We start from the raw sequence: 90,351 nt of genomic DNA on the forward strand, positions 1-90,351 counted from the left end.
CACAGCTTCTCCACCCCCCGCGCGATCAGGGCGATGACGGCGAACACGGCGACCGTGACACCGACGTAGATGAGATCGGACATGGGCTCCACCAGGGGGCTCAGGGGATGGAACCGTGGGGCGCCACGTGGGCGTCACGGCACCGGGGGAAGACCGGCGGGGAGCAGCCAACCAGCTGTCAGGGGCCTGATCCCGGTCCCTGACGCCGCCCATATGGGTGATCCTGAAACATTGACGCGGCTTTGATATGCGCGTCATGCGCCCGAGATCTCGGGTTGTCCGAAACGTTTCGGGGCCACGGACAGCGCGGAGGTCCGGGACCCGACGAGTTCCCTCTCGCCGTTGGTCAGAGCTTCTCCGGCTCCGGAACGTCCATCCTGGGAGTCGGCTCGCCGCGACGGACCGCGCCGGGCGCCCGGCGGGCGGGGTGGTCAGCCCCGGGGGCGGAGGACAGCTGCCAGGGCACGCTGATCACCATCACGCCCGGGCTGAACAGCAGCCGGCTCTTCAGCCACAGCGCCGACTGGTTGTGCAGCAGGTGCTCCCACCAGTGCCCGACCACGTACTCAGGGATGAACACCGCGACCGCCTCGCGCGAGTGGCTCCGCCGGTACTCCCGCACGTACTCGCCCAGCTCCTCGCTGCGCATCGCCCGGCCGATCACGAGGCGCTTGAGCGCCTGGGCAGGTTGAACACAGTTGCAGGCGTAGGCGGCTACCAGGCAGGGGCGGCGCCCCACGAGGGCACGCGTAGGCCATTCGGCGGCGTGGGGGGCAGGGCATCGGGGCCGCCTGACGCGTGCGGCCCGGAGTTCACCCGTCCGGGGTGTTCAGGCATGCGGCGGCCCCTGGCGTCCGTCGTCCGCCACAGTTCGGACGAGGCCGCCAGGGGCCGCCGGGGATCACCCGATGCCGGTGGCACGCGGCACCGGGTGGGTTCAGGGGGTGGTCAGCTCTGCCCGGCCTTGCGGCCGTGGTTCGCCTTCTTCTTCCGGCGGGCCTTCTTCTTGCGGGCACGCTTGGACATCGTGTGCGTTCTCCTCAGTACGGGTCAGGTCCGGCTCAGGCCTGGGCGACGAGCTGGTCGGCGAGCTTGGCGAGGCGGCGCTGCGAGCGCTCCTCCTGGGCGATCGCAGCGGTCGGGGCAAGGTTGCCGCCGTCGTAGTACTCGCCGTTGATCAGCGCCGTGTCCGGCAGGCAGAGCCGGACCACGGCCGCCGCCCCCTCGGCCGCCGGCGCGCCGGTGCGCCCGTACAGCGGGAGCAGCGCGGTGTCGCACTGGCCCGGGTTGAGGCTGACGGCGGTGATGCCGGAGCCCTCGGGTGCCATGTCGCGGGTGTCCATCGTGAGCGCGAGCTGGGACTGGGCGTAGGCGGCGACCCGGGAGTACTTCTTCACGCGGTGCGGGTCGGACCAGTTCATCGAGGCGGTGCGGTGAAGGGACGAGGAGACGTTGACGATCCTGGCGTCGCCGGCCGCCGCGAGCGGGGCGCGCAGCAGCTTGGCGAGCAGGTGTGCGGCGAGGAAGTTGACCTGGAGCGAGATCTCGTTGCCGTCGTCGGTGAGGGTGCAGCGCTCGGGCGCCATGACGGCGGCGTTGTTGACCAGCAGGTCCAGCGCCGGGTAGTGCTTCACGACCGTGCCCGCGAGTACGGCGACCTCGGCGAGGTGGGTGAAGTCGGCTGCCAGCTCGACGAGTTGGTCCCTCCGAACGCCGGTCGCGACCAGTCGCTCGACGGCGTCCCCGGCCTCGGCGGCCGTCCGGGCGTGCACCAGGACGGTGGCACCGTGCCCGGCGAGGAGTCGGGCGGTCTCCCAGCCGATGCCGGAGGAGGCGCCGGTGACGAGGGCGGTGCGGGCGGACAGAACAGCGTCGGACATGACCCATCCAAGGGTGACAGGGCACGGCCGGGGTGCCGCCGGGCGCCGAAGCGCGCCCGGCAGGTGCCGGCGGTGCGGGGATTGTGCTGCGATGAGAGGCTCGCCAGCCCCGATCCGTCCGTGGACGGCCGCGCGGCGATACGCCGGGGCTGATTGCGGGAAGCGAGACGAATTCCGGCCGGAACGGCCGTAGTTCGCCCGGGTCCAGGGCGTGCGGGCGAAAGTCCCGCGCTACCGGACCGTGATGAGGACCGCGACAGCGACGACCAGGGGCCGCGTATGCGGCGGGCGGTCGTGATGGCGTGTCGAGCGGTTCATGCCGTCCATCAAAGTCGGCCCGGATCCCCGGAGCAAGTCCGCTCCGCTCTCCTTACGGAACCCTGATGCCGGCTGGACGATTCGTCAGATCTTCAGCGGAGCACCGGGTGATACGTCCGCCCGCCGGGCCGCGTGGAGTACATCTGCGCGGACGGGGACTCCTCGGGCTACTGGTGCGGGTTCGGCCGGCGGGTGCCGACGGTGCGGCTCCCCAGCAAAGAGCTCGGGCGGGCGGGGAAGGCGCGTTCTCGACGTGATCCTGATGCGCGCGGGAATGCTCCGAACGCGATCTTGACGGCGTGCCCTGCCAAGCACCCGAATGACGACGGCCGGGCCGGACATCAGGGTTTCGTCAGAGCCGGCTCCGTCGGCGCCAGGCTTCCGTCAAGCCCGGTGCGCCGGAGCCGCGCCGGGTGAGCCACTGGCGCGGTGACCGCCGCCACTGCCCACCTGTCCTTCATCAACCTGCTGCCGTTCGAGGAGCCCGGAACCGAGGCGATCGCCGCCCACGTCGAGCGCAGCGGCCACGGCGGCTGGTGGGCCGACCGGCCCGACTCCGCGCGGGCGCTCCTGGTGTACAGCGGGCCCGAGCGCCTGCTCCGCGGCGATCCCCGGTACCTCGACCCGGCGGCGCTGGCCCCGCTCGGACGCGGCCAGTTCACGGCGCCGGAGCGCTTCCTCCCGCTGCTCGGGCGCACCTTCACCCACATCACCCCCTGGGTCCGCACGGTCTACGTCCAGCACACCGCGCCACGGCCCGTCTCCCCTCATCTCGCGGACTGGGTAAGGCCGTTGGTCTCCTCGGACGTACCGCGGTTCGAGCGGTTCACCGCCCGGACCGGGGCATCCGCGTCGGCGCCCGAACTGCCCCACTGGCTGACCTGGACCTGGGGAGGGCACGCGGAGCTGGCCGCGAGCGGCTTCGCCTGGGGTGCGTTCCTCGGCCCGTACCTGGCCGCGGTGGCCTGCGGGTACCTCGTCGGCCGCCGGCACATGGACATCGCCGTCGCCACCGACCCGGCGTTCCGTCGGCTGGACCTGGCCCTCGCCTGTGTGACGGCCGCTGCCGACGCGGCGCGCGGCGCGGGCCTGACCCCGACCTGGGCCGCTTCCCGGGTGAACCTGGCGAGCCGGGCCCTGGCCGCGGCCGCCGGCTTCCGCCCGGTCCGCGACGAGGTCGTGTACTGGACCGGGCCCGCCCGCGCCCGCTGACCACTCGGCCTCGACGGACAAGCCGGCCGTCGTCAAGGAGTCGCCAGGACCCGATCCCCGGGCGTCATGGTTCTGTCAGCGGCTGTCCGCCCGACGCGGGTGCGGACTTCACTGGACGTGCGGGCCGACAGCCGCCCGCACGATGAAGGAGTTGAACGGCCATGACCGGCGCCACACGTGTGATCGTCGGACTCGACGGGTCTCTGGGCAGCCTCGCCGCCCTGGACCGCGCGGTGACGGAGGCGACCGCGCGCGGAGCGGTCCTCGTTCCGGTGACCGCCTGGCAGCCGTCCGACACGGACGGCCTGCGCCCGTTCTCCGAGCTGGAGCACGCCGCCCGCCGGCGCGTCGACACCGCCTTCGAGCAGGCCTTCGGCACCTACCCGGCCCACCTGATCATCCGCCCCGTGGTGGTCCGCGGCGAGGCCGGCCCCGCCCTGCTCTCCGCCGTGACCTCCCGGAGCGACCTGGTCGTGGTCGGCGCCGTCGGCCACCGACGGTTCCGCCATGCCCCGCACGGATCCATCGCCCGCTACTGCCGCGCGCACGCCGCCTGCCCGGTGATCACCGTCCACCCGTCGGATTTGCTGCGCAGCCTGGAGTTCGCCGCCCGAAGCGGCGCGCCGATCCCCCTCGCCACGCGGGCGCGCCGGGCCGCCTAACCGGGGCTTGCCGACGCGGCCCGGCGGAGGCCGGACACGAAGGTCGTGCCACCCTGGGCGTGCTCCAGACGGTCAGCTCGCCGCCCGGCGCCTCGGTGAAGCCCTTGGCGACGGTCAGTCCGAGGCCGACGCCCGCGATCCGGCCGGCCGGGCCCGTGGCGGCTGCGGTGGAAGGGCTCGAAGAGGTGCTCGCGCTCCTGGTCGCCGATGCCGGGACCGCGGTCGACGACCCGCACGTCCACCCGGTCCGCCACGGCGCCCGCGTCCACCCGCACCGGGGCGCCGGGCGGTGACCAGGTCCGCGCGTTGGCCAGGACGTTGGCCCGTGCCCGCTCCAGCGGGCCGGTGTCGGCCTCCACCGGCGGGAGTCCCTCCGGGAGATCGAGGACCACCGGCGAGCCACCGGGCGGCAGGCTGCCGACCGCCGCGACCAGGACGTCCGCCAGATCGGTCGGCCAGAGGGTCACCGGTACCCGCCCGGCCTGAAGGCGGCTCAGGTCGAGCAGGTTGGCGACCATGACGAAAGCCGGCCGGCACGGGCGCGGGGCGCGCGGCAGCGCCAGCAGATCGGGCCCGGCGGCGGCAGCACCCGGACGTCGATCGGGCCGGCCAGCCGGATCACCCGGTTGATCACCGAGCCGCTGACCAGCTCCCGCAGCCGCGAGCGGCCGGTCGGCCCGAGCAGGATCTGCGTCGCGCTCTCCGTGCGGGCGAAGTCGACCAGGGCCCGCGCCACGTCGTCGCCGGTGATCTCGACGTAGGCGCCGTGCAGTTCGCGCAGCAGCTCGTGCTGGCCGGCCGGGGCGGGCGGCTCCCGCTGGACGGTCCCGTCGTCCGCGCGGACGTGCACGCCGATCAGGTCGCCGTGCACCCCGGTGGCCGTCCGCGCGCCCCGACGGATCAGGTGCCCACCCTGCAGCGCCGCCGTTCAGGACCACCATGATTCCTTGGTCCCCCACGGCGCCCGGATGCCGTGCCGGGCCCGGTAGTCGGCCGGCTCCTCCTCCATCCGGTCGGCCAGCCGGAGCAGGGGGAGTTCCCGCAGGGCGCCGAGGTTCCCAGCCCGGAAATCGTTGTCCAGCGCCACATCGATCTTGTCGGCCGCGTAGACATCGCCCTGCGCCATCCGGGTGCGCAGCGCCTCGGGACTGAGGTCCACCAGCTCGATCCGGTCGGCGGCCCGGACGACCTCGTCCGGGATCTTCTCCCGCTGGACGATGCCGGTGACCTGCTCGACCACGTCGTTCAGGCTCTCCAGGTGCTGGATGTTCAGCGTCGTCGCAACGTCGATCCCCACGTCCAGCAACTCCTGCACGTCCTGCCAGCGCTTGGGGTTGCGGCTTCCCGGAGCGTTCGTGTGCGCCAGTTAGTCCACCAGGGCGAGCGCGGGGCGCCGGGCGAGCAGGGCGTCGATGTCGAACTCGGTCAGCTCGATGCCCCGGTACGGCACGTTGCGGCGCGGCACCACCCTTCGAACGTCCATGATGCCCCGGTGCGGGGCGCAGAGCGCGGCCGCAGCGGCAGACGGACGAGCGGGAGGTCCGGTCACCGACCTGGCCGGCACAGGTATCCGTTCTGCCTGACGCCATGTCAGAGAAGTCAGCAAGCGGTCAGCAGTCGCACCGGGGCACCGGGCGGCGCCGACGGCCACGACCGTCGGGGTTCAGTCCGTGACGGCCTCTTCGAGGAGGTCGACGGCGTCCGCGAGGGTACGGGGGCGGGCGGTTCCGGCTGGGGCCTGGGTACGGGCCCAGCCGGGGCCGGCGGTGATGACCACCGCCCCGCCGCGGGAGCCGCGCGGACCCCACAGGCCGGCGCCGACCCTGCGCACCAGCTCGCGGTCCGCGGTGTGCCGGTCCTGGGACCAGATCATCACGGCCCCCGGGCCGAGCCGGTGGACGGCGTCGAGCAGGGCCCGGGGCGGGACGGCCGCGCCCAGCATGCGGAACGGGAGGGCGCGTTCGGTCAACGCCGCAGCCGTGGCATCGAGCGGGAGGGTGTGCAGTTCGGTGGGCGTCGCGGCGAGGAGGACCGGCGGCACGGGCCGGGCGGCCACGGGCCCCACGGCCACGCCTCGCAGGACAGCGGCAACGTGCCAGGACAGCAGGTGCTCGACCTCGACGTACTGCTCGCCGTCCGCCGCCCACTTGCGGCCGGCGGCGCGCAGCGCGGGCATCATGACCTCCGTCCAGGCGTCGGTCACGCCGAGCGTGTCGACCGCTTCGCGCAGGATCCTGGCGACCTCCGGCGCATCGAGCCGTACGGCTGCCCGGGCCAGGCCCCGGCATTCGGGGCGTACCGTCCCGACCCGCAGGGCCCGGCTCCCGCCCGGGCCGGGACCGGGGAAGGGGGCAGGACCGGGAACGGGGGCGGGGCCGGGGACAGGGAAGGACGCGGGGGCGGGCCGGGAGGTCGTTCCCGGCCGACGGGGAGCGGGCTGCGGGCCGTCGTCGGGCTCGGCGGCGCTGCGCTCGGCCAGGGCGGCGCGGGCGGCTTCGCCCGGCGGTACCCCGCGGGCGGTCAGGCGGCACATGGCCTCCAGGACGGCGATGTCCCGCCGGCTCCAGCGGCGATGGTGTCCGGCCTCCCGGCGGGCGGGGCCGATGCCGTAACGGCGTTCCCAGGAGCGGACCGTGGTGGGGGACACGCCCAGGCGCCGGGCTACGCCTCCGGTCGGCAGACCCACGTCCTCCATCGGGTCGGAGGGGACGGACGGGCCGCTGCCCCGTGGTCCGGCATCGTGTGCGGCGGACGGGGTCACCATCCCGCGATCCTGCCCACCGCGAACCCCACGCAGCACACCACCAGGACGGCGATCACCAGCAGGGGAATCCAGCTGGGCCAGGCCGTGTGCAACTCGACCGACTCCGGGGTCGAGATGCCCGAGCACGTCGACGCCTCGCATTCCGGCGTCTCGCTGGGAGGGCTCGCGGGGACGGGGCGCTCGTGGGTGGTGGGGATCTGCCGGTCGACGGTCATGACGTCCTCCCGGGGCTGGGACGTTGGCGGTGTTGCGGTGGGGGTGTGCGCCGGATTCCGGTGCTTCAGGGTGTCGGGGCGCGCCGTGTCGGGGCGCCCCGAGTGGATCGACGGCTCCATGGTCGCTCTGTCCGCGTGTTGCGCCCAGTCGCAGCGTTTGTGCAGCGTAGGGAGGGGACGACCGCGCGCCGGTCCGGTAGGCGCTGCCGGGTCGTTCACCAGCCCGCTGTGCCCGGGCCCCCTTTGTACGGGCCGGTGATCTCGCCGGTGATCCACCCGCCGTAGAAGTCGCCCTCCTGTGCGCGCACCGTTTCGCCGTCCACCGTGCAGCGATCCACCCGTCCTGGGTAGAACGCCAGCCTTCCGCTCAACTCCCGGTAGGCGGGCAGCGGTTGGGGGTAGCTCCAGGCCGCGTGCGCCGCTCTGCGCGCTCCGACCCGCACGTCCCAGTACCGGGCCTGCCCCTTCCACTCGCAGACGCTCACCCCTTCGGCCGGAGTGAGGAGTTCGGTGGCCACATCAGCTGCCGGCAGGTAGTACACCGGCGGGTGGCTCGTCTCCAGCACCCGCACGGCCCGTGTGGTGGACGCGACCAGCCGTCCGCCGAACCACACCTCGATCAGTCGGCCACGAGCGGCCCGGACCACCGGCGGACGCGGGTAGTCCCACACCGATTCCAGCTCAGGGTGCGACGCTGTCACGGCCGCGCCCCTACCACGCGACCCGCTCCGGGGACCGACCCGGGGACCAGCAGGGGACGATCGCCGTCGAGCGCGGTCGCGGCCCGGAGCCGGATGAGGCCGTCGCGGATCCGGGTCTTGACGGTGCCCAGCGGCACTCCCACCCGGTGCGCGATCTCCCGCTGCGTGTAACCGCCGTAGTAGGCCAGCACCACCGCCTCGCGCTGCGCCGCGCTCAGGTGCGCGAGGGCGTGCCGGACCCGCTGCCGGTCGAGCGAACGGACCGCCTGCTCCTCCGGCGGATCGCTCTGCACCGGCTCCCAGGCCCCGGCCCGGTGGTCGCGCTCGGCGGACGCCCGCGCGGAACGCACGCGGTCCACCGCCCGGTGGTGCGCGATGGTCAGCACCCAGGTCATCACCGACCCGCGCTCGGACCGGTAGGCGGCGGCGGTCCGCCACACTTCCAGCAGGACCTCCTGGGCGACTTCCTCGGCGTGTGCCGGGCTGCGCAGCAACCGCAGCGCGACCCCGTACACCGGTCCGGCGACCGCGCGGTACAACGCCTCGAACGCGGCGTCGTCGCCGCGGGCCGACAGCTGCAGGAGGCGACGCAGGTCCTCGGCCGCCGGCACCGGGCCGCCGGTGAAGCCTGAACCGCTACCGGTCTTCGTTCGCGCAGTCACACCTTCACGGTGCGACGATTCGACCCCGGAGGCCGAGCCGAAACGTTTGTGCAGCGTTTCGGCGGCAGCACGGCACGACCGGCCCGATTCGTCACCGTCCACGGCAGAGAGGCCTCGCGCCGCGACCACCCGGGACCGGGGCAGGTGGCGTCGACGGCCTGAGCCGGCCCCACCTCTCCGGGCCGGGCCGGCTTCGCCGTGGATCCTGCGGTAGCCCCAGCGAGCCGTTCTCGCGGCGGCGGAGGACTGCGGCCTACTCGGGGCCCGTCGCGGTGTTCGCCGCGGTGTGCGCGATCGCCCGCCGCTGGGCGACCGCGAGCACCAGCGCCGCCGCACCGGCCAGCAGCACCGCCGCGATCACCGCCGTCCACCCGCGCCGGAAGCCGTCCAGCGCGGCCTGCGGGCCGTGCGGTGTGCCGATCAGGCTGACCATCAGTGCCACCCCGACCACCGCGCCGATCTGCCGGGCCATCGTGGTCACCGCGGAGCCGGTGGCGAAGCGCGCGGGCGGCAGCGCGGCCGCGGCGGCGCCGATGAGCGTGGGCAGCACCAGCCCGACGCCCAGGCCGGTGAGCAGCATCCCGGGCAGCAGTTCGGTGGCGTAGCCGGGGTCGATGTCGATCACCGCGGTCCACCAGCCGACGCCGCCCGCGAACAGCAGGGTGCCGAGGGCCGCGAGCCGTCCCGGGCCGAGCCTGCGTACCAGGGCCGCACTGCCCAGGGCCACCGGCGGCACCAGCAGCGGCCCCGGGGCGACGGCCAGTCCGGTGCGCAGCGCCGAGTATCCCCAGGCCTGTTGGCACCAGAGCACCGAGGTCAGCAGCATGCCGGCGAAGGCGACGGTGAAGAGCAGTGCGGCGGTGTTGGCCGCGGCGAAGCTCGGGACCTTCAGCAGCGGAAGCTCGACGATGGGTGCCGGGTGGCGGGCCGAGCGGCCCAGGAACGCACCGGTGAGCAGTGCCGAGACGAGCAGGCCGCCGAGCACCCGGGTGGAGCCCCAGCCCCAGTCGTCCGCCTTGACCAGGGCGACCGCGAGGGCGGCGATGGCGGCGGTGAGCAGCGCCGCGCCGAGGAGGTCGGGCAGCGGTCCCGGCTCCGTGCCGCGCGGCCGGGGCAGCACGCGTGCGCCGGCCACCAGGGCGGCGACGCCGATCGGGACGTTGACGAGGAACACCCAGCGCCAGTCGGCCTCCACCAGCAGCCCGCCGAGCACCGGCCCCAGTCCGGCGGCGATCCCGCCGATCGAGGCCCAGGCCCGGATGGCACCGGCACGCCGGGCCGGGGCGGTGGTGTCGAGGAGCAGCGCCAGCGAGGTGGGCATCAGTGCGGCGGCTCCGGCGGCCTGGACGAGACGGGCGCCGTCCAGCCGGCCCACGCCGGGTGCCAGTGCGCAGAGCGCGGAGGCGACGGTGAAGACCGCCAGCCCGCCGAGGAACACCGTTCGGTGGCCCACCCGGTCGGCCAGCCGTCCGGCCGGGACGAGCAGCGCGGCGAACACGATCGCGTAGCCGTTGAGCACCCAGGAGAGGGTGGCCAGGCTGCTGCCCTGGAAGTACTGCTGCATCGCCGGGAGCGCGACGTTGACGATGAACAGGTCCAGGTTCGCGACGAAGACGGCGGCGGCGACGACCAGGAACGTGGTGCGGCCGCGCGGCGCCGTGGCGGCGGGCCCGACCTGTGGGTTTGATATTCCAACTGTGTCCATGGCGGGGAACGCTAGCGGCAGGGAGTTTGAAAACGCAACCCACTGTGGCAGGCTGACCGCATGACCCCGCCCGCCGCCGCACCGGCACCCGGCCGCCCCTGCTCCATCGCCGCCGCGCTCCAGATCCTCGGCGAGAAATGGGCCCTGCTCGCCGTCCGCGAGCTCTTCTACGGCAACCACCGCTTCGACCTGATCGTCCGCAACACCGGCGCCCCGCGGGACCGCCTCACCGCCCGGCTGCGCGCCCTGGAGGAAGCCGGCGTGGTCGAACGCCGCCCGTACAGCACGCGCCCCCCGCGCTACGAGTACCACCTGACCGAGGCCGGCCGGGACCTCGCCCCGCTCACCCAGGCGCTGCTCGCCTGGGGCGACCGCTGGCTGTCCCCCGAGCCGCCGGTGGTCCTGCACCACCACCCGGCGGAGCACCCCGACCACCCCCTGGACGCGGCCTGGACCTGCCGCACCTGCGGGGAGGAGGTCCGCAATCCGGACGTCGCCATCGCCGTCCGCTCCCCCGGCTGGGACCGCCAGGGACCGACTCCGCCGCCCCCGCTCGACCGCACGCCGCACCCGGAGAACCGGACGCCGCGGACCCCGCACTGACGACCGCCGGCGGTCGGACGGCGCTGCCGGTGTGGTGCTCGGCGCGCCGGGTCCACCGCAACACCCCGGCGCACGCTCCTCACCGGCAGGTACCGGCCGCCGGCCTCCCGCCGGAGCGGCCCTGGCCGCACGTGGCCCGGTAGGCGTCGGCCAGCGACGCGGCCATGGCGTCGATGCCGAACCGCTCGCGCACCGTCGCGGCCCCGGCCGCCGCCATCTCCGCCAGTTCCGGCGCGGGGGTGCGGACCAGGGACCGCAGGCCGTCGGCCAGCCCCCGCACCGATTCGGTGGCCAGCAGTCGTCCGTTGACGCCGTCGCGCAGGTAGTGGGAGGCCCCGCCGCGCCGCGGGGCGGCCACCGGGAGACCCGCTTCCATGGCCTCCAGCACGGCCAGCCCGAACTCCTCCTTGGCGCTGGGGCACACGTACCACGCGGATCCCGGCCGCCCCTGCGCCAACGCCCGCTCCAGCAAGCGGACATGACGGTTCGACAGTGCGGGCCACGAGGCGGCCCGTCGCAGCGCCACCGGGTCCGTCGCCAGGAGCTCGGCGACCCGGCCGCGGACCCCTGCTTCCACACTGGTCGGGTTCGCGGGAGACCCGCCGACCAGCAACAGGGTCGTCCGGTGGTGCAGGCCCGCGAGCAGCCAGGCGCGCACCAGCTGCTCCTGCTGCTTGACGGGGTGGAGCCGCCCCACGCACAGCAGCAACGGCAGCTCGCGGTCGGCGGCATCCAGACCACCGGCGCTCCCACCGCCATCGTAGAGCCGCGCGAGCAGTCCGCGGACGGTCGCCCCGTCGTCCGCGGCAGGCCGGAAGGGGGTGATGCCCTCGGGCTGCACGTGGACCCGCCTGGTCTCCAACTGCGGGAAGTGCGTGCGCAGTTCGTCTGTTCCGGAGCTCCCCGGCATGGCCACCAGCAGGTCGGCTCGGGACACCAGACGGTCGGCGACGAAGACCCGGTGCAGGTCCAGGCGCAGCGCGCGTCCCGCGTCGCCGGTCCGCTCCGGCAGCAGGCCGGCGTGCCGTTCGTCCATCGCGCGGTGGGGGTCGGGGGTGACGGTGAACGCGAGCTTCGCGCCGTGGCGACGGGCGGCCCGGGCGACGGCGAGTGAGGCGTCGTCGGCGAACCTGACGTGCACCATGTCCGGCCGGGCGCCAGGGAGTTCGAAGACCCGGGCGGTCCACCAGGCCAGCGCCGCCTGATGCTCGGCGGCGTTCTCCGGATCGAGCGTTCCCGGCAGGTCCACGGGCAGGCGCACCAGCAGGTGTGCCCGACCCGACCGGCGCACCAGGTCCGCGCGTTCCACCTCCGCGGGCCGGGCCGTGGTCAGGGTGAGGACCCGCGCGACGCGCGCCCCGGCCGTCAAGGCCTCGCCGAGCCCGGTCAGCAGCACGCTCATGCCGCCGCTGAGTCCGGTGCCGGGTTCCTCCAGGCTGCCCAGCAGCATCGACTGCGCGACCACCGGAGATCCCCGGAAGGGCTCGGCCAGGACACCGGACGCGTCCCTGAACCGCCGGCCCGCCGGTGACCCCGGGCGTGCCCGCTCGGCGCACGCGGCCAGCAGGAGCTGCTCGTAGGCGTCCCTCCCCGTGCGGGGAGCCGGCAGCGCGGGACCACCGCCGGGCACTCCCGACAGGTAACGCCACAGTGCGTGGGTCGGCCCTCCACCGGCGGGCTCCAGTGCGACCGCCGCTCCGGGCGACAGCGGCCGCAGGCCGTTCGCGTCCGCCACGTCCAGCAGGAACGCCGTCTCCGCCGGACCGGGATCCGCGAGCAGCCTGCGGCGGATCTCCGCGGTCGCGGTGAGCCCTTCGTCGAAGCCTGCGCTGTGTTCCCAGGCTTCCGCGAGCGCCGTTCGTTCCCACGCCTCCAGGTCGGGCGCCGCGCCCGTGGCGGCCAGCACCCACGCCGGCACGGCGCGTTCGGAGCGTGCGAGCTGTCGCAGCCGCGCCGCGCGCCGGTCCGAGACCGGCAGCACCGCGTCGGGACGGATCCACGAGCCCCCGTACTCGGCCCGTGCCAGCCGCCCGAGCAGGTCACCGCCGGTGACCGCGGCGGCGTCCCGGGCCCAGTGGAACCTGCGCCACGCGGCGAACGCCCCGGCACCCGCGAGATCGATCGGTGGAGTCGCCGCGGCCGTGGCCGGTGTGACGTGGTGGGTCATCGCTCTTCCTCCCATGCCGCCGTACGGTCACGGGCGTTTCGGAGACGGGCGACGCAATGGATTGGATCCGGCGACGCTCCGGCATCGCCCCGTGCCGGTCCAGGGCTGCGGGACTGCGGAACCTCCAGGACCCGAGAACCCAGGGCCGCGGGACCGCGAACGCGCCTCGGGCCGGCGTCCGTGGCGACGCCGGATCCCTGGCATCATCGAAAGCCCCGCGCGCAACGACGCCCCGATGGAGGCCGGCATGACCCGTGTCGTCGTGATCAGCCCGCCCTTCCACTCCCATGCCCGGCCGCTGGCCACGCTCGGCGCCGCGCTGAGCCGGCACGGCGCACGCGTCGACTTCGCCTGCACCCCCGCCTTCGCCGACCTCGCCGCCCGCGGCGGCCTCGGCTTCACCGAGCTGGCCGTCACGCGCAACGCCAACCACGGCATCGCCGAAACCACCCGCCAGGACCGGGCCGAGGCCCACCGCCTGCGCGAGTTCCTCGACGCCACGCACCACGGCCCGGCCGCGACCCTCCTCACCCAGGCCCGCCACCGCGCCGACGACCTGCTCGCCGACCCCGAACGCGTCCTGCGCGACCTCGCCGTCCTCGACGCGCGACTGCGCCCCGACTGGTACCTCGTCGACCAGCTCTCCTACGCGGCGACCCTTGCCCTGCACTGTCTCGGCCTGCCCTACGCCACCTTCTGCCCCGGCCACCCCAGCTATCTGCCGACCGTCCCCGACGCCTACTTCGGCCTGCCGTACGCCTGGCCCGGCGCCCTGCGCCCGGCCCCCGCCGACCTCGCCCGGCTGCGCGGCGCGGCAGCGGCGAACGACGCCGCGTTCACCGCCGCGTTCGCGGACATCGCACGGCGCCACGCCCCCGACCGGCCCGCACCCGGACGGGCCTTCGCCCTGTGCTCACCGCACGCGGTGGTCTTCAACTACCCCCGCCTGCCGTGGCTTCCGCCCGCTCCGGCCGGCCCGGAGGCCCTGTACACCGGCCATCTGCTGCCGCCCGCCGGACCCGAGCCGCTGGACGAGCACTGGCAGGCCGTCCTCGCCCGTCTGACGGCGGACGGACGGCCCTTGGTGCTCGTCGCCCTGGGCACCTTCCTGTCCGCCCGCCACGACGTCCTGGTCACCGCCGCGGCCGGCATCCTCCGGCACACCCCGGCCTCGGTGATCGTGGCCGCCGGCGAACGCGTCGCCGCCGTCACCGGCCACCCCCTGCTGCGCGACACCGCGCCCGAACGGCTGCACGTCGCCCCGGCCGTCCCGCAACAGGAACTGCTCCCGCGCGCCGCCGCCATGGTCCACCACGGCGGCAACAACTCCTTCACGGAGTGCCTGCACGCCGGCGTGCCCGCACTCGTACTGCCCTTCTCCAGCGACCAGTTCGCCATCGCGCACGACGCCGAACGCGCCGCCGCGGCGCTGTGCCTGGACCCCAACACGCTCACGCCCGAGGCCGCCGGCCGGGCCGTCGCCGCGCTCCTCGCCGGACAGGCCCGCGGCACCGCGGCGCTCGGCGCCGGGCTGCGCCCGTACGGCCCCGGGTGGGCCGCCGCCGGTCTCCTGCGGCGCATGCCCGCCCGTCCCTGAAACCTTCGCCACCGGCCCGGCCACCGCGCGGACCGCTGCGACCGGCACCCGCCGGGCCACCGCGACCAGGCGACGCACCAACGCTGCGACTGGCCCGGTCCGGGCATCGCCCCCCAGGATGGAGAGGCAGGGACGATCGCGATACAGCCCCCGTGGAGGGTCATCATGCGCACGGCTCCGGACGGTCCGCGGTGAACGGGGATCCGCACGGTCCGACGGCGGTTCCGGCTGCGGGGCTGTTCACGCCGGACTCGGTGTCCTGGACCGTGCACGCCGACCCGTCCATGGTCCTGGGCGGTCTGCGGGCCCTGCTCCTCCAGGCGCTGCACCCTCTCGCGATGGCCGGTGTGGCGCAGCACTCCGCGTTCCGTGCGGACCCGTGGGGCCGGCTCTACCGGACGGCCCACTTCGTCGGCGCGGTGACGTACGGCACGGGCGGCGAGGTCCGCGAAGCGGTCGACCGGGTCCGGCTGATCCATGCGCACGTCCGCGGGACCGATCCGGAAACGGGCCTGCCCTACCGGGCCGACGACCCCGCACTGCTGACCTGGGTCCACTGCGCGGAGGTCGGCTCGTTCCTGACGGCGGCCCGGCGCGGCGGGCTGGCCCTGAGCGACGCCGACGCCGACGGCTACCTCGCCGAGCAGGCGCTGGTGGCGCGCCTGATCGGCGTCCCCGAGTCCTTCCCGGTCCCCTCCAGCGTGGCGGAACTGGACGCCTACACGGCCTCCGTCCGCCCCCTGCTACGGGTGACCCCCGCCGCTCGGGACGCGATGCGTTTCGCCACGATGCCGCCGCTGCACGGCTGGGCCCTCCTCGCGAGCCCGCTCCTGCCGGCCTGGACCGCCCTGGTCGGCTGCGCGGTCGGCCTGCTCCCGGCCTGGGCCCGGCGCCTGTACGGTCTGCCCGGCTGGCCGGCTACCGACCACCTGGCGACGGCCCAGGCCAGGCTGATCCGGCACGCGGCCCTGCGGCTGCCACGGTCCTGGCGTGAAGGCCCCCATCTGGCCGCCGCCCGCCGGAGGCACGACCCGGCCCTCTGGAGGGCGCCCCGCGAGAACGCCGGAAGCCCGTGACGGGCTCCGTGACGGGCCACGCCACACCACACCGAGCCATCCACGGACGCGTCCGCGACGAACAGAAACGCGAGGAGACCTGATGATCACCGTGGAACGCGCCATGGTCGTCGACCGCCCCGCCGGGGAAGTGCTGCGCTATCTGGCGGACTTCGGGAACACCACGGAGTGGGACCCGGGCACCGAGAGCTGCGTGCGCCTGGACTCCGGTCCCGTGGTGGCCGGAGCGCGCTGGCGCAACACCTCGCGGTTCAGGGGGCGGCGGACCGAACTCGACTACCGCCTGGAGGAGTACCGGCCCGACCGACTGCTCTTCGTCGGCCGGAACCGCACCGTCACGGCCACCGACGACCTCACGCTCCGCGCGTCCGAGGGACGCACACTGCTGGTCTACCGCGCGTCGCTGCGGTTCAACGGCCCGGCACGTCTCGCCGCACCGTTCCTGCGGGCCGAGTTCGAGCGCCTCGCCGACGCGGTGGCCGGCCGGCTCCCCCTGGTGCTCGCGAGCCGCTGACCGACCGTCCGGGCGATCACGGTTCACCGCCCCCGGCGCCCCGGGCGTCACTTCTGTGACGCGGCCGGGGATCCGGAGGACGCCGCCCCACTTGTCGCGCGTAGAAACGTTCTTCCGCCGTACGTCTGGCAGTTGCTCGGCACGGACGGTAGGGATCTGGTAGCGCTGCTAGAACCTCAGCGCCCGACCTTTCCCGTCCGTGGTCACACCGCCGGGCCACGAGCCCGGACGGTGGTCAGGAGTAAGCCTCATGCGGAGCACCCCGATTCCCCGGATCACCCCGAGAATGCCGCGCGTGCGGCGCCGGACGCTGGCAGCGGCCTCGGCCGCGGCCGTGGTGGCGGCGCTGGTGGCGCTGCCCGGCGGCGTGGCGCAGGCGGTGTCGCCCGACATCGTGATCAGCCAGGTGTACGGCGGTGGCGGCAACTCCGGCGCCCCGTACGCCAACGACTTCGTCGAGCTGTACAACCGCGGCACCGCGCCGGTGTCGGTCACCGGGTGGACGGTGCAGTACGCCTCGGCCGGCGGTTCCAGCTGGTCGCGGACCACCCTCTCCGGGACGATCGCGCCCGGGCACCACTTCCTCGTCCAGGAGGCCGCCGGGGCCGGCGCGGGCGCCGCGCTGCCGACGGCGGACGCCACCGGCACGATCGCCATGTCGGCCACCTCCGGCAAACTCGCCCTCGTCACCAACGGAACCGCGCTGACCTGCGGTTCGGGCTGCGCGAGCCAGCCCGGGGTGAAGGACTTCGTCGGCTACGGCAGCAGCGCCGGCTCCGCCGAGGGCTCGCCGACCGGCAACCTGTCGAACACCACCGCCGCCCTGCGCGCGGGTGGCGGCGCCACCGACACCGACAACAACGCGGCGGACTTCGCGATCGGCGCGCCCGCGCCGCGCAACTCCTCCACCGGCGGGGGCGGCAGCCCCGGCGGCACCCGGATCCACGACGTCCAGGGCGCCGCCCGCACCTCCCCGCTGGCCGGCAGCGCGGTCAGCGCCGTGCCCGGCGTGGTGACGGCCGTCGGCCCCAACGGTTTCTGGTACCAGGACCCGCAGCCCGACAGCGACCCCGGCACCAGCGAGGGCATCTACGTCTACACCACGAGCGCGCCCTCGGTCGCGGTGGGCGACTCGGTCACGGTGAGCGCCACCGTCAGCCAGTACCGACCGGGCGGCACCGGCGGCACCACCAACCTGTCGATCACCGAACTGACCGCCCCCACCGTCACGGTGGTCGCCCACAACACGCCGCTGCCCGCTGCCACCCTGGTCGGCCCGGGCGGGCGGATACCCCCGTCCGCGGTCATCTCCGGCGTCACCTCCGGCGACGTCGAGGCCGCGGGGAACTTCCGGCCCACCACCGACGGCCTGGACTTCTGGGAGTCCCTGGAGGGCATGCGGGTCGAGATCGACGACGCGGCGGTGGTCGGCCCGTCCAACAAGTACGGCGAGGTCCCGGTCGTCCCGCAGGGCAGCACCACCCGCACCAACCGGGGCGGCATCCTGCTGCAGGCCAACGACGGCAACCCGGAGCGGGTCGTCCTCGGGAAGGCGCTCGCGCCCACCCCGACCGCCAACGTCGGCGACACCCTGACCGGCGCCACCGTCGGCGTCCTCGACTACGCCTTCGGCGACTTCACCCTCCAGGTCACGGCGACCCCGACGGTCACCTCCGGCGGCATCGCCCCCGAGGTCACCGCCACACCGACGGCCGGTCAACTCGCCGCCGCCACCTTCAACGTGGAGAACCTCGCCCCGTCCGACCCGCAGAGCAAGTTCGACGGCCTCGCGGCGGGCATCGTCACCAACCTGCGGGCGCCCGACCTGGTCGCCCTGGAGGAGATCCAGGACAACAGCGGCGCCACCGACGACGGCACGGTGAGCGCGACCCAGACCCTGGCCAAGCTCACCGCGGCGATCACCGCGGCCGGCGGCCCCGCCTACTCCTACCGCGAGATCGACCCGGTGGACGACCAGGACGGCGGGCAGCCCGGCGGCAACATCCGCCAGGTGTTCCTGTTCCGCACCGACCGCGGCCTCTCCTTCACCGACCGCCCCGGCGCCGGATCCACCACCGCCGACTCCGTGGTGAACGCGGGCGGCACGCCCCAACTGGCCTACTCCCCCGGGCGGATCGACCCGACCAACGCGGCCTGGAACTCCAGCCGCAAGCCGCTGGCCGGCGAGTTCCGCTGGAACGGCAAGCCGGTCTTCGTGATCGCCAACCACTTCAACTCCAAGGGCGGCGACCAGCCCCTCTTCGGCCGCTACCAGCCGCCGGCGCACCCCTCGGAGAGCCAGCGCCACGACCAGGCGACGGCGGTGAAGGGCTTCACCGACCAGATCCTGGCCGTCGACCCGAACGCCTCGGTCATCGTGCTCGGCGACCTCAACGACTTCGAGTTCTCGCAGACCGCCGACATCCTCACCGCCGGCGGCTCGCTCACCGACCTGCCGCGCACCCTGCCGCTGCCCGAGCGCTACACCTACGTGTACGAGGGCAACTCCCAGGTGCTGGACCACATCCTGATCTCCGGCTCGCTGGCCGCGACGGCGTACAGCTACGACATCGTGCACATCAACAGCGAGTTCAGCGCGCAGCTCAGCGACCACGACCCGCAGGTGGTGCGCATCCCGCTGCCGTAACGGGCACGGGCACGGGCACGGGCTCCACGGTGCCGGAACCCGCGGTTCCGGTGCTCACGGTGCCGGTCTCCCCCGCTCGTGGGGAGGCCGGCACCGGCGGTTCCGCGGCCCGCCCGGCGGACGGCCGCGGAACCCGGCGGCCCGGCTACTCCGGGAGCAGTTCGGCGGCGCGGTCGGCGACCTCGTGGTGCAGGGCGTCGCGCACGGCCCGCACGGCGGGGTGGGTGACCGCCTCCCGCCGCACGGCCAGCGTGATCGGCAGCCGGATGTCGACCTCGTCGGCCAGCAGCCGCCGCAGCCCGGACCGGACGGTGAGGAAGGCCGGCAGCACGCCGATGCCGGCCCCCAGCCGGGCGGCTTCGAGCTGGGCGAAGACGTTCGTGGAGGAGAACGCCGGGGTGATGCCCGGCAGATGGCGTTCGATGTCCAGGTCGCCGACCTGGAGCATCGACTCGATGTAGAAGATCAGCGCGTGCTCCCGCAGGTCGGCGACCGTCGCGGGGGAGCCGCACCGCGCGAGGTACTCGTCGCTCGCGTACAGCCCCAGCGCGTAGTCGGTGAGGTGCTCGGTCACCAGCCGGCTCCGCGGCGGCCGGCCGATCGCCAGGGCGAGGTCGAAGCCCGCCGGGCGTACGGTCAACTGCCGAGTAGCGGTGATGAGTTCGATCTGCAGGCCGGGGTGGCAGCGGCGCAGCCGGGCCAGTGCGGGGGTGACGACGCGGGTGCCGAAGCCGTCCGGGGCGCTCACCCGGACGGTGCCGTGCAGCGACGGCGCGTCCTGGCCGGACACCGCGTCGACCACGTGGACCAGGGCGTCCTCGATCGCGCGCGCACTCTGCGAGACGGCCCTTCCGGCCTCCGTCAGGGCCCAGCCCTCCGCGCCGCGTTCCATCAGCCGCACGCCGAGGCTGCGCTCCAGCGCGGTGATGCGGCGGGACACGGTGGTGTGGTCCACGCCGAGCGCGTCGGCCGCGGCGACCAGGCGCCCGGTGCGGGCGACCGCGAGCAGGTAGCGGAGGTCGTCCGCGCGGAGCCGGCGCGGATCGAGCCTGCTGCCGCCCTCCGCCCGCGCCGCCGACGGCGACGGCGACGGCGACGGCGGCGGCGGCGGCGGCGGGCCCGGATCCCCGCCCACCGGGCGGGAACGCGGGTGCACGGGAGCAGGGTATCTGCATTTCCGCACACCGGGTCTGCACGATTGGCGATTGAACGCACAACTCTCCGGCGTCACAGTCGAACCCCGAACCGCCCCGGCCGGAGCCCCGACCGCCGCTCCCCACCGTCGAGAGGTCCTCCATGGTTGCCAGCCTTGCCCTGCCCCGGATCCTGCGCGTCGGGTCCGGCGCCGCCGAGGAGTTGGGCGACGTCCTCGCGGGGCTGGGGCTGAGCCGCCCCCTCCTCGTCACGGACGCGTTCCTGGTCGGGACCGGTGCCGCGGAGCGCCTGACGGCGACGCTCCTCAAGGCCGGGCTGCACCCGCGGGTGTTCTCCGACACCGTGCCCGACCCGACCACCGCCTCGCTGACCGCCGGTCTGGAGGCCCTGCGGGAGCACGAGGCGGACTCCGTCGTCGGGTTCGGCGGCGGCAGCCCGATGGACAGCGCCAAGGCCCTCGCCCTGCTCGGCGTGCAGGGCGGCCACATGCGCGACTACAAGGCGCCGCGCGTCAACCGCGGTCCGGCGCTGCCGGTGATCGCGGTGCCCACCACCGCCGGCAGCGGGTCGGAGGCGACCCAGGTCACCGTCATCACCGACAGCGCCACGGACGAGAAGATGCTCTGCCTGGGCCCGGCGTTCCTGCCGCTCGCCGCCGTGGTCGACGTGGAGCTGACCCTGTCGATGCCGCCCCGGCTGACCGCCGACACCGGCATCGACGCGCTCACCCACGCCGTCGAGGCGTACGTGAGCCGCAAGGCCAACCCCTTCTCCGACAGCCTCGCCCTCACCGCGATCGGCAGCATCGGCCGCCACCTGCGCCGCGCCTACGAGGACGGCTCGGACCTCCGGGCCCGCGAGGCCATGATGCTCGCCGCGACCCAGGCCGGGATGGCCTTCTCGAACTCCAGCGTCGCCCTCGTGCACGGCATGAGCCGCCCGATCGGCGCGCACTTCCACGTCGCCCACGGGCTGTCGAACGCGATGCTGTTCCCGGCGGTGACCGCGTTCTCCGTGCACGCGGCGCCCGGCCGTTACGCCGACTGCGCCCGCGCGCTGGGCGCCGCGACCGCCGCGGACTCCGACGAGGCGGCCGCCGACCGGCTCGTCGAGGCGCTGCGCGACCTGTGCCGCGACCTGGAGGTGCCCACGCCCCGGGTCTACGGCATCGACCCGGACGCCTGGGCCCGGCTGACGCCCCTCATGGCCGAGCAGGCGCTGGCGTCCGGCTCCCCCGCCAACAACCCCGTCGTGCCCACCGCCGGACAGATCCAGGACCTCTACGCCCGGATCTACGGCTGAGCGCCCACACCCGAACGGCGTGCGCCCAATCCTTCCGCGGGACGAAGGCGATCGATCCCTTCGCGAACGTCGGGAAAGGGTGCTCCCGGCCTTGGTGAGGATGACCGCGCCCTCCGCCGGGAGGACCTGTCCGACGATCAGACCCTCCAGGTACTGGGCGGGGTCGTCGTCCAGCGGGAGCTGGCGGCCGAACGGCGCGATGCCGAAGCCGCGCAGCCGCACCTCGGAGACGAGCTTCTGGGCCTGCTGCCACTCCGCCGCGCCTTTGTGACGACCTGTCAATACGACTCGCCGACCTCGCCGACCTCGCCGACCTCGCCGACCTCGCCGACCTCGCCGACCTCGCCGACCTCGCCGAGCTCTGGCGATCCTGCCGGGGCGGGTCAGGAGGTCAGCAGGTCCTCCAGGCCGCCGGCCCAGTCGATCCGGGTGTGTTCCGACCCGGCCGGGACGAGGTCGGTGGTGGCGGTGACGAAGCGGTCGACCTCCGCGGCCGAGGTCGCGAGCAGGGCGACGCCCTCGTTTCCGGCGAGGGCGATGAGCAGCCTGGTGTCGTCGAACGGCGTGACGTGGACGTCGCCCTCGCCCACCGGCCTGTGGATGCCCGCCGTCAGCAGGTCGCGTGAGATCGTCCAGACCGCGTCCGCCTGGAACGTGCTGAAGTCCAGGTCTATCGCGTAGGGGTCGTCGGGCCGGTAGGACCAGGCCACGTCCAGGTCCCGGCTGTGTTCGTCGCCGGTCATCAGCTGCATGGCGATCCGGGCGGTGAGACGTTCCATCGAACGGGGTCCCTTCCTCGGGGGTGCTTCGCTTCCTCGGAGTTCGCCGTCGCGAGTCCGTCACTGCGGGTCCGTCACTGCGGGTCCGCCACGCGGGTCCGCCGCTCCGAGTGTGCCGTCCCGGTGGGTGGGCCGGTGGACCCGTCCGCATTTCGTCTCCACGATCCACACCCCATCCCGACTCCTCCGCCCGCCGGACCCGCCGCCGCCTCCGTGGTCACGGCCTCGGCCGCCGCCTCGGCACCCCCGCGGTGACCGGCCGCCGACGGTGTGAGAGAGTCGGCGGCCCGAACGCGAGGAGACGCCGATGTACGGGAACGGACCCGGGAGCACGGACGGCCCGGCCGGCGGCGGCCGGGTCCTGGTGGTGGACGACGACGCGGCGATCCGGCGCACCCTGGAGCGCGGCCTGCGCCTCAGCGGGTTCACCGTCGCGCTGGCCGAGGACGGCGAGACGGCGCTCGCCCGGCTGCTGCCCGCCGCACCGGACACCCCGGAGGCCCGGACGCCGGCCGCGACGGACGTCCTGGTGCTCGACGTCTCGATGCCCGGCCTCAGCGGCGCCGAGGTCTGCCGGACCCTGCGCGCCAGGGGCGACGACCTCCCGGTCCTGATGCTCTCGGCGCTGGACGAGCCCGCCGACCGGGTGGCCGGTCTGCAGGCCGGGGCGGACGACTACCTGGTGAAGCCGTTCGCCCTGGAGGAGTTGGTGCTACGGCTGCGCGCCCTGCTGCGCCGCCGCCCGCCGCAGCCCACCGACCGGGTGCTGGCCGGCCCGCTGGCGATCGACCCGGCCACCCGGCAGGCCCACCTCGACGGCCGCGAACTGCGGCTCACCCGGCGGGAGTTCGAGCTGCTCACGCAACTCGCCAGGAACGCCGGCCTCGTGCTCTCCCGCGAGCTGCTGCTCGAACGCGTCTGGGGCTACGACTTCGACGTGCGCAGCGACGCCGTGGACACCTTCGTCAGCTACCTGCGGCGCAAGCTGGAGGCCGACGGCCGGCCCCGGCTGATCCACACCGTCCGGGGCGTCGGCTTCGTGCTGCGGCTGCCCGGCGGGAACGGGTAGCGGCCGCCGTGAAGCTCTCCACCCGGATCGCCCTGTGGGCCGCCGTCGTCGTGCCGCTGCTGGTGGTGCTGGCCGGGCTGCTCCTGCTGCCGCTGGTCGGCCGCGACCTGCGGCACCAGCAGGACGCCCGGCTCGCGGACCGGGCGGCCGCCGTCCTGCCGAGCGTGCGCGCGCTGGTGACCGCCGACACCCGGGGCCGGCCGAAGGTCGAGCAGAACCAGCAGCGCAAGGTGCTGGACGCCGCCCTCGACTCGGGCGTGCGGGTCACCGCCCAGGACGGCACCGTGCTGCTGGCGGTCGGCCCGCAGCCCGCCGACGACCCGGCCTTCCCCACCGCGCCGGGCGGGCCGACCACCGTCCGCGACCAGGGCGCGACCTGGCGGGTGCTGACCGTCCACGTCTCCGGCAGCGGGGCCAACGGCGGCAGCGGCACGCTCTGGGTCAGCGAGCCGGGCGGCCTGGCCGGGACCCAGACCGCGGCGGTGCGCCGCCGGGTCCTGCTCGTCGCGGCGGTCGCCGCACCGCTCGCCGCCCTGATCGGCTTCGCCCTCGCCGAACGCGCCACGGCACCGCTGCGCCGGCTCAGCCGCCGCGCGTCGGAACTCGACCCGGCCGCCGCCCACGGCACGGGCGGCTCGGGCACCGGGGGCGCGGACACCGGGAGCGAACCGGGTACCGGCGTTCCGACCGGCAGCCCGACCGGCGCGTCCTTCACCGCCGAGCGCAGCGGCACCGCCGAGGTGGACGAACTCGCCGCCGCCCTCGCCCTGTTGCTCTCCCGCTACGACGAGCAGGCACTGCGCACCGCCCAGGCACTGGAGACCGCGCGCTCGTTCTCCGCCGCCGCCTCGCACGAGCTGCGGACGCCACTGATGAGCCTGCGCACCAACCTGGACGTGCTGGCCGCCCACCAGGACCTCCCGCCCGCTGAACGGGCCGAGATCGTGGCCGAGTTGCGCGACGACCACACCCGGCTGCTGGACCTGCTCACCGCCCTCGGCACGCTCGCGCGCGGCGACCTCGTCGAGGTCGACTCCTTCGGCCCGGTCGACCTCGCCGACCTCACCGACGCAGCCGCCGCCGACGCCCGGCGCCGGCACCCCGCAGCCGAGTTCACCGTCGAACTCCCGCCGGAACTCCGGCTGTTCGGCTGGGAGCCGGGGCTGCGGATCATGCTGGTCAACCTACTGGTCAACGCCGCCGTGCACGGACGCGGCGGGCCGCAGCGGAGCGAACCGGCCCGGGTGACGGTCCGGCTGGCCCCGGCGGGCACGGTCGCCCTGCTCACCGTCGACGACGCGGGGCCCGGCATCCCGCAGGGCGAGCGCGAGGCGGTCTTCCACCGCTTCCACCGCCGCCGCGACAGCCCGGGCTCAGGACTCGGGCTCACCCTGGTCGCCCAACAGGCCGCGCTGCACCGGGGCACCGCCCGGATCACCGAGCCGCCCGGCGGGACCGGCTGCCGGGTGGAGGTCCGCCTGCCGCTGCCGGACACCGACGCGCCGACCCTCCGGCTCCCGGCCCGGCGGGACTGGATCACGGGCGAGGAGCGCTGAGGGCCGACGGGCACGCGCGGCCGACGGACGTGCGCAGTCGGCGGGCGTCCGTTCCACAGGGAATCCACAAGAAGCCGTCCTACGCTCCCGGCAACCGGGCCGGACCGGGCCCGCACCCACCGGCCCGGTGCCCGAGACCGTCCACGGCAGAAAGGGACGCCCATGTCCGCCAACCGCACGTCCGTCAGCCGCAGGGCCGCAGCCCTCGGCGCCCTCGCCCTCGCCGGCTCGCTGCTCGCCGCCGCCCCCGCCCAGGCCGACGGGGCGGGCGGCTCGCCGTCCGCCGCCCCCTCCGCCGCCCCGGCGGCCGGCTCCACGCCCACGGGTGACGGCGCGAAGGCCATCTGCAAGCGGCTGCCGAAGACCCAGCAGCACGTCACCAAGGCGCTCACCCGGCTGAACGGCGACGCCACGGTGAGCGGCTCGGTCGCCCGCCTGCAGCAGCGCGCCGACAACGCGAAGGCCGCCGGCCACACCGAGATCGAGAAGCTCCTCAACGACCGGCTCACCGCCCGCAAGAGCCTGGTCACCACGCTGCAGACCCGCCAGACCGACCTCGGCTCCGTCGCCACCTGGTGCGCCGCCCACGACCAGGGCGCGTCCAAGTGAGCCGCCGCCCGGCCGCCGTCCTCGCGGCTCTCGCCCTCGCCGGGGCCGCCCTGCTCACCGCCTGCGGCCCGGCCGGACACCCGGCCTCCGGCGCCGCCGACAGCAGCCAGGTCCAGGACATGCAGCACAAGCTCGACGCCGCCGACAGCGCGGCCTCCCAGGCCGACAGCGACGCGGCAGCCGACGACAACTGACGAGCGCCACCCGCCCGCCGATCCGACAGCCCGGACGAGGGGGCCGGGCTGTCCCCCACCCCCACCCCCTACCACCCGTCGGGACGGCCCCGACCGCTCAGGCCGCACCGGCCGGCTGTTCGGCGTCGCCGAAGCGGGCCAGGGTCAGGGCGCCGGCCACGGCGGCCGCGAAGCCCAGGACGGCGACCGGCGTCAGGTCGTGCCGGGTGCGGTCGCCGAGGACGAGCACCCCGACCACGGCCGGGCCGAGCGTCTCCCCCAGCACCATCGCGGCCGTCGCGGAGGTCACCGACCCGTGCTGCATCGCCCAGGTCAGCGCGGCGAACCCGCCGATCCCCGCCACCGCGACCGCGTACGCCGAAGGCTCGGTCAGCAACTGCGGCAGCCTCGGCTCCGGCAGCACCCGCACCGCGACCCCGACCACCCCGAACTGCAGGCCCGCCACCAGCCCCAGCAGCGGGGCCCGGCGGGTCCCGCCGTACCGCACCACCGCCCAGCCCGCGCCGAGCAGGGCCGCCGTGATCAGCAGCACCCCCAGCCGCAGCACGTCACCGCCCGTCCCGTGGCCGTTCCGCCCGGCGGTGAGCGCCAGCAGCAACAGTCCCGTGCACACCGCCGCCACCCCGGCCCACTCGCTGCGCCGCAGCCGCACCCGCAGGACGCGGGCCGCCCCGACGGCCGTCACGGCGAGCGCGGAGGCCAGCGCCGCCTCGACCACGTAGAGCGGCAACCGCTCCAGGGCGACGAGTTCGGCGGCGAACCCGCACATGTCCATCCCCACGCCCACCAGGAACGGCCACTGCCGCAACGCCCCGGCCAGCGCGGCGGCTTCACCCGCGTCCGGGGCCGTCGCCGGAACCGGCGCGGGATCTGTCGCCGAACCCGGCGCGGGATCTGTCGCAGAGCCGGTCGCAGGGCCCCGCGCCGGACCCGTTCCGGCGGCACGCCGGGCTCCGAGCGCCTGCAGCACGGTGGCCGACCCGGTGAGCAGCGCGGCCAGGAGGGCGGACAGCAGGCCGATAACCATGGCCCGACCGTACGGCCCCGGCCCCGGCCCGGTCACCTGGCACGCCGCCGGCCCGCCCACGGACGACCGGGCCCGGAGGCCTCGGGGTCCCCCTGACCACCCGGCCCGCCAAGCCGCCCGACCGCCCGGCCACCGCTCCGAAGCGCGGCGCCGGGTCGGCCGCGGGACGGCACGGGCCGGTCAGCGCTCCAGGTGCGCGCGCAGCAGGTTGGGGTCGGTGCGGGTGAAGTAGGCCGCGCTGGCGACGTGGACCGCCCCGCCGCGCACGGCCACCGAGGTCGGGTTGGACAGGCCGTCGCCCGCCGCGAGGACGGTGTGGTGACTGCCGTCCGCCGCCACGTACACCGCCTCGCTCGCCGGGTTCAGGGCCGCGATCAGGGCGTCGCCGCGCCCGGTGAAGGCGAAGTCGTCGATGCCCGCGAGCCCGCTCGCCCGGACCTCGGCCGGCCCGGCCGCACCGCCGTCGCCGATGGGGATGCGCAGCAGCGCGCCGGTGTCGGTGTTGCTCACCCAGACGGCGCCTCGGTGCAGCTTGAGGCCGTTGGCGCCGATCGCGGTCACCGGCTTGAGCAGGGCGTCGTCGGACCAGGTCGTGGCGGTACCGCCGTCCACCGGGATCGCGAAGACCACGCCGAGGACCGAGTCGGCGGTGTAGAGGCGGCCCTCGTGCTCGTCGAGGGCGAGGCCGTTGGGGAAGCCGGTCGCGGGCAGCGCGGCGATCCGCGCGGGGGTGCCGCCGGGGCAGAGCCGCCAGATGCCCTGCAGGTCGTCGGTGCCGGTGGCGTAGCCGACGTAGAGGGTGCCGTCGTGGGCGCGGGCGATGCCGGTGACGAGCGCGGCACCGATGACCGGGGTGGCCGGGTTCGCGGGGGCGGGCAGGGTGGCGAGGACGGTCAGATGGCCGTCGGTGTCGACCCGGCCGATCTGCCGGGCGAAGGACAGGGTGAGGTCGGCGGAGCCGTCCGGTTCGAGGGCGATGTTCTCGGGCTGCTGCCCCTGGGCGAGATCGAAGTGGGCGACGATCCGGGGGTCGGACAGCGGCGGCGCGACGGCGACGGCCGGGGTCGCGGCCAGCAGGGCGAGGGCGGTGCAGACCGCGGCGGCGAGGCCGGTGGCCCTGCCGGTGCGGGGCGATCGGCGGGCTGGCGCGAGCAGGCGGGGCACGGTCTCTCCTTGATCGACGGGGTGGCGACGGTCGCCTGCCCGCCAGCAGAACACTCCTGACCGTGCGTCACCCACGATCGGCTGCCGCGCCCGCGGCGACGTCCCCCGGTCGGCCGCCCCGCCCGGGCGGCGGGGCGCGTCCCACGGCGGTGCACCGAACACATGTCGTGACGTGCCCCTGTCTAGTTCGCTCGCGTCCCGGTGTGATGGGATGTGCGCTCACGGGGAGATGACCGCTGGTGGGGGTGGTGTGTGTGAGGCGCAACGGACGACCGTCGGGACTTGACGGGGACGCGGCGCACCTGGTCGCTGTCGGACTGGTCCGGCTGGGCGCGCAGGAGTGGTCGGGCGCGGCGGGCGGGGCCCCGGCCTGGCTGGGCGGCCTACGGGCGGCCTCCTTCGCGGACGCCTGGCTGGCGTTCGGCGATCCGGCCGAAGGCGGACTGCGGGTGCCGGCGACGGCGGCGCTGCGGGCGGTGGCCGGACGAGCGGCGAAGCTGGTCGTCGAGTCCTGCGCGGGGGACGGGCCGACGGCCCTGGAGTGGCTGGGGCAGCGGTCGGCGGAGGCTCGCGAACAGGCGCGGCGCGACGGCGTGCCGCACCCGGCGGAGCCCTGCGCGCTGACCCTGGTGTGGCACGGCGTCCAGGCACTGGCCGCCGGGGAGGAGCCGGCCGGGGACGAACCGGACGACTCGGACGACACCTGCGAGCAGGACGAGCCGACCGAGCTGTCCCACGGCCGGCGCATCGATGAACGGGTCGAGGCGTACGTACGGGAGCGGCACCGCCGCCAGGACACCCTGGCACTCGTACTGGGCTGCACCCGGATCGCGGCGGCCGCGCTGGTCGAGCTGTGCGACGGCGATCCGGTGCGGGTGTGCGGGTGGCTGGAGGAGGACGCGGCCCGCGCCATGCCGCGCGTCGGGCCGGTACCGCTGTGGGTGCCGGGACGGCCCTGGCAGCCGGCGGGCTGACCCGGGCGGCCCGCACCGCCGGCTGGGCGCCGACCGTGTCAGGCGGCGCCCAGCCGGCGGGCGGCCTCGGTCATGGCCGGGCCCAGGGGGAGGTCGAGGCGGAGCGCGGCGAGGTCGTCGCCTCGGGTGGCGCCCTGGTTGACGATGGCGACGGGCAGCTGTGCGCGGGCGGCGCGACGCACGAAGCGCAGCCCCGACAGGACCGTGAGCGAGGAGCCGAGGACCACCAGCGAGCGTGCGGTGTCGACCAGGTCGTAGCAGTGGTCGACCCGGGTGGCGGGCACGTTCTCGCCGAAGAAGACCACGTCCGGCTTGAGCACCCCGCCGCAGTCCGCGCAGGGCGCGACCCGGAAGCCCGCCACCAGGTCCGGCGGCAGCTGCGCGTCGCCGTCCGGGCGCAGCACGGCGTCGGGGCGACGGAAGCCCCGGTTCAACGCGTCGAGGCGCTGGTCGAGTTCGGCCCGTGAGCTGGTGCGCCGGCAGTCGAGGCAGACCACCCGGGCGAGTCCGCCGTGCAGTTCCACGGCCTCGCGGGTGCCGGCGGCGTGGTGGAGCCCGTCGACGTTCTGGGTGATGACCGCCGTGACGTGCCCCGAGCGGCACAGCCGCTCCACCGCGCGGTGGCCGGCGTTCGGCCGGGCGCGGGCGAAGGCGGGCCAGCCGGTGTGGCTGCGGGCCCAGTAGCGGCGTCGGGCGGCCTCGCTCACGGTGAACTCCTGGTAGGTCATCGGGGTGCCGCTGCGGCGGCGGCCGGTGGCGCCCCGGTAGTCGGGGATGCCGGACTCGGTGGACAGGCCGGCCCCGCTGAGCACCACCGCACCGCGCCGGCCCAGCAGCCGGACGAGGCCCGCGACGTCCGCGAGGCCTCCGACGTCCGCGAGTCCGTCCCGGCCCGACGACCCGGCCGGGCGCTCCGAGGCCTCGGGGACGTCCGAGGCAGTGGGTTCCGACGCGTCCATACCGCCGAGGGTAACCCCGTCGCCGGGGGACGCCGCCGGGCGGCTACCCGCCCTCCACGGCGAAGGCGGCGATCCGCGCCAGGGCGGGCCGCCAGCCGTCCGTGGTGTCCACGACCAGGCAGGGGAGGTCGAGCGCGATCGGCTCCCACGACTCGATCGGCCGCTCCCCCACCGCGATCCGGCGCAGGAGCTCGGCGTCCGCGTGGACGGCCCGCGAGGGCAGGTCGGCGGCCCTGCGCGCGATGCGCCGGCGGGCGAGTTCGGGGTCCACGACGCAGCGCACCACGCGGATGTCGGCCAGGTCCGCGAGCGGCTGCAGGCCGGGCCGCCACAGGCGGTCCTGGAAAGCCGCCTCCGCCACCAGGTTCCTCCCCGCCGCAAGGTGCCCGCCGATGGAGCGGAAGAACGCGTCCAGTGTCCTCGGGTCCAGGGTGCCGCCGGGTTCCGGGGCACCGACAGGTCCACGGGCAGGGGCGTCGGCGGCCATCCGCTCCTTGATCTCGTCCCGGCAGACCGCCGGCCACCCGAGCGCTCCGGCCAGGGCGTGCGCCAGCGTGGTCTCGCCCGCCCCGGGCGGGCCGCTGACGGCGACCAGCACCGGGCGCCGGTCCGCACCGTACGGGTCCGCACCAGGTGGAACCGCGCCGCCGGAGGTCCTGCCGTACGAGGTCACGTCACGGGATTCTGCGCCGACCGGCCGCCGCCCGCCACCTCCCCTGTCGGTGGCGGACGGCGGCATCGGTGGTCGGTCCAGTTGACCCGCTCCCAGCTGTGCGCACCCGACGTCGAGGTGTACGAGGAAGGGCCACCGGTGTACAAAACCGTGTCGGTCTTGTACAGCCGACCGCGAAGGCCCCCGTGCGCCCCTTCGACTCCTCCGCCCCGCGCCCTCGGCCCCAGCCGGGACCGCTGACGGCGGCGGGGTCGGCCGCGCCCCGCTCGCCCCCCCCTCCCGCACTGCCCGGTCCCGCGCGGCACCGACCCGCCCCCGGCCGGAGCGCTACGGCCGCCGACCCCAGGCGGAGATCATCGGGGCGGTGGCCAGGTCGAGCCTGCCGGAGGCGACGTTGGCGAGGTGGCGGTCGATCTCCTCGTCCGTGGCCAGGCCCTCCGTCACCAGCCGTGCGCGGATCTGGCGGACCGTCGCGTCCTCCAGGACCGCGCAGGCCGGTGAGGTGATCGGGAAGTAGGCGTCGGCCTGCACGTCGACCAGGCCCGCCTCGCGCAGCACCCGGGGCAGCGTCCGCCCGTACGCGAGGTCCGCGCCGCGTGCCGCCATCAGGGTGCGGAAGCCGGACCGCAGCCGGTTGGCGAGGCGCTCGTCGGGGCCGGACTCGTCCGGGCAGAGCAGCGGCTGGAGCGCGGGGTCGGCGTCCTCCAGGAGCAGCCAGCCGCCGGGGCGCAGCGCCCGGACCATCCGGCGCAGGGCTTCGGCGCGGTCGGCGACGTGCACCAGGACCAGCCGGGCGTGCACGAGGTCGAAGGCGCCGGGCGGCGGCGGGTCGGCGGCGACGTCGTGGGTCAGGACCTCGATGGTGCCGCCGGCGACGGGGGCGGTCCAGGAGACGTCGATGTCGGTCGCGACCACCGCACCGGTCGGGCCGACGCGGTCGGCGAGCCCGAGCGGGACGGAGGGGCCGCCGGCACCGACCTCCCAGCAGCGCATGCCGGGGCCGAGGCCGATCGTGTCGACGTGCCGGAAGGTGACGGGGTCGAAGAGCTCGGCGAGGGCGCCGAAGCGGATGCCCGCCTGCGACTGCCGGTTGTCCAGCAGGTATCCGTGGTCGCTGTCGTGCTCAGCCATACCGGGATTCTCGCAGGCGGACGGGCGGGGGAACCGGTCCGCCTCCTTGTTGACGAAACGTCAGCAAGTTCCGCCCAGCGCCTTGACGGCGCACGGTCACGGCCCTAGAACGTGTAGTGAGCCCCCGGCCCCGTGCCCCCCACCAGCCCGGGCGCCGCGAAAGGCCGTCTTCTCGCCCCTCACCGAGGAAGAGGCTCTTCTCATGCGCTTCAGCCGCCGCCTTGCCGCCCCCATCACCCCCGCCCACCGCACCAGCCCCACCGTTCCGGCCGCCGTCGCGGCCCTCGCCGCCGCCACCGCGCTCGCCGTGGTCGCCGCGCCCGCGTCCGCCGTGCCCGCACCCGTCGCCGCCGTGCCCGCGCCCGCCACCGCCCCGGTGCTCACCGCCGGCAGTGCGGGCGGCGCCGCCGTCGCACCGGGCGACGCGCTCGCCGCCCCGCTGGCCGGGGGCACCGTCGCCACCTTCTACTCGACCGCCACCAGCACCACCGGCGTCACCTGCGCCGTCTCGCAGCTCGCCGCGAAGGTGCTGACCAACCCGGCGGCCCCGGGCTCGGCCACCGGGTCGCTGACCGGGCTGACCTTCGGCTCGTGCACCAGCAACGTCACCGGCGTCACCTCGGTGCGCAGCCTGACCGTCGGCAACCTCCCGTACGGCGTGACCGTCTCCGACGGACCGGGGCTCCCGGTCACCCTCAACGGCGGGTCGGCCGGGGCGATCCAGGCCACCGCCGTGCTCAACAGCTGGTTCGGCACCATCACGTGCACCTACCAGCTCAGCGGCGCCTTCTCCGGCAACGCCGACAACACCGCGCACAGCCTGGCCTTCCGCAACGAGCACTTCGCCAAGAGCGGCGGCTCCGGGCTCTGCCCCGGCGACGGGTACTTCTCCGCGACGTACGGCCCGGTCGCCGACACCACCCAGCCGGGCGGCCCGGCGGTGTACGTCAACTGACCGCCCGCCGACGGAAACACCGGCCGACGCCGGGTCCCCACCGGAGAGACCGGCCGGGCCCGGCCGGAGCGACCCACGTCGCCCCGGCCGGCCCCGACGCCGCACGGCATCCCCGGAATCCCCGGAGGCGCGCCGCCGCGCCCCCGGTCGCGGTCAGCCCGTCAGTTCCTCCCGCAGCCGGCGGGCGGCGGCGACCAGGCTGTCCAGCGAGGCCCGGGTCTCCGGCCAGCCACGGGTCTTCAGGCCGCAGTCGGGGTTGACCCACAGCCGCTCGGCCGGGATCACCGCGAGGCCGGCCCGCAGCAGGGAGACCGCCTCCTCGGTGCTCGGCACCCGCGGGGAGTGGATGTCCCAGACGCCGGGGCCGACCTCGCGCGGGTACCCGGCCCGGGCGAGTTCACCGGCCACCTCCATGTGCGAGCGGGTCGCCTCCAGCGAGATGACGTCCGCGTCGAGGTCGTCGATCGCCGCCATGATCGCGCCGAACTCGGCGTAGCACATGTGGGTGTGGATCTGGGTGTCGGCGCGGACGCCCGAGGTGGCGAGCCGGAACGACCCGGTGGCCCAGTCCAGGTACGCCGGGCGGTCGGCGGCCCGCAGCGGCAGGGTCTCGCGCAGGGCCGGCTCGTCGACCTGGACGACGGCCGCCCCGGCCGCCTCCAGGTCGGTGACCTCGTCGCGCAGGGCGAGGGCGACCTGACGGGCGGTGTCGGCGAGCGGCTGGTCGTCGCGGACGAAGGACCAGGCGAGCATGGTGACCGGGCCGGTGAGCATGCCCTTGACCGGGCGGCCGGTCAGGCCCTGGGCGTAGCGGAACCAGTCGACGGTCATCGGGTGCGGGCGGGAGATGTCCCCGGCGAGGACCGGCGGGCGCACGTACCGGGTGCCGTAGGACTGCACCCAGCCGTGCCGGGTGGCCAGGTAGCCGGTGAGCTGCTCGGCGAAGTACTGGACCATGTCGTTGCGTTCGGGCTCGCCGTGCACCAGGACGTCCAGTCCGGCCTTCTCCTGGTAGGCGACGACCTCGCGGACCTCGGCCTCCATCCGCTCGCGGTACGTGTCCGCACTGATCCGACCCGCCGTCAGATCCGCTCGGGCCAGGCGAAGTTCGCTGGTCTGCGGGAAGGAGCCGATGGTGGTGGTCGGCAGCAGCGGCAGGCCGAGCCGGGCGCGCTGGGCCTCGGTCCGGACGGCGTAGGGCTGGGCCCGGCGGGCGTCCGCCCCGGTGACGGCGGTGACCCGGGCCCGGACCGCCGGGTCGCGGGTGATCGGCGAGTTGGCCCGGGAGGCCAGGTCGGCGCGGTTGGCGGCGAGTGCGGCGGTGATCGCGCCGGTGCCCTCGCGCAGGCCCCGGGCCAGCAGCGCCGCCTCGGCGGCCTTCTGCTTGGCGAAGGCCAGCCAGCGGGCGATCTGCGGGTCCAACTCCCGTTCGTCGGCGGCGTCCAGGGGGACGTGCAGCAGCGAGCAGGACGGCGCGACGTCGATCCGGTCGGCGAGGCCGAGCAGGGTCGCCAGAGTGGCCAACGACCGCTCCAGGTCGTTGATCCAGATGTTGCGTCCGTCGATCACGCCGGCCACCAGGCGCTTGCCGGGCAGTCCGCCGACGGCGGCGAGGCCGTCCAGGTTGGCGGCGGCCGGCCCGGTGAAGTCCAGCGCCAGGCCCTCGACCGGGGCCTTGGCGAGCACCGGCAGGGCGTCGCCGAGGCGGTCGAAGTAGCTCGCGACCAGCAGCTGCGGCCGGTCGGCGAGGCCCCCGAGGTCGCGGTAGGCGCGGGCGGCGGCGTTGAGCTCGGCCGGGGTGCGGTCCTGCGCCAGCGCGGGCTCGTCCAGCTGCACCCACTCGGCGCCGGCGGCCCGCAGGTCCGCCAGCAGCCGCGCGTAGACGGGCAGCAGCCGGTCCAGCAGGGTGATCGGCTGGAAGTCGGCGGCGACGCCGGGGGCCGGCTTGGCCAGCAGCAGGTAGGTGACCGGGCCGACCAGCACCGGCCGGGCCCGGTGGCCGAGCGCGAGCGCCTCGCCCAGCTCCGCGACGGCCTTGGCGGAGTTCGCGGCGAACACCGTGTCGGGGCCCAACTCGGGCACCAGGTAGTGGTAGTTGGTGTCGAACCACTTGGTCATCTCCAGTGGCGCGACGTCCTGGGTGCCGCGCGCCATGGCGAAGTACCCGGCGAGCGCGTCGGCCTCGACGGCCTTCCGGTGCCGGGGCGGGATCGCGCCGACCGCGACCGTGGTGTCCAGCACGTGGTCGTAGAGCGAGAAGTCACCGGTCGGGACCTCCTGGATCCCGGCTTCGGCGAGCTGCCGCCAGTTCTTCCGGCGCAGCTCGGCGGCGGTGGCGAGCAGGGCCCCGGCGCCGACCGCGCCCTTCCAGTACCCCTCGATGGCCTTCTTGAGCTCCCGGCCCCGGCCCTGACGGGGGTAGCCGTACGCGGTGGCCCGGGTCGCCGCAGCTGCGGACTTCACTGTCAAGGGACTCTCCTTCGCGAGTCTTCACTCCATGGGCCCCGGGGGCCGGACGAGAGCGCGAAGGGGTGACGAGCCGGACGGGTCGGGCCGCGTCGAACGCGCGGATGCCAGAACCGCCTGGTGTGTACGCCGACCCGCCCACGAGGTCACCGGGGTGTCCGCGCACGATCGGTCGCGCGCGGGCAACGGGCAGGTCTTCGGACTCGCGGGCACACCCGCCCTGTGAAGGGCGGACACCTACTGGCCGTCGCTTCCCAGGCCCTCCCGGGCCCAGTGCGTATGACGGCGGTCGTTCCCGCTCACCGCTGCGGGGCAGTCCCGGATTCCCACCGGGTTCCCTCTTACGACGCGCCTGCCTGGCGGACAGGGCGAACCAGCTGCGCGGCCAGCTTACGGGCGCGGCGGCTTCGCGGACAGCGGGATCCCGGAACCCGTCCGAGGAGTGAGACGCCGGGCGGCCCGGGCCGGGGCGTACCGGACGTCCGCCCCCTGGACGCCGACCGCCCCGAACCCCAAGGGGCGGTCAGGCCACCCCGCCCGCGGCGCTCTCGACCCGTCCCTACGACACGGCGCGCAGCACGATCAACGCGCCCACGCCTCGCCCTCGTTGACCCAGATCCGGAGCATCCGCCGGGCGTGCGGACCGGGTTCGTCGACGAACGGCGAACGCCCGTGCAGGACCCGGCTGTTGCGGATGATCAGCAGATCCCCGGCGGCCATCGACAGCCCGAAGGAGATCTCCGGCCGGTACAGCACCTCGTCCAGCACGCCCAGCGCCTCCCATTGACGGTCCGTCAGCTCGGGGCCGCCCCGGTCCGGGGAGGAGCGGACGGTGCGGGTCTGGTAGTAGCAGCCGACCGTCCCCTCCGCCCGGTCGTAGAGGATCGGGGTGACCACCACCTGCGGGCCCGCCCGGCCGGTCCGGTCGAACGTCCAGTCCTCGCAGAGCGTGGCCAGCGCGTCCGGCCGCTCCCGCTCGATCAGGTCGCGGACGTGCCGCGCGCTCGCCAGCTTGGTCAACCCGCCGCCGTCGAAGGCCGGCCGGAGGCAGAGCAGGACGAGCAGGTCGCAGGTGTCGCAGTGGAAGCCGAGTTCGGCGCCGCCGTCGCCGTCCTGGTCGTGCAGGACCGAGGCGAGGTCGCCGCGCCCGTTCTGCGGGACGATCCGGCCGTAGTCCCGCAGCAGGAAGGAGAGCGCCTCGACGATCTCCTCCTCCGGGTGCGCCGGGTCCACCAGGCCGCCCACGTGGGTGATGCCGACGGAGGCGACGGCGTCCCGGGCGAAGTCCCGCAGCCGCTCGCGCACCGGCCCGGCCGCGCCCCAGCGCCCGGCCCGGGCGTCGGCCCACAGCAGCCGCCGCTCCACCTCCCCCAGCGGAAGCGACCAGAGCCCCCGCCGGGCGTCCAACTCCAGGCTGCTCCAGCCGATTTCCTTCGCCTTCTCCATGGTTCTCCTCCCTACCGGCTTCCGGCCTCCGACCTCCGGCAGCCAGCCGGGCCGGACGGGCGGGACCGGACAGGACCAGGCGGCCGCGACCGCCACGAAGAGGAACGCACCGATCACGCAAGGTAGTCCGCCCCAGGAGTATGAACCGGCCATCGCGTCCACGACAAGACCGGTGTCAACTCGTGACCGCCTTCCCGCCACCCTGCCGTTCAGCTCCGGCCGGCCGTCGATTCCTTCCCCACGGGGCACGGCGGTCCGCTCCCGCCCCGGTGATTCGCCGCCGGAACAGCGGATGCGGCAGAGTGACCCCATGAGCTCGGACACCCGGAGTCACGTGGCAGTCGGCCGGACGGCCCCGTCGGCCCGGCGGCGCCCGGTCCAGCAGCGCAGCCAGGAACGGTACGGCCGCATCCTCGACGCCTGCGCCGGGCTGCTGGACGAGGTCGGGGCGACCGCGCTCACCACCAAGGAGGTCGCCCACCGGGCGCAAGTCCCGATCGGCACCCTCTACCAGTTCTTCGCCGGCAAGGAGGACCTGCTGGCCGCACTGGCCGGCCGCAACCTCGACCGGTACCTCCGGCGCCTCGACGCCCGGCTGACCGCCGCCGCGCCGGTCGGCCCGGCCGCCTTCACCGACCTCGCGGTGGACGAGTTCGTGGCCATGAAGCGCGCCGTCCCCGGTTTCGGCCAGGTCGACTTCGGCCTGGCCGGCCCGGTCGTCCCCACCGGGGTCCGGGACGGCCTGCACCTGCTGGACGCGGGCGTGGACAACAACACCGCCGTCGCGCTGCGCCTGCAGGCGCTCGGCGGCGAGGTGTTCCGGACCGGCGACCCGGCGACCACCACGCTGACCCTGCGGGTCGCCCTGGAGGCCGCCGACGCGGTGCTCAAGCTGGCCTTCCGCGGGGACCCGAACGGCGATCCCGTCCTGATCGCCGAGTGCAAGCGGTTGGTCCGCGGCTACCTCGCGCAACAGCCGCCCGCCCGCTGACCCCCGCCGCGCGGATCCCCCGCGTCCCGTCCGCCCGAGGCGTTGCGAGCCCGCCGCCCCCGCAGCACAGTGGATAGCGGAACGGCCGCGGAGGCGGCCACCACGACCCGAGGGAGCAGACCCATGCACGCAGCGGTAGGCGACCAGCTCCACATCCACAGCAGGTCGGTGGGCATGGTGGACCAGAAGGGCGAGATCATCGAGGTGCGCGGCGCGGACGGCCAGCCGCCGTACGTGGTCCGCTTCGAGGACGGCCACGAGGGTCTCATCTACCCCGGCCCCGACTGCAACATCGAACAACGTCAGTCGGGACGCTGACCGACGCCCCGACCACCCCGCGCGCCGGCCGCGCGAGGTGGTGAGGAGCGGTGTCCGCGCCCACACCCCCGCTGCCCGGGGCACTCGCCGGGCTCGCGCCACTGTTGGACCAGTACGGGTACCTCGCGGTGGCGCTGCTCGTGCTGCTGGACAACTGCGGCATCCCGGTGCCCGGGCAGACCATCCTGGTGCTGGCCTCGGTGTACGCCGGCGCCGGGCACCTGGACTTCGCCGCCGTCCTGCTGATCGCGGTCTGCGCCGCCACGCTCGGCAACAGCCTCGGCTACCTGATCGGCCACACCGGCGGACGCGCCTTCGTCCACCGCTGGGGCCGCTACGTGCTGCTCACCCCGGCCCGGATGGAGCGCGCGGACGGCTTCTTCGCCCGGCACGGCGGCAAGGTCGTCACCGTCGCCCGCTTCGTGGACGGGCTGCGCCAGACCAACGGCATCATCGCCGGGACCACGGAGATGCCCTGGCGCCGGTTCACGCCGTTCAACGTGCTCGGCGCGGTGCTGTGGACGGGCGTCTGGGGCACCTTCGGCTACCTCGCCGGCGCCAACATCGGCGCGGTGTACCGGACGGCGATCCGCTACCAGCTCTGGTTCGCGATCGGCCTCGGGCTGCTGGCGGCGGCCTTCCTGCTCCGCCAGGGCCTGCGGTACCGGCGCCGGCGCCGCGCGGGCGCCGACGCGGAGCCCGAAGCCGGCGCGGGCTCGGGCTCCGACATCGACGAGCCGTCCGACTAGCTCAGCGGGAACACCTCGAACGGCACCGCGAAGCGCGTCCCCAGCCGGCTGCCCGCGTCCCGGCCGAAGCCCTCCAGGAACTCCCGGGCGTCCCCCATCGCCCCGCCGAGCCCGGCCAGGTACGCCTTGTGCTCCTCCAACGAGGCGACGCCCCGGTCGAAGTGGTCGCTGGTGTCCACCGCGTGCTTCGCCTCCGGCGAGGCCACCGCCCAGATCTGCCGCACGCCGCTCCACGGCTCGTGACCCTCCGCCACCAGCTCGCGGAACACCCAGCGGTTGCCCGCGTCCCGGACACCGTCCAGGGTGGCCCGGCCCACCGCGATGTGGTCGGCCTGGTTGAGGAACACCCCGCCGTAGGTCTCGCGGAAGTTGCTGGTCACCACGATGTCCGGGCGGTGCCGGCGGACCGCGCGCGCGATGTCCCGGCGCAGCGGCAGCCCGTACTCCACCACGCCGTCCGGGTAGCCGAGGAACTCGACGGTGTCCACGCCGACCACCCGCGCCGAGGCGATCTGCTCGGCCTCGCGCAGCGGGCCGCACTCGGTGGGGTCCAGCGTGTCGATGCCCGCCTCGCCGCTGGTGACCATCACGTAGACGACCTTCTTGCCCTGCGAGGTCCAGCGGGCGACGGCCGCGGCGCCGCCGTACTCCATGTCGTCGGGGTGGGCGACGATCGCCAGCGCCGTCTGCCAGTCCTCGTCCACGTGCTCGAAGGGCGCGGGTGCCTGCTCGGTCATGCTGCTCTTCCCTCTCGGTGCGGCTCACGGTGGTGGGCGGCCGCCGCGCCAGGATCCGGCGGCCGACTGGAACTTACCCCGCGTCAGGCCGTGTCGAGGGGGCATGACCCGCCTCCGGCCCGCCACCGGCTCGCATCCGACCCGCCGTCCTCCCTCCGCCGGGACGGGCTCGGCCTCGGCCGCCTCGGGAACGGGCTCGCCCGGCACCTCGCGACGGGGGAGGCGCGAGGTGCCGGGTGAGGGCTGGAGGGGGTGGGTCAGCTGGGGTCGGGGGCGAGGCGGGCGTCGGGGGCGGGGGTCTCCCGGGGAGCGGGCCAGGTGATCCGGGTGGCGCAGAGGGAGACCACGGCGGCGGAGGCGGCGACGGCCGCCATGCCCCAGGCCAGGCTGGTGGCGCCGGCGATGAAGCCGATCACGGCGGGGCCGGCGAGCAGGCCGGTGGTGCCCATGGCGGCGACCAGGGAGAGGGCGTCGGCGCCCTGGCGGGCGGCGGCGACGTAGACGCAGGGGGTGACCGCCGCGACGCCGAGGCCGACGCAGGCGAAGCCGAGCAGGGTCGGGACCACGCCGCCGACCAGCAGGGCCAGGGCGAGGCCGAGACCGGCGAGCAGACTGCCGGTGCGGACGATCCGGCCGTCGCCGAAGCGGGTGCGCCAGCCGTCGGCGAAGATCCGGGCGCACACCATCATCACGGAGACGACGGCGATGCCCAGCGGGGCGAGTCCGGCGCCCGCGTTCACGACGTCCTTGAGGTAGAGCGCCGACCAGTCGTTCATGGCGCCCTCGGTGACGGTGCCGAAGACCATCGCGAGGCCCATCCAGAGCGTCGCGACGGTCGGCAGGACGAAGCCGCCGCGCGCCTTCTTCGGTTCCTCGGCGGAGCCCTTCGCTGCGGAGCCCTCCTCGGCGGGGCCGTTCGCCGCAGCGCCGTTCGCCGCAGCGTCTTCCACCGCAGGGCCTTCCGCCGCGGAGTCCTCCTGCGGCCCGTCCGTCAGCAGCCCCGGCCGGGCGACGACGACCACCGCCGCGAGCAGCAGGGCGGCCAGCCCGAAGTGCACGGCCAGGGTGCCGGTGAAGGCGTTGACGCCGGAGGCCAGCAGCGCGGCGAGGAGCGAACCGGCGCTGAAGGTGGCGTGCAGCCGGGACATCGTGGTCCGCTCGAAGCGGGCTTCCAGCGCGGCGCCCTGCGCGTTCATCGCGACGTTCAGGCAGCCGACCGCGACGCCGTCGCAGAACAGCACCAGCAGCGTGACGGGGTAGTTCGGCACCACCGACAGCGCGAGCAGGATCACGCCGAGGGCGAGCGCCGACAGCACCGAGAGCAGCCGGGAGCCGAGCCGCCGCATCAGCACCGCCACCAGCGGGAAGGACACCGCCGCGCCGATTCCGCAGGTCATCAGCAGCAGGCCGATCCGGGCTTCGCCCAGGTCGAGCCTGGCCTTGAGCGCGGGCACCCGGGAGACCCAGGTCGCGTACTGGAATCCGAGGACGAAGAACAGCGTTCCGATGGCCAGTTGGGAGCGGCGGAAGTCGTCGCGAACGGGGGACATGTGCATCAGACCACTTCGGCTCTGGGGTGGGGCCCGGGGATCGGGTCGGTGGAGTGGTGGAGCGACGACCGGGCGTCCCGGGCCTGCGACGGCCGGGCCGGGGCGGGGTCCAGCGGCATCGCCATGTAGACCGCCCGGTCGCCGTAGCTCGCGGGCAGCTCGATCTCGGGCCGGGCCCGGTAGCCCAGCGCGGTCCACAGCACGTGCGAACCCCGGACGGCGACGAGCGAGACGGTCCGGTGGCCGGACGCCCGGGCGGTGTGCTCCAGGTGTCGCAGCATCCGGTGGGACAGGCCGCGGCCGCGCAGTCCCTCGGAGATGACCAGGTCGTGGGCGTGCATATTGGTCGGCCGCGCGCTCCCCCGGCCGCCGTCTCCCCGCTCATCGGTGCCCGCGCGGCCACCGGCGTCCCCGCAGCCGTCGGCGGCCTCGCTGCGGCCGAGGTCCGGGCAGCGGAAGAGCGGGTACGGCAGGGCGAGCAGGTAGCCGCCCAGACCGCCCGCGTGCTCCAGGACGAAGCAGGTCTCCGGCGAGGCGCGGTGCCGGGACCGCAGCGCCTCCCGCCCCTCGGACAGGCCGCTGGCGGCGTAGGCGCGCTCCTCCAGCGCGACCACGCCGTCCCAGTCGTCCTCCCGGAGCAGCCGGATCCGGGTTCCGGTCATGCGGCACCTCCGTCGGGGCCCGGGCCACCGCCGACGCAGGTGTGCGGCAGCGGCTCGAAGCCGTTGAACCCGCGGGTCGCGTAGGCGGTGGCGTACGCGCCGCAGGAGTGGATCCAGACCGGGTCGCCGGAGCCGACCGCGCGGGGGACGCGCACCAGGCCGCCGTCCTGGGCGTAGGCGTCGTCGCTGTCGCAGGTCGGGCCGGCCACGACGGCGTTGACGAACTGGCCGCCGGGGTGGGTCGGGAACTCCAGCCGGTACTGCAACTGGTCCATCTCGTAGAGGCCGTTGAACTTGCCGCAGCTGAGGTAGAGCCAGTCCTCCCGGGTGCCGTCGAGGCGGCGGCGGGAGGTGAGCCGGGCGACGTGCGCGCGGATGGCACCGTGGTCGGCGACCAGGTGGCGCCCGGGTTCGACGAGGAATTCGAGCGGCCCGGCGTTGACGGCGCGCAGCCGGTCCATGCCCTCGCGGATCACCGCGAACATCTTGTCCAGCGGCGGGTCGAGCGGCCGGCCGCGCCGGTCGAGGACGCCGAGGGCGGGCAGGCCGCCGCCGAGGTTGATCCGCTCGGGGGTGATGCCGCGCCAGTTGAGCGCCTCCAGCACGGCGGCCAGCGACTCCACGGCGGCGCCCCAGGCTTCGGCGGTCATCTGCTGCGAGCCGACGTGCACGGACAGGCCGGAGGGCACGAGCCCGGCGGCCCGGGCTTCGCCGAGCACCCGCAGGGCGTCCTCGGGCGAGCAGCCGAACTTGTGGCTCAGGCCCCACAGGGCGCCTTCGCCGGTGGTCGCGATCCGGCAGAACACCCTTGAGCCGGGCGCGTGTTCGGCGATCGCGGCGACGTCCTCCAGGCTGTCGGTGGCGAATTCGCGGACGCCCAGTCGGTAGGCCTCGGCGATGTTGCGGTCGGACTTGACGGTGTTGCCGTAGTGGATCAGCTCGGGGGCGACCCCGGTGCGCAGCGCCTGGGCGATCTCCTGCGGGCTGGCCGCGTCGAAGCCGGAGCCGAGCGCGGCGAGGTGGTCCAGCACCTCGCCCACGGGACAGGCCTTCATCGCGAACCGGACCGCGGTGTCGGGCAGTTCGGCGCGCAGGGCGGCGTACTGGCGGCCGATGCCGTCGAGGTCGTAGATGATCCGGTCGTCGGTGGCGGCGGCGAGGGCGGCGCGGAGGGCGGTGTGGTCGTGCCGGTCGTGCCGGTCGGGGCCGGGGACGCCGGTGTGGACCGCGGTCTCGGTCGGGGCGCGGTGGCCGGGCCTCGGGTTCGACCTCGGACTCGGTACCGGGTTCGACCTCGGACTCGGTACCGGGCCCGGGGTCCGGCCCTGCGTCGGGTCCGGCGCCCGGTGCGCCGTCTGGCTGTGGATCTGGCGTGCTGTCTGGCTGTTCGTCTGGCGTATCACGTAGAGCTCCCGGTCCTCCGGCTAGCGCGGCAGCCGGTCGGCGGGGGTGGCCCTGCTCGCCCGCACCAGCGGGCCCCACGCGTCGATCAGCAGGGCGAAGTCCTCGATGTCCGACTGCGCTCGGTCGAGCAGGTGCGCCCGCAGGGGCGCGAGGTGGTCGGCGAACTCGGCGTACTTGCCGCCCAGTCGCCGGTAGCAGCGGTCGAGTTCGGCCAGCCGGCGGTGGTTCTCCGCGCGGTCGGTCGCGGCGCTGCGGCGGGCGGCCTCGGCGACCGCCTCGGGGCGCAGGTGGTGCTGCTCGTCCAGCAGGGCCCCGCCGGCGGCCTCCAGCTCGGCGTAGACCGGGTGGAGGTAGAGCATGGAGAGCAGGAACTTGGCGTAGCGCAGCTGGTAGGCGGTGAAGCCGGAGCCGGTGCGCCGTTCCGGCGTGTAGTAGTTGACGATGTGCCGGTTGTGCGTGACGCCGGGCAGGGTGGCGTCGTGCACGAGGTGGTGCAGGAAGTAGTCGCTGCCGATGGTGTCGGTGGCGGGTGGCAGCGGGACGCGCTCGTACACGTCGCGGTCGAGGCCGATGTTGCACATGTCGATGCGCCAGATGTCGGGCCGGCCGAGGACGGCACGGTCGGCGGTGAACGGCTCGGTGCCGCCGCCGATGAAGGATTCGCCGACGAGTTCGCGCTTCTCCTGTTCGTCGGCACCGGTGGGCGCCCAGAGCGCGACCACGTCGTGGTAGACCTCGGGGTCGAGTTCGAGGATCTCGCCGAGGTCGACGGAGAGTTCACCGACGAAGGAGCCGCCGACGAGTGCGACGGGCTTGTCCGCGTGCTCCGGGGCGAGGGTGTTCTCGGTGACCGCGGCGGCCGCGTCGGCGGCCTTCAGGCCGAGGGTGGCGAGCTCGTGGTCGATGGGGAAGACCGGTTCGCCGTCGAGCCATTGGTAGCGGCTGTCGGAGTCGCGGCGGTGCACCGAGGCGCAGCCGAGGGCGGCGGCGAGCAGGAACGCCCGGTTGGTGCAGGCGCCGTAGGAGACGGCGTCGGGCAGCATCAGGTCGAGCAGCTTCGCGGCGCCGGCGGCGCCGGAGCGCTCGATCACCTCGCGTAGGAAGGCGCGTTGGGCGTCCTCGTCGAGGTGGTGGACGAGCAGGCCCTCGACGGCGGGCAGGGCGGCGGCGGCCGCGGCATGCCGGGCCCGGGTGGCCGGGTCGGCGGAGTCCAGCACCAGCAGGTGCACCCGGACGCCGAACCGCCGTACGGCGTGCGCGGCTTCGGCGCCGATCGCGGTGATGGTGTCCGCGCACTCGCGGTTGGTGGGCAGGGTCAGGCAGATGTCACGCATTCCCGCTCCCCCGTGGCGTCGCGCTCGTCGAAGCTCGTGCCGGTCCAGGACCGCAGACCGAGCAACTTCTCCCCCAACTCGGTGAGTTCGGCCCGTCCGTAGCGCAGCGACTCGGGCCGGGTGGCGTCGCCGACCAAGGTGCGGTTCCAGTCCGGGGTGGCGAGCGTGCGCCAGGACTCGACCCGGGAGCGGCGCAGCCGTCCGGCCTCCTCCAGGGCGGGCATCATGGACAGGTACTGCACCGCGCGCACACCGCGTTCGGAGGTGTTGCGCTCGACGCCGTGGGCGAGCAGGCCGTTCCAGATCAGCAGGTCGCCGGCCTTCAACTCGGGCCTCACGACGGGGAATTCGTCCAGGTCGACGGCCGGGCGGATCGGGTCACGGTCGGCCGGCTGGTCGGCCTGCCACTCGTTGAACCGGTGGAACAGCTCCGGGTTGCACTGGAAGCCGCCGTGGTCGGGAGCGGTGTCGTCGAGCGCGATGATGCCCTGGACGCGCTGCGGCAGCATGCCCTGGGTGGTGTCGACGTCCCAGTGCAGTTCGATGTCGAAGCCGCGGTCGGTGGGCTCGATCAGCGCGCGGTCGCGGTTGCGGACGTTCGGCGGGTTGAGGTTGAGCCGGTCGAGGGTGACCCAGAGCTCCTCGCAGTCCCAGACGTCCACGAAGGCGTCGTAGACCCGCTGCGACTGGCGGCTGTCCCAGATGAGTTGGTGGTGGTAGGCCTCGACGAAGCCGTAGATGTGCAGGTGTCGGTCGAGTTCGTCGCGGTAGTCGCGCTCGCGGTACCAGTCCTCGGGGCGGTCGGGCGACAGACCCTGGAAGTCCCAGGCGAAGTCGAGCAGTCGGCGGGCCGCGTCGGCGGGGATCGCCTGCTTCACCACGACGTAGCCGTAGGCCTGCCAGAACGCGTAGTCCTCCTCGGAGAGCACGCGCAGTGGATGCTTCTTGCGGATCTCGCGCAGCGCGGTGCGGGCCAGGTAGCTCTCGGTGTCCGCGCTGAAGTAGGGGCGCTCCGAGGCGGCGCGGTACAGATACTCCTGGGCCTGTCCGTCTGGGCTCGGCATCAGCAGTCACTCCATGGTTCGTAGTCGACGCGGCGCTTGATTCGGCGGGCGGCGCCGGCGCGGCGGGCCGTTCGACCGCCCTCCGACCGGGTCGGGAATTCCTCCCTCGGCCCACCGGCGGTCCGCACACACTCCTTCTCGGCCGTGACCCCCGACCGCGCCTCAGCGCCACGTCAGGGAGTCAACTCGCCCGCCAGGCAGGGTCTCTCACCCCGCCTCAGGCTTTGCCGGACCACGCCCTCCACACATTGGACTAGACCAAGTAAAGGTGTCAACCCTTTCCCGCGGGTTACCGATTGGGAAAATCGGCGCAGCTCACGGTGCCTCTCGCGGTTCGCTTTATGTTTCGGAGGCGGACATAAGACGGGGTATGTTTCGGAAATTGACATAAGCGCGAGCGGTGAACCCCACCCGCCCCACGATCCGTTGTCCCCACGGTCCGTTGCCCCTGTTCGTCGTCCTCGCTCCGTCCCCGCTCCGTCCCCGCTCCGTCCCCGCGACCCGCCGCCCCGCGTGTTACGCCGGGCCCGCGGCGCCGGCCCGCCGTAGGTTGGGACCGTGCCGCGCCCAGGAGCCGCCCGACTCGCCCCGCCCAGCTGGCTGACCGAGAGCCTGCGCCCCCTGGACGCCCCGGTCCCCTGGGCGGCGGTCGCCCGCGCCTCGGTCGCGCTCGCCGCCCCGCTCGCGGTGGGCACCGCCACCGGGCGGCCCTCCTACGGCGCGCTGGTGTCGATGGGCGCACTGTCCGCGGTCATCGGGGACACCGCCGACGCCTACCGGATGCGGGTGTTCAACATCGCCGTCCCCCAGCTGTTCGGCGCCCTCGGGGTGCTGCTCGGCACCCTGGTGTACGGCACGGGCTGGACGGCCGTCGCGGTGCTGACCGTCGTCGCCCTGGTCTCCGGCATGATCTCCTCGATCGGCGCGGTCGCCTCCGTCTCCGGGCTGCTCCTGCTGCTCAACGCGGTGGTCGGCGCGGGACTGCCGATGCCCTCCCCCTGGTGGCTGCCGCCCGGCCTGCTGCTGCTCGGCGGCCTGGAGGTGCTCGCCCTGACCCTGCTCGCCTGGCCGCTGCGCCTCGGCGTCCCCGAACGGGCGGTGGTCGCCGGCACCTACCGCTCGGTCGCCGACCTGCTGACGGCCGCCGGCACGCCCGGGTACGACGAGCGGCGCCGCGAGCTCACCCAGTCGCTCAACCACTCCTACGACCTGCTGCTCGCCCGGCGAGCCCGCCGACACGGCCGCTCGCCCACCCTGGTGCGGCTGCTCGCCCAGCTCAACGCGGTGATCCCGGTGGTCGAGGGGGCCGCGGCGGCGCACCTGCGCCCGCCCGAGTACGGCCCACTGCCCGCCGCCTACCCCGCCGCCGTCCGCGCCCTGGCCGACGCCGTCGAACAGGGCCGCACCGGCCCCGCCCCCGTGCCCGACCTACCGGTGCCCGCCGGGCCGTCCACCCGGGCGCTGGTCGAGGCGATCGGGCACGCCGCCACCGTCGTGCACGAGGCCGCGCCGGACCCGTACGCCGTCGAGGACCGGCTCGGCCGGCCCGCCGGCCTGGAGGTCCGGATCCGGCGGGCCGCCCGGGCGCTCCTGCTGTCCGGCGCGTCCTGGCGCTACGGGCTGCGGCTGGCGCTGTGCATCGGCATCGCGCAGGTGCTGGTGTCGGTGATCGCGGTGCCCCGCTCGTACTGGGTGGCGCTGACCGTGACCTTCGTGATGAAGCCCGACTTCGGCTCGGTGTTCTCCCGCGCCGTGCTGCGCGCGCTCGGCACCGCGGTCGGGCTGCTGATCGCCGTTCCGGTGCTCGCCGAGGTGCCGCACGGCTGGTGGGACGTGCCGGTGATGGCGGTACTGGCGGCGCTGATCCCCGCGCTGTCCGCCAAGGGGTACGGCTTCCAGACCGCGGCGATCACCCCGGTGATCCTGCTGCTCTCCGACCTGCTCAACCACCAGGGCTTCCACCTGGTGCCGCCCCGGCTCTACGACTCGCTGCTCGGCTGCGGCATCTCCCTGCTGGCCGGCTACCTGCTGTGGCCGGAGTCCTGGCACGCCCGGATCGGCGACCGGCTCGTCGAAGCCGTCCAGGACACCGCCGCCTACGTGTCGCTGGCGTTCACCACCGGGCCGGGGCGGGACGAGCCGGCCCGGGCCCGGTACCGGCGGCGGCTCTACCGGGACCTGTCGACCGTCCGCAGCGAGTTCCAGCGGGCGCTCACCGAGCCGCCGCCGGTCGGCGCCCGGGCGCAGGCCTGGTGGCCGGTGGTGATCGCGGTCGAACGGATCGTGGACGCCACCACCGCGACCCGGGTGCGGATCGAGCACGGCGCGCCCGTCCCGACCGCGGCCGAGGTCGGTGCCGTGACCCGGGAGCTGACCGACCTCGCCGAGGCGCTGCGCACCGGTCGGCCGCTGCCGGAGGCGGAGCCGGACGCGTTCGCACCGGGCGGCGCGCTGGCCCGGCTGCACCACGAGGTGCACGCGGCCCGGTCGGTGGCCGGGCCGCCGCCGTGAGCGCACCGCGTCGGCACCGGGACCGCCCGGTCAGTCCATGAGCGCCGGGCCAGTCCGGGAGCACACCGAACCGCGCGCGACCGCGCCGGGTCAGTCCTCGATCCGCCGCCAGGGCCGGTCCGCCTCCAACGCGAACGCCAGCTCCAGCAGCACCCGTTCCTGCCCGTGCGCCGCCGACAGGTGCACGCCGACCGGCAGCCCGCCGGGCGCCGAGCCGGCCGGCAGCGCGAGGCCCGGGCCGCCGGTCACGTTGTTGACCGGGGTGAAGGCCACGTAGCGCAGCAGCCGGTCCATCAGTTCCTCGAAGTCGACGTTCGGGCTGAGGTGCCCGATCGGCGGGGCGGTGTGGGCCAGCACCGGGGAGAGGATCACGTCGTGGTCGCGGAAGGTCCGCCGGTACACCCCTTCGGCCCGGCGCAGCCGCCGCAGCACGCCCGGGGTGCGCGGGAACTCCGACCGGAACCGCCGGCGCAGCCCGGTGGTCAGGCCGTCCAGCCGGTCGGCGCGGAAGCCCGGGTCGATCAGCAGCCGGCCGGTGAGGGCGATCGCCCAGGCGATGTAGCCCCAGTAGGAGACGAAGTCGCGGGAGAACTCCTCGCCGAACGGCAGGGTGGTCGGCTCGACGACGTGGCCCATCGCCTCCAGTCGCGCGGCGGTCTCCTCGACGACCCGGCGGGTCGGCTCGTCGGTCCCGGCGATCGGCGAGTCCACCACCAGGCCGATCCGCAGCCGTTGCGCTCCCGGGCCTTCGACCAGGCCGATCGGGGGCAGTGCGGGGTTGCGGCGGTGCCGCTCGGCGGCGGCGAAGAAGGCGGCGGTGTCGCGCACCGAGCGGGTCAGCACGCCGTCGGTGACCAGGTCGATCGGGAGTTTGGCGCCCTGCGCGTTGGCGACCAGCCGGCCCCGGGTGGGCTTGAGTCCGACCAGGCCGCAGCAGGCCGCCGGGATGCGGATCGAGCCGCCGCCGTCGTTGGCGTGCGCGATCGGCACGACGCCGGAGGCCACCAGGGCCGCCGAGCCGCCCGAGGAGGCGCCGGCCGAGTGCGAGGGCTTCCAGGGGTTGCGCACCGGCTGGGCGTCGGCGAACTCGGTCGAGGCGTTGAGGCCGAACTCGGGCAGCCTGGTCTTGCCGAGGACGGCCAGGCCGGTGGCGAGGAACTGGTCGGCGAAGCGCGCGTTGCGGCGGGCGGGTTTGGCGCGGAAGGCCTCGCTGCCCATCCCGGTCGGCAGGCCGCGCAGGTCGACGTTGTCCTTGAGGTAGGTCGGCACGCCCCAGAGCGGCCCGCCGACGCCGTCCCGGCTGATCCGCGGCCGGTCGTACGCGGCGTGGGCGACCGGCAGCAGCGTGCCGTCCACCCGCGCGGCGCGGGCGACGGCCGCGCCGACCAGCTCCCGGGGGTTGACCGCGCCGGACCGCACCAGGGCGGCCAGCGCCACCGCGTCGTGCCGGCCGAGGGCGTCGTCGGTGAACGCGTGAACCCGCTCGTCGGTCATCCGAACTCCCCACTCCCTGCCGGACTTCCTGTCGTCCGGTCATCGCACCGGCCGACCTTACTGCCCGGTTCTACCGACCGGTAGTCTCGCCGGGCCCCGAGTCCGGCCGCCCGCGGCCACCACGGGACGAGTGCGCGCCCCTTACGGGCGAACGGACCGTCAAACCTTCGAGGGCGCACGAGCGTTCGGCATGCGCCCCCATGTTCACCCCAATCGCCCGTCCACGATCGTTTCGCGGGCGGCCGCCGGGAAAGATCACGGACACGAACCGTTCCGGTCCTTCCCACCCGATCCAAGGTGACGCCCGTGCCGATCCAATTCTTCCCGACCACCCGGTTCACCGCCGCCACCGCACCCGGCGGCCTCCCCCTGCTCGGCCACGCCGCCGCCTTCGTCCGCCGCCCGCTCGACTTCGTGGCCGGCCTGCCCGCCCACGGCGACCTCGTCCGGCTGCGGCTCGGCCCGCGCGACGCGTACGTCGTCTGCCACCCCGAACTGGTCCGCCGGCTGCTCGCCGAGGACGGCACGTACGACAAGGGCGGGCTCGTCCTCGACCGGGCCCGTGAGCTCCTCGGCGACGGCCTCGCCACCTGCCCCGCCACCGCCCACCGGCGCCAACGCCGCCTGCTGGAGCCCGCGTTCCACGGCAACCGGCTGCCCGGCCACGCCGCCGTGATGGCCGAGGAGATCGCCGGCACCACCGCCTCCTGGCGCGACGGCGAGGTGGTCGACGTCCCCGCCGCGATGCACCGGCTCACCGCCGCCGTCACCGCCCGCTGCCTGTTCTCCGCCCGGGAACGGGCCGGCGCGCCGCCGCTGCACGAGAGCGTGACCGCCATCGCGCGCGGCGTCGGCCGGCGCGTCGTGCTGCCGCTGCCCGGCGCCGACCGCCTCCCCACCCCCGGCAACCGCCGCTTCCGGCGCGCCCGGCAGGACGTGGAGGAGATCACCCGAGGGCTGATCGCCGACCGCCGCGCGGCCGGCACCGAGCACCACGACCTGCTCGCCACCCTGCTCGGCGCCACGGGCCGGGACGGGGACGAGAACGGACAGGGCCTGTCCGACGCCGAGCTCCACGACCAGGTGGCCACCTTCCTGCTGGCCGGCACGGAGGCCACCGCCGCCACCCTCTCCTGGGCCTGGACGCTGCTCGCCGCCAACCCGGCCGTCCGCGAACGCCTGCACGCCGAACTGGACGCCGTCCTCGACGGCCGCCCCGCCCGCCACGCGGACCTGCCCGCCCTCCCGCTCACCGCCCGGATCGTCAGCGAGACGCTGCGGCTCTACCCTCCGGTCTGGCTCCTCAGCCGCACCGTCACCGCCGACACCCGCCTCGGCGGCCACCGCGTCCCGGCCGGCGCCACCGTCCTGCACAGCCCGTACCTGCTGCACCGCCGGGCCGACGTCTTCCCCTGCCCCGACCGCTTCGACCCCGACCGCTGGCTCACCACCGCCCACCCCGCGGCCGGCACCTACACCCCCTTCGGCCTCGGCGCCCGCCGCTGCATCGGCGACACCTTCGGCACCACCCAAGCCGTCCTCGCCATCGCCACCATCGCCGCCCGCTGGACCATCACCCCCACCCCCGGCCACCCGGTCCGCCCCACCCGCGGCTCCTCGCTGTCCCCGCGCCCCTTCACGGCCGCCCTCTCCCGCCGGTAGCGGCGGCAGCCGCGGTGGCGGGCACGCGTTCGGCGGGAACGGTACTGTCACGGCGGGGGCCGGCGGGGTTGCGCCGGTCGGACTATCGGCTCGACTGGGACAGCATCAGAAACATGAACGCTCGATCACCGCAGGGGCTCCCGGCCCGGCTGCTCCGCGCCCTCCTGACGTACCCGCGCCGCTCGCCGCTGACGTTCTGCTACGTCGGCCTGCTCGTCCTCGGGCACGTCTGGGTCGAGAACCGGCTCTCCCCGGACCGGGCGGACGTCCTCCGCGACTACATCAGCACCAACCTCGACAACCTGCACGACCATCCCGTCACCGCCCTGTTCGGCAGCGCGCTGCTCTACGACGGCACGCTCACCGACTTCGCCTCCACCGGCTTCGGCGGCACCCTGATCACCCTCGGCCTCGGCATCTGCTGCTGCCTCGCCTGGGCGGAGCGCCGCTTCGGCAGCCTGCGCGCCGCCGCCGTCCTCCTCGGCGGGCACCTCGGCGCCACCCTGATCACCGCCGTCGTCATCCTGACCGCCCTGCGGCACGGCTGGTACCCGGAGAGCGTGCGCCAGGCCTCGGACTACGGCATCAGCTACGGCGCCCAGACCTCCCTCGCCTTCGCCACCGTCGCCCTGCCCCGCTGGGCCCGGCTGCCCTGGGCCGCCTTCGTGGTCGCCTGGCCGCTCTCCGGCGACAGCGAATGGCCCGGCCCGCTCCCGGACTTCACCACCGTCGGCCACCTGCTCTCGGCCGCCCTCGGCTTCGCCCTGGCCGGCACCGCCGCCGCCCTGGCCTCCCGCCGCCGACGGGCCGAGGCGGCCCTCGCCATGGCGGAGGCGGCGGAGGCGCACCCGTGACCGTCCGCACCGCCGCGCCGTCACCCCGCCAGGCCCGCACGGCGGGGTGACCCGCACGCCGTCAGCGTGAGGACCGTCAGCCCGCAGGCCGCCGCCCGTCGGCGATCTCGGTGAGCAGCCGCTCGATCGTCTCCAACCGCCGCCGCAGGTCCTCCACGTCGCCCCGGGTGGCACCCTGCCGACTCGCCTTGAGGGTGACCAGCAGCTGCCCGTCCGGCTCCAGCCGGGCCCGGGCGACGTCCGTCACGTTGTCGCCGTTCTGGATCCGGACGGCGTGCTCCAGCTCGGACGGGCGCAGCGCCAGACTGTGCAGCGCACCGGGCACCAGCGTGCCGTCCCGGACGACGGTGGTGGGCGTTCCCTCCAGGATCCGCGCGGCCCGCGGGTCCCGGGCGAGCCAGCGGGTGACGGCGGAGTTCACCGCGATCAGGGTGGCCGCCCCGATCGCGCCGCCGAGCAGGCTGTTGTCGTTGCCGATGACGGCGTTCTGCACCACGTTGGAGAGCAGGAAGATGACCACCATGTCGAAGGTGTTCAGCTGGGCCAGCCCACGCTTCCCGGCGATCCGGAACAGCACCAGGACCAGCGCGTAGACCGCGACGGTGCGCAGGACCTTCTCGACGATCGGAATCTGGACGACCACCAGGTCATGCCACACGGCCCCGCTCCTCCCAGCACGACTTCCCACCCGGACGTCCCGCCACGACCCGGCGGAACGGGGCCGACGCTACGCCACCGAACGCGGGCCCTACGACCGGCGCTTCGGCTTGCCCCGCCGGGCCGCCGCCGCGCCCCGGCCGCCGACCGACGGCTTCGGCTTCTGCCCGCCCGCCCTCGGCGCGCCCGCCTTCGCCCCGCCGGCCTTGGCCCCGCCCGCCTTCTGCTGCGGCTTGCGCTGGCCGGCCGCCGCCTTCTTCGGCTGGGGCTCGGCCGCCGGCTGCCCGGCCCCGCGCCCGCGCGAGCTGTTGACCGTACGGCCCCGGACGATCCCGATGAACTCCTCCACCAGGTCCGTCGTCCGCTCCTGCGGCCAGGACAGCGCCACCTGCGACTGCGGCGCCTCCGTCATCGGCCGGAAGGTGAGGTCGCGGCGGTGGTGCAGCCGCGCGAGGGACTGCGGCACCAGGAGCACCCCGACGTTGGCCGCCACCAGCTCGATCGCGTCCGCCGTGGTGTCCGGGCGGGCGACGGCGGGCCGCCCGGGCAGGGTGTCGGCGGTGAAGCCGAGGGTGTCGTCGAGCGGGTGGAAGACGACCTCCTCGGCGAGGTCGTCGAGCGTGACCTCCTCGGCGGCGGCGAGCCAGTGGTCCTTGGGGAAGACCACGACGGTGGTCTCGGTGTACAGCGGGATGGCGCTGAGCACGTCCTTGTCGACGGGCAGCCGGACCAGCCCGGCGTCCGCGCCGCCCTCGCGCAGGGTCCGCTCGCCGTCGCCGACCGGGACCGCGAGGAGGTCGAGCGGTACGTCCGGGAGCCGCTCGTCCCAGACCCGGACCCATTTGCCGGGGGTCACGCCCGGGACGTACACGAGCCGGAAGGAGGGGTTCACCTGCATGTCTGTCACAGGGCAAGGCTACCGACCGTGACCGGAGAAGGCCGCGCGCTCCCTTACCCTTGTCTCCATGACATCGCTCAAGCAGAAGACCAGCCAGACCATGAAGCCGGCCACGGCGGCCAAGAAGCTGGGGATCTACCTCGCCGCGGCGCCGACCGGCTTCCAGGAGGGCGTGGTCTCCCGCGAGGAGCTCAACGCGCTGCAGGCCGAGCCGCCGCAGTGGCTCCAGGAGCTGCGAAAGAACGGCCCGCACCCGCGCCCGGTGATCGCCGCGAAGCTCGGCATCTCCATCTCCGGCCTGGCCCGCGGCGGCGTGACCGAGGCGCTCACCACCGAGCAGATCGAGGCGATCAAGGCCGAGAACCCGCTCTGGCTGCAGCACGAGCGCGCCAACCAGGTCGACGTCCGCAAGGAGACCGCGCGGATCAAGGAGAAGCACGAGAAGGAGGCCGCCGCCCAGGCCGCCAAGGAGGCGCAGGCCGGCCAGGCCCGCTGACCTCCAGACCCCTGCGCAACGATGGTGCCGACGTCCGTCCCCCGGGCGTCGGCACCGTCGTGCGCGGGGACCGGCCCGCGCCGGCGGCCCGCCCGGCCCCCGGCCGCGGGTGCAACTCCCCTCCCCCGGACGTGTATTGACCGCGCCGCCGCCCGCTCCGAATAATCGGCGGGATCGGGGTGCCCCAGGGCCCCCGGACCGCACCGACCACACCGGAGCAGGGGGACCCGTGATCGAGCAGCCGACCCACACCGAACTCGCCGCGCTGGCCGACGAGTACTTCGACGCCGAGAACACCCACAACCCGTTCGACGCGACCCTCAGCGGCGTCGAGGGCTACGCCCATCTGCTGCCCGACCCCTCCCGCGCCGCCGCGCAGCACCACTGCGAGGCGCTGCGGGGCTTCAGAACCCGCCTCGCCGCGATCCCGCCGGACGGGCTGAACGGCGAGGACCGCACCACCCACCGGGTCCTCGCCCGGCTGATCGACAACGGGATCGGCCGGCTCACCCACGGGCTGGCCGAGTTCAGCGTCTCGGCGACCATCGTCGCCCCGCACAACGAGGCCATCACCTCGATCACCATGGCCCCCGTCGACCACGAGGGCGCGAACGCCTACCTGGAACGGCTCGCCGGCCTGCCCCGCTACTTCGACGCCGTGCTGGGCCCCGCCCTGGCGGCCGCCGCCGAGGGCCGCCACCCGCTGCGCAGCGGGGTCGACGCCGCCGTCGCCCAGCTGGACACCCACCTCGCGACCGCCCCGGACGAGGACGCCCTGCTGCGCCCGCTGCGGGGCCGCCGCGAGTACGAGCGCGCCCGGACGATCGTGCGCGACGCCGTCCGCCCGGCGATGGCCCGCTACCGGGCCGGGCTGGCCCAGCGGCTGGCACCGGGCGCCCGGCCCGACGACCGGGCCGGCGTCTGCCACGTGCCGGGCGGCACCGAGGGCTACGCCGACGCCGTCACCCGCTTCACCCGGCCCGGGCTCACCCCGGAGGAGGTCCACCGGATCGGCCTGGAGGCGGTCACGGCGCTGCGCGAGGAGTTCGCCGAGTTGGGCGGCAAGGTGCTCGGCATCACCGACCCGGCGGGCGTGCTGACCGCGCTGCGCGAGGACCGCTCGCTGCGCTTCGGCGGCGCGGCCGAGATGATCGCCCTGGTGGACGGCGCCCTGGAGCGGGCCCGCCGCGCCTCGGCGGACTGGTTCCGCCCGTACCCGATCGCCGACTGCGTCACCAAGGAGATCGACCCGATCGAGGCGGAGACCGCGCCGCTGGCCTACTACCAGCCGCCGGGCCCGGGCGGACTGCCCGGCACCCACTGGATCAACACGCTGCGCCCGGAGAGCCGGTTCACCTACGAGTACGAGGCGATCGCCTTCCACGAGAGCGTGCCCGGCCACCACCTGCAGATCGCCGTCGCGCAGACCCTGCACCACCTGCCGCAGTTCCGGCAGAAGCCGAGCGGCCAGCTGACCGCCCACGTCGAGGGATGGGGCCTGTACACCGAGCGGCTCGCGGACGAGATGGGGCTGTACGGCTCGGAGCTGTCCCGCTTCGGCATGCTCTCGCTGGACGCGCTGCGGGCGGTGCGCCTGGTGGTGGACACCGGGCTGCACCACTACGGCTGGTCCCGGGAGCGCGCGATGGCCTTCCTGCGGGACAACACCGCCACCCCCGAGGCCAACGTCCGCAACGAGATCGACCGCTACATCGCCTGGCCGGGACAGGCCACCGCCTACCTGATCGGCCGTCGGGAGCTCGTCCGGCACCGGGAGCGGGCCCAGGCCGCGCTCGGCGCCCGGTTCGACGTCCGGGAGTTCCACCACCAGCTGATCGGGCACGGGAGCCTGCCGCTGGGGGTGCTGGACGAGCTGGTCTCCGACTGGATCGCGGCGCAGTAGCGGCGGGGTCGCCCGCCCCCGACGAGCGGGGGGCGGGCGGGCCGGGGACGGCCCGGGGAGGGGACGGCCCGGGGAAGGGCGGGACCGGGGAGGGGCGGGACCGGGCCGGGAGCTTGCCGGACGGGGCCGGAGACGTGCCGCTGCGGAAACGATTCCGCGCGCCCGGCAAAGGCTTCCCCCGCCCGGACGTGCCATCACCCCTTCGGCCCGGTCGACACGGTAGTGTCCGCTGGCGCGGTACCCGCCATCCGGGTGACCGCTGCTCACGCACACCCAGATGGAGGAACCCGTGCCGGCTCCCGCCCGCCGCGCCCTGGCCGTGGCCGCGGCCGTCCTGCTCGCCGCAGCCGCAGGCTGCTCGTCCGGCGGCGGTCACGCCGCCAAGGGGTCCACCGGCCGCAGCTCCGCCCCGGCGGCGGCCGGCGACGCCGCCCAGCCCGCCCCCGCCGCGATCGTGACCGGCGCCGGCCCGAAGAGCTCCTACGAGGTCCAGCCGCAGCCCGCGCCGGGCAGCTGCCACTACCGGTACACCGCGGACAAGCAGCCGCTGCCCGACCCGAACTGCACCCCGGGCGCGATCAGCCCGGCGGTCACCCAGGACAACCTCAAGGACACCATCTGCAAGACGGGCGGCTACACCTCGACCATCCGCCCGCCGGCGAACCTCACCGGCAAGGAGAAGGCCGAGAACGCCAAGTCCTACGGCTACACCGGCCCGATGGGCGACGCCGAGTACGACCACCTGATCAGCCTGCAGCTCGGCGGCGACCCCAACGACGCGCGCAACCTCTGGATCCAGCCGCCCTCCCCCGGCCACGTCCCGGGCAAGGGGCCGAACAACCCCAAGGACTCGGTGGAGACCCACCTGCACACCGCGATCTGCAAGGGCCAGGTCACCCTCGCCGCCGTCCAGCAGGCGATCGCCACCGACTGGACCACGGCCGAGGTCAAGCTCGGCATCAAGTCCGGCGGCGCCCCGACCCCCGAGGCCGACGCCGACGGGGACTGACGGATCGTTTCGCCGACGGGTCGGCCCGTCGGTGGGGCGCCCCGTCGGCGGGTCGTCCCTGCGGTGGGTCGTCCCTGCGGTGGGTCGTCCCTGCGGTGGGTCGCTCGGCCCGCCGCAGGGACGGCTCAGCGCCCGAGCACCGCACCGCCGTTGACGCCGATGACCTGCCCGGTCACGTACCCGGCGGCCGGGGAGACCAGGTAGGCGACCGCGTCGGCCACGTCGGCGGGGGTACCGGCCCGGCCGACCAGGGTGTCGGCGACCTTCCGGGCATGGAACTCCTCGTTCCACCCCGCGCCGAAGATCTCGGTCTCCTCGATGTAGCCGGGCGCGAGCACGTTGACCGTGATCCCGTCCGGCCCCACCTGCCGGGCCAGACCGAAGGCCCAGCCGTGCAGGGCGGCCTTCGCGGCGGCGTAGGAGCCGGCCGAGTGCGGGCCCGCGCCGCCGCGCTGGGCCGCCGCCGAGCTGATCACCACCAGCCGCCCGCCGGGGCGGCGCAACGCACCCTGCAGGGCGGTGGTCAGCAGCACGGCGGTGAGCAGGTTGGTGTCCAGGTCGTGCCGCCAGGACCGGGCCAGGGCGGTCAGGCTGTCGTCCTCGGGCGGGGTGATGATGGCCCCGGCGTTGTTCACCAACGCGTCCACCGGGCCGAGTTCACCGATCCGGGCGGCCGCCGCGCCGACCGCCTCCGGGTCGGTCAGGTCGACCACCACCGGGACGATCCGGCCCGGCCCCACCGTCCGCTCGATCTCCTCCCGGGCCTGCTCCAGCACGGCCGCCCGGCGCCCCAGGACCACCACCCGGTACCCGTCCCCGGCCAGTCGGGCCGCGATCGCCCGGCCGATCCCGGTACCGCCGCCGGACACCACCGCGAGCCGTTCCCCCGTCACGTCGTCCCCCTCGCCCCTCGGTCCACACGGCCCGGCCCCGGACACTCCTGCCCCTTCGGCCCCGAACCGCCTCCCCGGTACCGTAGCGGGGCCCGCGAACGAGCCGGCACCGGGGGGACGGGGATCAGTGACCGGGGCCGGAGCCGGGAGACGTCCGACGCGGTCCGTCGACCGGCCGACGCCGATCCGTTGATGCCGACCGACTGGCATCAACGGATCGACGTCAACCGACCGACCAGGTCGAGCAGTTCCGCCGTCCGCCACACCCGCCCGTCGAACCCGGGCAGCGTCAGGTGCAGCGGCTCGGTCCAGCGCTCCGGCACGGCCGCCAGGCCGTAGCGCGCGCCAGCCAGACCACCCGTGACGGCCGCGACGGTGTCGGTGTCGCCGCCGAGGTCGATCGCGGCCCGGAGCGCGGCCTCGAACCCGTCGGTGGTGCGCAGCGCCCAGACCGCCGAGCCCAGACAGGGCCACACGGCGCCATTGGCCTCGGTGGCCCGGTCGGGATGCCAGTCGGGGGCCAGCACGGTGGCGTAGCGCTCGCGGCTCTCCGGGTCGACGTGGGCCAGGACCTCGGGGATGCCGTCGAGCGGGTCGGCGCCGTCGAGGGCGAGGCGGACCAGCTCGTGGAAGATCGCCGTGCCCTCCCAGGCGGCCCGGTCCCCGTGGGTCAGGGCGGTGATGCGACGCCCGGCGTCCATGGTGGCCTGCCGCCCGGCGCGGGCGAAGGCGACGGCGGACGTCGAGGCGCGCATCAGGGCGCCGTTGCCGGCGGCGCGCAGGGTGGTGTTGAAGTGGACGGCGGCCGCGAGGTCCCAGGGCAGGCCGCTGGTGAGGACGGACTCGGTCTGGATGCCGATGTCCTTGGGGTCGGCGGCGGCCCAGCGGCGGAACCGGTCGAAGATGTCCGGGAGGTCCAACCCGCCCCGCTCGACCAGGGATTCCGCGACCAGAACGGCCATCTGGGTGTCGTCGGTGGCCTCGCCGCGGTCCCAGCCGCCGCCCGCGACCAGCTCCCCGGGGGCGTCCGGGAAGCGGGCGGAGAAGGCTCCGGCCGGGCCGAACTCGTAAGGGGCGCCGAGGGCGTCGCCCACCGCCGCGCCGAGGACGGCGCCGGCCGCCCGACCGCTCCAGGCCGTCACCGCGCACTCGCCCGGTCCGTCACCACGCCCGGCCCGGGACGAGCGGCAGGCCGCGCTTGTGCTCGGTGCGGCGGTAGTGGCCGAGGACGGTGCCGAAGACCTCCTCGCTGACCGGGCGGCCCTCCAGGAAGTCGTCCAGGGCGTCGTAGGTGACGCCGAGGGCCTCCTCGTCGGGGCGGCCGGGGGCGAGGTTCTCCAGGTCGGCCGTCGGAGTCTTCTTGACCAGCTCGGCCGGCGCCCCCAACACCTCGGCGATCGCGCGCACCTGACGCTTCGTCAGGCCGGACAGCGGCATCACGTCGGCCGCCCCGTCCCCGTACTTGGTGAAGAAGCCGACGGCCGCCTCCGCCGCGTGGTCGGTCCCGACGACCAGGCCGCCGTTGGCGCCCGCCGCCGCGTACTGGACCACCATCCGCTGGCGGGCCTTGACGTTGCCCCGGACGAAGTCCTCGTGCGCGTGGTCGGCGAAGGTCAGGCCGGCGGCGAGCAGGGCGTCCAGGGCCGCGTCGGTCGCGGGCTTGACGTCGACGGTCAGCAGTTCGTCCGGCTCGATGAAGGCGACCGCCCGCTGGGCGTCGTCCTCGTCCGCCTGCACCCCGTAGGGCAGCCGCATCGCGCAGAAGGCCGCCTGGTACCCCTCGGCGCGCAGCCGGTCGACGGCGAGCCGGCACAGCCGCCCGGCGGTGGTGGAGTCGACGCCCCCGCTGATCCCCAGGACGAGGGTGCGCGCGCCGGCGGCCCGCATCCGGTCGGCCAGGAAGGACACCCGGCGGTCGGCCTCCCTCCCGGGGTCGGGGACGGGCGCCACGTCGAGGGCGAGGGCGATCTCCCGCTGGAGGTCGGCGGTCAGGGGCTCGGTCATTCCGACTCCTTGGGGCTGGTGACGCGGTGCGGGCCCGTCATCGTCGTCACCAGCGAGTACAGCGAGGTGGTGGCGGTGATGAACAGGCGGTTGTTCTTCGGGCCGCCGAAGGTGAGGTTCGAGACGGGTTCGGGGACGAGAATACGGCCGATGAGGGTGCCGTCGGGCGCGTAGCAGTGGACGCCGTCGCCGAAGGCCGCCACCCAGAGCCGTCCGTCGAGGTCGAAGCGGATGTTGTCGAAGCGGCAGTCGACGCCCTTGACGAAGATCCGGTCGCCGGCGAGGGTGCCGTCCTCCTGGATGTCGAAGACCCGGATGTGCCCGGCCCGGCTGTCGTTGACGTAGAGCTGCCGCTCGTCGAGCGAGAGGACCAGCCCGTTGGGGCCGTCGAAACCGTCGGCCGCGAGCCGGACCTCACCGCTGTGCGGGTCGATCCGGTAGACGTTGCGGGCACCGATCTCGGGCTCGGCGCGGTGGCCCTCGTAGTCGGTGGTGATGCCGAAGTCCGGGTCGGAGAACCAGATCGCGCCGTCCGAGCGGACCACCGCGTCGTTCGGCGAGTTGAGCCGCTTGCCCTGGTAGCGGTCGGCGAGGACGGTGATCCGGCCGTCGTGCTCGGTGCGGGTGACCCTGCGGTTGCCCTGCTCGCAGCTGATCAGCCGGCCCTCGCGGTCGAGGGTGTTGCCGTTGGGGTGGCCGGCCGGGGAGCGGAAGACGCCGACCGTGCCGGTGGCCTCGTCCCAGCGCAGCAGACGGTCGTTGGGGATGTCGCTCCAGATCACCTGGCGCCAGGCCGGCAGGTAGAGCGGCCCCTCGGCCCAGCGGCAGTCGCCGTACAGCTTCTCCAGCCGGACGTCGCCGTTGGCGCACCGACGGAACCGGTCGTCCAGGATCTCGTACAGCCCGAACTCGACAGTGCCAGACATCATCCACCCCAAGTCGCTATTGACCGAACATCATTCCGACGAACTGGAGTATGGCAGAACACGGTATGGTCCCACCATGGCCACCACCGATCACCTCGACGACACCGACCGTGCCCTGCTCGCCCTGCTGCAGCGGGACGCCGGGCAGGCGTACGCGACACTGGGCAAGGCCGTGGGACTGTCCACGGCGGCGGCGCACGAGCGGGTGCGCAAGCTGCGCGAACGCGGCGTGGTCCGCCGCACCACGGTGGAGGTGGACCCGAGGAGCCTCGGGCTCGGGGTGCTCTCCTTCGTGATGGTGGACTCCTCCGCCTGGATGGGCGACTCGGCGCAGGCCTTCGCCGCGATCCCCGAGATCGAGGAGGCGCACATCATCGCGGGCAGCGCCTCGGTGCTGGTCAAGGTGCGGACGGCGACCACCGAGCAGCTCCAGGACGTGCTGCGACGGCTCTACGCGATCGAGGGCGTGAGCGGGACGCACGCGACCGTCGTGCTGGAGACTTTCTTCGAACGGCCGCCCGCGCCTGAGAAGACATCTCATTCGGGTTCGTAGGCTGCTTCCGTGACGATCGTGGAGCGCCTGGTGCCGGACGAGTTGTGGGAGCTGTTCCAGTTGGTGGTGCCGGAGGCGCCGACTCGGCCGCAGGACGGTGGTCAGCGCCGCTCCGGGGACCGGGAGGTGCTGGCGACGATCGTGTTCGTCGCGACGTCGGGGTGCACGTGGGCCCGGCTGCCTCCCTGTTTCGGTCCGTCCGGGCCCACCGCGCACAGGCGGTTCACCGAGTGGAGCAGGGCCAGGGTGTGGGCCAAGCTCCGCCAGGTCGTCCTGGACGAGCTCGGCGCGCGGGGCGAGCTGGACTGGTCGAGGTACGCGGTCGACTCGATGAACATGCGGGCCCTGAAAAGGGGGAGTTGACCGGTCCGAATCCTGTCGATCGGGGCAAGTACGGGTCGAAGTTCCACCTGCTCACCGAACGCACCGGTTTACCCCTGTCACTCGCGATCTCCGGGGCCAACGTCCACGACAGCCAGGTCCTGATCCCGCTCGTCACCGCCATCCCGCCGATCCGCTCACGGCGCGGCCCGAGACGGCGCCGACTCGGCAAGCCGCATGTTCGACAAAGCCCACGACCATCGCTTCATCCGCTCCCACCTGCGCCGTCGGGGGCGGCCTCTCCGCGCGGTCGGCACGTACACCGTCACCCTCACCGTGACCGACGACAAGGGCGCCACGGCCACCAGCAGCCAGAACGTCGTCATCGCGGGGATGGCGGAGTGCACCAGCTCCGACAGCTCCCAGCTCGACCGCAACTGCCGCCGCAGCAACGTGTCGGCCACCACCGGCAACTACGCCTACTACTACCTGAGCATCCCGGCAGGAACCACCCAGCTGAAGATCACCACCAGCGGCGGCACCGGCAACGCCGACCTCTACTACAGCACCGGCGGCTGGGCGTCCACCCGCTCGTACCTCGCCAAGTCGGCCGCCACCGGCAACGAGGAGACCCTCACCATCACCGACCCGCCGACCGGCCTCGTGTACCTCAGCCTCCACGCCCAGCAGGGATTCAGCGGGGTGACCATCAAGGCCGAATACTGACACCACAGGACAGGTGACGGCCCCGGCGAACCACCCCCGGGCCCCGTTGGCCGTGGGGCCCGGATGGTGGCCACGATACGCGGAGCCGGGCGCCAAAGCAGTAGCTACTGGCCGCCGTTCACATGGCAGGGCCATGAGTGTCGGCCGCGGTCCTGCATGCGGTGGCTCTTGAAAGCATCGCCGAAGAAGCACCGCGAGCACTGCACAAGACACACTCCGAAGCGTCAGTAGAACCAGGAAACCGCGGCCGACGGCACTCGCCATCGCCACCTGGTGCTGACACCGGACAGAAGGCCAGCAGAATACGACAGCTCACTCCGTACGGACGCCGGAGGATCCGCAGGCAGGCCCTTTCGTGGCCCCGGGCACACGGCCGGACGGCGAACTCACCCCGGCCGGCCCCACCCGGGGCTGTCATCGGCCGCACTTTCGCGCTTCGAGCCTTCGGGGCCCACCTCGCATCGCCGCCTTCACGAAGCGGAGCACAGCGCAGGTACGGGCGAAGCTGTACCAGCTGGCTCGGCGGAACCCGCCGGCTATACCGGCGTTGCGATCACAGAACCGACCACATCGCAGCCTTCACCACCACACTCCTCTGCCACCGCAGAGCCACATGAGATGACTTCTCAGGGGCCTTCAGGGCCCCGGAGATCGGGCAGGCGGGGCTTCTCCAGCGACACCGGGCGCTCCCGTGCGTCCGGGCGCTCCGGGCGCTCCGGCTGCGACGGTCCCTTCGGGTGCTTCAGGATGTCGAGGACCAGGGCGCCGTCCACGGTCTCCCGGACGACCAGCAGGTTCGCCAACTCGTCCAGGTGGTGCCGGTGTTCGGTCAGCAGGCCGACGGCCCGGCGCTCGGCCTGCCGCAGCAGGTCCGCGACCGCCTCGTCCACCGCGCGCTGGGTCTGCTCGGAGTACGGGCGGCGCAGCAGGTCCTCGGGGCTGTCGCCGAGGTAGTGCGGGCTGCCGCTGGAGTAGCCGACCGGGCCGAGTTCCGGTGAGAGGCCGAACTCGCGGACCATCCGGGTGGCGACCGAGGTGGCGTTGGCGAGGTCGTTGGCGGCGCCCGTGGAGCCCTCGCCGAAGACCACCAGCTCGGCTGCCCGTCCGCCGAGTTGGACGGTGAGCAGGTCGGTCAGGTAGCCCTGGCTGTACAGGTGCCGCTCCGCCTCGGGCAGTTGCTCGGTGGCACCGAGGGCGACCCCGGCCGGGAGGATGGTGACCTTGGCGACCGGGTCGGCGTGCTCGCACAGCGCGGCCATCAGCGCGTGCCCGGACTCGTGCACGGCGACGGCGTGCCGCTCCTCGGGCAGCAGCGCGTTGGAGGACTCCCTGCGGCCGAGCAGCACCCGGTCGCGGGCGTCGTCGAGGTCACCGGCGGTGATGGTGGCCCGATCGGCGCGGACGGCGTTGATGGCGGCCTCGTTGACCAGGTTGGCGAGGTCGGCGCCGGAGAAGCCGGGGGTGCCACGGGCGATCCGCTTCAGGTCGACGTCCGGGGCGAGGGTCTTGCCCCGGGTGTGCACGGCGAGGATGGCCGACCGCTCGGCCTGGTTGGGCAGCGGCACGGTGACCTGCCGGTCGAACCGGCCGGGGCGCAGCAGTGCCGGGTCGAGGGCGTCGGGCCGGTTGGTGGCGGCGATGACGACGATGCCGGTGCTCTGGTCGAAGCCGTCCATCTCGGCGAGCAGCTGGTTCAGGGTCTGCTCGCGCTCGTCGTTGCCGCCGATCCGGGTGCCACCCGCCCGCCGGGCGCCGACGGCGTCGATCTCGTCGATGAAGATGATCGACGGGGCACGTTTGCGGGCCTCATCGAAGAGGTCGCGGACCCGGGACGCGCCGACGCCGACGAACATCTCCACGAACCCGGAGCCGGTCACCGACAGGAACGGCACCTCGGCCTCCCCCGCGACGGCCCGGGCCAGCAGCGTCTTGCCGGTGCCCGGCGGCCCCACCATGATCACCCCGCGCGGCCCCTTGGCCCCGGCGGCGGCGTAGCGCTCCGGGCTGCGCAGGAAGTCGACCACCTCGCTGACCTCCTGCTTCACCCCTTCGTACCCGGCGACGTCGGCGAACCGGGTGGCCGGCCGCTCGGCCTCGATGATCTTCGCCCGGGAGCGGCCGATGGCGCTCAGCCCACCGCCCAGCGACCGCGCGGCCATCCGGCCCGACCAGAGGAAGAGCCCGCCGAATAGCAGCAGCGGCAGGAACAGCAGCAGCGTGGACCAGAGGGAGCTGCCACCGCTGGAGCGGGTGCCGGTGACGGTCACGTGCTGATCGCCGAGTGCCCGGCTGAGCTGGGAGGTGTCCAGCGCGGTGGGGATCTGGCTGGTGAAGCGGGTGCCGTCCTTGAGCGTGCCGCTCACCGCGCCGGTGTCGCTGACGGTCACCGTCTGCACCTGGCCGGTGTCGACCCGGTTCACGAAGTCGGTGTAGGCGTAGCGGTTGCCGGGCTTGCCGGGGTTGGAGAACAGCACCAGCAGGAGGAGCGTCACCAGGACGGCGACGGGCAGCAGCCAGCGGCGCCACGAGGGCGGCGGGGGCTTGGGCTGGCCCCCGGGGCCCTGGTCCGGCGGCCCGCCCGGCCCCTGGCCGGGGTCGCGGCCCGGGCCCCGGGCGGTGTTCCAGCCGGGGCCCCGGCCGGAGTCGCGGTTCGCCGTCGGACCGGAGCGCGGGCCGTGGGCCGGTTCAGGTCCCGGCCCGGGGCCCGAACCGGTGTCCGGCCCGGGGCCCGCTCCCGAGCCCGGTCCGGAGCCCGACGGTGTCGCGGCGTGTGGCGCGGCGTGCGTCGGGAGGTGCGTCGGGACGTGCCGGGCCGTCCACAGCCGGATTCGTACGATCATCCACGCTCACCGCCTTCTCGGGGACCATCGGGCCTCCGTCTCCATGGTCGGACGCTCAGCGCCCGGATGGGAGCCCGAAGCCCGGCGGCAGTCCCCCTCCTCCCCCGCGCCCACCCCCCGCCGGGGGCGCCGAGGAGTCGGCCCCGGCGGGTCAGGAGAAGTCCAGCGAGCCCGTCCGGGTCCGCTTGAGCTCGAAGAACTTCGGGTACCCGGCCAGCAGCCGGACGCCGTCGAAGACCCGTACGGCGTCCTCCCCGCGCGGTATCGCGGTCAGCACCGGGCCGAAGAAGGCGACGCCGTCCACGTGGATGGTCGGCGTGCCGACCTCCTCGCCGACCGGGTCCATGCCCTCGTGGTGGCTCTTGCGCAGCGCGAGGTCGTACGCGGTGCTGTTCGCCGCGTCGGCCAGTTCCTCGGGCAGGCCAGCCGCGACCAGGGCCTCGCGGATGACGGCGTCGTCGGCGGGCCGGTCCTGGTCGTGCAGGCGGGTGCCGAGCTCGGTGTACAGGTCGCGCAGCACGTGCTCGCCGTGCTGCTCGGCGGCCGCGATGCAGACCCGGACGGGGCCCCAGCCGGTGGTCATCAGCCGCTGGTAGCGCTCGGGCAGGTCGGTGCGGCCCTCGTTGAGGACGGACAGGCTCATCACCCGGAAGGTGAGGTCGAGCTCACGCCGGCGGCCGACCTCCAGGATCCACCGGGAGGTGATCCAGGCGAACGGGCAGACGGGGTCGAAGTAGAAGTCGACCTTGGTGGCCTTCGGCAGGCCGTCGGTCGCGGTGTCGGCGGTCTCGGTGTCGGTGTCGGTGTCGGCCGTGGAGGTGGCATTCGTCAGGGTGTTCGTCACGCCGAGGAGCCTAACGGCCCAAGTGGACCACTCGACAGAGCCAATTCACGGCATTTCCCATGGGCCACTTCGGCCCTCCCTCTCAACTGCAGGTCGTCCCGTCCGCCGGCACCGTGCCGTCCAGCAGGTAGGCGTCCACGGTCTGCTTCAGACAGGGGTTGCCGGTGTTGTAACCGCCGTGCCCCTCGCCCTGCAGGGTGACGGTCACGCCGACGCCCGCGCCGAGCTGCTGCGCCATCGCGTGGGCGCCCTCGACCGGGGTGGCGGGGTCCCCGGTCGTGCCGACCACCAGGATCGGGGCGGCGCCCGGGGCGGCGACCTCCGGGTGGTCCCCCTTGCCCGGGACGGGCCAGCCGGTGCAGCCGGTCAGGCCCCAGGCGGTGAAGGCACCGAACACCGGGGAGGCGGCCTGGAAGGGCGGCAGCTGCTGCTGGACGTCCTGGTCGGAGTAGCGCTGCCGCGCGTCCGCACAGCTGACCGCCCGGTTCGCGGCGTTCAGGTTGCTGTAGTGCCCCTGCGCGTCGCGCCCGTTCAGCCCGTCGGCGAGCTGCAGCAGCGTGGTGCCGGTGCCCTGGTCCATCGCCTCGGTGAGGCCGGCGGCCAGGGCGGGCCAGGTCTCCTGGCTGTACAGGGCGCCGGCGATGCCCGTGACGCCCAGGGTCTCGGTGAGCTGCCGCCCGTCCTTGGTGGGCAGCGGCGACTGCTCCAGCTTCCGCACCAGTGCGGCGACCTCAGCGGTGCCCTCGTCGCCGCCGGCGCCGGTCGGGCAGGCGGCGCCGAGCTGGGCGGCGCAGGCCTTCATGAAGTCGTCGAGGGCGAGTTGGAAGCCCTGGGCCTGGCCGAGCGCGGACTGCTGCGGGTCCTTGGTCGGGTCCACCACCGAGTCCAGCACCATCCGGCCGACCTCCTGCGGGAACAGGTGCGCGTACACGCCGCCGAGCTGGGTGCCGTAGCTGATGCCGAAGTAGGAGAGCTTCGGGTCGCCCAGCACCTGCCGCATCAGGTCCATGTCCCGGGCGGCGCTCTCGGTGTCCACGTACGGCAGCACCGCGGCCGAGTTGTGCTCGCAGGCGGCGACGAACTGCGCGTTGCTGTCGTCCAGGGCCTTCACCGCGGCCGGGTTCTCCGGCGTGCTGTCCACGGCCGCGGAGGCGTCCATCGCCCGGTCGCCCAGGCACGTCACCCCGGCGCTGGCGCCGACCCCGCGCGGGTCGAAACCCACCAGGTCGTAGCGGGTGTTGAGGGAGGCGTAGGTCGGGGCGAGGGCGGGCAGGGTGGCCACGCCGGAGGCGCCGGGGCCGCCGAAGTTGAAGAGCAGCGAGCCGATCCGGTGCTGCTCGTCCTTGGCCTTGCTGCGGATCAGCGCGAGGTCGATCGTCGGACCGTCCGGCTTGGTGTGGTCCAGCGGGGCCTTGAGGGTGGCGCACTGCCAGTCGGCGGCCGGTGCGGTACCGCTGCCCTGGGCGGCGCTCGGGGCGGCGCAGGCGTGCCAGTCCAGCTTCTGCGCGGCCAGTCCGGTGCGGGCCGCGGAGGCGGCGGAGCCGGCCCCGGTGGCGGAACCGGCGTCGGTGGCAGAGGTGTCGGTGGCCGGGGAGGTGGGCGCGGCCCCGGCGGCGGACGAGCCGTCGCGCTGGCAGCCGGTGGCGGCGGTGAGCAGCAGCGCGGTCAGGCCGAACGCTCCGGCGCCGCGGACGACGGTGTGCATGGGGCGGGTCCACCTCTCGGGTCGGCCGGTCACCCCGGCGGCGCGCGGCGGGACGGCGTACGCCCGGCGCACGGCGCGGTCGACGCACCACAGACCCTAGGCGCCGGGACCACGCGCTGCCTGCCGGAAGCCTCCGGACGGGGGCGCGCGCCGCACGGCCTGCCACCGGCCGCCCGAGTGAGGGTTCAACCGGCCCACCCGGTGGCACCCTTACCGCCGTCCGCCCGCACCGGGCGCCGGAACCCTTCCACGGAGGGCCAGTTGAGCAGCGACACCACCGCAGGCGACGAGGGCGGCCCGGCCGACTTCGACAGCGTGGACGTCTTCGTCACCAACAGTCGCCACGAGGTCCTGCTCCAACTGCGCGACGACAGGCCGGACATCGCCTGGCCCGCGTACTGGGTCGTCCCCGGCGGACACCGCGAGCCCGGCGAGACGCCGTACCGCACCGCCGTCCGCGAGCTGCGCGAGGAGACCGGGCTGGACGTGCCCGGGCTGCGGCCCTTCCACCCGGACCCGCGCGAGGGCGACGCCGCCACCCGCCGGCCGGCCTTCCACGCGGTGGTGGACGTCGACCCGGCCGAACTGGTCCTCGGCGAGGGGCAGGAGCTGCGGTTCGTCCCGATCGCGGAGGCGCAGGGGATGCGGGTGCCGCCCGACCTCAAGGTCCACCTGCGCGGGCTGCAGGGCCGGTTGACGGACGGGGCGGCGGTCAGCGGGCGAGAGGGGTGCCGCGACGGCTCCGGCTCCGGCTCCCGCGCCGAGGACTGGAGCGTGATCGACGCCGTCCACCGCCACCTCTCCGAGCACCGGGCGCGCATCGGGCAGCCGCTGCTGACGCTCCAGGTGGTCAAGATCCAGGAGGAGGCGGGCGAGGTCGCCGAAGCGCTCCTGGGCGTCCTCGGCGCCAACCCCCGCAAGGGCGTCAGCCACACCGTCGCCGACCTGCAGGGCGAACTCTGCGACGTGATCACCGCCGCCATGGTCGCGCTCCGTGACACCACCACCGACCCGGCCGCCGTCCTCAGCGCCCACCTCACCGCCTGGCGCCCCCGCCACGCCGGGGAACCGCCGGCCGGGCAGGCCTCGACCCGGTCGACCACCGACGAGCGGATCGGGCGCTCGGCGAGCACTCCACCGCGGTCCGGGTCGTAGGGATCGACGGAGCAACGCCCGGCCGGAGCGCCGCCGCTGGTTGCCGGTCTCCCGTCAGCCCGACGGCCTGCGCTCCGGCCAGGCGTGACGGTCGGCGCGGCCGCTCACCCACCCTGCCGATCGGCAGGGTCTCACCGGGAATTCCGGCCCGCGAACCTCCCGATCGGCACATGTGCGCGGGACCGGAGCAGCGCAAGGATGGCGGTCACCGAGGGCCCCGTCGGTGGGTCCGGAGAGGAGGGCTGCCATGGCCGTCATGCCCGTCGCCTTCACGGCGTTCGCGGTGTTCGCGGTGTGCACTGCGCTCGCGGTGTTCACTGCGCTCGCAGCATTCGCGCTGTTCGCGGCGCCCGTCACCGATGGCGCCGCGCGCACCCGAGGCTCACCCCGGTTCCATCCCGGGCGTGCCGCGGACGGCGTACGCCGGCAGGCGCAGCCCGTCGAAGGCGGCCCGGGGCAGGCTCAGTCCGAAGCGCCGTTCGACGGCGCCGAGGGTACGGCGGCGGGCGTCCGCGCCGCCTCCCCCCTCAGGGCCGGAGGGGGTGACGCCGTCCGGCTCCAGGACGCTCGCGGCGACGAGGTCCGGCACCAGCAGGTCGGGCTCCTGGCCCCAGCGCCAGCGCTCCTCGCCGAGGCCGAACCCGCACAGCACGGCGCCGTCGCGGGCGTAGTCGAGCAGTGCCGGCGGCTGCTCCGGCATCGGGCGGAAGTGGACCACCTCCACGCCGTCACGCGCTATCTCGGTGAGCAACTCGCCGCCCGTGGAGTCGCCGTACTCGATGGCGAACGACCAGCCGCCACACTCGCCGACCCGGATCACGCCGTCGCTGTCGTCGCCGGGGCGGTAGACGTCGATGTCCAGGGCCCGGATCTCCGTGCCGCTGATCGGCGCGGTCCCGGCGGCCGGGTCGGCGCCCATCCGGCGGGCGAGTTCCTCCGGCGGGATCCCCCGGGCGAACACCACACCGCCGACCTCACCGTCCGTGTCGGGCCCGCCCGTTCCCGGCGTGCCGGTGCCCGGCCGACCGACCTCCGCGAGCCACTGGATGCCGTCGCCGTCCCTCCCGGCTCCCTCGCGCGTACCGTCGGTCATGCCGCCCTCCCCTCGCGCCGGCCTGCGGTGGCCGGGCGCGCCGCTGGGCACCCTAACCGACCCGGCCCACACCCGGAGCCCGGTCACCGGAAGGCTGCCGGAACAGGCTTCCCGCAGGCCGACACACCACCCCGGAGGAGACACCGGGAGCGGAACTCGCTCGGCCCGCAAGGCCGTTCGCCCAGCCACGTCGCCCTCGGCTCACTCGGGTCCGTGCGGCACGTTCTGGTCGGCCACCGCCTCGAACAGCAGCTTCGCGGCCACCGTCGCCCCGTCGGTGCGGATCGTCCCGGCCATGGCCCGGGCACGTGCGCGGGTCCCGGGCGCCAGGGCCGTGGTGAGCGCGGCGCACAGGGAGTCGACGGTCGGCGCGAGGTCGAGGTGGGCCACGCCGATGCCCGACTCGGCCACCCGGCCGGCCCAGTAGGGCTGGTCCGCGATCCGGGGGACGACCACCTGGGGCACCCCGGCCCGGGCCGCCGTGGTGGTGGTGCCCGCGCCACCGTGGTGGACGACGACGGCCACCCGGCGGAACAGCGCCTGCTGGTTGACCTCACCGACGACCAGGCAGTCGTCCCGGTCGTCGACCGCTGTCAGGCCCGCCCAGCCGCGGGCGAGGAGTACCCGGCGGCCGAGTGCGCGGCCCGCCGCGGTCGCGACTCGGGCGATGTCTTCCGGGGCGTGCGCGGCCATGCTGCCGAAGCCCACGTACACGGGTGGTTCACCGGCGTCCAGGAAGGCCTCCAGGTCGGCCGGCAGCGGGCGGTCGTCGGGCAGGATCCAGGCGCCGGTCTGGACCGGGTCGAGTTCCGTCCTGCCCCGCGACGGGCAGAGCGTCGGGTCCGCCGCCACCCACGGCCGGTCGGTGAGGACGTGATCGCGGACGTTGTCGACCGGCGGCAGGCCGAGCGCCGCCCGGTGCCGGTTGAGCGCCTCGCCGTACAGCCCGTTGACCCGCTGGGCGTCCTGCTCCCACAGCACCCGGTGGTCGGTCTCGTCCTGCGGGGACGGTGTGCCCGGCCGTGCCCCGGGCCGGAAGTGCCGCGAGGGCAGTCCGAAGATGTGGAAGCACGCGAGGACGTAGCGGATGCCGAGGTACTCGGCCACGTCCCGCGCACCGGCCGGCATCAGGCCGGTCGCCAGGATCACGTCGCACCCCTCGGCTGCCGCGGTGAGCGTGTCGAACCTCGCGGCGACCAGCTCGGGGGCGAGGCGGAACGCGTCCTGCGCGGTCGGCGGCTTCGGTCCTGCGACCACCGAGTGCACCGTCGGGCCGAGCGGCACCAGCGGCACGCCGACCCGTGCCAGCAGATCCACGAATTCCTGGTCCGGCGGCGCGCAGACCCGCACCTCCGCGCCGAGCCCCCGCAGCGCCGCCGCCAGTCCCGCCAGCGGTTCGACATCTCCGCGCGATCCCCAAGCCGTCAACAACACGCGCATGTCCGACTCCCGTTTCCGCAGGTCACAGCCTTTCGACCATCGATTCTGCGGCCCACCCGAGGCCTTGCCGCAAGCCCCTGGGTGCGCTATAGCCTGGTAGTGGCAGGGAGCGCGATCTCCTGCCGTTCCCGTTTCCCCTTCTGCGGCCCACGGTCCGGCCACCTGTCGGCCCGGCCACCCGACCACCCACCGTCCCGGTGATCGCCGACGGCACCGCGCAGGACGCCCAGCTGAACAGCCCCTGGCTGGTCCCTTCTAGCCGGCCGATGGATCAGGAGCCCGGGCAGAACTCCGCCTTCACCTCGGCGGTGAACAGGTCGATCGGCCCGCTGCCGCCGTTCAGCCAGTCCCCGTTGACGTTGGTGGAGAGCAGGTGGCGGCCGTCCCGGCTGCCGTAGGTGTAGGTCCACGAGCCGTTGATGGCGCCGCCCATGCCCCAGACGGTGGTGCAGGGCAGGTTGACGGAGCTGACGCCCAGGCCGTAGGCGGTGTCCTTGATCCACTTGTCCGCCGGAGTCTGGACCATCGTGAACATCTCCTGCTGCTGGGCCGGCGGCAGCAGTCGTCCGCCCAGCAGGGCGGCGAAGAAGGTGTTGAGGTCGCGGGTGGTGGAGATCATGTCGCCGGACGCCCAGCCCCAGGACGGGCTCAGCTCGGTCACGTCGTAGTCCGGAGTGTTCGGGTCGGTGTACCCGAGGTGGGAGTACTCCCGTCCGTGCGGCCCGTGGATGGTGACGTCGTCGGAGGCGGGCTCGTAGGTGCTGGTGAGGCCGAGCGGGGTGGTGATGCGCTGCCGGATCTGCTGGGCCAGGAGGCTGCCGGAGGCACGCTCGACGATCATCCCAGCGAGGACGTAGTTGGTGTCGGAGTACGTCCAGCCGGCGCCGGGGGCGAAGTCGGGCTGGTGGGCGCGGGCGATGCCGACGAGCCGCTCAGGGGTGAAGTCGTCGAAGCGGTGCTGCAGGAAAGGCTCGTGCCAGAACTCCTTCCCGATCTCGTCGTCCATGGCGAAGTTGGGGACACCGCTGGTGTGGTTGAGCAGCTGCCGGACGGTGATCCGGTCGGGCTGGTAGCCGGGGGCGTCGAGGACGCCGGGCAGCCAGTGCTCCACGCTGTCGTCCAGGCTCAGCCGGCCCTCAGCGGCGAGCTGGAGTACGACGGTGGAGACGAAGGTCTTGGTGGTGCTGCCGATCCGGAACCGGTCCTGCTCCTGGCGGGGCCGCCCGGTGGTGATGTCGGCGACGCCCGCCTCGCCGAACCAGCGGTGGCGCCCGTCCCGCACCTCGGCGACGACGCCGGGGAGTCCACCGGTCGTCACGCCCTGGTCGAGCACGGCCTGTACGCCCGGGTGGCGGTCCCGCTGCCCGGGATGCCCGGCGGCCTGGTCGGCGGACACCGGTGCAGCGGTGGTGACGGTGGCGGCCAGCATGGCCCCGGTGAGCAGGGCGGTTGCGGCGGCGCGGGTGGTGGTCCTCATGGCGTGTTCCCCCTCGGCGGTGTTTCCCGTTGACTGAGAGAACGCTCCCGCGAATTCACGACACCGTCAACAACGAATCTGCGGCAACTTCTACATCGCAGCAGCTCAGTTGGCAGATTTCCTTGCAATGGGAATGCTCGTGAATGCAACATCTCTGCTCTCCCATTGCAACAACGCGGGCATCGGGCGGATACTCTCCTGACCATCGCGAGGAGCCCGCGCGAAAAGCCCGCGCGAAAAGCCCGCGCGAGGAACCCGAGAGGACGAGGACGAATGCCCGGAGGCCGACTGACCCAGCAGGACCGCCGCCGGATCGCCACCGGCCTGGCCGAGGGGCTCGGCTACGGCGAGATCGCCCGCGGCCTCGGCCGGCCGACCTCGACCGTCACCCGCGAGATCGCCCGCAACGGCGGCCCGTCCGGCTACCAGGCCGAGCGCGCCCAGCGCGCGACCGCCCAGCGCTCCCGCCGCAGCCGTACCGCGCCCGCCCCGCGCCCGCCCGCCCCGGCCCCCGGCGGCGTCGACCGGGACCCGGCCGCCGTCGGCGAGTTCACCGACCGGCTGGCCGAGTTGCTGGTGCACGTCGGCATGCCCCGGATGGTGGCCCGGGTGCTCGGCTGCCTCTACGTCACCGACGAGGGCAGCCTGACCTCAGGTGACCTGGTCCAGCGGCTGCAGGTCAGCCCGGCCGCCGTTTCCAAGGCGATCGGCTACCTGGAGGCGCAGGCGCTGGTCCGCCGGGAGCGCGATGACCGGGAACGCCGCGAGCGGTACGTCATCGACGGCGACATCTGGTACCGCGCGCTGCTGGCCAGCGCCGAACGCAACGCGATGCTCGCCGGGATCACCCGCCACGGCGCCGAGTTGCTCGGACCCGCCACCCCTGCGGGCGCCCGGATGGACGACGCGTCCGCGCTGCTGGAGCGGATCGGCCAGGACATCGTGCGGTCCGTCCGGCAGTGGTACGAGGAGCGCGGCCCGGCTCCGTCCTGATCGCCCGACGACCCGAGCCTGATCCCAGCCGCCTGTCAGCTCGGCGACAAGGACCACACCTTCGGCCCGGGCGACGAGGAGCACGACCAGACTGAACGGCGTTGTGGCTAGTCCCCCTGCTCGGCCAGCGACTTGACGCCTTCGAGGATGGCCGTCATGCCCGTGCGCAGCTCGCCCAACCGGAAGTCGATGAGCTTCTCCTCGACCTCCGGCTTGGCGTCGATGATGGGGCTCATGGCGCTGCGGCCCGGACCGATCACCACCGACTGGCGCAGCCGGGTGCCGCCGTCCTCGGGGCTCAGGTCGAAGCGCCACCGGGCCAGCGCGCCGACCGCGTCGGACACCGGCTCGCCGTAGCGGCCGTCCGCGTCCATCACGGCCCAGGCGAAGGCCCGGGGGCCTGCTGGGCTCGCGGGGCCGGTGAGCTCGATCACCTCGGAGACCGTCCGCCAGTCGGGCATGCCGGTGCGGCGGTTGTGGCCCTCGAAGCGGGCGCCCGGTGCCGGGCCGTCCGCGCCGTCCAGCCAGGCGACGCGCTGGAGCTCCGGGCTGAGCCGGGCGGGCAGGTCGATGTCCGTCACCAGCTCCCACACCCGCTCCACCGGTGCCTGGACGAAGATCTCGCAGACCGTCCCCGGACCGTCGGCGTAACGCATTCCGTTCCCCCTCGCTCCTGCAGATCGCGCCTGGTTCGAACCTGCGAAACCCACGAACCCGCGCACCTACGAATCCACAAACCCACGAACCTACGACTGTATGAATCGATACGGGTCGACACCCGCCCGCACCCCCGCCTCCGCGTCCGGAACGCCGCGGGGGCTGCGGGCGGGTTGCCGCCCTGGGCCCGGGATCGATGATCGAGCCCGGCGAACATCCAAGTCAATCCACCGATTTGCTGGGACACCTCCAAGCGATACCTTGGGTGCCCGTGACCATCGACGATCTCCGCGTCTTCACCGCGGTCTGCCGGGCCGGGTCGTTGAGCGCCGTCGCCCGCGACCTCCGGTGCACCCAGTCCGCGGTCAGCCAGCACGTGAAGCGGCTCGAACGCGAGCTCGGGCTCTCCCTGATCGAGCGGCACCCGCGCGGAGTGGTGCCCACCAAGGCGGGCCGCCTGCTCCAGACCGCCGTGGCCGCCGGGCTCGGCAGCATCGACCACGCGCTGCACCGGATCGCCGAACTGGCGCGCGGCGAAGGCGGATCCGTCCGGATCACCACCGGTGCCACCAGCATCCGGCACTTCATGTCCTCGGCCGTGGTGGCCTTCCGCCGGCGCTTCCCGCAGGTCAGCCTGGAGTTCCAGACCGAGGTCTCCAGCCGCAGCTGCCTGGCGGCGCTGACCGCCGGCCGGGTCGACCTGGCCTGGATCACCCTCGGGACGCCGGTCCGCGGCATCGACCAGCGGCCCGTCGTCGACCTGCCGTGGGTCCTCGCCGTCGCGGCGGGCGACCCGCTCGCCGCCCGGGCCCGGATCGAACCCGCCGACCTCCAGGACGCCCGGCTGATCGGACTGCCGCAGAACTCGGTCGCCCGCTCCCAACTCGACTCCTGGATCGGGAGGTCGGGCATCCGGCCGGTCTTCGACACCAGCGTCGCCGACTGGGACACCGCGATCCTGCTCGCCGAACTCGGCCTCGGCCACGCCGTCGTGCCCGCCCTCCCCCAGTGGCGGGGCCCCGGCCACCCCGGCTTGCGGCTGCTCCCGCTCCCCGACCTGCCCGCCCTCACCGCAGGCTGGGCCGTCCGCGACTGGGACAACCTCTGCCCCCTCTCCCGCGCCTTCGCCGACACCGTCGCCGCCCACTGCGGCGACGAAGCCGCCCTCCCGGTGGAGCCCCCGGTCACACCCTGACCCCTTCTCCGCGACCCCCGACCCCCGACCCCGGACCCCCGACCTCCGCCCGCCCTCACCGGGAGACGGTCACCGGGTGGCAGCTGCACGATCCAGGAAGCGCCGCACCCCGTCCCGTACGCCCTCGGTCGGCACGGTCGCCGCGAAGGCCGCCGCCTCCACCGCGAGCCCCTCGTCGATCGGCAGGTTGATGCCCCGGGTCACGGCCCGCAGGCAGGCGGCCACGGCCGTGGGCGCGTGCCGGACGATCCGGTCGGCCAAGTCACGGGCCGCGTCCAGCAGTTCGCCCGCCGGGACGACCGAGTTGACCAGGCCGATCTCGGCGGCACGCGCGGCCGGGATCGGGTCACCGGTCAGGATCATCTCCAGACCGCGCTTGCGGCCGACGTGCCGCGGCAGCCGCTGCGAACCGCCGAAGGGGGGCGGGAAACCGAGCGAGATCTCCGGCTTGGCGAAGGTCGCGTGCTCGGCGGCGACGGCCAGCGGCGCGGCCTCGGTGACCTCGCAACCACCGCCGTACGCGAGGCCGTTGACGGCCACGATGACCGGCTTGGGGAACTCCTCGATCCGCCGGGTGAGGGTGTGCCCGCGCCGGACGAACTCGCGCAGCGCCCGCTCGGGCCCGCCAGCGACGCTGGCGGCCAGGGAGGGGATGTCGGCGCCCGCGCTGAACGCCCGCTGCCCGGCGCCGGTCAGGATGACGGCGCGGACGGTGTCGTCGGCGTCGATGCGGTCGAGCTCGGCCAGCAGCCCGTCGATCGTCGGATAGTCGAGGGCGTTGAGCTTCGCCTCCCGGTCGATGGTGAGGGTGACGACGTGCTGGTCCCGCTCGCTGCGGATGGTCATGGGCTCGCGCTCCGTTCCCGGCCCCGTTGCAGGCCTTGTCCCCGTCTCTGTCCCCGGCCTCCCTGCCGGACGGATCGAGACTAGGAACACCCGCCCAGGACAATCCAGTTATTGTCCTGGATACATCCCCGCCCACGTGCCCGACGGACCGACCCGACCGACCGACCGACCGACCCGACCCGACCGACCCGCCCGACCCGCCCGACCCGACCGACAGGCAGGTGCCCCGTGCGACCGCCCTCCTACAAGGCCATCGTCGACGAGTACGCGACCGCGATCCGCTCCGGCGCGCTCCCGGCGGGCACCCGGCTGCCGACCCACCGCACCCTCGCCCGCGAACGGCGCGTCGCCCTCGCCACCGCCACCCGGGCCTACGCCGAACTGGCCGCCGCCGGACTGGTGGTGGGCGAGCAGGGCCGGGGCACGTTCGTGAGGGTGCGCTCCGGCTACGACGGCATCGAGCCCTCCCGCGCTCTCCCGGTGCCCCGGGTGGCGGACCTCTCCTTCAACCAGCCGCTCGCCCCCGACCAGGGCGACCTGCTGCGGCAGGCCCTGCGCGCCCTCGCCTCCTCCGGCGACGCCGAGGCCCTGCTGCGCCAGCACCCACCGGGCGGCCACCGGCACGACCGGGCGGCCGTGGCCGGGTACCTGCTGGACCGCGGGGTCGACACCGCCCCCGACAACGTGCTGCTCACCAACGGGGCGCAGCAGGCGCTGGACTGTGTCCTGCGCACCCTCACCCGCCCCGGGGACGTCCTGGCGGTGGACGCGCTCAGCTACCCCGGCATCAAGCTGCTCGCCTCCGCACACGGGCTCGACCTGGCGCCCGTCGCGGTCACGCCCGCGGGCCCGGACCTCGACGCGCTGGAACGGCTCTGCCGCGCCCGCCCGGTGCGCGCGGTGTACACCATGCCGACCGTCCACAACCCGCTCGGTTGGGTCCTCGACGTGGCGCAGCGCGAGCGCCTGGCCGGGGTCGCCGCCCGGCACGGCTGCACGCTGATCGAGGACGGTACGTACGCCTTCCTGGAGGCCGCGCCGCCCCCGCCGCTGCACGCCCTCGCGCCCGAGCACACCTGCTACGTCGCCGGGCTCTCCAAGAACGTGGCGCCGGGGCTCCGGTTCGGCTTCGCCGTGCTGCCCGACCGCCTGCTGCGGGCCGCGACGACCCACCTGCGCACGGCCGGCTGGGGCGCGCCCGGCCTGATCACCGCGCTGGCCACCGGCTGGCTCGCGGACGGCACGGTCGCCCGCCTGGAGCGGGAGCGCCGCGCGGACGCCGCCGCCCGCCAGGCCATCGCCCGGACGGCCCTCGCCGGACTGACCACCACCGCCCACCCCGGCTCGTACGTCGTCTGGCTCACCCTCGAACCCCACCAGCGCCCCGACCGGGTGGCCGCCGCGCTCGCGGCCGAGGGCATCCTGATCTCCACCGCCGACGCCTTCGCCACCACCCCCCACCACCCGGGCGCCATCCGGCTCGCACTCGCCACACCTCCACTCACCGACCTCCCCGCCGCCCTCGACCGCTTGCGCACCACCCTCGACGCCATCGCCCCGTAGCCCCCCTCATCACAGGAAGTCGACCAGCCGACGTCCTACTCCCCCCGGGACGGCTCACCCCCCGCCGCACGCCCGAAGCGCGTGCTCCAGTCCGCCAACAACGTCCGCAGCCCAGGCGGACCGATCACCTCGAAGTCGGCCCCCAGCGATCCCAGCGCCATCGCGGGCCAGTCGAGGGAGTCGGCGGTCATCAGGACCCGGCAGCGGCCGGCGGCGACCGGCTCGACCGTGCCCCAGCGGCCGACCCGCTCCCGGACGCGGTCGGCGGGCGCGTCGACCAGCACCTCCACCCGGTGCGGGCGCGGCACTCCGTTGAGGCCCGCGCGGACGAACACCGCCGCGTCGGCGGCCGGGAGGGTACGCGGGGCGAAGCGGGCGCCGCTGCCCTGCGGGGCGGTCAGCCGGTCGAGGCGGAAGGTGCGCCAGTCGGCGCGGTCGAGGTCGTACGCGACGAGGTACCAGCGCCGGTCGAGGCAGACCAGCCGGTGCGGTTCGACGTGCCGTTCCGTTCCGCGCCCGTCGGCGGCGGTGTAGGCGAACCGCATCCGTTCGCCGTCCCGGCAGGAGAGGGCCACCACCGTGAGGATGTCCGGATCGACGCCCGCGCCCGCCCGGGTGCCCCAGTCGACCGGGACGGTCATCGCGCGCAGTGCCTCCACCCGACGGCGCAGCCGGGCCGGCATCACCTGGACGACCTTCGCCAGGACCCGCACCGAGGCCTCGGCGACGCCCTCGACCGGGCTCTCGGCCGCCGCCTGCAGGCCCACCGCCAGGGCCACCGCCTCCTCGTCGTCGATGACCAGCGGCGGCAGTGCCGCGCCCGCCGCCAGCTGGTAGCCGCCGTCGACGCCGCGCTGCGCCTCGACGGGGTAACCGAGTTCGCGCAGCCGGTCGATGTCGCGGCGCAGGGTGCGGACGGAGACGCCGAGCCGGTCGGCCAGTTCCTCGCCGGGCCAGTACCGGTGGGTCTGGAGGAGGGAGAGCAGTCGCAGCGTCCGGGTGCTGGTGTTCGCCATGCTCCGATTCTCCCCGGGATTCAGGACAGGAAGTGGCCGCAATGGCTCCTAGCGTTGGTCTTGTCCGAAGGAGCAGGAACCGAACGGAAGGCCAGAACCATGACCAGCACGACCACCGACGTCACGACCACCAGCACGACCGCCAACGCCGCGAGCAGCGTCACCGCCGAGACCGCCGACGCCGTGCCGGCCACCGTCACCGGCGAGCGCGCGGACTTCCTGGAGGCCCTGGCGAAGCACCGCTACTTCCTGCGCTTCACCACCCGCGACCTCACCGACGAGCAGGCCGGTCTGCGGACCACCGCGAGCGCGCTGTGCGTGGGCGGCCTGGTCAAGCACGTGACCTCGATGGAGCGGCACTGGGTGGACTTCATCCTGGAGGGCCCGTCGGCGATGCCCGACTTCAGCACCTGGACCGAGGCGGACCTCGCCCGCCGGGCCGACGAGTACCGCATGCTGCCCGGGGAGACGCTGGCCGGTGTCCTGGCCGCGTACGAGGAGGTGGCGCGCCGCACGGACGAGCTGGTGGTCTCGCTCCCCGACCTGGACGCCGCCCACCCGCTGCCGAAGGCCCCCTGGTTCCAGGCGGACGCCTCGTGGTCGGCCCGCCGGGTGCTGCTGCACGTCATCGCCGAGACCGCCCAGCACGCGGGCCACGCCGACATCATCCGCGAGTCCCTGGACGGCGCGAAGACGATGGGCTGAGCCGGACGGCGACGGGGGTCCGTCGGCAGACACCGACGGACCCCGCGACCCCGCGACCCCGCGAACCCGCGAACCCGCAGGCCCCCCACGAACCACCCTCAGGCCCGCCCGACCAGCGTGAACCCGGCCCCGTCGACCGCGCCCCGCACCACGGCCTCGTCCAGCGGCTGCGCGGAGGCCACCGTGACCCGCCCGCTCGGCGCGTCGGCGACGACGTCGATGACGCCCGGCAGGGCGGCGAGCCCGGCGCTGACCGTCCGCTCGCAGTGGCCGCAGCTCATCCCGTCGACGGCGAAGACGGCGGTAGTGGACATGGCGGTGCCTCCCATGGCATTCCGGCGGAACGGACCGACCCGGGTTCGCTCCACGGATCGACCCGCACCACCCCACCCGAACCAGACGCCCCGACCCCAGGGACACGCCGTACGGGTGACACCATCGAGCGGTTCCGGGAACCGGCCGGGGCCCTCATCCGACAGGAGCTCCGCCAGGAGCCCCGAACCGGGGGTAGCCGCCGTCGGGCGTCGCCCGCTGAACCCCCGCCCCGATCCGCGCCGTTCCCCCAGGTAGCACCGCCCGACCCGGGCCCCGCCGGTCGACCGAGCCCCGCCGGTCCCCGGTCGCCGATCCTCCTGGAGCCGCACCACCATGTCCACGCTCGCCCCGATACTCGCCCGACGCCTCCGCCCCCGGAAGCCCTGGCAGGGCGTGCTAGCCCTCGCACTGGCCGCCGCCCTGGCGGCGGGCCTGCTGTGGTGGCACCCGTGGAGCGAGCGGAAGCCCGCCGGCCCGGCCCCGCTCGCGTTCACCACCGCGCCCGGCGGCTCGGCCCGCTTCGGCACCGGCGAGCACCTGTACCGGTACAAGGTCCGGGTGGAGAACGGGATCGCGGAGAGCCCGGAGAAGTTCGCCGCCGAGGTGGACGCGGTGCTCGGTGACGTCCGGCACGGCTGGGCCGCCGGCGGCACGGCCTCCTTCCAGCGGATGCCCGCCGACCCGGTGGACTTCACCGTGTACCTGGCCACCCCGCAGTCCACCGACCGGATCTGCGGCCAGTACGGGCTGGACACCGGCGGCTGGGTGAACTGCGGCGTCACCCACCAGGTGGTGATCAACCTCAAGCGCTGGACCGAGCTGTCCGAGTTCTACCAGGGCAAGCCCGAGCTCTACCACGCGCTGGCGGTCAACCACGAGGTCGGCCACATCCTCGGCAACGGCCACGTCGACTGCCCCGAACCGGGCGCCCCGGCGCCGGTGATGATGCAGCAGATCAAGGGGCTGCACGGCTGCGTCCCCAACGGCTGGCCCTACTCCGAGGCCGGCACCCTGCTCACCGGTCCGCCCGTCCTGGCCCCCAGCAGCGCGCCCTGACCCGACGGCGCCCACCCCCGCGCCGAACCCGTCTCCCGAAACCACACCCCCGCACCGAACCCGCCTCCCGAAACGCGGATAATCCTGGTCGGACCGGACGCCGCCCGCCCCGGCGAGCGCCCGGTCCCTGCCGTGCCCGTACGCGGCGTCGGCGGTGGAAGGGCGCGGCGGTGGAACGCCGCGGACGAGCGTGGAGGACGAACGTGGAGGACGAACGGTGAACGGTGCGCCCGGCGGGGAGAACCTGGACTGGCCGGTCCTGCTGGCCGCCGCGGAGACGGCCGCCCGGGCGACCCGGGGCCGGGGCAGGGTCGCCGACTACATCCCGGCCCTCGCCACCGCCGACCCGGAGGCCTTCGGCATGGCCGTCGCCACCGTCGACGGGGAGCTGTACGGCGTCGGGGACTGGGAGCAGCCGTTCTCCGTCCAGAGCGTGTCCAAGCTGTTCTCCCTGGCGCTCGCGGTCGCCTACGGCGGTGACTCGCTCTGGCGGGGCGTCGGCCGCGAGCCGTCCGGCAACCCCTTCAACTCCCTGGTGCAGCTGGAGACCGAGCACGGCATCCCGCGCAACCCGTTCATCAACGCGGGCGCCCTGGTGGTGACCGACCGCCTGCAGACCATGACCGGCGACGCCTCCGGCGCGGTCCGGGAGTTCCTGCGCCGCGAGTCCGGCAACCCGGGGCTGGACACCGACCCGGTGGTCGCCGCCTCCGAGGCCGAGCACGGCCACCGCAACGCCGCCCTGGCCCACTTCATCGCCAGTCACGGGAACCTGGAGAACCCGGTCGAGACCGTCCTGGAGCACTACTACGCCCACTGCGCCCTCGCCACGAGCTGCCGGGACCTGGTCCTGGCCGGCTCCTTCCTGGCCCGGTACGGCGTGCGCGCCGACGGCACCCACCTGATGTCCCGCAGCGAGGCCAAGCGCATCAACGCCGTCCTGCTGACCTGCGGCACCTACGACGCCGCGGGCGAGTTCGCGTTCCGCGTCGGCCTCCCGGGCAAGAGCGGCGTCGGCGGCGGCGTCCTCGCGATACTGCCCGGTCGCGCCGCCGTCTGCGCCTGGGGCCCGCGCCTGGACCAGGCCGGCAACTCCGTCGCCGCGGTCACCGCCCTGGACACCCTGACCACCCTCTCCGGCTGCTCGGTCTTCTGACCGGGAGCACCCGAGCGCCGGGGCCCGGCAGCGGAGCCCCCGGCAAGCAGCCCCCGGGCCCCGGTCGTCCGCACAGCGACCGGGGCCCGGGGGCAAGGGGGCAGGGGCAGGAACGAGGCGCAGGAGCAAAGCGCAGGAGCAGGGGCGAAATGGTGCGACCCCTACTCCCTACTCCCCTACTCCACCGTCACGCTCTTCGCCAGGTTGCGCGGCTTGTCCACGTCGCGGCCGAGGGCGACCGCGGCGTGGTAGGCGAGCAGCTGCAGCGGGATGTTGAGCAGCAGCGGGTCCAGCTCGGGCTCGCTCTTGGGGACCAGGATGCAGTGGTCCACGAGCTTCTCCTCCGGGCGGCGGTGGGCGACGGCGATGACGCGCCCCGACCGGGCCTTGATCTCGCCCAGCGTGGTCAGGTTCTTGTCCAGCAGCTCGTCGTCCGGAACGAGGGCCACGGTGGGCAGTTCGGGGCTGATCAGCGCCAGCGGGCCGTGCTTGAGCTCGCTCGCCGGGTAGGCCTCGGCGTGCACGTAGGAGATCTCCTTGAGCTTCTGCGCGCCCTCCCGGGCCACCGGGTAGCCGCGTACCCGGCCGATGAACATCATGCCCGCCGACTCGGCGTACTCGGCGGCGAGTTCGGCGATGGCCTCGCTCTGGTCCAGCACCTCGCGGATCTGGTCCGGCAGCGCCTGCAGGGCCGAGACGATCCGGCGCCCGTCGGCGGGCGAGAGGTCGTGGATGCGGCCGAAGTGCAGGGCGAGCAGCGCGAAGGCGACCACGGTGGAGGTGAAGGCCTTGGTGGAGGCGACCGAGACCTCCGGACCGGCGTGCAGGTAGATGCCACCGTCGCACTCACGGGCGATCGCGCTGCCCACGGTGTTGACGACGCCGAGCACCCGGCCGCCCTTGCGCTTGATCTCCTGGACGGCGGCCAGCGTGTCGTAGGTCTCGCCGGACTGGCTGACCGCGACGTAGAGGGTGTCCGCCTCGATCACCGGGTTGCGGTAGCGGAACTCCGAGGCCGGCTCGCTGTGCGCGGGGATCCGGGCCAGCTCCTCGATCAGCTGCGCGCCCATCTCGCCCGCGTAGTAGGCGGATCCGCAGCCGAGGATCTTGACCCGGCGGATCTCGCGCAGCTCCCGGGCGTCCAGGTTGAGGCCGCCGAGGTGCGCGGTGGCGAAGCGCTCGTCGAGCCGGCCGCTCAGCGTGCGCTCGACCGAGCCGGGCTGCTCGTGGATCTCCTTGAGCAGGAAGTGCTCGTAGCCGGCGGTGTCGAAGGAGTCGATGTCCCAGTCCACGGTGGACGGCTGACGGTGGGTGGTACGGGCGTCGGCGGTGAAGGTGCGGAAGCCGTCGGCCCGGACGGTGGCGAGCTCGCCGTCCTCCAGGTGGACGACCTGGCGGGTGTAGCGGACCAGCGCGGAGACGTCGGAGGCGACGAACATCTCCTTCTCGCCGATGCCGAGCACGATCGGGCTGCCGTTGCGGGCGACCACGATCCGGTCGGGCTGCTCGGCGTCGAGCACCGCGATGCCGTACGTGCCGACCACCCGGCCGAGCGCGGCGCGCACCGCGTCCTCCAGCTCGCCGCCCTCGGTGACGTGCGCGGCGATCAGGTGGGCGAGCACCTCGGTGTCGGTCTCGGAGCGGAACACCACACCCTCGGCGGTCAGCTTGGCGCGCAGCTCGTCGGCGTTCTCGATGATGCCGTTGTGGACGACGGCGATCCGGTCGGCGTTGTCCAGGTGCGGGTGCGCGTTGGCGTCGCTGGGAACGCCGTGGGTGGCCCAGCGGGTGTGGCCGATGCCGGTGGTGCCCTTGAAGCGGGCCGGCACGTCGGCGGCGAGGTCGGCGACCCGGCCCTTCACCTTGCGCAGCTTGATGCCGCCGCTCCGGCCGGTGACGGCGACGCCCGCCGAGTCGTAACCCCGGTACTCGAGCCGGGCCAGCCCCTCCAGCAGGAAGGGAGTGGCGTCCTTGGGGCCGATGTAGGCCACGATTCCGCACATGCGTGGACTCCTCGTTCGTAGTGGCGTGAGTGGCGTGAGTGACGTGAGTGGACCGGGTGACGCGGGTGACGCCGGTGACGTCGGTGGGGCCGGCGCCCGGGCGACCTCACCGAAGTCGGCGACGGCCGCTCAGCCGTAGACGATCCGCCGCAGCTGGCGGGCCGAGAGCTCCGGCGCCGAGACCCGGCGCTGCGGGAGCTCCTCGGCGAGCCGGGCGAAGATCCGCTCGTTGGTCAGACCGCGTGCCTGCAGCTCGGCGTGGCGGCGGCGCACGTACTCCTCGGTGCTCTCGGAGAAGTACGCCAGCACCTCCGCCACGACCCGCGCCGCCTCCCGGGGCCCGAGCGGGCTGGTCCGGGTCAGGTGGGCGAGGAGGTCTTCGTGAGGGTGGGGTGAGCTCGGCACGAGTGAGGAGCCTAGGCCGGGCGACCGCCGAAGCCAAAATTCCTGCCCGAAATCGGGCAGACTTGACGACCTTAGGCCCAGTCGCACCCCTCGCCCGCCCCCACGCCCACCCCTACACCCACCCCCACCGACCGCCCGACCCACCGTTCGTTCGCCTTCCGCCGAACCCTTGAACCGCCGCCGACTCCACACGTAGCGTGATCCCTTGAACACGAAGCGGAAGAACCGGAGGCTTGCTGATGTGCGGGATCACCGGATGGGTCGCCTTCGACCGCGACCTCACCGCAGGGCCGGAGGACCGGACCGTCCTCGACGCGATGACGGCCACCCAGCTCTGCCGCGGCCCGGACGCCGGCGGCGTCCTCCTCGAACCGCACGCCGCGATCGGCCACCGCCGCCTCGCCGTGATCGACGTCGAGGGCGGCACCCAGCCGATGACGGTGGAGCGGGACGGCCGGCTGCTGGCCGCGCTCACCTACAGCGGCGAGGTCTACAACCACCGCGAGCTGCGCGCCGAACTGGAGGCGGCCGGGCACCGATTCCGCACCCGCAGCGACACCGAGGTCGTGCTGCACGCCTACCTGGAGTGGGGCGAGGGCCTGGCCGAACGGCTCAACGGCATGTTCGCCCTCGCCGTCTGGGACGCCCGCCGCGAGGAACTGCTGCTGGTCCGCGACCGGATGGGCGTCAAACCGCTGCACTACCACCCCACCCCGGACGGCGTGGTCTTCGGCTCCGAGCCGAAGGCTCTGCTCGCCCACCCCGCCGTCCGCCCGGTCGTCGACCTGGACGGGCTGCGCGAACTGCTCGGCTACGCCCGCACCCCCGGCCTGACGCCGTACCGGGGCATCCACGAGGTACGGCCCGGGCACGTCGTGCGGGTGCGCCGCGCGGGCGTCTCGGTCCGCCGCTACTGGGCGCTGGAGGCGCGCGAACACCGCGACAGCCTGGAGCACACCGTCGCCACCGTCCGGGCCCTGCTGGACGACATCGTGCACCGCCAGCTCGACGCGGACGTCCCGCTCTGCTCGCTGCTCTCCGGCGGACTGGACTCCAGCGCCGTCACCGCCCTCGCCGCCCGCACGCTGCGCGCCGCCGGGGCGGGCCCGCTGCGCTCCTTCTCCGTCGACTTCACCAGCCAGGGCGACTTCCACGCCAGCGAGGTCCGGGAGACGCCGGACGGCCCGTTCGCCCGGCTGCTCGCCCGGCACGTCGGCACCGACCACAGCGTGATCGAACTGGACGCCACCGAGCTCACCGACCCCGCCCGGCGCGCCGCCGCGCTGCGCGCCCGCGACCTGCCGGGCGGCGTCGGCGACATGGATGTCTCGCTGCTACTGCTCTTCCGCGGTGTGCGCCGCCACTCCACCGTCGCGCTGTCCGGCGAGTCCGCGGACGAGCTGTTCGGCGGCTACGGCTGGTTCCACGACCCGCGGACCGTCGCCACCGAGGACTTCCCCTGGGCCGCCGCCCTCACCCGCATCGCCGGCGCGGGCTCCGGCCCGCGCGAGCAGCTGCTCGACGCCGAACTGCTCCGCAAGCTCGACCTGGAGGGCTACCGCCGGGCCCGCTACCGCGAGGCGATCGCCGAGGTCCCGCACCTGGACGGGGCCGACCCGAAGGAGCGGCGGATGCGCGAGATCTCCTACCTCCACCTGACCCGGTTCGTCTGCATCCTGCTCGACCGCAAGGACCGGATGAGCATGGCCAACGGGCTGGAGGTGCGGGTGCCGTTCTGCGACCACCGGCTGGTCCAGTACGTCTTCAACACGCCGTGGGCGATGAAGAGCTTCGACGGCCGGGAGAAGAGCCTGCTGCGCGCCGCCGTGCGGGACCTGCTGCCCGGGGCGGTCGCCGACCGCGCGAAGAGCCCGTACCCGGTGACCACCGACCCGCACTACCCGGCGCGGCTGCGCGCCGAGCTCACCCGGCTCGCCGCCGGCCGGACCTCTCCGGCGCTCGACCTGCTCGACCGCCGCCGGCTGGCCGACGCGCTCGCCCCGGACACCGACCCGCAGTCCGTCCGCCTGGGCGTGGACCTCGCGCTCGACCTGGACGCCTGGTTGACGGAGTACCGGGTGACGCTGGAGCTCTGACCGCCGGCCCGACGCGCCCGCACCCCCTGCCCCCGCCTCCTGCACCCGCAGCCCGCAGCCCGCACGACACGCCCGACCCCAGCACCCGATCCCGCACCCGCACGGGCCGTTGCGCCGTGCGGGTGATCATCGGGAACCATCCCGCCGCGCCCGGCCGTCGCACGGTGCGGTAGCGTCGCCGACACCTCCCGAATGGCGGCCGAAATCGTGGATTCGCGCCCCCGTGCCGTCAGGATGGGAGCGAACCCGTTCACCTCGATCCGCCGGGGGATCCCGTCATGCAGCCGCGAGTCTTCGCGATTCTCACCGCCCTGCTCCTGGGCGTCCTGGGCCTCGGATCGGTGGCCGTCACCGACTGGTCGCCCGCGGCGGCCACCTCGACCCCGGCCCCCGGGGCCCCCGCCAGCGGCACCACCGCCGGGGCCAAGCCGGCCGCGGCGGGCACCGCGGGCGCGGCGGGCGCCACCCCGACCGGCGACCCGGCGGTGTGGACCCGCTCGACGCTGCGCAACAAGCTGATGGCCGAGATGGACGCCACCGACCCCGGCGTCGCCCTGGCCGACCTCGACAAGATCACCAAGGAGAAGCCGTACACCGTGCGCTTCTGCCACCCGATCGCGCACGAGCTCGGCCACGCGGCGGTCAAGCGCTTCAACGCCGACTTCCAGAAGGTCATCTCCTTCCCGCACGAGACCTGCGCGGCCGGCTACCTGCACGGCGCGGTCGAGGAGATGCTCAACGCCTCCAGCCAGCCCGAGGTGGACCTGCTCAAGCTCTGCGCGCCCAAGAACAGCGGCCCCTGCATCCACGGCGTCGGCCACGGCACGATGTTCGTCGCCAAGCAGGACGTCGCCAAGGCCCGCGACCTGTGCAACAAGTTCCCCACCGACCAGAACAAGATCCGCTGCTCCGAGGGCCTGTTCATGCAGCTCTTCGGCCCGGACGAGGAGGACGAGCAGGCCAAGGCCAACCTGCCCGCCGACAAGCTCGCCCAGGACCCGCTCTACCCGTGCAAGGACCAGCCGTCCCTCTTCCAGTCGGCCTGCTACTTCTACGCGCCGACCTTCTACCTCTCCTCGCACGACTACCCGAACCACCCCGAGGTCTACGCGGACGCCCTGAAGTGGTGCCTCAACGGCAAGGCCAGTGGCGGGGCGGTGGACTGCAGCCGCGGTGTCGGCTCGCGGACCATGAAGTACAACCTGGACCGCGAGGACTGGGCCTCCCAGCAGTGCGCGACCGCCGCCGACGGCTGGCAGCGCAAGGCCTGCGCCGAGGGCCTGGTCAGCTACTACACGGTCAACTACACCGACGCCGGTGCGGCCGGGCGGCTCTGCGCCAAGATCACCAACAAGGAGATGCAGGGCTACTGCCGCTCGGCGAGCGGCCTGTCCGCCTCGCTGGACTGACCCCGGCCGATCCCGGCAGGAGGGCCCGCGCCGCACGGCGCGGGCCCCTTTGCGTAGGATCACCCGACCATCGCCTGATCAGGGTGCGCCGAGGACGCCGCGCCTCCCCTCCCCCGCCCCTGGAGCACGCCCGCCATGACCACCGAGGACCCCCGCGCCGCGGACGCCCGCACCACGGCCCCCCACGCCGAAGACCTCCACGCCGAAGACCTCCGCACCGAAGACCTCCGCACCGAGGACTTCCGGGCCGCCGCCCACGCCACCGCCGAGCTGGTCTCCGACTACCTCGCCGAGCTCCCCGACCGCCCGGTCTGGCAGCCGATGGACGAGTCCGCGCGCCGGGCCCTGCTCGACGCCCCGCTGCCCGCCGACGGCCGCCCGCTCGCCGAACTGGTCGACGCCATCGGGCGCGAGGTCCTGCCGTACCCGATGGGCAACGGCAATCCGCGCTTCTTCGGCTGGGTCAACTCCGCCCCCGCCCCGGCCGGGGTGCTCGCCACCCTCGCCGCCTCCGCGATGAACCCCAGCTCGGCCGGCGGCGACCACGCCGACGTCCACCTGGAGCGGGCCGTCGTCCGCTGGATCGCCGAGCTCGTCGGCTTCCCGCACCCGGCCGGCGGCGGGCTGCTCACCTCCGGCACCTCGATGGCGACCATCGTCTGCCTCGCCGCCGCCCGCAACCGCGCCGCCCGGCAGGCCGGCCGGGACGTCCGTGAGGACGGCCTGGCGGGCCTGCCCCCGCTGGTCGGCTACGTCACCGGCGAGACCCACTCCTGCGTCCGCAAGGCCGCCGAACTCCTCGGCCTCGGCAGCAAGCACCTGCGCACCGTCACCACCGGCCCCGACAGCCGCCTGGACACCGCCGAGCTGCGCGCGGCGGTCGAGCGAGACCGGGCGGCCGGCCTGCTGCCCTTCCTGGTCGTCGCCTCGGCCGGCACCGTCGGCACCGGCGCGGTCGACGCGTTCGACCCGATCGCCGACCTCTGCGCGGAGCAGCGCCTCTGGCTGCACGTGGACGGCGCGTACGGCGCCTTCGGCCGGCTCGACCCCGCCATCGCCCACCGCTACGCCGGTCTGGAGCGCGCCGACTCGCTCGCCCTCGACCCGCACAAGTGGCTCGGCGTCCCGGTCGACTGCGGCTGCGCCCTGGTCCGCGACACCGAGGAACTGCGCGGCACCTTCAGCCTCGTCCCGTCCTACCTGCGCGACGAAGCGGCCGGCTCGCTCGGCTGGTTCTCCGAGTACGGCACCGAGCAGACCCGCCCCTTCCGCGCCCTCAAGGTCTGGGCGACGATCGCCCACCGGGGCCGCGCCGGCCTCTCCCGGGACATCGCCCGGTGCACCGCGCTGGCCCGCCGCCTCGGCGAACTCGTGGCGGCCGACGAGGAGTTGGAACTGCTCGCCGAGGTGCAGACCTCCATCGTGGCGTTCCGTCACCGCGCCCCCGGCCGGGACGCCGCCGCCCGCGACGCGCTCAACCGCGAACTCCCCGTCGCGGTCCAGCGGCGCGGCCGGGTCTTCGTCACCGGCGCCCGCCTCGGCTCGGACGAGATGCTCCGCGCCTGCCTCCTCAACGCCACCACCACCGAGGACGACCTCCACCTGCTCCTCGCCGAGGTGAAGGCCGCGGCCCGCGAGCTGCTGCCGGACGCCGGCGCGGCACGCCCCTGACCGACCGCCCCGCGCCACTCCCGCGACAGGCTCCGCGCCGCTCCCGCACCCGGCCCTCGCGCCACTCCCGTAACAGATCCGGGCGGACCGTAACCACCGGGTCACAGCCGGTTCGTGGCCGGGAAACACCGGTCGGGCACGGTGGTGGCATGGAGCACTCGAAGTCTTCCCCCCGCCGTGTCCCCGGCGCCCGCCGCACCCACCGCTGGCGCCGCGACACCGTCGAGCTCGCCGCCGTCTTCCTCTCCGTCACCGTCGCCGACCTCGTCGCCAAGCTCGTCGTCGACGGCCCGGACGGCCCGGTCGTCCTGGCCACCTCCGCGCTCGCCCTGCTCGCCACCGCGCTGCTCCACACCTGGTGGTCCCCGCACGCCCCGCCACCGACGACGCTCTGGCGGGTCCGCACCACCGCCCTCTCCCACACCCCGGCGGCCCTCGCCGACCACCGGATCGTCCTGCTCTCGCTCCACCCCGAAGAGCTCTACCTCCGCACCGAACACACGGTGACCCCGACGGACCTCGCCACCGTCCTCACCACCACCGGCCACACCGTCGAAGGCCCCCCGACCCGGATCGCCTGACCGGGCCACCGGCCAGGACCGCCCGCGAGGCCGTCAGCCCTCGGCCCCGGCCTCGACGGCCGCACGGATCTCCGACCGCGGCCAGGCCGACGACGCACCGGACGAGCCTCGGCGTACGGAATGCCCGCGCGGGCATTCCGCCCGAATGCGGGTCAGCAGGGCCACCCGTTCCTCCTCGTTCAGTGTTCGCGGACCGCGGGCGGTCCGACGGGCGTCGCTGCCCGGTCCGGCG

At 74.5% G+C, this 90,351-nt stretch carries 78 protein-coding genes, 4 pseudogenes and 1 riboswitch; of the genes and pseudogenes, 37 read left to right on the forward strand and 45 right to left on the reverse strand.

What is annotated here, in order from left to right:
- Nucleotides 1-346: 346 nt before the first annotated feature.
- Nucleotides 347-595: pseudogene (locus AB0Q99_RS26080) on the reverse strand (DNA-binding protein); the annotation flags it as partial.
- A gap of 466 nt (nucleotides 596-1,061) precedes the next feature.
- A complete protein-coding gene (locus tag AB0Q99_RS26085; protein WP_363575695.1) occupies nucleotides 1,062-1,880 on the reverse strand; it encodes an SDR family NAD(P)-dependent oxidoreductase in 819 nt (272 codons plus the stop codon).
- Nucleotides 1,881-2,627: 747 nt separating this feature from the next.
- On the opposite strand from AB0Q99_RS26085, the gene AB0Q99_RS26090 reads away from it, so the two are divergent.
- Together AB0Q99_RS26090 and AB0Q99_RS26095 are read left to right on the forward strand one after the other, a co-directional pair.
- A complete protein-coding gene (locus tag AB0Q99_RS26090; protein WP_363575697.1) occupies nucleotides 2,628-3,410 on the forward strand; it encodes a GNAT family N-acetyltransferase in 783 nt (260 codons plus the stop codon).
- Nucleotides 3,411-3,571: 161 nt separating this feature from the next.
- Complete coding sequence (locus AB0Q99_RS26095) at nucleotides 3,572-4,072, forward strand: universal stress protein (protein WP_363575699.1); 501 nt, start codon at nucleotides 3,572-3,574, stop codon at nucleotides 4,070-4,072.
- Here the strand turns inward: AB0Q99_RS26095 and AB0Q99_RS26100 are convergent.
- The 8 genes and pseudogenes from AB0Q99_RS26100 to AB0Q99_RS26135 all read right to left on the reverse strand — a co-directional run bounded on the left by AB0Q99_RS26100 (nucleotide 4,069) and on the right by AB0Q99_RS26135 (nucleotide 10,119).
- Entirely contained in the window at nucleotides 4,069-4,590 is a 522-nt protein-coding gene (locus AB0Q99_RS26100) for an ATP-binding protein (RefSeq protein WP_363575701.1), read from the reverse strand. The two genes, AB0Q99_RS26095 and AB0Q99_RS26100, sit on opposite strands and share 4 nt — an antisense overlap.
- Nucleotides 4,566-4,943 (reverse strand): universal stress protein, encoded by a 378-nt coding sequence (locus AB0Q99_RS26105; protein WP_363575703.1) that lies wholly within the window; start codon nucleotides 4,941-4,943, stop codon nucleotides 4,566-4,568. Before AB0Q99_RS26105 ends, AB0Q99_RS26100 begins: the two co-directional genes overlap by 25 nt.
- 57 nt (nucleotides 4,944-5,000) lie before the next feature.
- A pseudogene (locus AB0Q99_RS26110) lies at nucleotides 5,001-5,555 on the reverse strand (hypothetical protein).
- Between the two features lie 180 nt (nucleotides 5,556-5,735).
- Nucleotides 5,736-6,836: a MerR family transcriptional regulator gene (locus tag AB0Q99_RS26115; RefSeq protein ID WP_363575705.1), complete on the reverse strand. Its 1,101-nt coding sequence runs from the start codon at nucleotides 6,834-6,836 to the stop codon at nucleotides 5,736-5,738.
- A complete protein-coding gene (locus AB0Q99_RS26120; RefSeq protein WP_363575707.1) occupies nucleotides 6,830-7,051 on the reverse strand; it encodes a DUF6480 family protein in 222 nt (73 codons plus the stop codon). Before AB0Q99_RS26120 ends, AB0Q99_RS26115 begins: the two co-directional genes overlap by 7 nt.
- A 215-nt stretch (nucleotides 7,052-7,266) precedes the next feature.
- Complete coding sequence (locus AB0Q99_RS26125; RefSeq protein ID WP_363575709.1) at nucleotides 7,267-7,752, reverse strand: DUF427 domain-containing protein; 486 nt, start codon at nucleotides 7,750-7,752, stop codon at nucleotides 7,267-7,269.
- Entirely contained in the window at nucleotides 7,749-8,363 is a 615-nt protein-coding gene (locus AB0Q99_RS26130; protein ID WP_363575822.1) for a sigma-70 family RNA polymerase sigma factor, read from the reverse strand. Before AB0Q99_RS26130 ends, AB0Q99_RS26125 begins: the two co-directional genes overlap by 4 nt.
- Before the next feature lie 304 nt (nucleotides 8,364-8,667).
- A complete protein-coding gene (locus tag AB0Q99_RS26135; protein WP_363575710.1) occupies nucleotides 8,668-10,119 on the reverse strand; it encodes an MFS transporter in 1,452 nt (483 codons plus the stop codon).
- 60 nt (nucleotides 10,120-10,179) lie between these two features.
- Here AB0Q99_RS26135 and AB0Q99_RS26140 point away from each other — a divergent pair, with 60 nt between their 5' ends.
- Nucleotides 10,180-10,722, forward strand: a complete 543-nt coding sequence (locus tag AB0Q99_RS26140) for a helix-turn-helix domain-containing protein (protein ID WP_363575712.1) — start codon at nucleotides 10,180-10,182, stop codon at nucleotides 10,720-10,722.
- A gap of 79 nt (nucleotides 10,723-10,801) precedes the next feature.
- On the opposite strand, the gene AB0Q99_RS26145 is transcribed toward AB0Q99_RS26140, so the two are convergent.
- Nucleotides 10,802-12,889, reverse strand: coding sequence for a glycosyltransferase family 4 protein (locus AB0Q99_RS26145; protein ID WP_363575714.1), 2,088 nt, complete (start codon nucleotides 12,887-12,889; stop codon nucleotides 10,802-10,804).
- 247 nt (nucleotides 12,890-13,136) lie between these two features.
- On the opposite strand from AB0Q99_RS26145, the gene AB0Q99_RS26150 reads away from it, so the two are divergent.
- The 4 genes from AB0Q99_RS26150 (at nucleotide 13,137) to AB0Q99_RS26165 (ending at nucleotide 18,723) form a co-directional block, all read left to right on the forward strand.
- On the forward strand, nucleotides 13,137-14,486 hold the full coding sequence (locus AB0Q99_RS26150; RefSeq protein WP_363575715.1) for a glycosyltransferase: 1,350 nt from the start codon (nucleotides 13,137-13,139) through the stop codon (nucleotides 14,484-14,486).
- Between the two features lie 254 nt (nucleotides 14,487-14,740).
- Nucleotides 14,741-15,562, forward strand: a complete 822-nt coding sequence (locus AB0Q99_RS26155) for an oxygenase MpaB family protein (protein WP_363575717.1) — start codon at nucleotides 14,741-14,743, stop codon at nucleotides 15,560-15,562.
- An 82-nt stretch (nucleotides 15,563-15,644) separates the two neighbouring features.
- The gene (locus tag AB0Q99_RS26160; RefSeq protein ID WP_363575718.1) at nucleotides 15,645-16,076 is read left to right on the forward strand and encodes an SRPBCC family protein; all 432 of its coding nucleotides are present in this window, start codon (nucleotides 15,645-15,647) and stop codon (nucleotides 16,074-16,076) included.
- 250 nt (nucleotides 16,077-16,326) lie between these two features.
- Nucleotides 16,327-18,723 carry a lamin tail domain-containing protein gene (locus AB0Q99_RS26165; RefSeq protein WP_363575719.1) on the forward strand — a complete coding sequence of 799 codons (2,397 nt, stop codon included), beginning with the start codon at nucleotides 16,327-16,329 and terminating at the stop codon, nucleotides 18,721-18,723.
- Between the two features lie 145 nt (nucleotides 18,724-18,868).
- Here the strand turns inward: AB0Q99_RS26165 and AB0Q99_RS26170 are convergent, their stop codons facing one another.
- Entirely contained in the window at nucleotides 18,869-19,879 is a 1,011-nt protein-coding gene (locus AB0Q99_RS26170) for a LysR family transcriptional regulator (RefSeq protein ID WP_363575721.1), read from the reverse strand.
- Nucleotides 19,880-20,019: 140 nt separating this feature from the next.
- Here AB0Q99_RS26170 and AB0Q99_RS26175 point away from each other — a divergent pair, with 140 nt between their 5' ends.
- Entirely contained in the window at nucleotides 20,020-21,180 is a 1,161-nt protein-coding gene (locus tag AB0Q99_RS26175) for an iron-containing alcohol dehydrogenase (protein WP_363575723.1), read from the forward strand.
- A gap of 383 nt (nucleotides 21,181-21,563) precedes the next feature.
- Here AB0Q99_RS26175 and AB0Q99_RS26180 read toward each other — a convergent pair whose 3' ends face one another.
- The gene (locus tag AB0Q99_RS26180; protein ID WP_363575725.1) at nucleotides 21,564-21,959 is read right to left on the reverse strand and encodes an SsgA family sporulation/cell division regulator; all 396 of its coding nucleotides are present in this window, start codon (nucleotides 21,957-21,959) and stop codon (nucleotides 21,564-21,566) included.
- Nucleotides 21,960-22,266: 307 nt separating this feature from the next.
- On the opposite strand from AB0Q99_RS26180, the gene AB0Q99_RS26185 reads away from it, so the two are divergent.
- From AB0Q99_RS26185 to AB0Q99_RS26200, 4 genes are all read left to right on the forward strand, one after another.
- Complete coding sequence (locus AB0Q99_RS26185) at nucleotides 22,267-23,028, forward strand: response regulator transcription factor (RefSeq protein ID WP_363575726.1); 762 nt, start codon at nucleotides 22,267-22,269, stop codon at nucleotides 23,026-23,028.
- An 8-nt stretch (nucleotides 23,029-23,036) separates the two neighbouring features.
- Nucleotides 23,037-24,584 (forward strand): HAMP domain-containing sensor histidine kinase, encoded by a 1,548-nt coding sequence (locus tag AB0Q99_RS26190; protein ID WP_363575728.1) that lies wholly within the window; start codon nucleotides 23,037-23,039, stop codon nucleotides 24,582-24,584.
- A gap of 162 nt (nucleotides 24,585-24,746) precedes the next feature.
- Nucleotides 24,747-25,193, forward strand: a complete 447-nt coding sequence (locus tag AB0Q99_RS26195) for a hypothetical protein (RefSeq protein WP_363575729.1) — start codon at nucleotides 24,747-24,749, stop codon at nucleotides 25,191-25,193.
- A complete protein-coding gene (locus tag AB0Q99_RS26200; protein WP_363575730.1) occupies nucleotides 25,190-25,387 on the forward strand; it encodes a hypothetical protein in 198 nt (65 codons plus the stop codon). The genes AB0Q99_RS26195 and AB0Q99_RS26200 overlap by 4 nt, the downstream gene beginning before the upstream one ends.
- A gap of 97 nt (nucleotides 25,388-25,484) precedes the next feature.
- On the opposite strand, the gene AB0Q99_RS26205 is transcribed toward AB0Q99_RS26200, so the two are convergent.
- A complete protein-coding gene (locus AB0Q99_RS26205; protein WP_363575732.1) occupies nucleotides 25,485-26,414 on the reverse strand; it encodes a hypothetical protein in 930 nt (309 codons plus the stop codon).
- Between the two features lie 180 nt (nucleotides 26,415-26,594).
- Complete coding sequence (locus AB0Q99_RS26210) at nucleotides 26,595-27,578, reverse strand: hypothetical protein (RefSeq protein ID WP_363575733.1); 984 nt, start codon at nucleotides 27,576-27,578, stop codon at nucleotides 26,595-26,597.
- 254 nt (nucleotides 27,579-27,832) lie between these two features.
- Between AB0Q99_RS26210 and AB0Q99_RS26215 the strand changes: the two genes are divergently transcribed.
- On the forward strand, nucleotides 27,833-28,552 hold the full coding sequence (locus tag AB0Q99_RS26215; RefSeq protein ID WP_363575737.1) for a hypothetical protein: 720 nt from the start codon (nucleotides 27,833-27,835) through the stop codon (nucleotides 28,550-28,552).
- A gap of 38 nt (nucleotides 28,553-28,590) precedes the next feature.
- Here the strand turns inward: AB0Q99_RS26215 and AB0Q99_RS26220 are convergent, their stop codons facing one another.
- From AB0Q99_RS26220 to AB0Q99_RS26230, 3 genes are all read right to left on the reverse strand, one after another.
- Nucleotides 28,591-29,511 (reverse strand): NAD-dependent protein deacetylase, encoded by a 921-nt coding sequence (locus AB0Q99_RS26220; protein ID WP_363575739.1) that lies wholly within the window; start codon nucleotides 29,509-29,511, stop codon nucleotides 28,591-28,593.
- A 43-nt stretch (nucleotides 29,512-29,554) separates the two neighbouring features.
- Nucleotides 29,555-30,184, reverse strand: a complete 630-nt coding sequence (locus tag AB0Q99_RS26225) for an AAA family ATPase (RefSeq protein ID WP_363575741.1) — start codon at nucleotides 30,182-30,184, stop codon at nucleotides 29,555-29,557.
- Between the two features lie 327 nt (nucleotides 30,185-30,511).
- A complete protein-coding gene (locus AB0Q99_RS26230) occupies nucleotides 30,512-31,315 on the reverse strand; it encodes a methyltransferase domain-containing protein (protein WP_363575743.1) in 804 nt (267 codons plus the stop codon).
- 202 nt (nucleotides 31,316-31,517) lie between these two features.
- On the opposite strand from AB0Q99_RS26230, the gene AB0Q99_RS26235 reads away from it, so the two are divergent.
- Nucleotides 31,518-32,270, forward strand: coding sequence for a Tat pathway signal sequence domain protein (locus AB0Q99_RS26235; protein ID WP_363575745.1), 753 nt, complete (start codon nucleotides 31,518-31,520; stop codon nucleotides 32,268-32,270).
- A 153-nt stretch (nucleotides 32,271-32,423) separates the two neighbouring features.
- Here the strand turns inward: AB0Q99_RS26235 and metE are convergent, their stop codons facing one another.
- Nucleotides 32,424-34,739: a 5-methyltetrahydropteroyltriglutamate--homocysteine S-methyltransferase gene (metE, locus tag AB0Q99_RS26240; RefSeq protein ID WP_363575747.1), complete on the reverse strand. Its 2,316-nt coding sequence runs from the start codon at nucleotides 34,737-34,739 to the stop codon at nucleotides 32,424-32,426.
- Between the two features lie 167 nt (nucleotides 34,740-34,906).
- Nucleotides 34,907-35,129: riboswitch (cobalamin riboswitch) on the reverse strand.
- 189 nt (nucleotides 35,130-35,318) lie between these two features.
- Complete coding sequence (locus AB0Q99_RS26245) at nucleotides 35,319-36,182, reverse strand: TauD/TfdA family dioxygenase (RefSeq protein WP_363575749.1); 864 nt, start codon at nucleotides 36,180-36,182, stop codon at nucleotides 35,319-35,321.
- A gap of 310 nt (nucleotides 36,183-36,492) precedes the next feature.
- Here AB0Q99_RS26245 and AB0Q99_RS26250 point away from each other — a divergent pair, with 310 nt between their 5' ends.
- The 3 genes from AB0Q99_RS26250 to AB0Q99_RS26260 all read left to right on the forward strand — a co-directional run bounded on the left by AB0Q99_RS26250 (nucleotide 36,493) and on the right by AB0Q99_RS26260 (nucleotide 38,240).
- On the forward strand, nucleotides 36,493-37,173 hold the full coding sequence (locus tag AB0Q99_RS26250) for a TetR family transcriptional regulator (RefSeq protein WP_363575750.1): 681 nt from the start codon (nucleotides 36,493-36,495) through the stop codon (nucleotides 37,171-37,173).
- A gap of 123 nt (nucleotides 37,174-37,296) precedes the next feature.
- Nucleotides 37,297-37,491 carry a DUF1918 domain-containing protein gene (locus AB0Q99_RS26255; RefSeq protein WP_363575752.1) on the forward strand — a complete coding sequence of 65 codons (195 nt, stop codon included), beginning with the start codon at nucleotides 37,297-37,299 and terminating at the stop codon, nucleotides 37,489-37,491.
- A 50-nt stretch (nucleotides 37,492-37,541) separates the two neighbouring features.
- The gene (locus tag AB0Q99_RS26260; protein WP_363575753.1) at nucleotides 37,542-38,240 is read left to right on the forward strand and encodes a DedA family protein; all 699 of its coding nucleotides are present in this window, start codon (nucleotides 37,542-37,544) and stop codon (nucleotides 38,238-38,240) included.
- On the opposite strand, the gene AB0Q99_RS26265 is transcribed toward AB0Q99_RS26260, so the two are convergent.
- From AB0Q99_RS26265 to AB0Q99_RS26290, 6 genes are all read right to left on the reverse strand, one after another.
- Nucleotides 38,237-38,977 (reverse strand): PIG-L deacetylase family protein, encoded by a 741-nt coding sequence (locus AB0Q99_RS26265; protein ID WP_363575754.1) that lies wholly within the window; start codon nucleotides 38,975-38,977, stop codon nucleotides 38,237-38,239. The two genes, AB0Q99_RS26260 and AB0Q99_RS26265, sit on opposite strands and share 4 nt — an antisense overlap.
- 257 nt (nucleotides 38,978-39,234) lie before the next feature.
- Nucleotides 39,235-40,527, reverse strand: a complete 1,293-nt coding sequence (locus tag AB0Q99_RS26270) for an MFS transporter (RefSeq protein WP_363575756.1) — start codon at nucleotides 40,525-40,527, stop codon at nucleotides 39,235-39,237.
- A gap of 5 nt (nucleotides 40,528-40,532) precedes the next feature.
- Entirely contained in the window at nucleotides 40,533-41,189 is a 657-nt protein-coding gene (locus tag AB0Q99_RS26275; RefSeq protein WP_363575758.1) for a GNAT family N-acetyltransferase, read from the reverse strand.
- A complete protein-coding gene (locus AB0Q99_RS26280) occupies nucleotides 41,186-42,325 on the reverse strand; it encodes a type III PLP-dependent enzyme (protein ID WP_363575823.1) in 1,140 nt (379 codons plus the stop codon). Before AB0Q99_RS26280 ends, AB0Q99_RS26275 begins: the two co-directional genes overlap by 4 nt.
- Before the next feature lie 288 nt (nucleotides 42,326-42,613).
- The gene (locus tag AB0Q99_RS26285; protein WP_363575760.1) at nucleotides 42,614-43,927 is read right to left on the reverse strand and encodes a DUF6271 family protein; all 1,314 of its coding nucleotides are present in this window, start codon (nucleotides 43,925-43,927) and stop codon (nucleotides 42,614-42,616) included.
- On the reverse strand, nucleotides 43,909-44,991 hold the full coding sequence (locus AB0Q99_RS26290) for a phytanoyl-CoA dioxygenase family protein (protein WP_363575762.1): 1,083 nt from the start codon (nucleotides 44,989-44,991) through the stop codon (nucleotides 43,909-43,911). Before AB0Q99_RS26290 ends, AB0Q99_RS26285 begins: the two co-directional genes overlap by 19 nt.
- A gap of 558 nt (nucleotides 44,992-45,549) precedes the next feature.
- On the opposite strand from AB0Q99_RS26290, the gene AB0Q99_RS26295 reads away from it, so the two are divergent.
- The gene (locus AB0Q99_RS26295; RefSeq protein WP_363575763.1) at nucleotides 45,550-47,502 is read left to right on the forward strand and encodes an FUSC family protein; all 1,953 of its coding nucleotides are present in this window, start codon (nucleotides 45,550-45,552) and stop codon (nucleotides 47,500-47,502) included.
- 90 nt (nucleotides 47,503-47,592) lie between these two features.
- On the opposite strand, the gene AB0Q99_RS26300 is transcribed toward AB0Q99_RS26295, so the two are convergent.
- Nucleotides 47,593-48,996 carry an amidase gene (locus AB0Q99_RS26300; protein WP_363575765.1) on the reverse strand — a complete coding sequence of 468 codons (1,404 nt, stop codon included), beginning with the start codon at nucleotides 48,994-48,996 and terminating at the stop codon, nucleotides 47,593-47,595.
- A 306-nt stretch (nucleotides 48,997-49,302) separates the two neighbouring features.
- Between AB0Q99_RS26300 and AB0Q99_RS26305 the strand changes: the two genes are divergently transcribed.
- Together AB0Q99_RS26305 and AB0Q99_RS26310 are read left to right on the forward strand one after the other, a co-directional pair.
- Nucleotides 49,303-50,658 carry a cytochrome P450 gene (locus AB0Q99_RS26305; protein ID WP_363575766.1) on the forward strand — a complete coding sequence of 452 codons (1,356 nt, stop codon included), beginning with the start codon at nucleotides 49,303-49,305 and terminating at the stop codon, nucleotides 50,656-50,658.
- Nucleotides 50,659-50,771: 113 nt separating this feature from the next.
- Nucleotides 50,772-51,512, forward strand: a complete 741-nt coding sequence (locus tag AB0Q99_RS26310; RefSeq protein ID WP_363575767.1) for a rhomboid-like protein — start codon at nucleotides 50,772-50,774, stop codon at nucleotides 51,510-51,512.
- Between the two features lie 76 nt (nucleotides 51,513-51,588).
- Here the strand turns inward: AB0Q99_RS26310 and AB0Q99_RS26315 are convergent, their stop codons facing one another.
- Both AB0Q99_RS26315 and AB0Q99_RS26320 read right to left on the reverse strand, forming a co-directional pair.
- A complete protein-coding gene (locus AB0Q99_RS26315) occupies nucleotides 51,589-52,170 on the reverse strand; it encodes a YetF domain-containing protein (protein ID WP_363575769.1) in 582 nt (193 codons plus the stop codon).
- A 90-nt stretch (nucleotides 52,171-52,260) separates the two neighbouring features.
- A complete protein-coding gene (locus AB0Q99_RS26320) occupies nucleotides 52,261-53,067 on the reverse strand; it encodes a LysR family substrate-binding domain-containing protein (RefSeq protein WP_363575825.1) in 807 nt (268 codons plus the stop codon).
- A 67-nt stretch (nucleotides 53,068-53,134) separates the two neighbouring features.
- Between AB0Q99_RS26320 and AB0Q99_RS26325 the strand changes: the two genes are divergently transcribed.
- The 3 genes from AB0Q99_RS26325 (at nucleotide 53,135) to AB0Q99_RS26335 (ending at nucleotide 56,475) form a co-directional block, all read left to right on the forward strand.
- Nucleotides 53,135-53,563: a DUF5997 family protein gene (locus AB0Q99_RS26325; protein ID WP_363575770.1), complete on the forward strand. Its 429-nt coding sequence runs from the start codon at nucleotides 53,135-53,137 to the stop codon at nucleotides 53,561-53,563.
- Between the two features lie 229 nt (nucleotides 53,564-53,792).
- On the forward strand, nucleotides 53,793-55,466 hold the full coding sequence (locus AB0Q99_RS26330; protein ID WP_363575772.1) for a DUF885 domain-containing protein: 1,674 nt from the start codon (nucleotides 53,793-53,795) through the stop codon (nucleotides 55,464-55,466).
- 277 nt (nucleotides 55,467-55,743) lie between these two features.
- On the forward strand, nucleotides 55,744-56,475 hold the full coding sequence (locus AB0Q99_RS26335; protein WP_363575774.1) for a hypothetical protein: 732 nt from the start codon (nucleotides 55,744-55,746) through the stop codon (nucleotides 56,473-56,475).
- A 125-nt stretch (nucleotides 56,476-56,600) separates the two neighbouring features.
- Here the strand turns inward: AB0Q99_RS26335 and AB0Q99_RS26340 are convergent, their stop codons facing one another.
- The 4 genes from AB0Q99_RS26340 to AB0Q99_RS26355 form a co-directional block, all read right to left on the reverse strand.
- Nucleotides 56,601-57,368, reverse strand: a complete 768-nt coding sequence (locus tag AB0Q99_RS26340; protein ID WP_363575776.1) for an SDR family oxidoreductase — start codon at nucleotides 57,366-57,368, stop codon at nucleotides 56,601-56,603.
- A 209-nt stretch (nucleotides 57,369-57,577) separates the two neighbouring features.
- A complete protein-coding gene (locus tag AB0Q99_RS26345) occupies nucleotides 57,578-58,510 on the reverse strand; it encodes an ADP-ribosylglycohydrolase family protein (RefSeq protein ID WP_363575777.1) in 933 nt (310 codons plus the stop codon).
- Between the two features lie 19 nt (nucleotides 58,511-58,529).
- Nucleotides 58,530-59,372: an ammonia-dependent NAD(+) synthetase gene (gene nadE, locus AB0Q99_RS26350; protein WP_363575779.1), complete on the reverse strand. Its 843-nt coding sequence runs from the start codon at nucleotides 59,370-59,372 to the stop codon at nucleotides 58,530-58,532.
- Nucleotides 59,369-60,298, reverse strand: a complete 930-nt coding sequence (locus tag AB0Q99_RS26355; protein ID WP_363575827.1) for an SMP-30/gluconolactonase/LRE family protein — start codon at nucleotides 60,296-60,298, stop codon at nucleotides 59,369-59,371. The genes nadE and AB0Q99_RS26355 overlap by 4 nt, the downstream gene beginning before the upstream one ends.
- 76 nt (nucleotides 60,299-60,374) lie before the next feature.
- Between AB0Q99_RS26355 and AB0Q99_RS26360 the strand changes: the two genes are divergently transcribed.
- The 3 genes and pseudogenes from AB0Q99_RS26360 to AB0Q99_RS26370 all read left to right on the forward strand — a co-directional run.
- Nucleotides 60,375-60,851, forward strand: a complete 477-nt coding sequence (locus AB0Q99_RS26360) for an Lrp/AsnC family transcriptional regulator (protein ID WP_363575781.1) — start codon at nucleotides 60,375-60,377, stop codon at nucleotides 60,849-60,851.
- A 9-nt stretch (nucleotides 60,852-60,860) separates the two neighbouring features.
- Nucleotides 60,861-61,445 (forward strand): annotated as a pseudogene (locus AB0Q99_RS26365) (IS5 family transposase); the annotation flags it as partial.
- Between the two features lie 120 nt (nucleotides 61,446-61,565).
- Nucleotides 61,566-61,898: pseudogene (locus AB0Q99_RS26370) on the forward strand (PPC domain-containing protein); the annotation flags it as partial.
- A gap of 626 nt (nucleotides 61,899-62,524) precedes the next feature.
- On the opposite strand, the gene ftsH reads toward AB0Q99_RS26370, so the two are convergent.
- The 3 genes from ftsH to AB0Q99_RS26385 form a co-directional block, all read right to left on the reverse strand.
- Complete coding sequence (gene ftsH, locus AB0Q99_RS26375) at nucleotides 62,525-64,738, reverse strand: ATP-dependent zinc metalloprotease FtsH (protein WP_363575783.1); 2,214 nt, start codon at nucleotides 64,736-64,738, stop codon at nucleotides 62,525-62,527.
- A 151-nt stretch (nucleotides 64,739-64,889) separates the two neighbouring features.
- A complete protein-coding gene (locus AB0Q99_RS26380; RefSeq protein ID WP_363575829.1) occupies nucleotides 64,890-65,501 on the reverse strand; it encodes a DsbA family protein in 612 nt (203 codons plus the stop codon).
- A gap of 163 nt (nucleotides 65,502-65,664) precedes the next feature.
- Nucleotides 65,665-67,287: an alpha/beta hydrolase gene (locus AB0Q99_RS26385; protein ID WP_363575785.1), complete on the reverse strand. Its 1,623-nt coding sequence runs from the start codon at nucleotides 67,285-67,287 to the stop codon at nucleotides 65,665-65,667.
- A 261-nt stretch (nucleotides 67,288-67,548) separates the two neighbouring features.
- Between AB0Q99_RS26385 and AB0Q99_RS26390 the strand changes: the two genes are divergently transcribed.
- Entirely contained in the window at nucleotides 67,549-68,442 is an 894-nt protein-coding gene (locus tag AB0Q99_RS26390; protein WP_363575787.1) for an NUDIX domain-containing protein, read from the forward strand.
- Nucleotides 68,443-68,824: 382 nt separating this feature from the next.
- On the opposite strand, the gene AB0Q99_RS26395 is transcribed toward AB0Q99_RS26390, so the two are convergent.
- The 3 genes from AB0Q99_RS26395 to AB0Q99_RS26405 all read right to left on the reverse strand — a co-directional run bounded on the left by AB0Q99_RS26395 (nucleotide 68,825) and on the right by AB0Q99_RS26405 (nucleotide 72,452).
- The gene (locus AB0Q99_RS26395) at nucleotides 68,825-69,535 is read right to left on the reverse strand and encodes a DUF6461 domain-containing protein (RefSeq protein ID WP_363575789.1); all 711 of its coding nucleotides are present in this window, start codon (nucleotides 69,533-69,535) and stop codon (nucleotides 68,825-68,827) included.
- Between the two features lie 201 nt (nucleotides 69,536-69,736).
- Nucleotides 69,737-70,975, reverse strand: coding sequence for a glycosyltransferase (locus tag AB0Q99_RS26400; RefSeq protein ID WP_363575791.1), 1,239 nt, complete (start codon nucleotides 70,973-70,975; stop codon nucleotides 69,737-69,739).
- A gap of 271 nt (nucleotides 70,976-71,246) precedes the next feature.
- Complete coding sequence (locus AB0Q99_RS26405; RefSeq protein ID WP_363575792.1) at nucleotides 71,247-72,452, reverse strand: serine hydrolase domain-containing protein; 1,206 nt, start codon at nucleotides 72,450-72,452, stop codon at nucleotides 71,247-71,249.
- A gap of 273 nt (nucleotides 72,453-72,725) precedes the next feature.
- Here AB0Q99_RS26405 and AB0Q99_RS26410 point away from each other — a divergent pair, with 273 nt between their 5' ends.
- Complete coding sequence (locus AB0Q99_RS26410) at nucleotides 72,726-73,445, forward strand: MarR family transcriptional regulator (RefSeq protein WP_363575794.1); 720 nt, start codon at nucleotides 72,726-72,728, stop codon at nucleotides 73,443-73,445.
- 107 nt (nucleotides 73,446-73,552) lie between these two features.
- Here the strand turns inward: AB0Q99_RS26410 and AB0Q99_RS26415 are convergent, their stop codons facing one another.
- Entirely contained in the window at nucleotides 73,553-74,101 is a 549-nt protein-coding gene (locus tag AB0Q99_RS26415; RefSeq protein WP_363575796.1) for an SRPBCC family protein, read from the reverse strand.
- Nucleotides 74,102-74,373: 272 nt separating this feature from the next.
- On the opposite strand from AB0Q99_RS26415, the gene AB0Q99_RS26420 reads away from it, so the two are divergent.
- Nucleotides 74,374-75,297: a LysR family transcriptional regulator gene (locus tag AB0Q99_RS26420; RefSeq protein ID WP_363575797.1), complete on the forward strand. Its 924-nt coding sequence runs from the start codon at nucleotides 74,374-74,376 to the stop codon at nucleotides 75,295-75,297.
- Between the two features lie 69 nt (nucleotides 75,298-75,366).
- Here AB0Q99_RS26420 and AB0Q99_RS26425 read toward each other — a convergent pair whose 3' ends face one another.
- Nucleotides 75,367-76,143, reverse strand: a complete 777-nt coding sequence (locus AB0Q99_RS26425) for a crotonase/enoyl-CoA hydratase family protein (protein ID WP_363575799.1) — start codon at nucleotides 76,141-76,143, stop codon at nucleotides 75,367-75,369.
- Between the two features lie 228 nt (nucleotides 76,144-76,371).
- Between AB0Q99_RS26425 and AB0Q99_RS26430 the strand changes: the two genes are divergently transcribed.
- Nucleotides 76,372-77,706: a PLP-dependent aminotransferase family protein gene (locus AB0Q99_RS26430; RefSeq protein WP_363575801.1), complete on the forward strand. Its 1,335-nt coding sequence runs from the start codon at nucleotides 76,372-76,374 to the stop codon at nucleotides 77,704-77,706.
- Between the two features lie 35 nt (nucleotides 77,707-77,741).
- Here the strand turns inward: AB0Q99_RS26430 and AB0Q99_RS26435 are convergent, their stop codons facing one another.
- Nucleotides 77,742-78,722, reverse strand: coding sequence for a YafY family protein (locus AB0Q99_RS26435; RefSeq protein WP_363575803.1), 981 nt, complete (start codon nucleotides 78,720-78,722; stop codon nucleotides 77,742-77,744).
- Nucleotides 78,723-78,821: 99 nt separating this feature from the next.
- Between AB0Q99_RS26435 and AB0Q99_RS26440 the strand changes: the two genes are divergently transcribed.
- Nucleotides 78,822-79,427, forward strand: coding sequence for a DinB family protein (locus tag AB0Q99_RS26440; protein ID WP_363575805.1), 606 nt, complete (start codon nucleotides 78,822-78,824; stop codon nucleotides 79,425-79,427).
- Between the two features lie 98 nt (nucleotides 79,428-79,525).
- On the opposite strand, the gene AB0Q99_RS26445 is transcribed toward AB0Q99_RS26440, so the two are convergent.
- Entirely contained in the window at nucleotides 79,526-79,756 is a 231-nt protein-coding gene (locus AB0Q99_RS26445) for a heavy-metal-associated domain-containing protein (protein WP_363575807.1), read from the reverse strand.
- 319 nt (nucleotides 79,757-80,075) lie between these two features.
- Here AB0Q99_RS26445 and AB0Q99_RS26450 point away from each other — a divergent pair, with 319 nt between their 5' ends.
- Nucleotides 80,076-80,798 carry a DUF3152 domain-containing protein gene (locus AB0Q99_RS26450; protein ID WP_363575809.1) on the forward strand — a complete coding sequence of 241 codons (723 nt, stop codon included), beginning with the start codon at nucleotides 80,076-80,078 and terminating at the stop codon, nucleotides 80,796-80,798.
- Between the two features lie 259 nt (nucleotides 80,799-81,057).
- Nucleotides 81,058-81,954 carry a glutaminase gene (locus AB0Q99_RS26455; protein WP_363575831.1) on the forward strand — a complete coding sequence of 299 codons (897 nt, stop codon included), beginning with the start codon at nucleotides 81,058-81,060 and terminating at the stop codon, nucleotides 81,952-81,954.
- Nucleotides 81,955-82,130: 176 nt separating this feature from the next.
- Here AB0Q99_RS26455 and glmS read toward each other — a convergent pair whose 3' ends face one another.
- Together glmS and AB0Q99_RS26465 are read right to left on the reverse strand one after the other, a co-directional pair.
- Nucleotides 82,131-83,957, reverse strand: a complete 1,827-nt coding sequence (gene glmS, locus AB0Q99_RS26460; RefSeq protein ID WP_363575811.1) for a glutamine--fructose-6-phosphate transaminase (isomerizing) — start codon at nucleotides 83,955-83,957, stop codon at nucleotides 82,131-82,133.
- Nucleotides 83,958-84,086: 129 nt separating this feature from the next.
- Nucleotides 84,087-84,362 carry a hypothetical protein gene (locus AB0Q99_RS26465; RefSeq protein WP_363575813.1) on the reverse strand — a complete coding sequence of 92 codons (276 nt, stop codon included), beginning with the start codon at nucleotides 84,360-84,362 and terminating at the stop codon, nucleotides 84,087-84,089.
- Between the two features lie 239 nt (nucleotides 84,363-84,601).
- On the opposite strand from AB0Q99_RS26465, the gene asnB reads away from it, so the two are divergent.
- From asnB to AB0Q99_RS26485, 4 genes are all read left to right on the forward strand, one after another.
- Nucleotides 84,602-86,458, forward strand: a complete 1,857-nt coding sequence (asnB, locus tag AB0Q99_RS26470) for an asparagine synthase (glutamine-hydrolyzing) (protein ID WP_363575815.1) — start codon at nucleotides 84,602-84,604, stop codon at nucleotides 86,456-86,458.
- A gap of 278 nt (nucleotides 86,459-86,736) precedes the next feature.
- Nucleotides 86,737-87,867, forward strand: a complete 1,131-nt coding sequence (locus AB0Q99_RS26475; protein ID WP_363575817.1) for a hypothetical protein — start codon at nucleotides 86,737-86,739, stop codon at nucleotides 87,865-87,867.
- A gap of 135 nt (nucleotides 87,868-88,002) precedes the next feature.
- A complete protein-coding gene (locus AB0Q99_RS26480) occupies nucleotides 88,003-89,538 on the forward strand; it encodes a pyridoxal-dependent decarboxylase (RefSeq protein ID WP_363575819.1) in 1,536 nt (511 codons plus the stop codon).
- A gap of 149 nt (nucleotides 89,539-89,687) precedes the next feature.
- Nucleotides 89,688-90,119 (forward strand): hypothetical protein, encoded by a 432-nt coding sequence (locus AB0Q99_RS26485; RefSeq protein WP_363575820.1) that lies wholly within the window; start codon nucleotides 89,688-89,690, stop codon nucleotides 90,117-90,119.
- Nucleotides 90,120-90,351 lie beyond the last annotated feature (232 nt).

It is taken from the genome of Kitasatospora sp. NPDC086791, from assembly GCF_040685975.1.
GTDB lineage: Bacteria > Actinomycetota > Actinomycetes > Streptomycetales > Streptomycetaceae > Kitasatospora.

What these genes read in the sequence shown, in the direction of transcription:
- AB0Q99_RS26360 (WP_363575781.1), top strand. Translation starts at nt 60,375, where the DNA reads ATGGCCACCACCGATCACCTCGACGACACCGACCGTGCCCTGCTCGCC.
- AB0Q99_RS26485 (WP_363575820.1), top strand. Translation starts at nt 89,688, where the DNA reads ATGGAGCACTCGAAGTCTTCCCCCCGCCGTGTCCCCGGCGCCCGCCGC.
- AB0Q99_RS26415 (WP_363575796.1), bottom strand. Translation starts at nt 74,101, where the DNA reads ATGCGTTACGCCGACGGTCCGGGGACGGTCTGCGAGATCTTCGTCCAG.
- AB0Q99_RS26435 (WP_363575803.1), bottom strand. Translation starts at nt 78,722, where the DNA reads ATGGCGAACACCAGCACCCGGACGCTGCGACTGCTCTCCCTCCTCCAG.
- AB0Q99_RS26135 (WP_363575710.1), bottom strand. Translation starts at nt 10,119, where the DNA reads ATGGACACAGTTGGAATATCAAACCCACAGGTCGGGCCCGCCGCCACG.
- AB0Q99_RS26480 (WP_363575819.1), top strand. Translation starts at nt 88,003, where the DNA reads ATGACCACCGAGGACCCCCGCGCCGCGGACGCCCGCACCACGGCCCCC.
- AB0Q99_RS26355 (WP_363575827.1), bottom strand. Translation starts at nt 60,298, where the DNA reads ATGTCTGGCACTGTCGAGTTCGGGCTGTACGAGATCCTGGACGACCGG.
- AB0Q99_RS26145 (WP_363575714.1), bottom strand. Translation starts at nt 12,889, where the DNA reads ATGACCCACCACGTCACACCGGCCACGGCCGCGGCGACTCCACCGATC.
- AB0Q99_RS26120 (WP_363575707.1), bottom strand. Translation starts at nt 7,051, where the DNA reads ATGACCGTCGACCGGCAGATCCCCACCACCCACGAGCGCCCCGTCCCC.
- AB0Q99_RS26405 (WP_363575792.1), bottom strand. Translation starts at nt 72,452, where the DNA reads ATGAGGACCACCACCCGCGCCGCCGCAACCGCCCTGCTCACCGGGGCC.
- AB0Q99_RS26205 (WP_363575732.1), bottom strand. Translation starts at nt 26,414, where the DNA reads ATGGTTATCGGCCTGCTGTCCGCCCTCCTGGCCGCGCTGCTCACCGGG.
- AB0Q99_RS26235 (WP_363575745.1), top strand. Translation starts at nt 31,518, where the DNA reads ATGCGCTTCAGCCGCCGCCTTGCCGCCCCCATCACCCCCGCCCACCGC.
- AB0Q99_RS26395 (WP_363575789.1), bottom strand. Translation starts at nt 69,535, where the DNA reads ATGACCGACGGTACGCGCGAGGGAGCCGGGAGGGACGGCGACGGCATC.
- AB0Q99_RS26450 (WP_363575809.1), top strand. Translation starts at nt 80,076, where the DNA reads ATGTCCACGCTCGCCCCGATACTCGCCCGACGCCTCCGCCCCCGGAAG.
- AB0Q99_RS26445 (WP_363575807.1), bottom strand. Translation starts at nt 79,756, where the DNA reads ATGGGAGGCACCGCCATGTCCACTACCGCCGTCTTCGCCGTCGACGGG.
- AB0Q99_RS26475 (WP_363575817.1), top strand. Translation starts at nt 86,737, where the DNA reads ATGCAGCCGCGAGTCTTCGCGATTCTCACCGCCCTGCTCCTGGGCGTC.
- AB0Q99_RS26115 (WP_363575705.1), bottom strand. Translation starts at nt 6,836, where the DNA reads ATGGTGACCCCGTCCGCCGCACACGATGCCGGACCACGGGGCAGCGGC.
- AB0Q99_RS26250 (WP_363575750.1), top strand. Translation starts at nt 36,493, where the DNA reads ATGAGCTCGGACACCCGGAGTCACGTGGCAGTCGGCCGGACGGCCCCG.
- AB0Q99_RS26095 (WP_363575699.1), top strand. Translation starts at nt 3,572, where the DNA reads ATGACCGGCGCCACACGTGTGATCGTCGGACTCGACGGGTCTCTGGGC.
- AB0Q99_RS26275 (WP_363575758.1), bottom strand. Translation starts at nt 41,189, where the DNA reads ATGACCGGAACCCGGATCCGGCTGCTCCGGGAGGACGACTGGGACGGC.
- AB0Q99_RS26220 (WP_363575739.1), bottom strand. Translation starts at nt 29,511, where the DNA reads ATGGACGCGTCGGAACCCACTGCCTCGGACGTCCCCGAGGCCTCGGAG.
- AB0Q99_RS26300 (WP_363575765.1), bottom strand. Translation starts at nt 48,996, where the DNA reads ATGACCGACGAGCGGGTTCACGCGTTCACCGACGACGCCCTCGGCCGG.
- nadE (WP_363575779.1), bottom strand. Translation starts at nt 59,372, where the DNA reads ATGACCGAGCCCCTGACCGCCGACCTCCAGCGGGAGATCGCCCTCGCC.
- AB0Q99_RS26440 (WP_363575805.1), top strand. Translation starts at nt 78,822, where the DNA reads ATGACCAGCACGACCACCGACGTCACGACCACCAGCACGACCGCCAAC.
- AB0Q99_RS26180 (WP_363575725.1), bottom strand. Translation starts at nt 21,959, where the DNA reads ATGGAACGTCTCACCGCCCGGATCGCCATGCAGCTGATGACCGGCGAC.
- glmS (WP_363575811.1), bottom strand. Translation starts at nt 83,957, where the DNA reads ATGTGCGGAATCGTGGCCTACATCGGCCCCAAGGACGCCACTCCCTTC.
- AB0Q99_RS26425 (WP_363575799.1), bottom strand. Translation starts at nt 76,143, where the DNA reads ATGACCATCCGCAGCGAGCGGGACCAGCACGTCGTCACCCTCACCATC.
- AB0Q99_RS26150 (WP_363575715.1), top strand. Translation starts at nt 13,137, where the DNA reads ATGACCCGTGTCGTCGTGATCAGCCCGCCCTTCCACTCCCATGCCCGG.
- AB0Q99_RS26290 (WP_363575762.1), bottom strand. Translation starts at nt 44,991, where the DNA reads ATGCCGAGCCCAGACGGACAGGCCCAGGAGTATCTGTACCGCGCCGCC.
- AB0Q99_RS26270 (WP_363575756.1), bottom strand. Translation starts at nt 40,527, where the DNA reads ATGTCCCCCGTTCGCGACGACTTCCGCCGCTCCCAACTGGCCATCGGA.
- AB0Q99_RS26195 (WP_363575729.1), top strand. Translation starts at nt 24,747, where the DNA reads ATGTCCGCCAACCGCACGTCCGTCAGCCGCAGGGCCGCAGCCCTCGGC.
- AB0Q99_RS26310 (WP_363575767.1), top strand. Translation starts at nt 50,772, where the DNA reads ATGAACGCTCGATCACCGCAGGGGCTCCCGGCCCGGCTGCTCCGCGCC.
- AB0Q99_RS26245 (WP_363575749.1), bottom strand. Translation starts at nt 36,182, where the DNA reads ATGGAGAAGGCGAAGGAAATCGGCTGGAGCAGCCTGGAGTTGGACGCC.
- AB0Q99_RS26230 (WP_363575743.1), bottom strand. Translation starts at nt 31,315, where the DNA reads ATGGCTGAGCACGACAGCGACCACGGATACCTGCTGGACAACCGGCAG.
- AB0Q99_RS26285 (WP_363575760.1), bottom strand. Translation starts at nt 43,927, where the DNA reads ATGCGTGACATCTGCCTGACCCTGCCCACCAACCGCGAGTGCGCGGAC.
- AB0Q99_RS26085 (WP_363575695.1), bottom strand. Translation starts at nt 1,880, where the DNA reads ATGTCCGACGCTGTTCTGTCCGCCCGCACCGCCCTCGTCACCGGCGCC.
- asnB (WP_363575815.1), top strand. Translation starts at nt 84,602, where the DNA reads ATGTGCGGGATCACCGGATGGGTCGCCTTCGACCGCGACCTCACCGCA.
- AB0Q99_RS26185 (WP_363575726.1), top strand. Translation starts at nt 22,267, where the DNA reads ATGTACGGGAACGGACCCGGGAGCACGGACGGCCCGGCCGGCGGCGGC.
- AB0Q99_RS26265 (WP_363575754.1), bottom strand. Translation starts at nt 38,977, where the DNA reads ATGACCGAGCAGGCACCCGCGCCCTTCGAGCACGTGGACGAGGACTGG.
- AB0Q99_RS26160 (WP_363575718.1), top strand. Translation starts at nt 15,645, where the DNA reads ATGATCACCGTGGAACGCGCCATGGTCGTCGACCGCCCCGCCGGGGAA.
- AB0Q99_RS26320 (WP_363575825.1), bottom strand. Translation starts at nt 53,067, where the DNA reads ATGCAGGTGAACCCCTCCTTCCGGCTCGTGTACGTCCCGGGCGTGACC.
- AB0Q99_RS26400 (WP_363575791.1), bottom strand. Translation starts at nt 70,975, where the DNA reads ATGCGCGTGTTGTTGACGGCTTGGGGATCGCGCGGAGATGTCGAACCG.
- AB0Q99_RS26175 (WP_363575723.1), top strand. Translation starts at nt 20,020, where the DNA reads ATGGTTGCCAGCCTTGCCCTGCCCCGGATCCTGCGCGTCGGGTCCGGC.
- AB0Q99_RS26140 (WP_363575712.1), top strand. Translation starts at nt 10,180, where the DNA reads ATGACCCCGCCCGCCGCCGCACCGGCACCCGGCCGCCCCTGCTCCATC.
- AB0Q99_RS26385 (WP_363575785.1), bottom strand. Translation starts at nt 67,287, where the DNA reads ATGCACACCGTCGTCCGCGGCGCCGGAGCGTTCGGCCTGACCGCGCTG.
- AB0Q99_RS26255 (WP_363575752.1), top strand. Translation starts at nt 37,297, where the DNA reads ATGCACGCAGCGGTAGGCGACCAGCTCCACATCCACAGCAGGTCGGTG.
- AB0Q99_RS26410 (WP_363575794.1), top strand. Translation starts at nt 72,726, where the DNA reads ATGCCCGGAGGCCGACTGACCCAGCAGGACCGCCGCCGGATCGCCACC.
- AB0Q99_RS26325 (WP_363575770.1), top strand. Translation starts at nt 53,135, where the DNA reads ATGACATCGCTCAAGCAGAAGACCAGCCAGACCATGAAGCCGGCCACG.
- AB0Q99_RS26165 (WP_363575719.1), top strand. Translation starts at nt 16,327, where the DNA reads ATGCGGAGCACCCCGATTCCCCGGATCACCCCGAGAATGCCGCGCGTG.
- ftsH (WP_363575783.1), bottom strand. Translation starts at nt 64,738, where the DNA reads ATGATCGTACGAATCCGGCTGTGGACGGCCCGGCACGTCCCGACGCAC.
- AB0Q99_RS26335 (WP_363575774.1), top strand. Translation starts at nt 55,744, where the DNA reads ATGGAGGAACCCGTGCCGGCTCCCGCCCGCCGCGCCCTGGCCGTGGCC.
- AB0Q99_RS26100 (WP_363575701.1), bottom strand. Translation starts at nt 4,590, where the DNA reads ATGGTCGCCAACCTGCTCGACCTGAGCCGCCTTCAGGCCGGGCGGGTA.